The organism is Amycolatopsis sp. FU40 (genome assembly GCF_021903635.1).
GTDB classification, from domain to species: domain Bacteria; phylum Actinomycetota; class Actinomycetes; order Mycobacteriales; family Pseudonocardiaceae; genus Amycolatopsis; species Amycolatopsis dendrobii.
Window position 1 is genome coordinate 1 of the sequence record NZ_CP091380.1, and the last position, 109080, is coordinate 109080.

Consider the following 109080-nt stretch of genomic DNA (forward strand, 5'->3'; position numbering starts at 1 on the left):
TCAGGGATTGGGGCTTCGCCCAATCCAAAGGCAAAATCATTGCTTCGCAACGATTCCCTAAGGGATCATTTGTCTAATGTGGAGACTTAAAAGAAGGATCATGTTGTCTGCCAACGTGTTTCACACTGTCCATTATGGATACGTTGGCATGAAAGAAAACAGGCGGATTCTCCGCCTGCGCCCGCGCGTTGCGCGAGCGGCAGACCCGTTGCCGTGCCTGCACAACCGGCTCACCCGGCGCGCTGCGCGCACCGAGCAGAAACACGGAAACCGTTGCTCCGCAACGATTCCACCCCCCACCCTGTCGTGGCTTCGCCACAACCGTTGCCCCGCAACACTTTCACCTACACCCCTTGCCCCGCAACACATCCACCAACCACACACCTCCCCCGACCAACACCACCGCCCCGCAACCCCGCACACGCCCGCCGGCACCCACACCCCGGCACACCCAGCCCACCCAACTCTATCCGGGAAGATAGAAACGACGTTCTGCCCAAACCCCCACCACCACACAAACGGGCTCCGCCCCACACCACACAACCACCGAAACCACCGCCGAAGGGTTGCGAGCGGTGCTACTGCGGGCTCTTCTCCTGGTGGGTGGCGCGGTACATGTCGAGCAGCCGGGTCTGCCCGGCAGTCTCCAGCAGCAGCGTGACGAGCTGGTCCGCAGGAGGAACGGCCTCGCGTTCGAGGGACTGCGCGATCGTCTCCAGCGCGGACGCCGGCATGCCGGAAGCGGCGAGCCCACGGACGAGGTCGGGATACCGGGCCAGGGTCGACGCGCTCAGCCGGCCGTTCAGGATCTGCCCGGGTGCCGTCGGCTCGCGGTGGTGGTCCGGTGCCGTGGCGCGGGTCGACGGGGCGGGCGGCCCGCCGACGATCCGTCGGATCTTGTCCAGCGTCGCCTGGCCGATGTTACGGATCTTCAGCAGTGCCTCGTCCGGGCATGCGGCGACTTCCTCGCCGAAGGCAAACCCGGCTTGCCGCAGCTGGTGGTAGCCGCGGCTGCCGCCGTCCTGCTTCCCGATCGCGGCGAACTCGGACTCGTACTCCTCCAGCGGCGTGCGGGACTGATCCATGGGCTGCAGCTGCCAGCCCACGATCGCGCCGGCGCTGTAGAGGTCTCGCAGCCGCTCGGCCATCTCGCTGGCGCCCACGACGTGCAACACTCGCCCTGTCCCGACCCGGCACACCCGGGCCTGGCCCCACGGCGACACGTCCGATCCCGCGGTTTCCCACGGGTGCGGCTGGACACGGTCGAAATGCGCGCCGATCCGGCGGGCCTCGTCCTCCGGAGCGGGCTGCGGCGCGGGCGGGGAAGAAGAATCGGGCACGCCGTGCATCCTGCCTCCGTCCGCATGGGCTGCGCATGCGCGTCCGGCGGACGCGGTCAGTCGTCGAAGATGACGTCGGTGCGGCCGAGGTTGGCCTCGCACCACGCCCGGATAGCCGAGTGGACGTCGTCCAGTGTCTCCGGATCCACGGAGACCATTCCGGTCTGGTCGCTGACCGGCGGCCGCGCGACGTTTTCGCGTTCGTCCGAACGGGGATTCCACCGTGGGCGCGATTGCGGTGTCCACGTGTCGAGCGGGATCGACTGTCCCGTGCCGGTGACGAGGTTCCCGTCGTCGCCGGAGTGCGGCACGAATTCGGTGTGCCGCACCCAGCGGATGGTCTCGGCGGTCCGGAACGGCTCGAGGTCCAGCATGAGGGCGCTCCTTGCGTTGTCGGGCATCGATCAGGGGAGACGCGGGCGGCTCGGCGGCCCGCAGCTCCCCGAACTCGCCGAGACCGCTGCAGCAGGTCCGGCCCGCATTGGCCGCACCGCGATGACCGGCCGCTCGCGGCCCTGCGTCGTCATTCGTAGACGGTCTTCGTGACCGGCGAGACCTCCCGGAAAAGGCCGTCCCATACGTTGGAGCCCTCGAACGAGCTGTAGTAGCCGTGTTTGGCGAAGTAGCGTTCGCCGACGCGCAGCACCAGCCGGCACCCGCCTTCCCGTGCGTCTTCTCGTGTGTACTCCAGCACCTCGACGCGACCGAGTCCTTCTACGACACTGACAGCGCGGATGCCCGAGCTGGAACAATCGAATCGCAGGTCGTCCCAGAACTCCCAGGAGTCGTTTCCCCCGTGCGTTTCCAGCGCCTTTTCGATGTCTGCTTTGTCCATGGTCACCCGTCCAGTCGGATCAGTTTGTGAGAGTTGCTGCGGTGCCGGGCGACGTAGTCGATGTCCGGCGCCCGCAGGGTGTCGTAGTTCTCGACGAGAAACCGCGCCGACCAGCCTTTTGTCAGCGACGTGATCGTCCGCTTCAGCGCGAAGGCGTAGGCGGCCCGCGGCGAACACCGGTACCCGCTCGGGATCACCTTCCGCTCCAGCGCTGTCGCGTAGATCTCCTCGCGGTACAGCTTCAGCCGGTCCTCGAAGCTCAATGCCCGGACCTTGTCCATGTCGACCGCGACGCTGCGGCCGTCCCGCAGGACCGCTTCGTACATCGGGGCGGTGCCGTAGGCGACGCTGGAATGGATGCTGTCGTGGTCGTAGATGCGGTGCACCGCGTCGTCGAAGAAATCGTCGGCCTCCATGCTCAGGTCGACACGCTTGCGCCCGTGCTTGCCTTCCCAAACGCCGTAGAGCATCCGGTGAAGCTCAAGGTCGAGGCGAGCACCCGCAGCCTTGAGCGCCGCCGCGTCGCCGATGTGCTTCTCCCAGCTGCCGCCGCCGAGATCCCAGTAGGAATGGCTCACCTTCAGCGTGTACAGCTCGTCGAGACCGGCGATCCGGTCGCATCCGGGAGGGATCCAGGAGGCGAACTGGTCGTGCCAGAACGCCTCGTCGGCGTCGCCCCGGTCAGGAGACAGAACGTCCAGGTCTTTAGGCTCGCGGCAGCCCGCAAGGTGGTGTCGCATGGCGGTGGAGCCGACGATCAGTCGCTGCATTCGCTGCGGTCCTTAACGCGATAGGTGTGCTGCACCAAGCCCGATGAAGCACCTGTGCGACCGCGGCCTGCCCGCAGCATTACGCCGGCCGGATCCGGGCAGACCCGGCGCACAGCATGTTCATTGCGCCGACTATCTCTCGCGAAAGAACACAGTGGAACGGCGCAGCTGTTTCCAGTTGCCTCGAACGTGTTTCCCGAGAAATTCACGACATCCAGGAACCAACGCGCACCAGGGCAGCCGACTACTCGCTGAGCAGAGACGCGCGAAGAGCCCCCGCCGGAAAAGATGCCGTCCGTCAGGCAATAGGCTCAGCGACGGAACCGATTCACGTGGCCAGTTCCGAGGAAGCGCCGTGTTTTGTTCGGAGGCATGCTCGGAGCACCTGGAATTGCTGTGCTGCAACAGGGTTCAGACGCTCACGGGGAGAACTGGTTGACCAGAAGCCTCAGCACCGCAACAACGCGCCGGGCCGCGGCCGCGGCGGTGCGGGCTGTCGCCGCGTTGGCGAGAAATACGGCTGTCGCCGCCACCATCATGGTGGTGCCGACCTCGTAGCCGGAGGTAAGCAGGTAGCACTCTGCCGTGAGCAGCAACGCGACCAGCAGAACCGTATCTGTCTGAACAGGAACCGGACCGTGCGGAGCAGTTGTCATGAGCCGATAGTGGCCACTCCCGCAAGCCACATCGCTGGGCAAACGGCAAACCAATCCGCTGGCCTATCGAACCGCGCATGGCGTGCTGGCGGATAGCGCGGAGAAGCCTCATCGGAGGCGAGGTGCTCTATCGCGCAGTTCGGGGGAATGCAGCAGGGAACGGGCGGGGTTGAGGCTGGCGATACGGTATGCCGTTCGCAGGCATGGTTTGCAGGTCGGCACGCGATCGTGATTGGTTGGGTCGTCGAGATCGAACAGCAGGTGTTTGGCTCTCGAGGGCGTCCAGCACAGCGAACGGCCGGCGGCCCGGTGCAGGCGGCCCAGATGCAATGGCTCGCGCACGATGATGTGGTCGGCACCGGAAACGTGGAACTCGTAGTGGTGGGGGCCGGAGTAGTTGTAGGCCACCGACGCTCGCACCGGCAGCGCTGCGGCCAGTCTCGCCCACTCGTATGCGGCCGCTCCGGCGCGGACGGCGGCCGCACGATCGGGCTCGACGGAAGCGGCTCCTGGCTCCTCCGGGACCCGGTGGACGGGTTCGGGCGGTGCAGGCTCGGCGTGCGCAGCGAGGTCGAGCAGCGTCAGTTCGCGATGGGTCATCGCCCGCAGGCGGAACGGCTTGCCGAGGATCGCCGATGCCCACCTGTGCCGGCCGGAGACGAAACGCTCGACCCTGCCCAGCTGCGCTGGGTCGATGAACGAGGACGTCGTTCTGCCCGCACGTTCCCGCATCTCGGCGATCTGGTCGGCTGTGAGGCGTGTTGCAGGGCATTCCGCTGCCGCCGGCGTTTGGCCCGAGGCGGTGTGCCGCGGTCCGCAGTCGTTCATTCGACGCCCTTTCCTTCGCCGCACAGCGGCACTCGGCTCTCCGTATTGCCGCAGGTTGCGGTGCCAACGGTCAGAACATCAGAACAACGGAACGTCCTCTCCGTCCCAGTCGCCGTCCTCGTCGTCAAGTTCGTCGAAGTCGCCTTGCTGGGCGGTGAGGACGCCGTCGTCGAGGACCAGGTCGATCCCGCCGAGGTAGGCGACGATGCTCATCTCCTCCGGCAGCGATCCGCCGCCGTAGCCGATCAGGATGTACTGCTCGAACTCCGCCGCGGCCAGGTGGCGCTCGCCGTCGGCCAGGTAGTCCGCCGCCGCTGTCAGGTAGTCGCGCAGCCCGGCGGTCGCGTCGATGTCCGGGACCGATCGGGTGGGTCCTGAGGGCGAGTAGTTGACCTCGATCGTGCCCGAGGTCGTCTTCAACGTGCGGCGCAGCCGGCCTTCCGCCACGCGCAGCCGGGGGGCCAGTGCGACGACGTCCGGGCGCCGCGCGTTCGGCGGCTGCGGCGAGAGGTACCGGCGCGCCTGCCGCTGGCTGAGTCCCAGCCTGTCGGCCACCCAGTGCGAGGCAGCGCGGCCGTGCTCGGCGCGGATCGCGGCGACCGCCTCCGGGTAGGACGGGTTGTCCCCGAAGGACTCGATCTTCGCCGGGGGCAGCAGCCTCATCGGTCATCCCCTCGCAGTGCCTGCATGCGGTCCCACTCGTCCTTGATCGCCTGGTTCAGCCGGGCCTGGCTTCCGGTCGCGTGCGCGGCCACGATCTCTTCGGTCACCTGGACGTGCCGGTCGAGCTTCCATTTCCCAGGCTGGCGGTTGTCGGGCATCTCCCATCCCGCCGGGGTGAAGGGCTCCGGGTTGTCCGCGAGCCACCACAGCGAGTCAGTGACCCCGCCCAGCGGGGCGATCTCAAGGGGCGCGGCGAACTTGTCCAACGCGCGGAACACGTTCAGCCGCGCCGTCGCCACGATCATGTCGTTCCAGTCCGGGCGCAGCGTTCCGCTGGCTTCGCCGTCTGCGGTCCGGTTGTGCTTCTTGCTCCGGGTCTCCCCGCCGAGAAACCCTGCGTACACCGCCTTGATCAGATGCGCCGCGTACAGGACCGGGAGGCTCTCGACGCCCATGCCCAGCAGCTTCTCGCGGGCGGTGCGAACCGGACGGCCCCACGCCCGCAGCCGCGGGCCGCGATGTCCAGCGCCCCAGTAGATGATCTCGTCGAGGCGCAGCTGGATTCCGTGGGTCTTGCGCAGATAGGCAACCACCGGCAGGGCAACCCACGACCCGGCGGTCACGTGGGCCAGTGATGCCCGCACCCACACCGGCGCGCCTGACAGATCCGGCTTGCCCGCTACGTGTGCGTAGCCAGGCGACTTGAGCACGTCCTCGCGATCGGCATCGGACAGGGCGCGGATCGCGGCCAGGTCCAGTTCCTGCGGTTCTCCGTCGCCGAGCGGGGTCTCCACCACCGCCAGGTACTGGGCGTTGACGTCGGTCTGGGTGATCCACTGCCCCACCCGCGGCAGCAGCTCGCTGTTGACGAACCCCAGCGGCCGCACCAGCCCTTCCCCCCGCGCGTGGCCCGGGCCGGTGATGGCCCAGACCTTCTCGCTCCGCAGCGCCTCCGGGGCTTTCATCTTCGCGCCGTTCACGGCCACCAGCCGGTCGTAGAGCACCCTGCCGCTGTGCGCGGGCGACCGCACCAGGTGCACCGCTGTGCCCGAGACCGTCAGCTCCTGATGGAACAGCTGCAACCCGACGGCGATGTCGGCGTCCGTGGCGTCCGGGAACGCATCGGCATGACGGATCGTGCGGGTCGCGATCTCCAGCTCGTCCAGGTCCCGCTCGTCCGGGCCGGACTCCTGTGCCCTGGCAGGCTCTTCCGGAGCGGCCTCGGCGGCGTTTCCCGTCTGTGCCTCCGTTGCTTGTCCGTCGGCTGCATCGGCCTGCGGAGCGGGCTGGCCGGACGCGGCCTCAGCGGTCGCGGCGCTGCGGTTCGCCGTGGTGTCGGCGGGCGCGGCGGCAGCCTCGGTTTCAGAGCCCTCGAGGGCGGCGGCGCCGAGGTGCGTGGCCTGGGTTCCGGAGTCGGCAACGGCGGAGGTGAACATTTCGGCGATCTCCTGGCCTGTCGCGTCCGGGAACCGGAGCTGCACAGCGCGCGCGAATCGCGTGAGCGCTTCCGCGTCCGGCTCCGTCCCGGATGCCGGGGCGTCGTGGGCGCGGACCGCGCACCGCCGGTGCCCCGAACGACCCTGCACTCGTTCCCCGGCCGGGCGCCCGCACCAGTAGCACGGTTCCCACTCCGCGGCTTCCGCCGGGTCCGCCCCGCCGATCTCCTCCAGGCGACGCAGGCCTGTGGCGACCGAGCGCAGCAGCTCCACCGTGTCGGTCCACGGCCCCGTCCACGACCCGAACCGCGCCGCACGGCGCAGCTGCCGTGCCGCCGCCAGCACCTCGGCCTGCGCCTGGTGCACCAGCCGGTGCGCCTCCGTGTCCGGCCCGGCCCACGGCTCCCGCTCTTCCGACACCAGAGTCCCTCCCTGTCCCGCGACCCCGTCTCCGACCAGCGGAAACATCGGACCGTACCGGCAACGGCCCCAGGCGTGCGGGGCCTCACACGGCCTATTCTATCGTGGAAGATAGAATGCCGGTCCATGGGGATCAAATTCGCCGTCGCCGCCGAGCCCGACCTCGTTCTCGCGCTGGCATTCAAGACCCGCGTCAACGCCGCCCGCGTCCTCGCCGGCTGGTGGCGCCCCAGGCGCGACGCGGTCGCCGCCATCGAGGACGTCGGCGAGCGTCGCGCCGCGCTCGAAGACCTCTACGAGGAGCGCAACACGCTTCGCCGCGCCGGGGTGCTGCTAGACACGGCCGACGCGATCATCACCTGCCACCTGCACCTCGAGATGATCGAGCGCGGCTGGGACCACGACAACTGGCCCCCCGCCCCCAGCGTCCCCGGACGCCCCCTCGGCTCCCGCAACAACTCGGGCCGCAAGTGGACCGGACGCCTCCAGGTCCGGCTCGACGACCACCTGGCCGTCCGTCTCCAGCGCGCCACCCACCACGCCAGCGCCCCTGCCACCCGCGCACTCCAGGAGCTCGCCGCTTACCCCAACGACCATCCCGACCGCGAGGAGCTCGCCTCCCAGATCATCACCCCCGGCGACCTCCTCCGCGCCGCCCTGGTCCGCGCCACCTGCGACATGTTCCCTTCCACCCGTCCCACGCCCACTCAGCCGCCACATCCTTGAATCGGCAGGCGGAACGAAAGCCCGCGAGACGTTTCTGCCGCGGCTCCGCACACCACGCCTCGGCCGGCACGGGGATCCGGCCGACCGACGTTTTCTTCTTGGCGCGGAAAGGATCTGCCATGCACGCGACAGACGTCGAAGTGTTCTGCCGCTCCAATCCCTACGACCCCGGCCGGACACGACACTGGGAAGCCGTCGCCGTCGCGGCCTGGCTCGTCCAAGCGGCGCTTGAGAACGTCGAGGCCGAACCTCTCCCCGACCCGCCGCCGAGACCGGCCCTTCACCTCGTCGTCTCCCGCGGCCGCCGCTACGCCCTGGTCGCCGTCGACGACAACGACTCGACCGAAGTGGCCGTCCGCGCGATCCCGGAACACCAAGCACGCAATCTGGACCGACAACGTCAGCAGACGACCGGATTCGCTGAAGACCCGCCTTTCTAAGTCCACCGCACGCCCGGCACCGCAGCCCTGTCCGCGCGCCTTGGTTCCTGGCTGTGGCGAACCAGGATCCGTCTGGCAGATGCGACACACTGGCAAGGCCGCAACGGCGACCGCTGCCACGAGAAAGGCGCCTCCCGATGCCCCCGACCGGAAGCTTCGACAAAGACGAGTGGATCAAAGGGCACGCGCAGGAGATCGCCGACCAGCAGGCCGACGAAGTCACCCCTGCGGGCTTCCCAGCACCCGGGCACCAGCCTGTCACCGACGAACACCTCGCCGCCGCCGAAGCCGAATGGTACAACTACTCCGCCCTGGGTATGGATCTCCAGCTCTTCGGTTGGCCGGACCAACCCGTTCAGGGCAGCGAATGAGGGAACGAGCAGCGTCGCCTGCACAGCCTCGGCCTGGTATCCGTTCCTATGCGAATCGAGGTTCCTCGATGGTCCCGGGGTTTCCGCGGCGCGACGAACTGGTGGCCGCCAGGCGGCCAGCAGGCGGCGCACCCGGGCTTCCGCGTTCTCGCACCTCATGACCACTACATCGGATCCGTGCTACAACCCGGGCCACCGCACGCCGCGAAGTCTGCGACCTTCACCCGTTCAGCGCAGTGTGAGGGCGGCCATCTTGCGATCAGGCCACGTCAGGCGCACGATCGCGGCATCCCTTGACGGGTACATATGTTCGACCAGCATGTCTGCCGACCTTCCCCGCGGCGACCGGATAGCAGCGGGAGTGTGTCGTGGCCGGGTTCGACGGCGGGCCGATGTCGTGGTCGGAGCTGGAGCGGCTCGCGTCCGGCCGCGCCCCTGCTCCGGGGGCGGCCGCGGAAGCGCCGGTGTCGCGCAAACGGGACGGATACCGGCGCCCGGACGGGCTGATTCCGAAGGCGGACGCGGAGCGCGCCGAGCCGCGGGTGCCGTACGCGGAGCTGCACTGCCACAGCAACTTCAGCTTCCTGGACGGCGTGGACCATCCGGAGGCGCTGGCGGAGGAGGCGGTCCGGCATGGCCTGGACGCGCTGGTGCTCACCGACCACGACGGCATGTACGGGGCGGCCAGGTTCGCCGAGGCCGCGAAGGAACTGGGGCTGCGCACCGGGTTCGGGGCGGAGCTGTCGCTGGGGCTGCCCGCCCGCCAGTCCGGGGTCGCGGACCCGGCCGGGACGCACCTGCTGACGATCGCCCGGAACCTGGAGGGCTACCGGCGGCTGTGCCGGGTGATCTCTCGCGCGCAGCTGGCCGGGGAGAAAGGCCGCCCGGTCTACGACGTGGACGAGCTGGTGGAGGAGCTGCGCGGGCACGTACTGGTCCCGACCGGCTGCCGCAAGAGCGCGGTCCGCCGCGCCCTGGCCGAGAAAGGCCCGGCCGCGGCCGCCGACGAGGTCCGGCGGCTAGCGGACTGGTTCGGGGCCGGGCACGTCGCGGTGGAGCTGATCGACCACGGCCAGCCGCTCGACTCGACGCACAACGACATGCTGGCCGGGATCGCCGCCGACCTGGGGCTGCCGACGATCGCGACGAACGCGGTGCACTACACCGATCCCGACCGCGGCCGGCACGCCGACATGGTCGCCGCGATCCGCGCGAACACCTCGATCGACGAGCTGGAGGGGTGGCTGCCCGCCGACAACGTCGCGTTCCTGCGCTCCGGAGCGGAGATGGCCGACGTCTTCCGCCGCTACCCCGGCGCGGTCGGGCGCGCCGCGCAGCTCGGCGTCGAGGTCTCTTTCGAGCTGGACCTGCTCGCCCCGTCGCTGCCGCCGTTCCCCGTCCCGCCCGAATTCCCCGGCGAGGCCGCGTACCTGCGCCACCTCGCCTACGCCGGCGCGGCCGAACGCTACGGCTCCCGCGCGAACAACCCGCGCGCCTACGACGTGATCGAGCACGAGCTCGGGATCATCGAGCAGCTCGGGTTCCCCGGCTATTTCCTGGTGGTGTGGGACATCGTGCGGTTCTGCCGCGAGCGCGGGATCCTCGCCCAGGGCCGCGGCTCCGCCGCCAACAGCGCGGTCTGTTTCGCACTGCGAATCTCCAATGTGGACGCGGTGAAGTGGAATCTGCTTTTCGAGCGCTTCCTGTCCCCCGAACGCGATGGACCGCCCGACATCGACGTCGACATCGAGTCCGCCCGGCGCGAGGAAGCCATCCAGTACGTCTACGAAACCCACGGGCGCTTCCACGCCGCGCAAGTCGCGAACGTGATCACCTACAAATCCCGCAGCGCGGTCCGCGAAGCCGCTAAAGCCCTCGGCTACTCGCAAGGCCAGCAGGACGCGTTCGGCAAACAGGTCGACCGGTGGGGCTCCATCGCGCAGGCGAAACAGCCGGACCAGCGCGGGCACGGCATCCCCGACGACGTCCTCGAGTTCGCCGCGTGGCTGGAGGACACCCCGCGCCATCTCGGCGTGCATTCCGGCGGGATGGTCATCGCCGACACCCCAGTCAGCGAGATCGTCCCGGTCGAATGGGCCACCGCCGAAAACCGCAGCGTGCTGCAGTGGGACAAGGACGACTGCGCCTCGATCGGGCTGGTCAAGTTCGACCTGCTCGGCCTCGGCATGCTCTCCGCCTTGCACTACACGATCGACCTGGTCGCCGAGCACCACGGCCGCCGGGTCGACCTCGGCGAGCTGGACCTGGCCGACGACGCGGTCTACGACATGCTCTGCAACGCCGACGCGATCGGCGTCTTCCAGGTCGAGTCCCGCGCCCAGCTCAACACATTGCCGCGGCTGCGGCCGCGGGAGTTCTACGACCTGGTGGTCGAGGTGGCGCTGATCCGGCCCGGCCCCATCCAGGGCGGGTCGGTGCATCCCTACATCCGCCGCCGACGCGGCGAAGAGAATTGGGCTCATCCGCACCCGTCGATGGCCGCCGCGCTGGACCGGACGCTCGGCGTGCCGTTGTTCCAGGAGCAGGTCATGCAGCTGGCCCGCGACTGCGCGGGCTTCACGCCGGGCGAGGCCGACGAGCTGCGCCGCGCGATGGGCTCGAAACGCTCGGCCGCGAAGATGCGGCGGCTGGCCGGGCGGTTCGTGGCCGGCACCGACGCCACCGGCATCCCCCGCCCGCTGGCCCGCAGGATCTTCGAGCAGATCGAGGCCTTCGCCGGCTACGGCTTCCCCGAAGCCCATTCCATGGCGTTCGCGCTGCTCGTCTACGCGTCGGCGTGGTTCAAGCTCTACTACCCGGCCGCGTTCTGCGCCGGGCTGCTGCGCGCCCAGCCCATGGGCTTCTACTCGCCGCAGTCGCTGGTGGCGGACGCCCGCCGCCACGGCGTGGCCACCCTCCAACCCGACCTCAACCTCTCCGCCCCGCACGCCACCCTCGAGGCCGACCCCGGCAGCGCTGGAGGCGTCGCGATCCGCCTCGGTCTGGCCGGGATCCGGCACGTCGGCCAGGCCGTCGCCGAGCAGATCGTCGCCGACCGCGACGCCGGCGGCCCCTACACCTCGATCGGGCACCTCACCGACCGCGTCCAGCTCACCAAACCCGTCGTCGAAGCCCTCGCCACCGCCGGCGTGTTCACCGCGCTCGGCCCCGACCGCCGCCAAGCGCTCTGGGCCGCCGGAGCCGCCGCTACCACCCGCCCCGGGCACCTGCCCGGCCTCCCGATCGGACACGACGCTCCTGCCCTGCCGGGGATGACGGCATTCGAACTGGCTTCCGCCGACCTGTGGGCCACCGGCGTCACCGCCGATAGCCATCCCGTCGAGTTCCTTCGCGCCTACCTCGAACGGCTCGGCGCCATCCCAGCCGAACGACTGCTGCAGGTCGAGGACGGCACCCGTGTCAAGATCGGCGGCGCGGTCACGCACCGCCAGCGCCCCGCCTCGGCAGGCGGCGTCACGTTCCTCAACCTGGAAGACGAAACAGGCATGGTCAACGTCGTCGTCAGCCAAGGACTGTGGAACCGCGAACGCACCGCGCTGCTCGGAGCCACCGCCCTGCTCGTGCGGGGGACCGCCCAGGTTTCCCAGGGCGCTGCATCCCTGCAAGCCGACCAGATTTCCGTCCTGGACCTGAAGTCGCTCTCCGCTGGTTCTCGCGACTTCCGTTAGCCCTCAACGGGAACCACGACGGCTGTTGTAGGGTCTCAAACTTCGTGTCGTAATCTCACGACCGATGTCGCACGGACGTCGTCGACGACAGATCAACTGAGACTCCGCAGGTCAGCGACCTGAACGATCGGGCCGTGTCGGCCGTCCGGGCGAGGAAATGCAGCCGGTTTGAGACTGATCTTGGCTGACACCGTCGTGAGATGACCGAGAAACCGCTGGTCAACGAAGATCGACATGTCATCGAGGGCGAGACCCTACAACGGCAGGCAGCCAACTGCTGCTGCGGCCCGGACACCGTTTTCCCGTCCGCACGAGCCGGGAAAACGGGGAGTTCAGCGGCAGGCGTGCGCTTTCCGGTCGGCGCGAGTCAGGTCGGCAGGCGGGCGCTGCGCTACGGGACGAGGCGTTCCCCGCACGGGCACCACAGCGGGCCGAGCAGGTTGACGTGCATGTCGGAGCCGGTCCAGCTCCGGCAGCCGTGGCACCAGTGCCGGTTGAGCTCGCGGTCCCAGACTGCCGAGTCCGTGGCGCAGAAGCGATCGCGGACGTCCGTGGCCGGCACCCGAGCCCCGCCGAACACCGACTGTTCGATGCGGTCCAGCGCGGCCAGCGCGGTCGCGGTCGAGCAGCCGCACGCGTGGCGCAAGTGCTCGACGATCGCGGCGCGGTGGAACTCCTCGGACCATCCGCGGCAAGCGTCGTCGATCATCTCCTGCAGCCAGCGCCCGGCCTCCGCGGCGACCTGCTCGGCGACGCCGAATCCGTCGAGGACGTCCGCGACGGGATTGGCCAGGGAATTGGTCATGGTGCTGTCCTCACTGCTGGAGAAGGCGTCAGATGTGCGTTGTTTCGTTGCCATACAGGGAAAGAGGGCGCGGGCGATTACTGGTTGACGATGATGTTGGCGACGGCCCCGGCGATCGTCGCAGTAGCCGCGATCGCCGCCTCATCGGCCTCGGCCGGTTCCTGCGGTGCCGCCTCGGCCCGCGCACGCTCGCGGGCGTTCCGCCGGCGGTTGCGTTCGAGGGCCTCGCCGGCAGACGCCCAATCCTCGCGGAACTCGGCGAGCACCTGGCGAGGACTGCGCCAGGCGTTCACGACCGGGCCTCGGCCAGCGACTCCGGAGCCGATCGCGTGGACGCATCGCTGACGACGGGCGGGTCGGCGGTGGACGCGCGGACCAGTTCTCGGCGGATCACGGCGAAGTCCGTCGATGTGATTGGCACCGTCAGGTCGAAGTGCCGGTCGCAACGGACCGCCAGGTCCTCGACCGGTTCGCCGAAAATGATGTCGACGCTGTAGAGCCGCTGGCAGCCACAAGTAAGAACGTAGACCGTGCCTGCCATGCCGTGAGACGCCTGCTCGATCACCTGCTCGCCCGCGGCTTCGAGTGTCCGCAGGTATCGGGTGGAATTCGCGGCCACTCGGCGACGACGTTCGCGCTCCTCCGGAGGAGTCAGGATGCGCTTGACCAGTCCTTCTCCGCCGTTCCGCCTGCCGGCGGCCGAGTCGGCGTCGGCACGGACCTTGTCGACGGGCTGATTCCAGTCGATGCCGAGGGTGCCCATCTCGTCCAAGGCCGGGCCGATATCGGCCTCGCGGTGGAAGAACGCCGTGTGCAGCGGCAATCCGGATGCGGTGTGAACGACGCGCCACCCGAGCCCGTCGAGCTTCGTGACGGACAGACCGGCAGGTACCTGACCGGACCAAGGCTGCCTCCCCTGCGCCCGGCTCATCGCGCGCCCCTCCGGCTCGGCTTGCTGTTCTCGAAGTCCGCCCGCTGCCGGCTGACTTTCTTCCGCCCCCTGCATGTACCGCAGGTCCCGACACCGCCGGGGGCAATGGGGCTGGGGCCGGAGGTCCCGGCCCCCTGGCAGGTAGGACACGTCACTTCCTGATCACACGTCCGGGGGTCCGGGGCGGCATACCGCAAATCGGTCATCACAGGCAACCTCTCACATTGTTCCGGCGTGCGTTCGTGTGTCGGTTTCCTTTGCGGCGCAAGGACTCCGCGGTCGTGGCGTGGGAGGCAGGAGCGAGCAAGTCGCCGAGGACGCCCGCGACGGTCCGATACCCCAAGTCGCCCTCGGCCCACGCCCCGACCGGCTCCCGGCCAGCGCCGTCAGCCCGGTCGAGCGTGAATCCGGCCCCGTCGTGCAGCCAGGCGCCGGCCGAGCCGGCGTCATGTCGAGTGAGCGCAGGCATCGGTTTCGCTCCTAGACGATCGTGACGCGAGTGCCCACGACGAAGCGGACATCGCGTCGGCGGTCGGTGGTAACGAACACCGCGCCCTGCTCGCGGTCGCGGTCGACGCCGTGGACGCGGTCGCCCCGGCCGTCGGCCTGCACAATCTGCTCACCGGACACGACGTCTTCGATCTTTCGCTGCGCGGTCATGGACCCGTCCTTTCCTCCGGTGCACGCGCCTCCCGGGACGGTGCACGCATTCGCGTGGCTGCGGGGTTCCTGATAGAGCACGAAACCGCTCGTGAAATGCACCGTTGAGATGTCACTGGCCATGCGTCACTTCAGTGCCAGCAGATGAAGCCTTACGCCGGTTCTCCCCGTTGGCGTTGTCGGTCGTGGCCGGTTCGGGCCACTTGAGCCTGCCGTCCTCATTGAACATCTCGGGGGACATCAGATTGCCGGGCCATTTGTGGCGTCCGCCTAAGGACGCTGCGGCGGTCAACTGGCCGTCGACCCAGTCGAGGAACTTCCGGGGCGAGGCGTCGAAGTAGGTGCGGACGTATTGCTGCATGGCTCGGACGTCGTGGCCGGGCAGGAAGTCGCGATCGGACAACTGGCCGCAGCCGCAGCCGCAGGCGCGTTGGACGAACTGCTGCTCTTCGGGCAGGTCGCAGTAGCCGACCGGGTTCTGGGAGCCGGTGGCGACGGGGTCTTTCTTGCCGAGGTAGGCGTCGCGGACCGGGTGGCCCTCGGCGAGCGGGCGACCCTCGAGGGCGACGCGGTCGTCGTGGACGGTGAAGCCGGTGATCTCGCCGACCGCGCGGACGCGTCCTTCGGCGACGATGAGCGCGAACTTCTGACGGCCGATCTTCTCGGTGCTCATCCGCCAGACGCCGCGGCCGGCCTCCCACGCTTCGGCCTCGGTCATCCGCGGGAAGTACCCGATCGAGCTGCGATCCAACGGGTCAGACTCGACGGGTTCGTAGCTGCCTAGCTTCAACCGGACTGCCATCACCACCTCCATGCTCACCATCCTGGGTTCGTGTTCTACTACCCTATACTTGATAAACCCGGTTTGTTAAGTATCTAGGGAGCTAGTCGAATCCAGGTTCACCGTGTTGGCGTACCTGCTCACCGTGTCGGGGTTGCCGGAATGCTTCCGTGGACAACGTGGAGTCGCCGGTCCTCAGAACTCGTTCTCACTCAAACAGCGGGTCCAGGCGGATACGCCCCGAGGGTCGTCGACGTGAGCATCGAGGACGTGACGTCCGAGCGCGTCGACTCGGCCCACCGCGGCGGCCGCGCCGACGCCTGGGTGAAAGTCCGCCAGACCGCCGTCATCGGTCGCCTCCGAGCCCGACGCGACGAGTCCGGTACCTGACCCCAGATCGGGCTGTCGCTACCGCTCGCTGCGCCGCTATGCCGGCTCTCGCGGGACGACCGCAGGAGACTTTGCCACTTACTCCTCGACCGGCGGATTCGGCCGCGGCCGCGCCGAATACCGCCCGGTCCGTCCCGACGTCGTCGTAGAAGTCGAAGCCGAGCCCGCCGTTGAATCGTTCCGCCGCCACCACGGCCGCGGGCCCACCGCATCCGGCGTGCCGTGAGCCAGTACCCCGTGCGGCGAACGCGGCGTTCAGGGGAACGAGTGCCGCAACGCCCGTGCCCGGTGGCCTGCCGGGTGAACTGAGCCGCAACTCGTTGCACCGGCGCGGGCTTTTGCAGGTATGGTGACGGCCGCGAAAGGCACCCAGGAAGGGCTCCTCACCACGTGGGGCGGCAACCCCGGTATGGAACCCTTCCCGGCTGACCAGCTACAACCAGAGGTGACGCAGCAGTTCCGCAGCCAGACGGAATGCGCCACCCGCGATATTCAGGACAGGGCCGATCCAGCGAAGCGCGTTCGCGGGATCCGGCCCTTTCTGGTACCGGCAAGGCATAGCTTTTCACCACCCTTGTTGAACTGGTGCGCGGCCGAAGTGCCGCAGCACCTGGGAAACCCTCGTTCCCCAGCCTCCGGGGGTGGCGCAAAACGGAGACTACATGTGGGGGTGGGGGCTCGCACGGGCCCCAAGGTATGGCATGCCGCGGCTCCACCCCTGCGGGTGAGCCGGTCGCTGTCCGCTACAAGCCGATGACGTCTGCGCCTTTGTTTGCCGACATCCTGGCAGGGCACGCCGGCGTCCAGAACGACGTCCGCGCTGGCTCCACGGCCAGACCTTCGAATGCACACCGCGATCGCGTGTCGTCTATTCCCGCTCTCAGGGCTGCGAACAGGAGAAGACGACGTGTTTGTCGGCGACCGGGTCGAGCGCACTCCACCGCTGCAGCCCGATCTCGGCCGCGACCTCGGCGGCCTTGCCCAGCCCGACCGGCAGCCCCAGCATCCCAGGTTCGCGGCGCGCAACGCTGCCGTCGGCACGGAACACGACCAGCCGTACCGGCCACGCCCGCATCCTCGCGGCGTGCGCAGCGAACAGTCGGCGCGCCGCATCGTCGGCCGAACTGCCGCGAAGCCCGCCGTCGAAGGCGGCGAACCTGCTCAGCCCCAGCGGCACCACGAGCTGATCGGGCCGGTCCGGACCGCGATGTCGCCATCCGGTGTCCGCGGCCAGCGCATCGGCCAGCCGCCGGCACTGGTCCACGCTTGCCGCGGGCATCAGGTCGGGGGCGCGCAGCAGCACGGCTTCGGTGACGTCGCCGCGTCCGCCGCGGAACGCCGCCGTTAGCGGCATTTCGGCATCCCGGGCCGCGCGGGCCACGGCCGCGCACGCCTCGCCCGGTTCGTCGAGCGGCACGCGCAATCGGCACCACCACGCTCCGGCCACGACCGCGGCCGGAGCGTAGCCCGCCATTCCCACACCCGTCATCTCCTCAGCACACTCCGAACCGTCCCGCTACCGCCCGAATCCGCAGCATCTGGCACGGAGTTGTCCCAAAAACGTCCGGGCGACGCGGAAGCGGAAGCTTCAAGTCCGGCCGCAGCCGCGGATCGCGGACGAGGGCAGGCTTGATGTGGAAGAGAGACTGCCGGAAGGCTCAGGGCAGTGCCGCGCGTTCCACTATTCGCCGTCAGCGCCGCGCTGCGCGGACGCATTTGCCCGCCAGGACGCGTTCGGTGGGACCGTCGTAGGGGATGCCGAAGTCTTCGAACCTGTGCGAGCCCCTGATGCGGGGTGTGTGGAAGTCCAGCACGTACGCGTGCGGGATGCCGGGCGCGAGGTCGACCAGGCCGGGCCGGCCCGGCGGGGCGGCGATCTCCCAGGCCGCGCCCCGCACGATGCCGGTCACTGGCCCGGGATCGAAGGTCCGGGTGGTGCTCACCTCGTCGCCGATCCCGAAGCCGCCCCGGTCGGCGAGCAGCTGCTGGTCGAGGGCTTCCAGCGCGACCGGCCAGCCGTAGGACAAGCGGGGCGCCGGGTCCGGGCCGGGGTTGCTGGACAGGCCGTCGGAGGAGTCCCAGCCCGGGTAGAAGTGGTGTTCCCGGACGAAGCGCAGGGCCCCGGCCGCCGGGTGTTCGGCGTCGGCGGCGCCGAGGTCGGCGAGAGCGGCGTCGAGGTAGTCCAGCAGGCGGGCGGGTTCGTCGAGCAGGGTGCGCGCCCGCACCGCGGACCAGGGCACCGCGGCGACGGTCTCGCCGCGGTCGCCCGCGGCGGCGAGCAGGAGCAGCGCGAGCAGGCGGCGGGCCGCGCCCGCAGGCCAGCCTTCGGTGTGCCCGGCCGCGACAGTGATCTCCTCGGCTCGTTCCTGCGCGCGGCGGAATTCCTCCGCGGACCCGGCCGCGGCCGCAGGCGCCGGACGGTCCGCGCGCAGCAGCGCCTCCGTGTTCAGCTTGACGTGCCCGGGCACCCGGTCGGCCAGCAGCCGCAGCCGGGCCCCGCCGCCCGCGTCGAGATCGGCCGCTTCGCGCGCGCTGGCCATGATCGTGCGCGCGACCAGCAGCTGCGCGTCCTTGCAACGGCGGATCCATTCGTCGCCGGTGGCTTTCGCCCGCGCCATGCGCTGCGGGTCGGCGACCACCGCCTGCACGCCGCCGGCGTTGAAGGCGTCGATCTCGCTTTTCAGCCGGGAGAACAAGGCCTGCCCGGGCTCGCCCTCGGACGGCGCCGCCGGTCCGGACGGCGACGCCGTCGAGAGAGCCACGAGCAGCCCCATCGGGTCCGCCCGCCCGTAGAGCGCGGTCAGCGACAGGTCCGCGAGATCCTGCGGGCTGGCGACCGCGGCGATGCCCTCGGCCCGCGCGTAGTCGGCGAGCGCGAACGCCACCAGGACCTCCGGGACGTCCCACGTTCCGGGTTCGGCATCGGGCATCTCGACCAGCCCGCGCATCGCGTGCGCCCAGGCATGGGCCGCCGCCCACAGCGTCCAGTCCCCACCTTGACCGCCGGCCTCCCGGGCCGTGTCACCGCTCATGCGCACAGCGTGCCAGACCCGGACCGGACCAGGGCGGAGTCCGCGCCGGAGCCGAGCCGCGGAACGTGCGCGCCCCCGCGGCGAAGGCCGTACGGTGGCAGCGCGGCAGCCGAGCTTCGGGTGCTGAGGAGCCGAGGCGGGGAGCCCTTCGTGATCAGGTTGATGTCGGTGAACACGCTGAATCTCTACGGCAGCAAGACACCTGCCGATCAGAAACGATTTCGCGGTCTGGAAGCGCTGATCCGCGCCCGCAACCCCGATGTCGTCGCGGTGCAGGAGATCATTTCCACAGGCGAGGCCGAAGCCGCGGCTGCCGGGCGAGGTTTCCCGATCCTCGCGACCGCGCAGGACAAGGCACCAGGCGCGATCGCGGGGCTGCGGCGGCTGGCGGAAGCGACCGGGCGCAACTGGAGTGTCGCGGGCAAGCCCGCGGTCGCGGTGGGCGGGATCATCCACCACACCGGCCTGTTGTGGCGCGAGGGGATCGAGCCGGTGCCCGGCATGCTGCACCCGCTGATGCGCGAAGGCGCGGGAATGTGGCACTGCGCGATCGCCGCGGTGCTCGACGTCGGCGGGCCCAAGGTCCGGGTCGGCTCGGTGCAGTTGTCCCCGTTCGACCAAGCATGGGCCGCGCGGGACGTCAACCAGCTGCTGCGCGTGTTCAACCGCGACGACATCCCCGGCTTTCTCGGCGGCGACTTCAACGGCCTCGGCGCCCAGCAGATCATCGTCGGCGACGGATACGAGTGGTACGACCGCGATCCCTACGTCTACGGCGGAAAGTTTGGTGTGCCGGAGCATCCCGACCACGCCTACCAGTTCGGCGACGACGGCCGGGTCGACCGCCAGGCCGCGGCCCGGCTGGAGCATCCCCGCATCGGCCGGATGCAGGACTGCGCGCTCCTCACCGGCACCGAGTGGATCCCGACGACGGGCTTCCATTCGAAGGACAACCACCCGGATCGCCGGGTTGACCGCTGGTACGCCACACACCACGTAGCGGGCGACGCTGTGACCGGATTCCGGGTGGTTCCGGTGGACGAGATCGTCGTGACGATCGACGGCGAGCGCGTCGAGCTGACCGATCACCGGCCGGTCGAGATCGACGTCGACGAGCGTGCGCTGGCTGGCTGATCGTTGCGGCCCTGGTCACTCGCCGCCGGTCGGCACAGGGCTGGGATCGCTGGCCTCGCGGCCGTGGAGTTCGTTCATCATCCCGTGCACGGCGCGTGGCACCGCCGATCCAGTTCGCTGACGCGTAAGGACACGCACCCGGCCGTGCTCATCGACCGTTCCAGAAAGCCTCGTCGAGCACGACGGGACCATCGGGATCGCCGGCCTGGAAACAGGTCCAGCGCACGAAGTAGCGGCCGATGTCGTCGTAGCCGGCCGGCGGGCGAGCGCGCAGGGCCGCCAGGGCCGCCTCCGCCGACGCTTTGCTGCGCCAGACGGGGAACGGCAGACCGGCGTCAGGCCACGGGGTCAGGTCCGGCGGGAGCTGGCTGGTCAGCAGCACGCACGGCGGGCCGGGCCGGTCGAAACCCCAGCCGCCGGTCAACGTCCCCGCCGGTTCGGTGAGCAGCTGCGCGCGGCCGATCACCGCCGCGTCGAGGTCGAAGCCGAACGACTCCAGCAGACGCCGCCGCGCCCCGGACTGCCGGGCCCGGGCAGCGGCGACCAGCTGTTTCCAGCCGCGCAGCCGGTGCAGTTCGTCGGCCAGCGCCTCCGGCCGCTGAGACCGGAACCGATGCTCCTGGCTGGCGACCAGGGCCGCGGCGGCCGCAGGATCGAACGCGGCGACGGGCGCGGCGATCTCCTCGGCCACCAGCCCGGCCACCGTCCGCGCCGTGATCGGGTCGGACGCCGCCGGCAAGGCGGCCAGGGCGATCAGCTCGTCGTCGTCCACGAGCCCGAGTATGTCCCGGTCCCGCTCAGGCCGCCCCGGCGAACCGCGGCGAACCGCCGGTCACGGCCGGTCCGGAGGCGCGGCCATCCGGGCGGCGACCCGGGCGCGCTCGGCCGCGGACGGCAGGGTCGGGCCGATCAACAGGTCAGACTGGTTCGGCCAGTCCATGGTGCCGAAGCGGGACCGCAGGTGCGCGTACGCGAGCTGCCACAGCCGGTTCGCGGCAGTCGCCGGCAGCAGGGCGCGCACCCCGGGCTGTGGCGCGTCGGGCGGCGCGACCGGCACGGCGATCCCCCGCCATACCAGCCAGTCGCACCACTCCTGCGCGCCCGGAACCGGGTACAACGTGATCTCCCGCCAGCCCGCGTCGACGTCGTCGGCCAGCCCGTCCGGAGCGTCCCCGCCCGGCCAGCCGAGCCATTCGTCCAGCTCCGCCCGGTACGTCAGGTCGGCCGCCGCTTCGAACGGCACGCCCGAGGGCTGCCGCACCAGCTGGTCGCCGCGATCAACGAACACGCCGGCATTGTGCTGGGCGGTGAACGCGCGGACCTGGCGCACGCCGAACTCGCGGTCGCGCCAGGCATGGCCCTGCTCGCAGCGCAGGCCCCCGTCCTCGGTCATCTCCAGCGGCTGGGTCCGCCCGCACTCCGGGCAGGCCACCGTCCGCGCGCCGACTGTGAGGTTGCCGAACAGCCGCCACACCACCCGACCGGTCACCTCCCGCTCCGCGCGCCCCGAAGGCTCCTGCGGCGGCGCAGGAGGAGGCGGGCGATGTTCGGGCTTGAGGCCGCGGCCCGGTTCCGGGCTGACCGTAGGGCGGTAGTCCGGGTCGTAACGGGCGAGCGTGTCCTCGGCCAGCGCCCGCACCGCCGCCTGCGGGTCGGGCACGCACGCCCGGTCCTGGAACAACGCCGCCGCGAACGCGACGGCCAGGTGCAGGTACTCGAACGGCTCGGCGTCCGCGCCGGCGATCAGCCGAGGCGCGTCCCTGTCGATGTCGCCGGGCCGGCCCAGCGCGTTGCGGCCGGTCAGCAGGTCCATCCCGGGCCGGGCCAGGTCGCGTCGTTCCGGAGGCATGAACGCGTCCAGCACCGCCTCGGCGACGTCCCGCAAGTCGGCCAGGTCAGCGGCATAGCCGGCGTCGCGAGCCCAGCCCTGGAACACCTGCACGATTCCCCCGACCGCAGCGGGCGCGTCCGACGGCCGGATGCGCAGCAGTTCCTCGGTCACCTGCGGAGACCAGTCCGCGCCCGACACCTGCGCCCGCGCCACCCGCGCCGCGGTCTCCTGTCGCCGCGCGTAGTCCTCGTCCGACTCGTCCGCGCCCTGCTCGGATGTCAGGTGCACCGGCACGTCCAGGCCGTGCTCCGCGTCCATCACCGACGCGAGGACATGCAGCAGAAGCAGCTGCCCCGCCGCCTTCGCCGACTCCATCCGCGGCGCCCACTCCGGCGACTCGACCGGCGGGTACGGCTCGTCCGGCGCCATGTAGTCCGCCAGCGGATGGCGCGGACGCCGCCCGCCCTCCGGGTTCTCCCTGTTCCACGACCCCTCACCCATGCGCACACCGTAGCGGCACGAACACCCGACCGGCGGGCAACCGCAGGCCCGCGGTGTAGCGGGCCTAGCGGGGCCGCCGGAGCGGCACCGTCGCCACCTACCGGTCAGCGGCTGCCGCTGCCGCGCGTGCCGCGACGCGAAAGCCGCTGACCGGGGGAAATGCCGCGTTTCTGGGCCTGCGGTGTAGCGCGGGGCCGCCGGTGCGCGATTCCACCACCATGGGAACGGTCCACGGCGAGGTGCTCGCCCTGCTGCGGGAGTGGCGCGACGCGATCGACACTGACGAGCTGACCGTGCCGATCGACCTGGCCGGCCTGCGGGCCCGCCACCGCACGGTCGCGCTCGCGCCCGCCTGGATCCCCGACGAGCTCTACCCCGCTGCTGGCTGACCGGGCCGCGTCCTCCCGGAGCGGTCAGGGCCTGATCGTCCATCCCTCGATCCACCACGACGCGGCCTCGCCGTATTCGGCGGCGTATTCGGCGATGCGTTCGCGACGGGCGCGCAGGACGTCCGGATCGAGCGGGACCGGCGCGGGCCGGCCGCGGTTGGGGTAGCGGATCCGCATCCCGAGCGCCGGCGGACTGTTCAGGTAGTCGGCGTAGGGGCAGCCGTCCGGGTGCGGGCACCGGTCCACCCTGGTATTGCACCAGCGGCACAGCAGCCCTTCTCCGAACTACACGCGAGGCCGTGCATGGATGATCGGTCCTGGCAGTGCGGACGGCAGGACCGTCCGGCCAAGCCGAGACCTATTCAGGAGGAAACCGTGCTCTGTAGCCCCTTTTCCGAGGTGGTTCGGCGATCGTGCGGGTGTAGTGGGATGACCAGATTCGGTCGCCGTCGCGTTCGCGGCACTCGAGGTCGATGTTGACCGAGGTGCCGACGTAGCCGTCGTCGGCGCTCATGTAGAAGATGATCTCCCGGCCTTGCCTGACGTCTTCGAAGAGGAGTTCGTCGCTCCAGTCGCTCGTGACTCCGACGGCTGCCGCGTAGTGCAGTCCGTTCTGGTGAAGCCGTTCGCCGGCGGCCTTTACTGCAAGAGAACCGAGCGCTTTGCCCTGTTCCATTGCCAGGATGACCTTGATTGCGAAGAAGTTCGCCTCTTCAGGGTGGGCGTTGACGGCCGACACACTGAACGTGGGGGCATCCAGTCCGTCTCGTTCGGCTCGCATGATCGCGACCTGTTCTTCGGCTGCCTCGGCTTGTTTCTCTGCCGCGATCCGGGAGCCGCGGGCCTCTGCGGCCTGTTCCTCGGCGGCACGCCGGGCACCGCGGGCCTGAAGCGTCTGCCACCAGGCGATACCCGCAGCCAGCGCAGCGATACCCGCGGCCGCCCACGACGTGATATCTCCACCGTCAGCCATTCCGATCCCCCACCTCTCTCGCGGTGAGGAAGATCGTAGAGCCGGACTTTCCGCCTTGCTCCGCACGAACCGTGGAACGGAGGTTCAGGAGAGGTTGGAGCGCCCTGCGATCTGGCCGAAGGCGGGCAGACCCAGGACCGTGACGGTGGAGTTGGGGGCTTGATCGAGTTTGCTCAGCTTCTCCTCCGCTCCGGCGAGGCTGATTTCGAGGCCTTCGACTTCGCCGATCCAGCCTTCGCGCTCGGCTTCGGCGATCCGGTCGAGCAGGTTGTCGCGGATCTCGGCCAGCCGGTCTCGTTGACCGGGTTCCGGACGCAAAAGCGAACAGCGAAGGCAGGCGTGCTCGTGGATGCACGGGGTGCCGAATGCCCGGGCGCAGGTTCCGAGGGAGAGCTTGCGCTTCTCGAAGTGGGCGAGGAAGGCGTCCCACTCCTGGTCAGAGGGGGTCCGGTACTCCTCTCCGGGTCGGAGCGAGCGTCTTCGAGCGATGAACGCCCGGTGGGCCTCGATCGCGTCCGTCGGATAGATCGCGTTGTAGCCCATTGTGGTGTTGATGTCGGAGTGGCCGGCGAGGATCTGCGCGATGTGCGGGGGCAGGCCGCTGCGGATCGCGTCGGTGATGAAGAGACGCCGGAAGTCGTGCGGGGCGAAGTCGAGGGGGTTTCCGTCGGCGGTGGTAAGTCCGGTTCGCTCGAGAACCTCGCTGATGCCTTTGCGGATCAGCGGTTGGGAGACGGCCGTGCGCTGCCCGCCGAATGTCCATTGGAACAGCAGGGGCATCGGCGGGTTCCAGATTCTCTCCGCGACGTCGTAGCCGGTCGCCATCGGGATGGCACCGGTCCGCGGATCGCGCACCCGGGCGATGACTGTGCTCAGGACGTCGGCCAACTCGGGGCTGACGAGGAGAAGCCGTTCTTCGTCGGTCTTGGAAGGCGCGATCTGCAGCAGGGGGACGACCTCGCCGGTGGTGGGCAGCTTGTACTGGATCAGGCTGTGGTGGCTGGTCTCCAGCATCTCCTCGATCCGGACGCCGGTGTGCTGGAGGAACTCGATCGCCGCCCATGCCCAGAAGGCCCGTTCCTCGGCCTGCCCGAGATGGACGCGCCGACCGGATTCGTCGTAGGCGCGGAACGCCGTCGACGAGTCCTTTTTCTGGCGCGTGTACGTCTTTCCCCTGAACGTGAACCGGCCGCCGAGCGGCGCGGCCAGCAGCGCAGACAGTCCTTCCCGGGCCTCGTTCCACTGCTCTCTGGCGGCGGTGACCACTGTGGACAGCGCGGGGAGCCGTTCGCGGGTGCGCTGGTCCATCTTGGCTTTGACGCGCTTGTCGTGTTTGTACGTGCTGGCGTCAGCCGCGCTGACGGGGCACGGCGCCACCCACCGGGCCCAGCGCTCGGGTTCCTCGACGGCCCAGTGGGCTAAGTCGAGGTAGAACGCGCGGACGGCCATCATGAGGCTGCCGTAGTTGGCTCGCTCGCTCACCGTCTCGCTGACCGAGCCGTCGGGCAGCCGCCGACGCACGACCTTTGTCCGGCTGCGCTGTTTCCAGGCCGCGGCGACTTCGGGCGGGAGCCTGAGCGTGTCGATGCCAGGCCGGATCTTCTCGATCTCGACCCAGAAGTTCCGCACCAGCGTCCGGGAGGCATCTTCCAAAGACGTGTAGTCCATGGTCGGCTGGCGTTCCTTGAGGAACTCCACAAGCAGGTCACGGATCGGTTGGGACTGCGGGCGGTAGCGGTCGACGAGCTGCTCGACCGAGACCTGGCCGGATGCCTGCGCGAGGAACCGCAGCGTCTGCGGTGCGTCGGGCGGCAGATGGCCAAGGTCTTTCAGCCAGGAATAGAACAGGCTTTGGCCGAAGGTCGTCGGCCGGTACTCGCGAAGGGCCTGCAGATACTCCAGGGCGTCTCCGACGGTGATGTCGGCCAGTCCGCCGCCCTTGGCGATGATCAGCTTCACCAGGGCGTTTCTGGCGAGAAGTCCGAGGTGGGAACTCCATGCGTCCGGCCCGACGATGTGCTCCAGCCTCGCGAATTCCTCGGGGTCGCGGTGCTTGCAGATCACCGCGCGCAGATTGGTGGAAGTCCGGGTGAGCTGCCAGCGCAGCGAGGGACGGAGCACGTCCGCGGTGACCAGCGCGAACAGGCCGGAGTTCAGGATGCGGCCGGCGTCGGAGGCGCTGTAGTCGATCCAGCCGGCCGCGAGCTTGTTCCACTGTTCCCCGGTCGAACTGCCCGCCGGGCTGGCGTTCCAGCGCTGCTGCCAGGTGTCGCCCGGTTGCTCCCGAAGCCAGCGCAGGATGTTCTTCACACCGCGTCGCCGGTATTCGTGGGTGGAGTTGCTCGCGGCCCGCAGCGGCGGCTGGCTCAGCCGCAACATGACCTCGTCGTAAGGCTGGCTCGTCGCGGGCCAGGCGTCCTCACAAGGTCGCGGCGGAAAACGCGCCTTGGCTGCCTTCAACGCTTCGCCGGCGAGCACCTGGGCGGAGCGGATTGACGTCGGCTCGGCCGCAGCCTGTGTGCTGATCACCATGAGCGTGCGAAAAGATTCTTGAGCGAGTCGGGGTTGTAGCCCGCAGCGGGCGGCGCGGCAGGTCGCTCACGGTGCTTCGCCAGCCGGGAATGGTGAGCGCGGACGTGCTCGATCACCTCGTCCTGGCCTGCCGGAAGGTAGAGCTGCGTTGTAGTCAGGTGCGCGTGGCCGAGGACCCACTGCACGTCGGTCAGTCGCACCTCGGGGTCGCCCGCGAGTCGGTACGACGCGGTGTGCCGCAGATCGTGCAGCGAGTAGTTCGACCCGAGAATCGCGTTGGCACGGTTGAACATTGCGCGCGCCGCGTCATAGCTCAAAGGCCGCCACGGGTGTCTCAGCGTCCACCACAGCGGCAGGTTCTTCCCGTGCGGCACTCCGTTCTGCCGCGCCTCCTCCTGGTACAGCCGCAGCCAGACGAAGGCATCGGCCGAGGACGGGAGCTGCTGGTAGGCGCGGCTTCCTTTCCGGACCACGCCGAGCAGCTGTTCTCCGGGCAGCGCGTCGCGCTGCTTGCTGGTCAGGAGTTCCTCGGCACGGGCGCCGTTCGAGACCCAGAAAGCCAGCAGCGCGCGATCTCGGTTGTACCGCAGCGCGGCGAAGAGGGCGTTGAACAGCTCGTCGGGGATGCGCCGGGGAACTCGCTTCGGGACGTTCGGGCGGTAACGGCCGGTTCGTTCGCGGCGAAAGGGCTGGCCGGGTTCGTGGTGGGAGTTCGCGCGCCCGCCGCGTCGGGAACGGTCGAGCGGGAACGGGTTGACGATCGGTCCGGTGCCTTCGTCGAGATGGAAGTCGTAGAACGCGCGGAGCACCGTTTCGCAGTGCGCGCGCGTCGACGCGGCGTACTGCGGGCCGGGGGATTTCTTGCCGGTGATGGTGTTCGGAGACCCGGGAGTGTTCTTCCGTCCCGCCGTCGGCTCCTGCACCGTCGCGCAGGCACCGTCGGCCTCGCGGTGTCGCCAGTGCACACGCTGTGGCTTGTCCGCGACCTGCATCCATCGGATGAAGTCCCGTGCGTCCCTACGCTCCGCCCTGTTCCATTCGACGCCGAATGCCCCGAGAAAACGCCACCAGCGCAACAGATCCATACCGTAGGAGCGGACGGTCGCAGGCGAGGCGGTTCGCGCCTGAAGCTCGGCGAAGAAGGCGCCGACGGGCTCGACGACGACACCGTCGCCATCGAGCAGCTCGTACGGAGACCATGGGTTCTCAGTTGCCCGAAGTTCGCCGGAGTCGGGCAGGACGAACCCCGACAAATCTCGACCAAACTGATCATCTCGATGCACGCGGCGACGCTAGCAGAAAGTGCTCTGACCTGCGAAAACTAGCGAATTAGTTCGGTCAACGGGCCGCGGACCAGGCCGCTGCCGTGGTCGTGGTCGACCAGGTCCCCGTGCATGTTCCCGCAGGCCGCGCACAGCGGCCCGAACGCCGCAGTCAGCCGGATCCGGATCCGCGCGACCGGCGTGGTCCCGGGCGGCTCCGCCAGCGCCGGATGCGTCATGCCCGGTTCCGGACCTGGCACCGGGCACCGTCCAGCGGCCGCAGCCCGGACCAGCAGGTCGGCCTGCTCCGGATCGGCCCCGTACTCCTTGCCCAGCCAGCGCAGCAGGTACTCCCGCCGCGCCGCCGGCAGGCCCGCCAGCCCGGGCTCGGTCGCCATGCCCGCCAGTGTTGTCCGCCCCAGCGCCCGCTCGCGACCCGCTGCGCCGCCGTCCTCGCCGACCGGTGCCGCCGAGCTCGACCGGGCCCGTCGTTCTCGTGCCCGATCGACAGGCCGCGACGCCGGGATCACGGTCGCTGGCCGGAGGATGTTCGCCGTTCGTCGAGCGCTCCGTGTCCGCCGGACTGATTCGCGCAGGGCGTTCACCGCGCTCCCATGGCCGGTTGCCGCGCGACGGGTTTTCGGCCGGGAGCGCGCGCTCATAGGCTCGGACGCGGTTGTCATCCATGCGTGCGGAGGGCGGCCTCCTCGGCCAGGAGGAGGCCGCCGCTGTGTTCGTCCGCCTGGGTGATCAGTGTCTCCACCCGTGAACATCAACCCGACAGGACCAACACGATGACTGTAGGCAGGGGCCCTGCCCCGTTTCCACCGTGCGACGACCGGCGGACGACTGAGCACGACGACCAGCAAAAGGAACCGGCTGGTTCTTTGGCTCCGCCGAACGACGGGAACGACGAACGGTCGACGACGACTCCCCGGGACATGATCGGCCTGACCGGCCGGATCCTCGGCAGCTGGGGTTACACCACGCGGACACTCGTGCTCACCGGTGCGCTGTTGGCCGTGACCTTCGCTGGCCTGTGCCTGGGCTCTGTCGACATCTCCGTCGGACCCGTGCACGTGCGGGGCCGGGCCTACCCGGAAACCACCGCGCCCTGATCTCGCGAGCGGGCCGAGGACCGCGTGCGTCCTCGGCCCGCTCGCCGCACGCCTGCGGAGTATCGGCGGAGTCGCGCCAGCCTGCGGCGGGCTCCTTGCCGCTGGCCGGGCGGGCACGTCCCCAGTTAACGACGCACTTCGCCAGATGCCGCGTGGAGTGCTCGGCACCCGAGGCACTGCAAGGTCACCGCGCGTCCCGAATCTCGGCGTCGATGCTCGCGATCTCCTCGGCGAGCCGCTCCGCGCACCAGTCCAGGTCGTAGGGCCAGTTTTTGTTCCCGTCGTCGATGTGGCCCCGGGCGGCGAGTAGGAGCTGGTACCAGCGGTAGAGCACGTAGTGGACCCGGTCGACCCGATCGGCCGGGACGTGCGTGCAGGACTCGCGGGCAGCGATCCATTCCGGCGCGCGGCGGCCGGGCTCGCTGAAGAGGTTCCCGTACATCTCCGCCCCGGCCTTGGCGATGCCTCCCCTGTCTGCGGGCGCACGGATCGCGGGCACCGGCAAGCAGCTTGGCGCGGAGTGCACGCGGCCGAGCAGGCCCACGAGCTGGTCACGGCCGCGGGCGAGCGCGTCGTGGGCTTCGCCCGCGCGGGCAGCGGCAGCGGTGTTCGTCACAGCCGCCATCCCTGCAGCAGCACGCCTTCCCACGGGTCTGGGCGGCCGCGCCAGCCGCGCTGCCACTCGGCCAGGAAACGCTTGTTGATCCGGGCGACGGTCTCGGGCGTCACCGCGCCGACCGACGCGTCGCCGAGCAGCGCCAGCTTCGCCGATCCCGTGCTGTAGGGGATGTAGACGCTGGCGCCGTTGGCCTCCCACTGCCAGGGCAACCGTTTCCCGTCCAGCCACCGGCCCAGCTCGCGGATCAGCCACGCACCGAGATCGCAGTCGCGCGCGTCGCTGCGCGCAATCTCCGGCCAGCCCACGAACGGCTTCAGCTGTACTTCAGCGGCAGCCCATCCGTTCGTGACCGGGTCCGCTTTGAGGCTTCGGCGGTGTGCGTCGGTGGCGTCCTCGCGGGGAAGCTCGATCATCGGTCCGTCGATGCCCCAGGAGATCGCCAAAGCGGCCGGGAAGTCCCAGAAGACCGGGTGGGCGATGCGCGCGTGTCCGTTCGGGTACAACGGGGACTCGGTCCTGGATTTGATCGGCGGCACGGAGTCCGGGGTACCGAGCAGCCTCCGGCACTCGCGCAGGAGCGCCAGCTCGTCGACCGGTTTCCCGATCGCGATGCTGAGGTCCAGGTAGGAGCGTGTCACTAATTCACCTTCCGATCACTGGTTCGCCTTCCGAAGCGGCGACCGTGAACCGGCGCGGCGGGCGAGGCCGATCGCGTCGGGCGGGATCGGGGCCGCGATCGGCCCGGTGCCGATGCTGTCCCAGGAGGACGGGGCAGCGGAAGCAATCGCTGTTTCCAACACGACCCGCCTTGTTTCCCGATCGCGGAACCTCGGCAGTCCCGGCGGCCGGTCCGGCCCGTCGTCCGGCCGGGGACGCGAAGCCGGTCACGGTGCGCGCCTCCCTGGGGCGGCGGCAGGCCTTCGTACCTCTCCGGCGCGCGAAGGGTTCCTCGCGGGAGAAACTCGTCTCTCAGCCGGCCGTTCCTCACGAGCGGAACGCATCGGCAGCGCAGGAACAGCGTTGCCACAGCACGGTTCCGTCCTGATTCGCCATTCCACGAAGGTGACGCCCGGCTCCCGCAGGGGAAGCGCCTTGGCCGGACCGTGCCGTCCGCCGCCGGAAGTTTCCGCGGTTTCACGATCCTGCCGGAAACAGGAAACGCCTGGTCGCCACAGCCCCGCTGCGCGATGGTGAAAGCACGCCCGAAATTCCGGGAAACGTTGTCGGACAAGGAGATTCGTTATGAACGACACTGTCGCGAACGCTGCCGCCGAGCCGCCGACGGGCAGGCCTGTCCACCATGCGTCGAACCTCGTGGTGCTGACCCGCGACGGCCGCGTGCTGTTGGCGCAGCGGGACCGCGCGCCGTTCCTCGGCAGCTGGGGACTGCCCGGCGGCGTGTGCAAACCGGGCGAGGCGACCCTCGCCGTCGCGCTGCGTCGCTGCCGGGAGAAAACGGGGGTCGAGGTCCGCGTGTCTGACGTCGTGCCCGTCTCCTCACGGGACGAGGGCGCCGACGAGGCTGGCCGCTATGTCACCGATTCCTTCGTCGTCGTGCTGGACGCGCCGGTGCCCGCAGCGGCCGGCGACCAGGTGCGCGCGGTGCGCTGGATGACTCTGGCCGAGGCCTTCGCCGAGGCCATGCCCTGGGACCACGCGGACATCCTGCGCGAAGCGATCGCGGTCGCCGGGCTCGCCGGATTCTGAAATATGACTCAGGAGCCGGCGAGGTCGGTTCGGGCACCAGCGCCCGGGCGGCGTGCCAGCCACGCGGCGATGGTCTCCGGCCTCCAGTACGGGCGCCCGCCGTGCGTCTCGTCCTCGGAGGGCAGGCGCCCTCCGGTGCGGTGGTTGCGCACCGCCTGCACGCCGACCCCGAGGAACAGCGCCACGTCCTCGATGTCGAGACGCAGCCGCTCCGGGGACCACGTGTCCGGCACCTCGCGGCGGATTCCCTCGATGCTGAGGGCGCTGGCGCCGGTCAGCTCGGTGATCTCCTCGTCGGCGATCGGGATTCCGGTGACGGGGATGCTGGCCAGGGCCTGGTGGATTGCCTCGTCGCGACGATCGAGCAGGCGCACCTTCTCCGGGTCGTCCCAGACCGCCGCGCCTGAGTTGCTGCCGGGCACGGAGCCGCCGAACTGGCCGCGGAGGCGTTCGCCGACGGTGCCGAGCTGGCGGAGCTGGGCTGCGTGAAGCTTGCGGCCAGCCGATTCGATCGCCAGCGAGCGCCGGTAGTCGTTGACCATCTGGGCGGCGGCCTCGCCGAGGCGGGTGCGCGTGAGGCCGTCGCGCCACGTGATCCTGGGGGCGTCCCGTTCAGGGCCGCGGAGCAGGGTGAGCCGGATGCCGCGACGGCCGTACGGGTCCTCGACGCCCGCCGTGAAATCGAGGGTGAGCCCGCCGGGAACGGTGACACGTCCGTGACGGTCGTCGTCGGCGTTGGCCTGCACGGCGGCGGCGATGGCTTTGGCGTCGGTTTTGGTTATCTCGATCAGTGCCATCAACCTAGAGTATACAACCTAACTTAGGTTTGCAATGGTCGCGTGAGCTGGGCAAGTCCTCGAACGAGGCTTTGCCCGGGGCCCTGCCGGAGCGTGGCGAGGGTCCGCGCCGGTACCGATCGGCGGCTTTCGATCTCCCCGGCCGCGGAGAGACCGCTCTTCGTCCGGCTCGGGCACAGTCCGCCCCGGCGGACCGCTTCCGAACGGGACCGGAATCCCGCCACTGGCCCCGAACACCGGCCCGACCAAGCAAGACGGGGGGCGAAAAACAGGCACCGAGATCCAGGGCGGCACCGGGCCGGATAGTGACCGGCCCGCGCGGGGAGGGGAGGGCACCGCGCGGGCCGGAGCTGTTCACGCGCCGGCGGCCGCCAGGACCGGCCGGCCGCCGGGCTCGGGCGGAAGCGGCAGGCAGCCGTGCACGGCCACGACGTCGACGCCGACGACGATCTCCCAGGAGAGGACCAGCAGCACGGCCTCGCAGAGCTCGCAGGCGTCGAACCCGCCGCCCAGCGACGCGTGCTCGCACGGGTCGATCTCGTCGGTGGGGTGCGCGAGCCGGTAGAGCTGGGTGAAGAACTCCGCCGCCGGGACCGCGTCGAGGTCATGGCAGACCGGGTGGATCTGCCTCCACCGCGTCGACGCCAGATCGGCGACGCGGTAGGCGTGCCGGCGGCGATCGCCGGTGTAGAACCGGATTCCGAGCCGTTCGCGGGCGATGTCCCCCATGCGCCCCGACGGTAGAACCGGTCGCGGGCCCTGGGTTGCCACTGTGGCAACCCAGGGCCGGGATCACCCGATCCGGGCAGCTGCCGGGCTCATCCGGCGCGGACGCGGGCCTTGAGGCTGTCCAGCAGGCGCTGTTCGGTGCGGCACCGGCCGCGCGCGTCGAGGGAGTCGACCAGCGCGCGGACGATCGGGTCGTGCCGGACCCGGCGGGGCGCCGCCGCGTCGGCGAGGTCCAGATGGTGCAGCGCCTGGACGTCGCGGAACCCCTGGGCATGGCCGCGGGCGAGGTCGGACAGCCACGCCGCCTTCCGGTCGGCCGACACGAAAAGCGGCGGGGGGCGGCGGGCGAACTGCTCGGCGTGCTCCGCGCCGCGGCCGAGCTCGATCTGCCCTGACAGCTCCCATGCCCCGGCGTTCGACGGGCCGAAATCGAAATGCAGGGTCGAGCGTTCGCCGGTGCGGGCGGCCAGCGCGTGCGCCTCCGCGTAGTGGGTGGCGGCGGTGTCGGCGTCGCCGGACTTGGCGGCACGCTGGGCGCAGGTCAGGTGCAGCATCCCGGCCGCCTCGGCCGGGGCGGTGTCGGCCGCGCCCGGATCGGCGCGCTCGAGGGCGTTCAGCGCCGTGGTCAGCACCCGCTCGGCGCGGTAGTGGGCGTTCGCGCGGGTGAGCACCACCGCCGCCGACATCGCCGCGAACCCGCTCAGCGCCGGGTCTTCGAGACGGGCCGCGGCTGCCTGGCCGCGATCGGCGGCCAGGACGGCCAGGTCGAGGTTGCCGAGCGTGCGGGCGGCGCCGACTGCGACGATGCAGGCCTCGACCAGGGCGCGCAGCGCCGCGCGCCGGACGCCCGAGCCTTGGCCCCGGACTGCTTGCACGTGCAGCTCCAGCAGCAGCCGCGCCAGATCCGGGCCGGCGGCCCCGTAGCGGGCGTCCGCGGACGCGGCGTTCGCCTCGGCGGCGAGCCGAGCCAGCTGCGCGACCGGGCGGGCCGGCAGGTCCGGGACGTCGTCCAGGGTGGTGTCGGCCAGCACTCGCGACACCGGCGGCAGCACCGCGAGCGCCGCGGTCCCGGCACGGCCGACCGCGGCATAGGGCTGGCCGGTCAGGTCCGACACCGCGCAGCCGAGCACCTCGGCCAGCGTCTCCAGAAATCCGCGCCGGGTGATGTGCCACTTGCGTTTGCCCGATTCCAGCCGCGAGAGGTGGCTCTTGTCGATGCCGACCAGGCCCGCGACCACCGCCTGGTCCAGACCCCGCCGCTCCCGGAAATACCGGGCACGCGCCCCGATCTCCGCCGGCGTCAGCTCGCCCACCGCGACCGCCCTCTCCGATCTCGTCGCCTGGCGTCCAGGGTAGGCCTGCACGGGCCGGACGACCCTGCGCGTTCCGGCGAGCGCCGACCAGCGTCCCGACCGTCTTTTTTTCAAGGGTGTTGCAGGTGCGGCGGCCCGCCGCAATGACGTCGACAGCGAGCCGTCACGCCGGGGGTTTCCGGCGGTACGCCGTGACGCCGCAGTGGAGTCCGCCGTAGGTGACATGGCGGGGGCTGTGCCCGAGGCTGGTCCACCCGTCTTCGAGCAGGTCGAAGAAGTCATCGTCGGCGGTGCTGCAGCCGACGTGTTCGCCGACGTAGACGAGCAGGTCGCCGGTGTAGGCGCGGAGGGCGTCGGCGGCGAGCGGGTTCTCGGACGGGGGCCAGCAGAGCAGGAGCGCACGGTCGGGGCAGGCGGCCGCGACCTCGTGCCCGCCGCGCTCGACCGAGTGGTATCGAGGTCCGGGTGCCGTGCCCGGCACGCTGCAGTACGGAGTGCGGTCATACGCCCGCACGTCCGCCCCGGCCATGCTGATCTGCCAAGCCCAGTACCCGTTCCCGGCCCCAACCTCGACCACGCCGCGGCCGTCGAGGACGTCGGCGATCCAGTCGACGTCAGCGGGCGTCGGGATCGCGTGCGCGTAGGTCTGCACCAGTTTCGGGTAGTAGTGCCCGTCGAGCTTCACCGGAATCGCGTGGTCGGTGCCCGCGTAGACGTCGGCCAGGCGATCCAGCGGCAGCGACCGGACTTCTTGCCAGTACGGGTTCGGGCGGCTGGGCACCGGCTGCTGGTCATACGGGGACTCCGCCAGCAGCAGCGGCCCGTCGGGATCGCGCCACCGCGCAGGTTCGACAATCACACCGGTGATGCTCCTCCGCCGTCCCGTTGCGCCGCAACGGAAACCGGTGCCGTGCGACGAACGGGTGACCCCGCCCTCACGGCGCGGTCATCCGGAGCAGGTGCTGGCGGGTCTGCTGGACGTCGCCGAGGGCGCGGTGCCCGCCGCCGTTGCGCAGCCAGCGACGGGAGCGGGCGTGGTCGGACCGGGGCACCATGACGTCGGCCCAATGGCTGCGGTCGGCCAGGCGGGTGCGGCTGATGCCGTGCCGGTGGCAGTCCGCGGTGATGACGCCGCGGTCGTAGTCTGCGTTGTACGCCAGCACGATCCGGTCTTTTGTGACCCGCAGGAGTCGCTTGTAGACAGTGGGCCAGTCCGGGACGCCGGGTCCGGTGACCTCGCTGTCGCTGATCCCGTGCACCGCCTGCGCGCCGGGCTGGATCGGGACGCCGGGGTTGACGAGGGTGTCGAGCAACACCGCGCCGGTGCTGGCGTCGATGACCGCGATCTCGCAGACCGCGCCGTCCAGGTCGGTGGTCTCGGTGTCCAGGATGACGGCGGCGCCGGGCTCGAGCATCGCGCGCGCGAACCGGATCGCCTGCCCGGCCGCGCAGTGCAGCTGGATGTCGCAGAGATAGCGGGCCACCGCTGGCCGGGACTGGATCGCGGCGAACACGTCCGGTTTGGCCGGACCGCCCTCGACCCGTTCCCAGTCGATCTCCCACACGTCCGGGCCGGGCACCCACCAGGCCCACATCTCGATCGAGTGCTCGGAACCGAAGTCCTCGAGGAACGCCCTGATGACCTGGGCGCGGGTCGGGGCGCGGCCGCCGACCAGCTCGAGCAGCGGCGATCGCTTGCCCTTCGGCGTCTCGCGGACCTGCGTCCAGTCCACGTCCGGGCGGGCGAGCAACGCGTCGACGTCGCCGGTGCGGTAGAGCGGCACGTCGACGGTGCTGTAGCGGCCGACCAGCTTCTCGTAGTGGCGCTTGGGGGATATCCATTTGGCCTCGACACAGATGTCGAAGTGGCGGCGGGCGACCTCGAGCAACTGCGCCGCCTCGTCGGCGGTCACCAGCCGCTCGTCCGCGAGCCGGTCGCACAGCGCGGTGTCGGCTGCCAGGGCGTCGATGTCCGAGCGCGCGAAGCGGCGGAACCGGCCGCGCTGCAGACCCCGGTCGGCGACGACCTGGTCCAGCTCGTCTCGGCGCCAGCCGAGATGCGCGACCGCCTCGTCGAAGGTCATCGACGCCGCGGTCCAGGCCAGGCGATCGTCGACCACCGCCGCGACCTCGTCCGCGGTCAGCGCGTCGACCTCGCCCGGCGCGTACAGGTCGTGCGTGCGGCCCTTCCTGGTGAAGGTGTCGGCGACGGCCAGGCGGCCCGCTTCGGCCAGGGCGGCGATGTCGGCGGGGTCGACGGCCAGGCCGAGGCGCTCGGCCAAACGGGCGGCGCACTTGGCCGCTCCGACCGGGTGCTCGACTCCGAACCGGCGCTCGATCTCGGAGACCAGGGCCCGCACCGGCTCGACCTGCTCGGGCAGCCAGCCGCGGGCATGCCCCGGTTCCGGGAGCATCCCGGCGGCCCGGGCTCGGTCGAACTGCCACCGGGCCAGGCCGACTTCTTCGGCCAGGACGACCGGGCCGTACCAGGTCCGCGCGCACGCTGTCGTCATCGCTTCCTCTCCACTCTTCGCATTCGGGCGTTGACCCGCTGTCACCGTGCTGGGTCGTTGTACCAGGCAGGACCGACAAAAACGGGCCGGGAGCCGCAGGGGTTCCCGGCCCGCTCGGACGGGGTCAGCCCCGACCGGAGTCCTGGCGCTCCAGCCGCCGCTCGGCCCGAGCTGCTCGCCACAGGTTGATGGCCACGTGCCACTCGGCCTCGCACAGCGCCGACTCGATCCGGTCTTCGCCGCGCAGGGCCGAGGCACGATCCAACGGTTCGAGACTCGGCAGCTCCGGACGGGACTCGTCTCCGGTGAACGGATCGAACGTGAACGTCACCCACGGTCCCGGGGTCTCGCTCACCCCCGTGAGGCGGCGGCACCGGAGGTCGCCGGGGTCGCCGACGGGAACCGGTTCGACGCGGAGGAAGTGCGGCTGGTGCGGGTATCCGGTGGGCAGCGGTTCGGCGAGCATGGCGTTCTCCTTCGGTGCGGTTGACGGGGTCGGGTCCACAAAGCGGCGGGTCAGCCTGCGGGAAGGTCCCGCGCCTTGCGGAGGCAGAGGGCGGTGATGCGCACCGCGGCGATGTCGAGTTCCCGGGCGCCGCCGCGGTGTTCGATGAAGCCGGTCTGGTCGAGTGCGTCGAGCGGAGCGAAGCGCCAGCCTGCGGGCAGCGGGCTTCCGGGCGTTCCCTGCGGCTCGAACCAGAGCCTCCAGGCCCGGCCTGCGGCGTCGAGGGCCTCGTGCGTCACCCCGGCGTCGGTGTGGAATCGCTGCCACACCGGCAGCGTCGGCAGGCCGCTCACGGCCGTGTGTCCTCGGGCCGGGGCGCGGGGGCCGGGCCGGGGGTGATGCCGCGCTGCCGCAGGCCTTCGTTGAGCCTCCCGAGATCGTCGGCGGAGCAGATCCACTCGGCGTAGCGGCGGCCCGCGTCGGTGTGCGGCCAGTACTGCGTGATCCGGTCGTCCACGCAGGTCACCTCCGCCCCGTAGGGGACGTCGTGCGGCCGCCGGGCTTCGTAATCCTGGTCGCTTTCGACGGTGCGGGACGTCTGGGAATGCCCGCCGACGGGGGCGGGGCCACATCCTGCCGGGGCGGTCGCCGCGAGCGCGGACGCGGCGGCGACGGCGGCGACCCGGGCGGTGATCACGCGTCCTCCCGGGCGACCCGCTGCGCAGCGGACGACGAGGCGACCAGGTCCCGCGACGCCAGGCGGGTCCGCGGCGGGACCGGTCCCCCGTCGATCGCGACGGCGTAGTAGGCGGCGAGGGTGCGCAGCACCCCGCACGGCACGGGCACGTTGCACTCTTCCGCATACCGGCCTTCCCCGTCGCCGGCCCACGGCCCGGAAACAACGCTGCACACCGCGCAGCCGAGGACCGCGTCCGCTCCCCCGCACGCCAGGGTCCGGCCTGCGCGGTCGTGGTCGCAGCCCTCGACGGAGCATTCCTCGGGCAGCAGGATCCGCGGCGCGTGGGCGGTGGCGTGCCCGAGCAGCTGCAGGATGTGCGGGTGGTCGCGGTCCCAGCCGTCGTCCTCTGCCGCGTTCAGGATCGCTTCGCAGAGTTTCACCGTGATCAGCGGCTCGGGCAGCAACCGGGTGAGCACGTCAAGGTCGGTCCCGGTCGGGGTGAGCCTGGCGAGTTCGGCGGCTTCGGTGCGCTGGTCCAGCGCCAACGCCCACGCGCAGAACGGGCACCGCTCGAGACTCCGGCGGCCGGCGGACGGCGGGCCGCCGGACGCGAAGGCGCCCCAGCCCGGCATCGGGCCGGCCGGGTCTCCGCACACCGACACCGCGAGCGAGCCGCCGCAGCGCATCCGGTCGCAGGCCTGCGCGGCGCGGCGGGGTTCGAGGGCGTGCACCCGGCCGCCTCCGTAGCCGGCGACGTAGACGCCGGCGACCGGCGGCTGATGCCGCGTTGCTTCTGGTTGGTGCATCTCTTTTCCTTTCCGGGTTGGTTTTCTGGCTCAGGCGATCGCTTCGCAGGAGTGCAGGGAGCGGCGCAGCCGGCCGCCGATCCACGTGCCGACGCCCGGCGAGACGGCGTTGCCGAAACCATCGGTCTGTTGTTTGGCATTGCCCCAGACGATGAACGTGCCTTGGTGGCCGGGGAAGTCGACGTCGAACCCGGATCCGCGGCCGATCTCGTGCGTGAGCATCATGCGGAAGTGGCAGTCCTCGAGGGACAGCTCGGCGAGCGCCGCGCGCCATTCGGCGGCCAGGATCGCGGTGGTGTCGCGGGCGGTGAGGGTGCCGAGCGGGTCGGTCAGCGGGTGCGGCGCGGTTTCGTCGCCGGTGCTGCCGTTCTGCTTGTACCAGCCGGAGAACAGCAGCGACTGCCCGCCGGAGGACACGATCGTCCCGAGGGGATCGCTCACCGGGTGCGCGCGGTAGCCGGCCTCGCTGATCGGCCCGTTGTTCTTGATCGTCCCGGCGGCGGTGAGCAGACCGGGCATCTGCTCGGCGGTGACCGTCGGCATCGCCTCGGCGTGCATCGTGGGGACCGTGTTCTGCCGGAACGGGACGATCCCGGCCGACAGCACGCCCAGCGTCTCCGAGCCGCCCTGCGTCGGCAGCGGGTCGGCCGCGCCGCGCGGCGCGCCCTGGTAGTTGTCGACCGCGAGCGCGAGCGCGGCCGGGGGTGTGACCAGGGCGGTGCCGTTGGTGGCTGTCTGCGCCCACAGCGGCCGGCCGAGGTCGCGGGACCGGCACTCGGATCCGGGGCGCTCGTAGGTGTTCCCGGCGGCGGCGATCAGCGCGCCGGTCGACAGGACGGCGGTCTCCTGCTTGCCGGTCTGTGCGGCGAACGGCCGCCACGGGTGTTGCTCGGGGTCGTGCACGGTTTCGCCGGGCACGAGCACCGCCGGGAAGTCCGCGAACCGCTGCCGACACCGTTCCGCGCGCGCCATGGTCGCCGCGGCCAGCGGGCCGGTGCTGCCGTCGCGGTGCTTCTTGACCGGCTTGTCGCCGATGCGGGTGCCGAGTTTGGTGAGGTCCAGCGCGGCGATCGCCGGCGTTATCGGCGGGAACACCGGGCGACGGCAGGACGGGCAGGTGTAGCGGTACTGGACGCCGTAGCGCACCGACCCGGACGGCGGGACGCCGGTCTTCCACGTCCACACCGCTTCGACGATCGTCTGGCACCGGTCGCACCACGACTCCGGCCGGTGGTCCAGGTCGGGTGCCGGGAGTTTCTTGTCCCAGAACGCGATGTAGAGGCGGTCTCGCGACTGCGGCACGCCGAAGAACATCGAGTTCAGGTACAGGATCCGGTATTCGTAGTTCAGGTTCGCGAACTGTCGGAGCCACCATTTGAACGTCGTGCCGTCGCCGATCTTCGTTTTGCCGGGACGGGCCGGGCCCCACGAGGTGAGCTCGGTCGTGCACTCGACCAGGATCAGCCGTGGGTGGTTGGTGTGCGCGTAGTGCAGTACGCAGTTCGCGGTCGCGCGGTCCCGTTCCGAGCGTGTGACCCGGGCTTCGTAGTCCGGGTCGGGCATCCCGAACAGCGTCAGGCCTTCCGCGTAGGCCTTCTGCGTATTCGCCGGCGAGTGGTTGGTGCAGCTGACGCCGGCGGCGAGCAGGTCGGCTGCGGGGAGGTCGCGTGCCGAGTGGTAGTCCGAGGCCTCGGGGTCGACGAGGTCGGCGATCCAGTGCTCGGCCTTAGGGTGGTTTTTCTCGTGGACGGAGACTTTGTACTCGTTGTGGTTGGCGGCCATGATCGCCGTGAACCCGGCGGCCTCGATGCCCTGGGTCAGTCCGCCGAACCCGCTGAACAGGTCGACTGCGGTGTCCTCGTCATGACGGAACCGGCGGCGGCGTTTCGCCGGTCGGTGCACGGCGGTGCGGGGCTTCGCCGCGGCGCGGTTCATCATCGCGGGCCGCCGGCGGGCACTACCGCGAGACCGGCGCGGATCACCGCTGCGGGCGAGGACTGCGGGTTCGACATGGAGGCTCTTTCTTCCAGCCGCGGCTTTGCCGGGTCGTGTTCGTGAGCGGACGCGGGGGCCGACGCCGGAGGTTCACGCGGCGGCCCCGCCGTCAGGCCAGCGTGATCCGAGCGTCTTGCGCGCGGTCCATTTCGGACATCAGGCTTTCCCTTCTGTGCCAGGGCTTCGTGCTGATGGAGTTCACCGGTAGGCGCGGGCCTGGGCCTGCACGTCGGCGACGTACTTGTCGGAGTGGTTGTAGGCGAAGAGCGCGCCGCGGACGTCGCCTTTGGCCACGCCGGAGTCGCACAGGTAGTGCGCGGCGGCCTTGATGGCGGTCTCCGGGTCGTACTGGTCCGGGCCGATGTCCGGATGGCGCTTGCGCATCGTCTGGAAGGTCGCGGGCAGGAACTGCATCGGCCCGGCGGCGCCCGCGCTGTTGGCGCCGGAGTGCACGCCGGGCATCCGGGCGCGGCCGTGGTCGGTTTCGATCTTGCCGACGGCGGCCAGCAGCGCGGCGTCCAGATGCGGGCAGGTTCCCGCCGCGGCGTCGTAGTGGGCCTTGTAGGCGGCGGGGATGGGCGAGTTGTCGGTGTCGGCGCTGGCGACGAGTCCGTCGCCGTGGTGGTCGATCCAGACGATGCCGCCGAGGATCGCCGCGCCCCACAGGACTTTCTTGGCGAATGACATGATTCGTGCTCCGGTTCGGGTTGGTTGGGGACCGGGAATGGGAAGCCCCGCCGGGGCCGGGTGCGGGTCGCCGGGAAGCTCGCGCATCCGGCCCAGGCGGAGGTCAGTCGGCGTCCGAGGCGGTCACTGCGGACGCGAGTTCGTTGTCTTGCCGCGCAACGCCAGCCAGGTCGTCGTCAGCGACGCGAACACGCTGATCAGCCGGTGCGCCGCCTGATCGCACTCCATCAGCGCCGTCCCCGGTCCGCCCTCGTCGACGATCGGGGTGCCGTCCGGCTGTTCGCCGCGCTGCGCGGTGGCATGCGCGAGGTATCCGGCCTTGCCCGCTCCGACCAGGCGCAGCTTCCGGGCGCGGTCGGACACCAGGAACTTCTTCAGCGGTTCGCGGCGGTCGATGACGTAGTGCGTGATCGCGTTGACCGCCGTCCCGGCGAGCAGTCCCGTGAGCGGCGCTCGGAACCCGAGCGCGCGCGTCACGCCTGCGGCCGCGACGAGCTGACCGGCCGAGTAGGACGCCACATGACGGGCGCACGCCTTGCGGCCAACCCATCCGGGCTTGCCCTTGTCGATCGCGTCGTCGCCGTTCTGCAGGATCTGGTCGCAGAAGGGATGCACGTCCGAGAACGTCGCCTGCACCGCAGCGAACAGCGCCAACGCCTTCGCGACACGCTCGCCGTTCATGGTCTTCATGGGGATTTCCTTGTCTCGTAGGGGTGATCGGGTTTCGGTGGAGGTTCTGAGCGACGGGGTTCAGGCGGCCAGCGCCAGCTCGCGCACGTCGGGCGGCGGAACGAACAGCTTCTGGCGGCCGCGCCCTTCGACGCTGGTGATGCGGCGGGTGCCGGACAGAACCCAGTGGAAGCAGTCCGCCTCGCCCCACCCGGCGCAGTCGGCTACACAGTCGGGTCCGGGGCGGTGGACGTCGGCGAGGTCGGCGACCGCGAGGTACTCGCCGCGGGCGACCTCGTCCTCGTCCACGCGGTAGCCGAGCCGAGCGCCGAACCAGAAACCGCGGTAGTCGAGCCTGACCCCGGCATGGATCACGAGCCGCCCGCGCCAGCCGCGGGGCGGCTCCCACGTCCGGTTCTCGACCCTCTTGATCCCGGCGGCGAGAAATTGCGACCAGGGCGGTCGGACGGTCAGCGCCAGGACGGGCTGGTCAGCCAGCAGGAGGGCAGCCATCCTCATCGCCCCGCTTCCGGCTGGGCCTCGCTGCCGGGAGGGAATCCCTGGCGCGGGACGGGGTTGCCGTCGTCGATCCAGTGGCCGAATCCGTGGCGGCGCAGCAGCAGCCGGGCGAAATGCAGGACGAGGCCTTGGAGCTTCGGCGTGTTGAACAGGGATTTGGTCCACCACAGCGGATCCCCGCGCAGATAGTCGATGTCGGTGACGGCGTCGCCGGGCAGGTCCGCTCCGGTGACATGGCGCAGCCGGACCCGGCTCCACCCGTCGCGGATGCGGCCGGCGCGCATGTCCGCGGCGGAGTGCTCGCCGAAGATGTCGAGCAGCGTGCCGCCCGGGGTGATCGCGGCGGTGTGGATTGTGCGCCAGCCGTGCTGGCCGTGGTCGACGTCGACCACGGCCAGCGTCCACCCGGTCAGGCAGTGGATCGCCCCCGCGAGCCAGTGGCAGAACCCGCGGCCGAAGAACGCTTCCGCGTCCTCGTCGACGACGCCGGCGGTCAGCACGAACTTGGTGCGCCCTTCCGGCGTCGCCTCTTGCAGCGTCAGGTCCGTGGAGCCGTCGAAATCGCCGCACAGCTCGCCTGCGCAGGCGTTGTCGCGGCGCCGCTCGAGCGGGCGGATGCCAGTCACTGTCGTTCTCCCCTCGTTTCGGTCCGGACGGCGCGCCGCGGGCAGTCCCGGGGCGCCCCGGAACTCAGCTGGTGCGGATCTCGCCGCGGCCGGTGCGCAGGCCGGAGCGGTCGATGGCGATGCCGGGCTCGGCGGTGATCTGGATGTCGCCGCGGCCGGTCTTCGCCTGCAGCGCGACCGCGGCGGCCAGGTGCGCGCGGACGCATCCGGACCCGGTCTCGAGGGACAGCGGGCCGGTGACGGCATCGACGGTGATGTCGCCGCGCTGGGTGCGGACGGAGCCGGCGTCGATCCGGCCGATCTGGACCCGGCCGGACCCGGTCTCGACCCGGGCGTTGCCGACACGCCCGAGGACGACGTCGCCGCGCTGAGTGCGGACAGAGCCGCTGTTGATCTGGCTGGCGCGGACCCGCCCGGACCCGGTCTCGAGGGACAGCGGGCCGGTGACGGCATCGACGGTGATGTCGCCGCGCTGGGTGCGGACGGAGCCGGCGTCGATCCGGCCGATCTGGACCCGGCCGGACCCGGTCTCGACCCGGGCGTTGCCGACACGCCCGAGGACGACGTCGCCGCGCTGAGTGGTCAGCTCAACGTCGTCGGCCTGGTCGATGCGCAGGTTCCCGGAACGGACGTCGGCGCGCACCTCGCCCAGCGGTCCGTCGGCGGAGATGTCGGCTGAGTCGGAGTCGATTTCGACGCGCTGTCCAGCGGGCACCCGCACCTCGGCCCGGACGCCGCCGCCGGACACGACGCTGCCGGATCCGGAGCCGACGACGATCGTTCCGTCGCCTTCGATCCTCACTCCCGTCACCGAGCCGGTGACCACGCCGCCGCGCTGGGAGACGTACACGTCGCCGGAGCCGACGTGGACGACGGTCTGGGCGAAGCCGACGGAGGCGGGGACTGGGACGGTGACCGAGAGCTGGTCGCCGGTCTGCAGGACGGTGGACCGGTTGATCGCGTCGATCGCGGCCTGGTCGCCGGGCGTCGCCGGGGCGAGGATGACGCTGGTCCGGTCGGTGCCGGGAGCCGCGACGAGGGTCGCGGACCCGGCCGGAAGACGCAGGCGGAGCGTGCCGGGGCCGGTGTGGGTGTCGTGGGTGATGGTGCGCATGACGGGTGTCCTCTCGGGTGTGCGGGTGCCGCGGCTGCCGTCGCGGCCTGGTCGGCGCGGGGTCACGGCTGCCTGGTCGCAGCGGGGCTGATGCAGTGGCCGAAGCCGTGGCGGCGCAGCAGCAGCCGGGCGAAGTGCAGGAGGAGGCCTTGCATCGCCGGGGTTGTGAACGTGGATTCGGTCCACCACAGCGGGTTGCCGCGCAGTCCGCGGGCGTCCTGAACGGCGTCGCCGGGCAAGTCCGCCCCGGCGACGCGGCGCAGCCGTACCCGGCTCGCGCCGATGCCGAAGTAGCCCTGGCGCATGACGGCCTCGCTGTGCTCGCCGAAGATGTCGAGCAGCGTGCCGCGCGGAGTGATCGCGGCGGTGTGGACCGCCCGCCAGCCGTGTTCGCCGTCGCCGATGTCGACGACCGTCAGCGGCCACCCGGTCAGGCTGTGGATCGCCCCCGCGAGCCAGTGGCATTGGCTGCGCCCGAAGAACTCTTCCGCTTCCGCGTCGATGACGCCTGCGGTCAGGACGAAAGCGGTGCGGCCGTAGGGCGTCGGCTCGGACAGCGTCAGGTCGACGTAGCCGGCGAAGTCGTAGTTCAGCACTCCGGCGCGGTCGCTGTGCTGCGCGGGCAGGGAGGTGCCGGACATGGTGGTCCTCATTTCGGGTCGAGGGGACGGCCGTCCAGGGCGACGGCGGTCACGAACGCCAGAGCGGCGGCCGCGGCCAGCAGCCCGGGCACGACCAGGCCAGCGGCAAAGGCCGTGACGGACGCGACGGAGAGCGCGGCTGTCGCCGTCAGCCGCAGGCGGCGCACGCGACGCCGGCGCTGCTGGTCGCGGCGGCGCTGCAGGCGGGTCACGACGCGGCCGCCGGCTCGAGGGCGGCTTCGACGGCGGCCGCCAGCTCGTGGAAGTCGCGGGTGGCGCGGGCCTTGTCCGCAGCGGCCAGAAACATCCGGCGGCCGGCGGCCGTGTCCGCCTCGCCGGCGCGGACGAACTCGAGTTCGGCGACGTCGGACGCGAGCGAGGCCGCGACCAGGTGGTCCAGGCAGTCGGCGAGCCCGTCGAGAAACAGCGCGGTATAGGCCTGGTGGCTGTCGGCGGCATCGGGTCGAGACACGGGAGCCCCTCTTCTGGCGGTTCGGTGCTTGCGGACTGGGATCCGGGCGGCCTGCGCGACATCGCTCGCGCGGCGGCGGTCTGCGCAGACCGCCCGGGTTCGGATCGGCCGGCGGGGTGGGACCGGCCCGCCGATCATGTTGACCGGTATACCGATCAACTTGGCCGACCGTAGCTCGCCGCCCGCAAGCCTGGCAAGTAGTTGACCGGTATACCGGTCAACTTGCGTGGAGAATTCCCCGATCGGCCCAGCGCCGCGTCCTCTCCTCCCGGGACGGAAGGACGGCTTCGACGGGGCGTGACGCCGCCCGAGCGCGCTCCGCGGCGACGGACGGTCTTCGGCAGACCTCCGGCGGACACGCCGATGACCAGGTATTACCCGGGAAACTTTGAATTTTCGATGGTAGGTTCCCCGTGCCCTACACCGATCGCCTGAGGATCACCGGGAGAAACGATGGCACCGGCGACGACCACGCTGACGAAGACCGAGCTGTACCGGAACGGCGGAGAAGTGCGCAAGGCGCTCGACCGCGGCGACCGTCTCGACGTCACGTACCACGACAAGCCGTGGCTTCAGGTCCTGCCGCACTACGTCGTGCCCTCGCTGGAGGCCCGCGTCGCCGAGCTCGAGCAACGCACCGCCGAACTCGAAGCCGCAGTCGCGGAGCGCGATGCGGTAATCGCGGAGCGCGATGCCGTGATCGAGCGGTTCGCCGGCCGCGCAGCGCAGGCGAGCGGGGATGGAGCCGCCGAGGAGAGGGAGGCGGCATGAGATAGCCGCACAGCCCCGGACATGGAAAAACCCCGTCCGACTGCCCGGTCTGCAACGGGGTCATTCCAACAACCACGTGAGTTAGCCACCCACGTTCACGTCTCGTGCTGGGGACCACCACCACGAGCCTGCGCTCACCGAGCCAGGACATGACGTGTGACGCGATGGTAGCGCACCGAACCCGCAAATCCGGGGTTCGGGAGGCGGCCGTCACCGGGTGGCGCTCCGCAAACGCACGACGGAGCCCCATTCGATGAGCACCACACTGCCCCGCCGGACCGCTTCTCCCGGCACGCCGCACCCGCGCGAACGGCCGTCCGGCCGCGTCGCAGACCTGCCCGCCGGTCCGCGCCGACGGGAGGCCGCCCGATGAGCTACTTGGCCTCGACCTGGGTCGAAGAAGCCGCCCCGACGGCCGACGTCTACGAGCGGATGATCCTGATGATCATGGCGGCCCGCGCGGATCACGACGGCTCCGGCGTCTACCGCTCCATCCCCCGGCTCGCCCGCGCCTGCCACTGCGACGCGGAGACGGTGAAACGACGCCTGAAGACGATGCTCAAGCGCAAGCTCATCGGCTACGGCGACCAGTCCCGGGCGGCGCACATCGACAAGCGCTACCGCCCGAAGGTCTACGACCTGCTCATCCCCCACAGCTGGTTCTCGGCCCAGCAGCTCGCCGACGTGAACCGCGAGCGCGAGGAGAACGGGCTGGCGCCGCTGACCCCGCAGATGCGACCGGAGATCGTCGCGGCCCCGGCCCGTCGCCGACGTGCCGACCAGGGTGTGTCCAACCCCAAGCGCAGCCCGAAGAAGCAGGCCGACGACCAGGGCGACCCTAACCAGGGGGCTCTGGCAGAGCCCCCTGGCGACCCTGTGGACAACTCGCCAGGGGGCTCTGAGAGAGCCGTCTCAGGGGGCTCTCTCAGTGGTGCCCAGGGGGCTCTCACAGAGCCCCAAATCCGTCCGTATGACTCTGTCCCTAAAAAATCCGTCCGTCCGGACGCGCACACGAACCCCGCGCAGCGATCCGGAGCGGACGGACGGACGGACGATTTCCCGACCCGGAACCCGGACGGACACCCCGGCACCGGGCCGGCGACCGACCCGGCCGCCGGTACCCGCGCGGCGGCGATGCTCGCGGCCCCAGCGCTGCAGGCCGACCTGCGGCGGATCGACCTGCTCCCGGCCGCGAAGCCGCACCAGCGCAAGCAGTTCGCACAGCTGCAGACCGAGGTCGACCGGGCGCTGCTGCGGTTCGCGGAGCCCAAAGTGGCCCGGTACCTCGCGCTCAAGGCCCGCGATGCGATGACCGTGACCTGGCTGCTCCGGGCGTTCAGCGACTACTCGGATGCGATCGCCGACCTGCCCGACGACCCAGGTCCGCCGCGCGCGTCCGAACCGCTCGACGACGATCCGGACGCGAAGGCGAAAGCCGACCCGCCTGCCCGGAAAGCAGCGGCCCCGCCCGTCCAGCCCGCCGACGAACCGGACCTGTCCAGCCCGGTGTCCTGGCTCAGCGACGCCCAGTTCGCGTCGCTGAGCCCGCGGAGCCGCGGTTTCGTCCGCGCGGCCGGCGAAACCCCGATGGAGGATCTCGACCCCTACGTCGCCGGCCAGATCGGCCGCATCCTGCACGCCGTCTCGTGGTCGGCGGCATGATCGCCGCCGCGCGCGGACCCGTTCCGCACCCTGCGGCTGGGACGACGCATGATCGACATTCCCCGAAAACGCGCCTGAGGCGGCCCCTGACGGCCACAACCCGCCGTCCGAGTGTCATTTCGCCTGCGAGACCAATCCAGGCCGCCTGGCGCAGCTTCAGGGCCCGCGCGACGATGAGCTCGGCGGCTACGCCATCACGGACGTCACGGATAGTGACGATTGCCTTCCGGGCAGCCGGACCGGCGGCGGCACCTGCCACCCCGGGTCCGCGACGTGGCCCGAACCGGTTCGGGCGACCGCCCGCGCCTGCACCCCGAGGCCCGGATGATCACCCCACCATCGGCGATCGCTTGGGTCGGCCGCAGGTCGACCGGGCATTGTGTGCCGGGACTGGCCGGCTCCGATGGTGACCGTGGGTGAAGTCGGCAGGCGGAACTCAGCACACCGTCGTCAGCTTGACAAAACGGCTCCTACGCGCGTATGCGCGCAGCGCGCGTGGAAACACAACTCGGAACACGGTCTGAGGGCCGAACCCGGCATCCCGGAAATCGACGGAGAGTGACCATTTCCGGGTTGGCCCACTGCGACGCGGCACCACCGGATGTCCCGGTCCCGCCCCATGCATGGCGTGCGCAACAGCGGCCTCCAACCGGGTCGCGGTCGTGCTGACCCACCCCGCGCGCGCCGGGGTCAGGCTCCAGCCGCGCACGCGGGGCCGCATCCCGACCGCCGAGGCCCGCACGAACGGCGCGCCCCTTCCGCAGCGCCGGGTGGGGGCCCGTGCTCCGCTGCCGTATCCCCCGTCCCATGCCCGGCCGGAGTCGACCGCCGAGCGCCTCGGATGTCCGGCGGCCGGGCGGACACCGCCGCCCGCCCCGGCGGCACTGGCGTGACCGCCCGGGCCGGTCGCGCTCGGACGCGACCGGCGACCGGCGACCATCGTCGTGTCCGGGGGCGGACGGGCGGACGTGTCCGGCTCCGCGACCGCGTTGGCGGCGGCCATTCCGCGCCGCCGGACAGCCGGACAACTGGCCTGCGGGCGCGGACACGCGGGCGGACAAACAGCAGGTCGCACGCATGATGTCCGCCCGTCTCGCACCGGCGGTGTCCGCCTGGTGTCCGTGGTCGCTGACCGATCGCGTGACCGCCCCCGCCGGACATCCCGGCGACCGAGGCAGGACAGGCACAGCCCCGGCGCCGGAGAGACCGTCGTCCCGTGTTGTCCACCCGGCCGGCTGTAATCCGGGATTACAGCCGCCTTCGTCGAAGACCGCCGCCACCGCACATCCGCCGCCCGCCGTCGAGGACGAGGCGCCCGGGTCACCGGGCGTCGCGGCGCAGTTGTGTCAGCTCGGTCGCCAATGGCGCCAGCCCGTCGGCCGCCTCGGCCAGGCCGCGATGTCCGCCGTGCTCGGGACAGCGACCGCGGCCCTGCTCGTCGCGCACGACCATCGGCCGCTTGGCATGGCAGTCCTCGCAGAACCGGGCGGCGGAGAAGTCCCGGAGGAAGCCGGTCAGCGGCACCGGCCCGGGGTCCTCGGCCAGCCACCACGCGTACAGGCCGAGATCGTCGTCGGCCTCGAACACCTCGCAGTGCTGCTGCACGCTCGCGACGGCGGCGGCGATCGCGCCGGCGCGGCCCGACCACCACGCACCGCGCTCCCGCCCGCCGCCCTCGGCAGGTTCGGCGGGGCCTGCGGTGCTGCGGATCCGCTGCTCAAGCCGCTTCCAGTGCTGCAGTGCCGCGTTCGCCCCGCGCCCGTACGGCTCCCCCTGCACCCGCCACGGCGCCCCGCCAGCGACCCCGATCCGGTACCAGGCGAGCTGTTCGTCGCGGAGCCGGTGGCGCAGGTCAGCCAGCAGCACCAGCCCGGCGTCGGCCGCGGCCCGATGCCGCTCCTGCGGTCCCGGGCGATCACGGCGCCAGTCGACCAGCACCGGCCGCGCCGGATCCACTAGCCACGCGAGCAGCCCGAACCGGTCGTCCGCGCCGGGCAGGGTCTCCACGAGCTGCTCGTGGTCGACCAGGTCCTCCCGCCACAACTCGAGCAAGCCCTCGACCGTCTCCCCCACCACGTCCCGCCGCCGGCCCTTCGCGTCCAGCTGCACAGCCTCGCGCGGATCAGGCAAAATCGGGCTCGCCGCGCTGCGCCGTCCCGCGGCCGCCCCCGCCGCGCGGGCCCGGGCGCGCTGCCCTACCGCGTGCGGCGTCGCCACCCCCAACCGCCGCGCCACCAGCCACGGATCCAGCTCCACATGCGGGCGGCGGCAGTAGTCCAACAGCGCAGCTTCCAGGACGTCGCAGTCCAGCATCAGCCCGGCCAGCACCGCGTGCGCCGCCCCGACCTCGCCCGCTCCCCACCGCGCGGGGTCCGATCGCTGCCGCACCAGCACCAGCTGCTCGAACGGCGGCAGATCATCCGCAGTCCCCTCCGGACACCCGCCTCGCAGCCGCTCCAGCGCCTCTCCCGGGCTCCACGCCTCCGACCTGGCTCGCCGCGACACCCCGGGCCTGCGCTGCCGCAGCCGCGGCAGCATGCCCGCCACCCGCTCCGGATCTTCCCGCCACCGCAACGGTCCGCCATCCGCCGGCCCGGCCAGCATCAGCCCCGCCGCGGCCTCCATCCGCGACAGACAGCTGTCGATCCCGCGCGCCTCGGCCAGCGCTGCCGTCGCGGCCAGGCTGCGCACCGCCAGCGCCGACCACGTGGCCGCCGACGGCGCACACCGGAGCACCGCTCCCCCGAACCCGCCCGTCTCCCCCGCCGACACCGATACGTCCACCTGGACCCAGGTCGTGGTCCCGTCCGGACGCCGGTCGTCCAGATCCCGGACGAACGCGGCCAAGCCGTCCACCCGCCCGTCGCCGACGCTCGGCTCTTCCCGGACGCGCGCCGCGAGCTCAACGGTCGCACCGCACCAGCCCGCAGCCGACTCCCACAACCGCTCCCTCTCGCCGAACGCCATCACGAGCTCGTCTTCCGCCCGTCGCCGACGCGGCGTCGCAGGCTCAGCGCCGACCCAGAACACCAGCACCCGCACCGCCGCCGAGCAAGAGCGCGGATCATCCGCGCCGGGTGCCGCGGGACGGACACCCAGGCAAGGGAAAACCGCGAACCCGGCGACCGCGCGGACATGCCCGCGGAACCACGGATCGCCGATCAGCATCCCCGCCGGCAGCGGCCGCACGCCAGCCGCGCGCCAGGCACGCGACACCGTCGCCTGCGACACCCCCAGCCCGGACGCCGCCGACCGCGTCGTGGGAACCGACCCCGCAGGGCCGTCCGGCATGAACGCGGCGCGGACCAGGTCGTCGGCGTCCGGTCCTCCGGAGGCGTCCAGCACGGCGACGCCGTCGTCGCGGAACCGCTGCCGCCAACGGGCCACCGTGCGAGTGCTGACTCCCAGCCCGTCGGCCACCGCCGCATCGGGCTCGCCGCGCGCGCACTCCAGAAGGATCCGCGCGACCAGCGCGACACGGCTGTTCCCGCCCCTCGCGGCCGCGTCAAGTGCGGTACGGTCCTCGGCAGTCAGCTGCACCGCCGCCCGGACCTCGCCTCGAGCGTCCACTCGCGAAGTCTATGACAGCCATGACTCAAATCCCCCGTTCCGCAAGTGACATCCTGTGTATCCCGCGAGGGTGTGTCCAGACAGGGGCCTTGGCCTGCAGCAATGCTGCCTAACGACCGTACGGCCACCGGGCACAGGTGTAATCCGGGATTACAGGCAACCGAAGCCGATTCGTCCGGTGCCCGGTCGGGTGGCGGGTGCCACCCGAGGGATTTCAGTAGGGCACGCCTACTTTTCAGCTGGCGCCGGAGTATTCAGTACGACGGACCGTCGTCGCGGTCGCGGCGGTCCCGGAACGCGCGGGCGCGCTCGCTGTGCCAGGCGACGCCAGCGTGAATCTGGTCTACGGTCAGCCCGGTGAGCTCGACGAGCACGGCATCGTCGATACGCCGGCCGCGGTTTTTCTCCACGGCGCGGAGGACCTTCCCTGCCCACTGCTCGGCGTCGACGAACGGGCGACGCCGGTACTGCTCGGCAAGCCGGTGCCGGTGTTCCTCGGTGCACGCGCTGACCAGCCGCTTGCCGTCGAACTTGGGATCGTGGGCGTGGATGACCGAGGAGTCCGGCACGAGCGCGTACAGCTCGGTGTCGTCGTCGACGACCGCGCCGCAGAAGTCGCAGAGGTCGGGTTCGCCCTGCTCGGGTGTGCCGCCGTGCTCGCCCACGACTCCCGGTGTGCGCCGGGGCGAGCGGGGGCACAAGGCCGGACGCTGCGTATTGAAATCTTCGGTGGCACCCGACATTGGGAAAGCGGCTCCGGGCAGCTGGCAGGGCTGTAGCAACACCTGGGATCCTCGCGAGAAAGGGAGCCTCTCATCCGGTCACGCCTGTTCGGCTGGCATGAGCTCGGCCATCGTCGGTGCCCAGATGAAGATCCACGACGACCTTGAGTGAGGAACTCGTCGAATCGCGGTCGAGGAGTGCCGGCGGGTTCCGTGGCCCAACGGAAGTTTCACCGATGAGCGACAAGGCAGGCCGGTAACGGAGGAGCACGGGGCTATGCACGGCGCTTGTGCGCGCCACCTCTGGTCGTGGTGGTGGGTGTAATCCCGGATTACACCCACCACCACAGCCTCCTTTCGGGCCCCGCCATTTATGGCCAGTCAGAGGTGAGGTCGGCGGCCGACGGGCCGACCCGTTCGTGATGTCCAAGACGGCTAGGACGAACGTGGGCCTGGCCGGTCGCGGAAGGTCTGAGTACGGCGTCCGCATCCCGCAGCGCGGGGTCCTGGCATGGGATGCTGTGTTCTGTGCCTGTTGACTGTTCCTGGGCGTTCGGCGTCCGGTTGAGGGCTGCTCGCGAGCAGCTGCGTTTGTCCAGGCGGGAGGCTGCCCGGCGAGCGGGTTTGTCGGAGGCCCGCTGGCGCCAACTGGAAAAGGGGACCCAACCGATCGACGGCGTGGAACAACCGGTGAGCACCCGGCCGGACACCGTGTTCAAAGCCGCCGACGTGGTGGGCCTCGATCCGCGCGAGGCGCTGCTCCTCGCCGGGTTCGAGCCGGACGAGCATCTGATCTCCTCCGATCTGGCCGCGATCCAACGGCGGGAGCTGCTGGACTGGTTCGACCAGATCACCCCGGCTCGCCGGGCCGCCGTACTCGGCATGATCCGCGCCTTCAGCGCCCCGCTGGCTCTGACCGACGACTGCCGTTCCCGTTACGAGGCGGGTTCGTGATGGCCAAATGGTTCCGCCGCGACGGCCACCGGAAAGCCGACGATGCCCGAGTTGATGTCGGCGATCAGACGCTGCCGGTCATCGATCCGCGCGAGATGGTCAACGACTGGATCCGGGCGCTGGCCGTGCTCGGCGAGCGTCGCGGACCGGACGAGACGCTCGCGCTGATCGAACGGGTCAACCGGCCGGGCAAGCTTTCCGTGACGATCCGGACCCCGCTGCTGCCCGAGGACGTCCGCGCCATCGAGGAAAGCCAAGCCTGGCAGAACGAAATCCGCAGCCGCCAGGCCGGGGTGAACATCTTGGTGGACCAGTACCTGATCCGGTGGCTGACGGAAGCGACCGGGCAGAGCTGGGCCGAGATCGTGCAACGGCTCGCGCGGGAGATCGCGGCCGAACTGCCGCCCGAGTAGACACCCGCTGCAAACGGCGCAGGGCCCGCGGAACTGTAATCCGGGATTACAGTTCCGCGGGCCCTGCGCCGTTTGCAGCGGGTCCCAATCACGTGCCTGGAACAGGCGATGCAGTCCAGGTCAGATGAGCAGCTCGACCAGCTGGGCGACTTCGTCCTCGGAGAGCTTTTCTCCCAGAGCCGACGCGAGATCGTTGAGGTCGGTTGCTTCTAGCGCCAGCGGCCAGCGCTGCTCCGGCGCGGACCGTTCGGTGCTGTCCGCAGCCAGGGTGGCTTCCGGCTCCGCGGTGGCTTCTGGCGCCGGGGTGCTCGGAGGCGCCTCAGTGTCGCTACTGCGTGCCGCGGCCGGCTCGCCCGCAGACGACCCAGCCGCAGGTGCGGCCGACTCGGGGGACGGCGGCGGGGGAGGCACCGTTGCCGCCCGTTCGTCGCTGCCTCCGGTCGGAGCGTTGTTCGCCTGCGCGGCGGGAGCGGGGGAGACGGCCGCGGCGGCCGTCGCCGGGTCGGCAGTCGCGCTGGCGGGTGCCGTGCTGTAATCCGGGATTACAGCGACGTGGAACGGTGCGCCCTGTTCCCAGATCTCGCGTTGCCGCGTCTTCGGGAGTTTGGCGATGTCCCGGGCCAGTTTGAGCTTCAGGGTTCGCTCGGAGCTGGCCATCGGGAACTCGCGCTGCATGAGCCCTTGGAACTCGGGGATGAGCTTCATCAGGTCGAGGCGGGAGTCCACATAGGTGTGGGTCTTGCTGATCTTCTTGGCCACCTGGCGCAGCGACAGGTTCTCGCGTTGCATCTTCCGCTGGAGCAGCTGGGCCTCCAACAGCGGCGGGAGCTGCTGTCGATGGATGTTCTCGTGCAGGATCCGGTCTTCGATGTCAGCTGCGGTCGCGACAGACGGGGCGAGGACCGCGTCGAGCTTCGTCCACTCATTGAGCAGAGCGCCTTCGTAACGGCGGTTGCCGATCACGATGACTCTCGTCACCGCGACCTTCTTGCCCTGCTTGTTCACCTTGTAGGCGGGCAGGCGTTCCTCGTCGCCGTCCAGCTCGGGATAGGCCTCGATGAAGGCGTCGCGGGTGACGACCACGACGGGCTGAAGCTGGCCGACTTCCCGAAGCGAACCGGCGGTTTCGATGACGTCGGGGTCGTCCGGGTAGCGGGGGTTGAACGGGTTCGGGATCGCCGTGTCGAGATCCAGATCGAAGAGGTTCGTCCGGCTGTCGTCGTAGCGGCGGCGGAAGGCAGCACGGGTGTCGTCCGCGCGGTGCACGTCTTTCTTGGCGAAGTCCTTAGGCACGACCGGATTCCTCGTTCTTCTTGTCTTCCTTCGTCGGCAGCGGAGCGAGCGAGGGGAGTGGGTGCTCGGCTTGCAGTTTTTCCCAGTCCGATGCCGGTGCCAGGCCGGCTTCCACCTCGAGCCGGAGCGCGATCCGGTGAAGTTGTGCGGAGAGTTCGTGCTTGGGCTGGAACTCGGGAAGAGTGCGTCCCTCGAGCCATGCCTCCTTCACCGAGGCAAGGTCGGGCAGGTGGGCAAGGATCGGCAAGGGCTCCATCTTGTCGCCGTCACTTTGTTCCTCGGAAGCTTCTTTCTTGGCGGGGAGGCCGAGCTCCTCCAGCTGTCCGCCGATGTAGCGGTCGACGCCGGACAGCGGCCGCCGGTAGAGCCCCGGCACCATGCCGATCAGGGTTCGCTTGGGCAGCCGAAGCTCATCCTCCAAAGCTTCGATCTGCGCGAGCAGCAGCCGAAGAGCCCTCATCGACGTGCGCGCGAGCTGGACGGGGATCAGCACGCCTTGACTCGCGGCAAGCGCGTTGTCGGTGAGGAGGTCCAACGACGGCGGGCAGTCCGTCAGGACGAAGTCGTACTTGCCCTCGGGCAGCTGGTTGAGCAAGTCGTCGAGCTGCCTCTCCGGCATTCGCATCCGGCTGCGGTACATGGCCTTGATGACGGTCATCATGTCGAGCGTGGTGCGGATGATGTCGATCCGGCCGCCGCCGGGCGGCCTGGAGTGGGTGACGATCAGATCCTCGATCGGGCCTGTGTACTCGCCGCACAGCGCAGCCGCGAGATCCGGTTCCTTCTCCGGAACTTCCCTCAACCCGAGCGCTTCGGTGGTGAGGTGCCCCTGCGGATCCATGTCGACCAGCAGAACGCGCCAGCCTCGCATCGCGAGCGCGCCGGCAGTCCCGGCGATCAGCGCTGTCTTGCCCACCCCGCCCTTCTGGTTCAGCGAGGATGCCCGGTACCCCTGCGGGTAAAGCGCACCATCGGGAACCCAGAGGTTCACGTCGGTCATGAGAGCAACTCCTTCTTGTTCTGGGATGTCGACGGTGTAGACGCCTTCTTCGAGCAGCCAGCGCCGCCAGTACGCGACCCGATCCGGCCGCGGACGGAAACCGGAAGGCCAGCCGTCGCGCGCGATCGTGCGCAGGACGACCGGAACACGACTGCGTCCCACCCGTTGCCGCGCGCCCAGCTTGGCAAGGTCCGGGTCGACGACGGCGTGCATGGCATAGGCGGCTTCGGCGAGCGAAAAGTCGACGGGCTTGTAGACGCGGAAGCGTTCGACACCGTCTTCGTCAGGGTGGGCAACCTGCGAGGATGGTCGCACCAGCGATGTTCCCTTCTGGGACGATGTACTCGGTACCGTACCGAGTACATCGCATAGTCCGCCAGGCGGGAAGCCGCCACGCGGACAAACGCGGGAAGGACTCCGTTCGGGCGGGTGTGCCTGTAATCCGGGATTACAGGCACACCCCCGATGAGCGTTCCGAGTCACCGCTCCATCCGCTGACCATCAGTCTGTCCTCCGCCGCCATGCCTCGAACGGCTGCGGAATACTCGAGCATTGACCGCGTAGCAAGGAGTGTGCTCGGGTGCCGTACCGAATCTGGCAAGACGGCTACGTCCTGATCGACAAGGGCCGCCCTCTCGACACGGTCCGCAAAGCGGTCGCCGCCGCGGTCGCGGAGCGTCCCGCCTGCGTCGTCGTCGACCTGACCGAGCGTGGCGCGGCAGGTTCTCGACGTGGGGATCTCCGGTTCACTTGGGAAAGCCGGAGCAATCAGTTCGCCGCGCTGCTCACGCTGCGGCTGGCCAAAAGCGACTCTCGTCGCGTTGACTGGCTGCTCGCCGCCGCCTGTACCCGGCCGTGGCGCGCCGCGTTCGCCGCCCCCCTCGAAGTCATCGGTCTCGTCGACGAACTGGACCCCCTCGACCACACCGGAGACGTCATCGGCCTTCCCTGGGTTGTTCCCTGCCACGACATCAATCCGCCCAGCCTGCTCGACGGGTTCGCCGACAAGGTCTCCAGAACCATCAACGACCCCAAGCGGGGCGCGGGGCTCCTGCTGCTGCCGCAGCGCGATTGGCCCGAGAATGTCTACTCGGCCGGAATGGTCGAAACACTCGCCGTCGACGAGGCCGAGCGGATCGCGATCAACGCCCGGCTTGGGGTCCGCGGAATGCGCAAGAACCAGGCCCGGTTGTACATGCCGCAGCAGGACGCACTTCCCGACGTAACGGGAGACATCGTTCCCGGCCGCGTGGCCGCGGCCATCTCCGTCGGCATCGACCAGCTCCTCGTCGGGCGTCAAGCAACAGCGCTTCCCGAGAGGTGGCGCAACGACCCTGCAGCACAGGAATGGTGGACGAGCAACCCGTTCAACCTCCCGCAGATCGAGTCCGAAGACCCCCGGGCCCACGATGTCGCGCGAGCCGAGCAGGAACTCAGGGAAGCACGGCGCCAGATCACTATCCTGCGACAGCAGAAGACGGCCACCGACTCCCGGCTCTCGCAACTTCTCGACGAAAATCGGCAGCTGCGCGAGCAGCTCGACGCCCGTGCCGATCCCGGCAATCTGCAAGCCCAACTGGCCGCGATGCAGGACGAACTCGATCGTTACGCCGCGGCCTACGACGAAATCGAGTCCGAACGAGACAGCCTGCGCCGACGAATCGGCGAACACCTCGCCGCCCGGCTGTCCCAGGCAGACGGTCGCGAACATCCCGTCGCCGACGAGCCGACCGCCGGGGCCCCCCTTGTCTTCGCGAGCTTCGCGGACCTGCTCGACAAAGCACGGGCAGCCCTGCCGGGCCTGATCGTCACCGCAGACCCGGCCGCTGCCGCCGCACTCGACGATCACCCGAAGGCGGCGGCCTGGTGCCGCAAGGCATGGGATTCGCTGCGCACCTTGGACGCCTACGTCACGGCGCGCGCCAGCGGTGCCGCATCCGAAATCACCGACGTACTGGCCTTCGCCCGAACCGGACAACCTGGCTCGCTGATCAGCGCGAACATCGTCAAACTCCGGGAATCCGAAACTGTCAGCGGCAACGAGCGTTTTCGCGAGGCACGCCACTTCCCCGTGAGCACAGAAACCGACAGCAGCGGCAGGGCCTACTTCGGCGCGCACATCGCCTTGGAGCGGTTCAAATCGCCGGCACCGCGGCTGCATTTCCTCGACGACATCGCCAAAACCGGGGTGGTGTACGTGGGATATCTCGGCGAGCACCTGCCAACCCCGCGCACCAACTGACCTCGCGCATCATCGCCTCCGAACGGCCACGATGCCACGTACATCGTCGAAAGTCGATCTGCTCCATCGTGCTCGAGCGGCTTGTCAACCGATGTCGCCTGAATGTGCATGTACTGATGCCCGGCCTACTCTGCACGTCATGCCCACTGTGCTTGATCCGGCCGCGCGTCGGAGCATCGAGGATGTCCGCGCAGACATTGCGCGGACGCTGGCCGATATTGACACGCTGGCTGCCGACGAGACATCGGCGAATGCGGTGCGGGCCCGGCTGGGGGATGCGCTCGGCACTCTCGACATCCTCGCCCACGAAGCCGTGATCCATGCATGGATCGCGTGTACCTGTCGGTTCTGGAGCGAGCGGTCGGTGCCGTGGATCGCGCTGGCCGAGGCATTCGCCGGCGCCACGGGGGAGACGGTGACCAGCAACGGTCTCGATCGGCGGTTGACGGAGCTGTTCGCGGGCCATGCGCCCCGCCGGCGGGCCGTGGCTGGCCGCAGGGTTGCGGCGGGCTATTCGGTGACGGCGCTGTGGGCCGCGATCACGCATTGGCACTGCCGGGCAGGACTTCCGCAGCCGGTGTCCGCCTGGTGCGCCTACCCCAACGTCGCCGCGGTGCTGGACCTCGTGCCGGCCATCGTCGAGCACAGCGGCATGGCCGCCAATTCCAAGCAGCTGGTGGCTGCGGTCCGCGCCACCAGCGGCCCGGTGTCGAGGATGAACGAGCAGCACGTGGCGGAGCTGGCGCGAGAGCATGTCGAGGCGGCGCGGCACTGGGTGACGGTCGCCTTGAACGGCTGACTGGACTGAGCCTCAACAGTGCGCAGGTCGCCGGCCTCCGGCGGCTCGCCGCGTGTGATCGCCGGGGCCGAGGATCTCCGTGTCCGGCTCGGCCGGATGCGCTGAGCACTTGTGCGGTGGCGAGGGTCGTCGTGCCGCGAATCGCGGCCAGTGTCGGGTCGGCGATCGCATCAGTCGGACTGGATAGCAGGCGGATCGCCGCTGCTGCGGTCGGCCGCCCGGCTCGGTTCGCGCGGTACACCGATGCCCCTCCGGTCGTCGTGCCCGTCAGGACGTCGACGCTCCGCGCGAACCGTCGCCCGAGGGGCGGCTCGAACACGGCGCAGCGCGGCCGTCCCGTAAGCCCGCGGTCACGCCCTGTCGCCCGGTTCGCCCTCGATGCGGTTGAGAGCCCGCTGCAGGAGGGGTTTGTGCGGGGCGTAGAGGCCGCCGTCGCCCTCGAGGTCGGCGGCGAGCTGCTCGACATCGCGGAAGCGCATCCAGCGCACGTCGGCCGCGTCGTCGCCTGCGGTCGCGGGCCGCGTTTCCTCGAGGAGGAACAGCGCGGACGTGCTGGCGACCCAGGCATGGTCGGTATTGCGCCAGTCGTCGACCAGGTCGCGGCCGAGCACCGTTGGCGTGACGGCGGTCAGGTCGATCCGGGTCTCCTCGCGCAGCTCGCGCACGAGAGTGGCCGGAGCTGTCTCGCCGGGGTCGACCATCCCTCCGGGGATGGCCCAGGCACCTACGTCGCGGCGGCGGATGAGCAGCACCTGGCGTTCGCTGCCGCGACCGGCCACGACGATCGGGTCGGCGGCGGCGTTCTCGCCCCACTTGCCCAGGTTCCGGCCGGTGCGACCGGTGCGGCCGGCCGGGTTGAGCGGCCAGCGACGGTCGTCGAACTCAAACGGCACCAACGCCGCCTCGCTGCGCTCGAACCAGTCGTCGATCTCGTACGGCGTCGGGTACGGCTCCGCCCAGCCTTCGGCGACGCTGGCGGCCAGGCCCTCGCCGAGCAGCTCGTCGGGCGTGATGTCCACGGGCAGGTATCCCGGCCACGGGACGCTCCACGATCGCATCGTGTCCGGCACTTTCGCCCCGGGCGCGTCGACCGGGGCCCGTTCGCCGCGCGCCCACATCTCCGCGGCCCCGGGTTCAGCGCCCAGCACCGCCTTGCGGCGGTCCTGCGCCGTCGACCGTGCCACCCCCATCGCCATCGCCAGGTCCCCGTGCGACAGCTCTGCGGCGGCCTGGTCCCGGATCGCCGCGGCCAGCGCGCCCTCGGCCCGAGCGGACAGCGCGGACAGGTCCCGCAGCGCCCACAGCGTCCATGCCGATCCGGTCGACACCGGGCGTGCCTTCAGGCTCGGCCGGCCGCCTTCGGGCACGACCGGGTCCGCACCGGTGCGCCAGGCCGCGAGCGAGGTGAGCATCGTGTCGACGAACTCCATCACCGTCCCCGCGTCGGTCCCCAGCGCGTCCGCCTGATCCTGCGTCAGCGAGATCACGTAGTCCAGGCCGCCCCAGTCGGCGGCGTCACCTGTGCGGTAGGTCAGCATCTCCACGCCCTTCTGTACGGATGTCCGTACAGTAACTGTACGGACATCCGTACATTTCGGCAAGGTGCAGACGGTGACTCCGGTCAGGACGCCCGCCAACTGCGGACGGGATCGATACCAGGACGCCGTGCTCGCCGCGCCTGAACTGAAGCCTGGAGACGTCGCCGGGCGCCGACGCCGCGACCAGCCGGCGGATGGTCCCGCAGCGAGCCCGGACCGTCCAATATGGATAGTGTGAACGAGGCAAACTCGTTGGCGCACCGAGAAGAACTCAAGCACCAGCGAGCATCGCCGATCGTGATCAGCCAAGGACGGACGTCTCGCGCAGCGGCGGCCCGCAGCGGATCCCCGGATGCCTGACCGAGCCCGATTCCGCGCTCACCGCCCGTCGGCAGGCCACGCTCGCCCGTTTGGCCACAGACTCCGCGCAGCGCCGCGAGAGGTGCTGTTCCCCCCGAATTGCGCTCGGCGTTCCTCGGTTCCGTGGTGCCCGCGCCGCAGCAAGTACCCGGACTGTGAGGGCGGCGGGGGAGCGGTGCGCGCCGTTCCCCCGCCGCCGCGGATCGAACCGGGACAATGACCGCATGCCGAACACCCCCGGAGCCTCTGCCGACGACCTTGCCCGCTGGGCCGATGCGATCGCGCAGCTGCATCACGGCACCAGCGCTGATCCCGGAGACGAGCGGGCCGCCGACCGTGCGGTGGCGAACCTGTGGTCGGGGTTCGGGTTCCAGCAGGGGCCGGTGCCGGTCGCGGACCTGGTCCTGAAGTCGATCGAGGTCGGCTATCTCGCCGCGTTGCGCGACGTCCGCGAGGGCGAGTTCGACGCCGACATTCCGATGTGGCGACCGGATCTCGGCTGAACCTGGTTCTGTGTCCGTCCGCCGGGATTCCCGGCGCAACCTGCCGCAGTTGCCAGGGCGCGATGCCGAGGTTGCGCAAGGCTGATCGCAGGTCCGGGTAGCTGCAAGCAGGTGGCCCCGGCCGCGGCTTCTAATTGGGCGACGAATGCGGGGAACAGCGATCCGCAGGGCGGTGCCGCCAGGCGGTGGCGGTCGCGCTGCGGGCGGTGACCGCCTTCATCGCCTGGGGAGCTGCCCGCTGATCGTCGCCCGCACTCGGGCGGGCGTCGACGCCAGTCACCACGAGGAATGGTGCTGGACGAACGCCAGTTGCAGGCTTTCCGCGGCGTCCTTGACCTTGTCCGCTGGAAAGCCGTCGTCGGTGATGTTGTTCGCGAAGTCGTCGACGGTGTCGAACTTGAGCAGCATGCTCGTCGAATCGGCTTCGGGGAAGCGCGACTTGCGGCGGAAGTCCCCGCACCCGGTGATGTTGCCGTCCACCGTGCGGTAGGCGACCGGCCGGCCGCGGTGATGCCGACACGCCACACCAGCCTGTCTGGTCGAATGTGGCGTCGCGGGCAGCCGGGTCGGCGCTGGTGACCCATTTTCCGGTGAACGACTCCCGCCACGCCCCCCGGCCTGGGGCATGCATGCGGACCACGATGAGTCCGACGTCGTCGACGATCTGCCCCTCGCTGCCGCCGCGGTGGTTGTCGCGCTCGATCAGGCTCAAGACGTATCCGGACATGGACTGCCGGGCGGCCTTCGCCTTCTGTTCGCCCCGGTCCCACAGCGGCAGGTCTTCGGGCTGGACGGACAAGGACTTGTTCGGCATCTCTCCTCCTCGGAACCACGGGCCACGTTCACGTAGAAATATGGGACACTCCCATATGTCAATCCGCTCTGAGGGGCACGCGGTTCTCCTGCGCCACCAGCGCGCACTCTGTAGCGGGCCTTCCTTTCGGGTTCCGTAGGAGGCAAGGGCGCAGAACTCTCGGAGATCGAAGAGACGCGAGTGCGTCGTTCTGCCGCCGCCCGAATCGCGCAGCCAGGTCGGGAATCCCGTCCGCGCCGCGAAGAACAGGTCGCCTTTCCCGGGCCAGGCTGCGGCGGCTCGTGCTTCACCAGCCGTGGTTCCGCGCCAATTCCCGCAGACGCGTCAGAGCGCGGGATTGGGTGACGCGGACGTTGCCCGCCGAGATGCCGAGCGCTTCGGCGGTGTCGGCGGCAGACAGCCCGACGACGATGCGCAGGATCAGCACCTCCTGGTGCGCGCGGGGGAGCGCCGACAGGAGCCGCGTCAGGCGATCGCCGAGGTCCAGCGCCGAGGTTGCGGTCTCCTGCTGGTCCCACCGCCGTAGTCCGGGGCCGTGCACGATCCCGGTCCGTCGGGCGCGGCCGATTTCCTGCGCGGCGCCGGCGACCTTCTCCGCCGCGATCGCGTACACCAGCCGCAGGAACGACCCGCTGTCCGCGCGGTGCTCCTGCAGGCGCACAAGCACCGACAGGCACACATCCTCGGCGATCTCGTCAGCGGCCGCCCAGAGGGGGTGCCGCTGGCCGAAGCTCGCCCGGCAGTACGGCACGACCAGCGGCCGGATCAGCTCCAGCGCCGCCGCTGCCGCTGCGGGATCTCCGTCCGCGGCGTCGCGGGCCAACTGGTTGATCTCGGTCCCGTCCGCAGCGGCACCCGCAGCCGGGAGCGCCCAGGCAGCTCGGCGGGAGGCACCCTGCGGCAGCACGTCGGGAGCGCACGCCGGGACGGACACGTCCGCCGAGCGCACGTTGTCGATCAGCAGTGCCCAGGCACCGATGCCCGCGGTTCCCGGGCCGTACCGCTCCGCAGCCGCAGACCAGACCCCAGCGGCAGAACCGCGAAGCAGCGGCTCGTTCGCGCGCTGGCCGGACGTGTCCTCGGGTTCGGCCGGCGGCATGTCCGCGGCGTCCACGCGGCGGCGGACCCACGCCGCGATCTGGGCCAGGACTTCGTCGTAGATCGGCGTCGGCGTCGCCTCGGCGGTCTCGCTCGGCTGTTCTCCCAGGCTGAGGAGCGTCTCGGCGAGGCGCTGGTCGTGTTCGTCGGCGACAGCCGCCCGGCGTTCCGGGACAGGGTCGGTGACCTGCAGGCAGATCGCAAGCAGCGGGCGGGCTTCGGCGATGCCGCTGTCGACGGCGGCGGACAGCCAGGTCCGGGCCTCGGCGTGCCGGTCGCGCGACATCTCCCAGACGCCGATCTCGAAAGCGCGGTAAGCGGCTTCGGCGAGGTCGGCGAGGGTGGGCTGGGGGCGTCCGTGCGCGGCGAGGTCGGCTTCGTCAGCGGCGAGCGCGCGCTCGAGGATCAGGTCGGCGTCGAAGCGGTCCTCGGCGGTGTCGCTGGTGGGGGTCATTGGTGCGCCTCCGGCAGAGGTGTGCGGTGCCCGGTCAGCAGGGGCGATGCCCGCAGGGTGCGCAGTCCGCGTTCCTGCAGGCTTTTGACGGCGTCGGCCGAGCAGGCCATGACCGCCGAGACGGCCCCGAGTTCCCATCGCAGGCCGATGCGGAGGGCGAGGACCTGCTGCTGGCGTACCGGCAGCTGCTTGAGCGCGGCGACCACCGCCATGCTGGTGAACAGGCCGTCGATCCCGGGGGAGAAGTCCGGCATCGCCATCACGCGGTCGGCGGTGATTCTGCTGATCAGCGCTTCGTCGGTGAGGGGAATCGGGGTGTTCTTGGCGCGTTCGTCGCGCGCGCGGAACATGACGGTCTTGTAGAGCAAGGCCTGCGGCTCGCGCATGACGCCCTTGCGTTTCCACGCCCGCGCCAGCTCGGTGAATGCCACCTGCGCGACGTCCTCTCCGCTGGCGCGGCTGCCGACGATTCCGGTCGCTGCGCGGACGGCTTCCTCGCGGTGGGCGTCGACGAAGTCCTTGAATGCTTGGCGGCTGAACGGGATCTCGGTTTGGTGGGCGTAGGGGTCCGCCGGCTCTTCCGTGCCCCCGTCGCCTTCGCCGTCGGGGGCTGCGTCGTCGCTCACGCCGCCTCCGGCGGTTCGAGGCACGCCTCCGACGGGCCGAGCGTCACCGACCACTCGCCGCCGGCGTCGTCCCGGCTGCACACTTGCCCGGCTCTTCCGGACGCGCTGAGCACCCGCGCGGCGTCGACGATCGTGGCGCCGCGTTCGCGGGCGACCGATCGGCGGAAGCGCAGCGCGACGAGGTCTGCCAGCACCCTGAGCACGCTGCGAGGGCGCGGGATTCGGACGAAGTCCGCGTCGGGGTCCCAGTCCATGGGGCCTCCTTTCCTGCTTGCCCCTACACCGGGCCGGACCCCCGTCCGCGAATCGCCGCGCAGGAAAATCTTGGAAAAAACGCGGAGGCCTCCGCCCGACGAGCAATCGCGGACGCCCGGAACCGGACTGGCCTGGGGATCAGGTGCCGGGTTCGGTGCCGCGGCGGGCATCGCCGCTGCTGCCGACGGCGTCCGATGTGCCGCCGGGCCGGGGCCGGGAGGTCCGGACGCTCCCTTTCGAGGTGACGGAGAGGATGCCGTAGCGGTGTCGCCAGCCCGCCATCCGCTGGACGATCTCGTCCGCGAGCCGGCGGGCCTGGTCCTCGTCTTCGACGCGCGCGACGGTGTACGTCGCGGGGGCGACATCGCCGTCGCCACCGCGTGATCCAGCGGTGGCGATCTCCACGACGTGCTTGGCTGTGCCTCGCGCGTGTTCGTGCGTGTCGTATCCGACGGCGACGACCTGGTCCGCGCGGACCAGCCAGCCTCCGGCGCGGATCCAGAGCTGCGCCGCAGGCGGCGGGGGAACCGTTTCGGCCGCGCGGGCGTCGTCATCGGGGTGCGGTTCGGCGGCGATGCTGGTCATGATCCGACCGTAGCGACGTCGTCCAGCCCGCGAAGGGCAGCAAGAGGGCTCGGTCAGCCGGGTGGCGTGGTCGCCGGGGGCAGAAAGCCGAGGGTGCGCAGCACCGTTTTCAGGTCGGGATAGCTGTAGTACTCGCCCGGCCCGGTGACGTCCTCGTTCTTGGCGACAAAGTCGGCGAACAACGCCCCGCGGGCAGTGCCGAGGTGAGCCGTGGCGTGCACCAGCTGCACGGCGAGGCCGGGCATGGCCGAGGATTTCCGGCATTCGTCGTTGCCAAACCACGCGGCGAGTGCGTCCGCGAGCGTGTCGAGCGAGAGGAATCCGGCGTGCTGGACCAGTAGCCGGCCGACCTGCTCGCCGGCGCGGTAGCTGGGGGCTGTCGTCAGCATCTCGACCACCTTCGGCACGAAGAACTCGCACGGCCGGGCGGCGATGACCTGCTGTCGGTGGAGGTCGCCGAGCAGGCCGAAACGGTGTTCGAGGCCGGGCAGCCGCTCCCGGGCGTAGCCGCTGCCGACCACGGCCAGCCGCGACGCGACCTCCGGCGGCAACGGGTCCCGTTCGCCCGCGGTGACCGGAGCTTCGAGAAGTGCCTGGAAATGATCGGCCAGCGACTGGTCGACCGAGGTCCAGAAGTAGTCGTCGTCGGCCATCCGGATCAGGGTCCGCAGCTGGACCGCGGCGTCCTGCAGCCGGAGCCGTTCGCGGGCTTGGCTCACGGCGTCGCGGACGGTGTCGCGGTCTGCCTCGGCGAAAGCGCGCAGCGCCAGAGCCATCCGGTCGGCGTGTGCTTCCGCGGGCATCCGGCCGTCGGGGTCGAGCTCGAGCATCGCGGCGCGCGCGGCGAGCTTGATGACGTTCGCGCGGGTGGCTGTCCGGGCCCGGTCGTGGAAGGTGGCCCGGATGTGCGCGGGGGAGGGGGCGAACAACGGGTCGCAGACGAAGTTCTTGAACTCCTCGACGAGTGCGCGGCCCTGCGTGGGCGGATGGGTCAGCAGCGTGGACAGCGCGACGGCCAGGTGGCCGCGGGCGATCTCCGGGCGAGGGTCGTAGACCTCGCCGCCCAGGCGCAGCGAGGGGTGCGCGCACAGATGGCGGTCCTCGCGGATGCGGTCCAGCTCGCGCTTGCCGATCGTGTCGATCAGCTCGAACTCCACCGCCTTCTCGACCAGCGAGGCCTCGATCCGCTGCATCGCGCGCACGCCGTCGGCGGTGAGGCCCTGCTCCTGCGCGGCGGCGAGCTGCTTGCGGAAGGCCTCGGCGGCAGTGTCGTCCTCGTCGGCCAAGCGGACCAACTTCACGATGATGTCCGCGCTCACCGCCGACCAGGTCGCGGCGATGCTCGCCCGGATCGCGCCGGCGTTGTAAGCCCGCCACGCCTCCTCGGCCAGCGGCCGTACCTCCGGACTCCACACCTGCGCAACCAGGATCTCCAGATCGACCGCCACGCCCCAAACCTCCTCGTTCGCCGAGCTGCATTCTGCCCGCAGCCCGGATCTCGGGCAGCCGCGTGCGCGTCAACGCGCCACGCATCGGTGGTTCCGAAACCGCAGCCCAGGCGGTCAGGCCGGAGCGCGGCCACGGCCCTTCGCCGTGCGCCAGCATGCGATCACGGCTTCGAAGTACAGGACAGGCCTCGCCCCGCGCGTGCTGTGACACGCCGGAGGCGCGAAGATCCCACACCGGGCAAGGCTTTCACATCTATGGTTTCCGCAGCTGGATCGAACAGGGGAAAGAAGGGGCCGAGAAGTTGACCTCCACAAGCATGATCGATCGATCGCCTGCGGAGCGCGACGAACAGGGCTTCGTCGTAGTGCCGGAGCCGATCGCGGCCAACGCTGCGTTGTCCTTCGGTGCACGCGGGCTGTACGGACACCTCGCCTTCCTCGTGTCAAAGGGCGAGGCCGTGAGCATGGGTCGTGTTGTCGAGGAAAGCACCTCAGGACACCACCAGGTCCGCAGGATGTTCAAGGAACTGGAAGAGGCCGGATTGCTCAGCCGGGCCCGGATCCGCGGTGCCGACGGCAAGATGACCGTGCGGTGGACCCTCTTCAATACACCGGTCGACCAGAGTTCGGAAGACGAGGCGTTCGAGGCGAAAGCCTCCTGAAAGAACTGCGGCCCGGCGTAGGAGCGGGAACTCCGAAGCGCCGGGCCGTAAGCAGTACCGCGCAGCACCCTTCACGCACCTTGCGCGGCAGAACCAGTGTCACACAGCCCGGAGACGACGGGCAAGCGACACCCTGGTGTGCCGTGCTCACAAGCACAAGGACCACACCCGTGACATCAGGATCGCGTAGGCAACGGCCACGCTCCTCCGCGGCAGCAGATCTCGCCGAACTGGACGAACAGCAGGAGATCACAGCAGGTCGCCTCCTGCCCTACACGCAACTCGGCGACTGGGTCGCCCTCAGCGGCATCTCCGACCACGCGAAGGCGCTCTACTGGCACCTGGCCATGCACGTCAATCAGAAACGCGGCGACGGTCAGGTCTGGCCTACTCGTCCGCTGCTCGCCGAATGGGCGGGATTCAGCCGGGCCGCATCCATCGACACCTACATCGAAGAACTGCTCGCTCTCGGCGCGATCGACAAGTTCCAGCGCACCTACGACAACGGGATGCGCCGCAGGAACGTCTACGTCGTCCACTTCACCCCTCCGGACGGTTACCAGGGCGTGGAATCGCTCTCCGAGTTCTACGCCAGCCGCCGCAACGAACTCGGCTCAAGTTCGGCACCGAACTCCGGAAAGTTCAGTAAAAACACAGGTCAGAACGTAGTACGCCTGAACGTACGTCCGGAGGTACGTTCTGCCGAACTCCCGGAAGTACGTTCCAGCGGACATCGCGACATGCGCCCTGCCGAACTTCCCGATGTACGCCCCGCCGAACCTCGCAGCGTTCGGCCCATCGCACGCCCGAGCGTCCGCCCCGCCGGACAAAAACAAGACGAACTTCAACAAGACGAAATACCAACCACCTCCTCCACACGGCCGGCAACCGAACCCCTGACACCGAACTCGGTTGCGACCGGACCGGAGGAGGGGGAGGTCGACCTCGACCTAAAAGGAAAGATCACCGCGATGCTCGCCGCGATCCCCATCCCCCCGGGGAAGCGCGCTCCGGGCACCCGCTCCGCGAAGCTGCGCGAGACCGCCGACCGCTGCTACGCGATCCTCAGCAACCCGGATCACTACCAGCTGACCCTTCCTGACTTGCGAAAGCACCTCTCCCGCGACCTCGACACCGTCAATTCGTCCATTGTCGGATGCTGGCTGTACCGGCTCGCCGACGACGAACTCCCCGACCCACGCCCCGCAGGTGCCCCGCAAGCCAGCGCGCCGCCCGCTGAAGCAGCACCCGCTGTCCTGGGGGCATGCGACGCCTGCGGTGCCAGGGAAGGCGAGGCAGCGCCTTTCAGGGTGATCGAACGCGCCGACGGCAAGCACATCAAATGCCCTGCGTGCCACCCTCAAGCCGCGAACCAGCTCCGGCCCGCCGTGCCAGGCGAAAAGCGGACCTTTCACGACTGGGCCCGTACCCCGACCGACATCGACTGATGCCCGCGACGCGCAGGCCTGCTCGACGTCGCCGCAGTGGACGTTCGAGCCCGCGAGCACCATCGCGGCGAAGAACGCGTTGCGCGCGTCCCCTCCGGAAGCCTGTTCGATTGCCTGCGCCGCGAACAGGTCGCGTCCGCCGGGGCTTCTTAGATCACCGAACCTGCCCGACGGACTCACCGAGCTATGGCTCGCCAGCCCATGGACCGGAAGCGAAGTGCTCCGCGCAATAGCCGGAATCGGCTGGGTCCGCGGAACAGGGAACGGGACCAGCCCCTGACTGCCTGGCTCGCCGAGCCGACCGCACCTCGTCGTTCCTGCTCGTCTATTGCCTGCTGCGGTGGCGCGGGTGCGGCTGCCTGCGCGCGGGCAAGCGAGATTGGTCATTCAAAGCAGGGCGAATGCGGCCATTCGAGGCCTGGGCAAATCGAGGCCTTGAGCGCCTATAGGCGGTGTCCTACTCTGCAAGGTGCAGAGGTCGGCTTATAGTCTCGGGGAGAGTGTCATGGCGTTGCGTGTACTGGCGACTTGCGAAGGCGGGGATTGCCCCGGTTTGTACCTAAACGATGACGGAAGTGTCGTGGTCAAGGGCGACATCCTGACTGCGGCCGTCCGCGATCAACTGGATTTCACCGCCGAGGAAGATGCGGTGACGATCCCGGGGTGGCTGCTACGCGCGGCGGCCGCAGCACAGGAGAAAGGCGTTGTATGACCAGAGAACAACTGGCCGAGCTTTATCGGACGTTCAAGCAGTTCGCGTGGCGGCTCGAAGCTCGCGACACGTACGGCGTCGAGGGCGAGAACGAGCGGCTGCAAGCGTGGCTTGAAGGCAGGGAGCTGCCGCGGTCGGAGTCGAAGGACAGCTGGAAGTCGCTCACCAGTGCGGCTGCCGCGGAAGGCAGGTTCTTCTCGCGAGTGCGCCTGATCGGACGACCGCTGACCACCTACACCCGCTGGGAGTACTCGGTCTACCCGGACAACATCAGCGCAAGGGAGGGCGTTGCGCTGCTCGAGCGTGACTGGCTGACGGAGCACGATCGGGAGAACCCGCTCTGGAACACCGACTTCTGGCTCTTCGATGATCAGGTGGCGGTGGTGCAGAACTACGCGGAGGACGGGACCTACCTCGGTCCTGTGCTGGCCGACGATGTTGAACCGTTCGTTGCGCTGCGTCGGCGCGCGCTCGAGCTGGCGGTCCCCTACAGCGAGTTCACGCTGCTGCCCGACCAGCGCAGCGACGAGCAGCATGTCCAGCAGGTCGAAGTTCGGCAGGAGGCGGCGCGGATTGAATGACCGTGCTCCCCGGCCGCGACGCTCGAAGCGGGATTTGTCCCACCTCACCGGTCCCCACCGCGAGCTGGTCACAGCGCTTACCGACGAGAGGCTCGGTGCCGGGCTTACCGGCACCGAGCTCGGTGCCGTTCACGGGTGGGGACAAGGCAAGGTCTCGAAGATCGAAGGCGGTGTTACTCGGCCCTCAAATGACGATGTACGTGCGTGGCTGTCCACGACCAGCCCTGAAATGCCCGCAGTCGAGCGCGGGCGGCTGCTCGAACTCGCGGACCTGGTGTCCGCCGGCGCCTCCCGCTGGAAGGACATCGATCGCGACGGCATCGCCGCACAGCAACGGGCCCGCGGCGAATTAGAAGCCCAGGCAAGCCTGATCCAGATCTGGCAACCCAAGGTCTTCCCAGGGCTGGGTCAGAAGCCCGACTACACCCGCTACTTGCTGCGGGCGCTCGGCCGCCCAGTCGACCAGATCGAACCAGCCGTCGAAGCCCGACAAGCACGTCAGCAGGTGCTGTACGACTCCAGGATCACCATCGAGATGGTGATCCTGGAGAGCGTGCTGCGCAGGAGATTCGATGCCCCGCCGGAGGTGATCGTCGAGCAGATCCAGTTCCTGCAGCACCTTGCCAAGCTCCCCAATGCCTTCGTCGGAATCCTTACCGACGAGGCCGACAAGGAGATGCTCGCTGAAACTTCGTACGTGATCAAACACGGCGACGACTTCGCCGACGTGCGAGTGGAAACCCGAACACGCGAGCTCGTCATGTCTGATTTGTCGGAGATTGAGGTCTATGAGAACGACTTCAAGCTTCGCAAGGCCGCCGCCGTCACAGGCGACGAAGCCGTGGCCGTCATGAACCGCGCGGCCAGCTACCTGCGCACTCTCGCGCAATAGCCCACATGGGAGAGATTTAGTCCGGCCTCTTGGCATCTTCGTCGCAAGCTTATAAGCTCCAAACCAAGCTTATAAGCTTGCGACGTTGCCGAGGTCCGACTCCTACGGTGATCGCCGCGCCTGGGTGGCCGCCACCCGCGCGAACCGGTACCGCCGCGATGGCCGGCATCGGGAGAGCGCCCCGCCAGCAGTCCCAGGTACGCGTGCACCCACATGAACATCCATAGGAGCAGCGGAGCCGAGGTCCCGTCTCGGTCGTATTTCCGATTCGCCAGGACCCCAGCGGGGCGAGCGATGCGACCAGTCGGTATCCCCGAAGCCGAGGCTGCTCCCAATGCAAACAGAGTTGTGGTGTTTGCCGGTCGTCCTCGCTCCGCGCCGCCAGTGCGGTTGAGGGCGGACCGGGAGACCACCACGGCAATCAGCCGCTTCGGGTCGGGAGTGCTGGACAGGTGTTTCCTGCCGTTCCGGTCAACGCGGTGGATTTAGCCAGGTTTGGTGTTGGTTGACGAGCCGGAAATCGTTGTGACTAAGGCATTTCTGTCCAGGTTGACGACGTGCGCCCGCGTTCGCGCCGGAGGCGGCGTGAGCATCGCCGCGCTGTCGTGCTGGGCCGATCGAAGATCGATGGAGGGGAGCATCATGAGTATTGCGGATGTGGTTGTGCCGTGTCCGGTACAGCGCGATGTCGGCGAGAACCTGACAGCGGCTGGGGTCGCCGAGACTTACGTGAAGCTGCTCGACGAGCTCACGGCGGCTGTCGAGCATTCTCCCGAGCGGTGCACGTTGCCCGGCGCAGTGATCGTCAACGGGCTCGGCGAGCTGATCTCGGCTCTCGACGAGTTGACGTTGCCGCGATCGGATGCGGCAGCGGCGGTGCTGGCCGGTCGTGTCGAGAAGTTGCGCGATTACGTTAAAGGCTGCACGTTTCGTTCGGAGGCGTTGCGGAAGCTGTTCGAGCCGTTGGGCGAACTGCATGCGGCGCTGACTCGTTTGGCGGATGCCGCGCCGGCTTCGAAGGGGGAGCGGTGATGCGGCGGCGGTTGATCGGGCGGGGCCCGGCGCTGGGGTGTGCCGCGATGGTCGCGGGTGTCCTGTTGTCGGGCTGCGGGGTGTTCGGTGCGCCGGACGCCGAGGCTGGCGGGGTGTGCGTGGACAAGGCCACCGGGATGCGGATCGAGGATTCGCGGTGCGGTGACTGGGACGACCGCGGTTGGTACGACGGCCCAGGTTCCTACATGGTCTGGTATCCGGCGACGTATGCGGGCGATGTTCCTGCTGTCGGTCAGCGCGCGGTGGGTGGGACGCGGACCGTGGCCGGCGGAACTCCGCTTGCGAAGGGTGTTCCGGTGTCGGGGGCGAGTGCCCAGTCCGGCGGGATGCCCGGGCTCAAGCGCGGAGGTTTCGGAAAGGCGTCCGGGACGTCCGGGGGCACCGGGGCCAAGGCTGCGAGCGGGAAAGGCGGCTCGGGCGGGTCGTGACCGGCAGTCGCCGAAGGCCTGCTTCGGCACGCGGTCCGGTGCGCGCGGCCCGTCGTGCCGATGTTTGCGAAGGCGTTGGTTTCTGTTCCGTGCCAGAGGTTTGCGTTGCGTTCCGGCGGTATTCGGTGCGCTGCGGAAGTGAATGCGGCCGGGCCGGATGGTCCGGCCGCGGCTGTCTGTGAGAGTCGGCCTTCGTGGCGCCGCGGCGTTCGGGTCGGCATCGTGCTATGTCGGGAGTACGTCATGTCTTGGATTACTGCACTGTCCACATCGGTCACTACGACGCCGATTCTGGCGACGGGGGTGGGGTTGATGCGGCCGCGGCCGCGGAATGCGTTGCGCACGGCGGCGTTCGCGTCGGCGGCGACGCTGGCCGCGTCGCGGGCGGGGCTGCCGTTGCTGGATCTCGTTCCCGCGCATGCGGCCGCGGCCAACACCGTTCTGGTGAGCGTGGCCACTGCGACGGCGCTGGCGTGGCTGGGCGGTCTCGCGCCCCGTGTGATGCGCGCGGCCGCCCGTGTCCTGCGGTCCTCCGGTGCGCGCCCGCCCGCCGCCGCTGCGGTTCCCGTGATTCCTGCCGGGCCGGTCATGCCTGACGGGCCGGCAGGCATCCAGCACGGGCAAGGCAGTGGGACGACCGGCGCGGTCGGGGTTCCTTCGGTGCCGGTCGATCCTGTCGGCGGGCCGGGAAACTCCGAACCGAGGGCGCATTGGTGACCGGTCGCCGCTGGCACCTGTCAGGCGAGGTCTGCGAGCAGCTGCACGGCCTGGTCCTCGAGGGAGGCGACGCCGGCGTTGTTGTCGATCACGCGGCAGTCCGCGAGGGCGGGGGAGTAGCCGAGGTCGATGCGCTCGAGGTAGCCGTCCCAGTCGGCGAGCTTCCCGGCGTCGCGGTGAGCACCGCGGCGGGTGATGTTGCGGTACATGGTGTCGGCGTCGCAGCGGATCCAGGCGGTGTGCAGTCGCGCGCCGCGTGCGTCGAGCTGTTCGCGCAGGTGCCGACACCATCGCGGGTCGGCGAGTTCGGCGACGAACGGCGCGGTCGCGATCACGGAGTTGCCGGCGTCGACGTTTTCCATGACTGAGGTGATCAACGCCTGGTACTCGGCGGGCCGGAGGACGTCGCGGTAGAGGGCGGATTCGCGGTCGTGCGGGGAGTGGCCGAGGGCCTGCAGCGCGGCCTCGACGACCGCGCTGCTGGCGGAGTCCTTGTCCAGCAGCGCCCAGCGGGCGCGGCGGGCGAGGATCGCGCCGAGCGTGGATTTGCCGGATCCGGCGTAGCCGCCGACGAGCAGCACTGCGGGCGGGGCGGTGGGGGCGGCGCCTTCGCTGGGGATTGTCATGCCGTGATCTTGCTGCATGAGCCAGGGGCCAGGTGCAGGAGCGGCGTTTCGGGAGTCTCTCGCCCGCGTGTCGACGGTTGGCTGCGCGGGCCGCGATCGCGGCGTTGGCTGGCAGCATGTTCTTTAAACTTGGGAAGCCGGAAGAAGAGGAGGCTGAGATGGACAGCACGCCCGCGCACCGCCTGATGGCAGGGCAGCGAGTTCGGATCGAAGGCCCTGGTGTAGTGACCGGCGTGGAGTTCGACGAGGTCGGGGAGACGGTTGACGTCCTCTGGCGGCCGGACGGGCAACAGAAGGTGCTCAGGGCGACCCTTCCCGACGGACACCCCGTCAAGCACGCGGACTGAGCATCGGCCGAGAGGCAGGGAGTCCTCGGAGGCTGGGCGGCTCCCTGCGTTCGTTCGAGGGCGAACACCCGTCGTTTCCTTGCTGGGTCGGTGCTCGGGCGGTCCGTGTCCGGATCCGATGCGGGTACTCGCGAAGGCGGGGCGGAGACCGGACTTCCGGTCGCCGCCCCGCTGCGTGTCCCGCTGTGCACCAGGTTTCAGTCGTGTGAGCGCCAGGTCCATCCGGTGGCGGCGAGCGCGCGTGCGCGCTGGAGCATGAGCCTCCGCCAGATCAGGGCTTCTTCGGCCCCGGCGAAAGTCAGGTCGCCGGTGGTGCTGCCGGGCCACTTCCGGTAGTAGAGGCCGGGTTCGGCGGCCATCCAGCCGCGGCCCACCGCTTCGCAGGAGAGCATGAAGGCGACGTCCTCGCCGCCGGGCATGGCCTGCCATCCGCCGAGGGCGTGGGCGAGCGCGGTGTAGGTGCAGCAGGTCGTGCCGACGACCTGGAGGTGGTCGTTTTCCTCGCCGTCGGCGAGGAATCCGGGGGGCAGGGTGCCGGGCGGGGGATCGTAGGGGCCGGGGGCGTAGCTGTTGTCGGGCAGCAGGTCGAGGGCGGGGGAGACGGTCCAAGCGTGGTCGGGGTGGTCGACGAGGTTGCGGATGTCCTGGGCCAGGGCCCACGGAGGGAGCAGGTCGTCGGCGTCGAGCGCGCGGATCAGGTCGCCGGTCGCGCGTTCCATCGCGACTGTGCGGGCCATGGCCGCGCGGCCCTGGCGGCCCATGCCGGTGCTGATCCGCGGGTCGTCGTCGGGCAGTTCGGCGGCAGGAAGGCCAGTGAGGCCGTCCTCCTGGACCAGCCACTGCCAGGACCAGCCGTCTGGCATTTTCTGGTCGGCGAGGCTGTCGTAGGTCTGGCGGATGTAGCGCTCTTTGCCGGCGACCACGGCGGTGACGATGCTGATGACGGGCACGTGCCCTGCCTCTCGGGGTGGGTGGCGGCGGGTTACCGGCGGCGGAGTCGGGTGCTCGGGCGGTGCGGCCGGGTCACCGGTCGTCCTCGGCCGGGTCGAACCGAGGGTGGTCAGCTGGCCAACGTGCAAGCTTCTCGTCGATGGCGATCTCGGTCCGGTCGGCCGGGTATTCCGCGTCGCTCATCTCGACGACGCGGCCGTGGATGTCGACGGACTTGCTGCGCACATGCAGCATGGGAGCGGTCGTGTTCCAGGCCTCCTGCTGTTCGGGTGTCGAGGCGGCCGCGTGGACGGTCCGCTCGAACCGGTCCACCTCGATCCCGACGGTCCAGAGCTGGTGCTGGTGGCCGCCCGGCCAGGGCTCTTCTGCGTCGTCGAGCAGCGGCGGGTAGGCCTCGATGAGGTGCTTGGGGATCCAGGAGGTGGAGTAGCTGAGCCGGACACCGGTCTCGCGGTTGCGCATCTCGTAGCGGCGCCGCACCACGGGGGACTTTGGCTCGATCGCGAACACCTCTGAGAGTTCCTCGTCGGCGGGGACCGTCGTGTACGTGTGCGTCGAGTGGGTCCGGTCGATGGGGATGCCCGCGGTCATTTCGATCGCGCCGCGCTGCTTGCGGACTTCGAGCGGCTGATGCACGAGGTCCTTCTGCTCCTGGGACCACCCGGCCGAGAGGTTGATCTGCTCCCGGTGCGGCGGGGCCTTGACCACGGGCGACTTGCCGCGGCCGCCGGTGATCAGGCCCTCCGCGCGCAGGGTCGCGACGGCGGCCTGCGCGGTGGTCTTCGAGCACTCCCAGCGGTCCACGATCTCGCGCAAGGTGGGGATCGGGTCGCCGGGCTGCAGCTCGCCGGCGGTGATCCGGTCGCGGATGGCGGCGGCGATCTGGTCCTGCACCAGGACGCCGCTGGTTCGTTCAGGCATGAGGGCATTCAACCACGAACTTTCCCGGTTTACCGGTCAACCTCTTGCGAAGTGTGATCAAGCGAGCTACTGTCGGTCCAACGCAGTTGACCGGTTAACCGAGCAACTTGCGGCGACGGCGAGACGGTCCGATCCCTCCGCCTTCGCAAGCCCCCGCTGCGGCGGTACGGCACCTGGACTTCATCGCCGGGAGGCGAAGGCCATCGCTGGGAAGCGACGCAGGTGAGGGCACATTCCGTCGTCCGAACGTTTCGGCGAACCGCAAGAACTCCACAGATCAGCAGAGCCCGCACCCCAGGCAGCATGATCAGGCCCTCACGGGCCCGAGCCCCGAAAGGGGTTCCCGCCACGACCCCCCGGCCGCGACCCGTCGCGCCGGACCGGCGAGCGGACATGTGGCACTAGACGCCGATGCCGGGAGATCAACAGCCGAGGCTGATCCCACCCCAATTTCTTTCTTCCATCGCAACCACCGCAACCACACGTTGGTGGCTGCCGGCGGCCCTTCCCCTCGCCCGACGCGCGGGGAAGGGCGTTCCGGGGACCACCACCGCAACACGGCCCGTCCCGGCTGCCCGGCCGGGACGGGCCACCCCACCAGCCCTGTCACCCAGGAAAGGAACACGACGTGTTCACCGACGCCGACCGCTACGAGACCTACACGGACTACGGCGACGCCACCTTCATCCACCGCGCCGACCGCTTCGACGACGTGCTCGCCGCGCCGCCCGGCAGCCAGCCCGACCCGCTCGAGCGGGACGCGTTCCGGCCGCACGAGATCCCGCTGTCGGACAAGCCTGCGCTCGAGCTGCCGCACCGCGACCCCACCGTCGCCGACCTGAAGGCGATCGAGGCCGGAGCCGCCGAAGCCGACCTCGCCGACCGGATCGCCGAGGCGAACGCCCAGTCCGCACGCCTGGCCGCCCACGACGACCTGCAGCGGCTGCGCGAGCAGCTGCCCGTCTCCGCGCGGGAAGGCCTGCCGGACGAGACGGACCTGGGGAGGGCGGCATGAGCGACTGGCGACACGCCGCGGCCTGCCGCGACGAGAACCCCGAACTGTTCTTCCCGGTCGGCACCGCCGGCCCCGCCCTGCAGCAGGCCGCGCGCGCCAAAGCGGTCTGCCGACGCTGCCCGGTCCGCGCGAACTGCCTCGCCGAAGCCCTGGCGACCGGCCAGGGCTTCGGGGTCTGGGGCGAAATGAGCGAGGACGAGCGGCGCAGCCTGCGCCTCTCGTGACGTCCCCGCCCGCCGGACCCGATTCGACGCACCGCACTCGACCAACGCCAGGAGGAAACAATGTCCACCGCAATCGCCACGCCCGCTGCCGCCGATTTCGAGTGCGCCCTGCGGCGCGAGGTGTGGGCCGCGATCCAGACCGACCAGGCCGCCGAGCGGGACCTCGAACAGCAGAAAGCCACCGCCAGCTCGCAGGCCGACGTCGCCCGGGCCGAGAAGGAACTGTGCGACAAGGTCGCGCACGAGCGCGGGCTTTGGGACTGCCTCGTCGACCTGCAGAGCCTCGGCGGCCCGCAGCGCGGCTGACGCGCCCCCAGGACCGCTCCGGCGGCCCGGGCAGCACTCACGCCGCGCGAGTGCCCCCGGCCCTGCCTCCCCAAGGGACCGCGAGCACCGCCGCGCCACACCCCGAGGCGTGAGTGCTGCCCAGACTGCCGGATTTCCGAAGACCCCGAACCCGTTGCCGGGACGCCTCTCCGCGCGAATGTTCCCGCGCGGACGCAGGCGCGCCCGCAATCCGATTGGAGGAACGTTCCCCATGCCTGTCCCGCGGACCCGCAAGAGCGACGACGAGCTGCGAGAGGCCGTCCGGGGATTGAACGGTGCGGGACAGGTCACCCGGGAGCTCAACAGCGGGTTGTTCGTGCCGGAAGCGGCCGAGGACACCACTGTGCCGATCGACATCGTCGACCGGCCGCTCCCGCCGCCCGCTCCCGCCCCGCCGCTTCCCCAGCCGACTCCGCCCGCCCCGCACCCGGAACCCGCGCAGCCCTCCGCCGACGCGGCATCGTCCGGCGCCGAAGCTCCGGGCACCGCCAACGTGCCGGAGAAACAGCGCGACAGCGACAAGCGTCCGCGGCGCAGGAACGTCGACGACAAGGCTGAGCACGACCCGCCCGGGCCGCCGAAGCGTACGCTGACGGACGCACTGGTCGGCTGGGTCGACGCCCGCGCGGCCGCCCGCCGCGAACAGGGGAAAGAACGAGACGGCGCGGACGACGCGCCGATCACCGTCGGCGCGTTCGTCGCGATCTGCCTGATGGCCGTGGCCGTGGCCGCGCTCGCGTTCGTGCTCTCGTTCACGATGATGTACGCCGCGGCCAAGCACTACGGCTGGTCCGAGGACCTGGCGAAGCTGTTCCCGTTGATCATCGACGTCGGCGCGATCGGCGGGACGTTCATGGGAGCGATCTCCGAGCACCGGGTGTACCGCAGCATCGGCCACCAGGTGCTGGTCGTGACGCTGTCGGCGAGCGTGCTGTTCAACCTGGTCGGCCACGACATCCAGGGCGCGGACGCGCTGGGCCTCCCGACCCGGTGGGCCTGGACCGGCACGGTCGCCGCGGTGATGATCCCGCTGCTGCTGGCGTACTTCGTGCACGGCTTCTCCAAGGCGCTCAAGACGTTCACCGACCAGCGCCGCGAGACCAGGCTCGCCGCCGAGCGCGCGGAGCAGACAGCGGCCGAGGCCGAGCGAAAACGCGGCGAGCGCACCGGCCGCCACGCCGTCGCGGAGGCCGCGGCCATCGCGGAGCAGGAAGCCCCGGCCGCGCCTGTTCCGGCGGCAGCCCGCGCGAGCCAGCCCCATTCGAAGCAGCGTGGCGCGCGGGTGCTCGACGCCGAGACTGCCCGCGCATGGTCGCGGCAGAACGGCAACGCCCAGCCGCACAAGGTGCTCGAGCACTTCGCCGGTCAGGGCTGGAAGGTTCCGACCGACCGCACGATGCGCCGCTGGCTCAACAACAGCTGACCTGACTGCGCCCGCTCGCCCGGCCTCGCGCCCGGAGGAGCGGGCCCGGGGCGGCCCGCCTCCGGCGGAACACCCCTTCTGCCGCCGGGCGGACTTCAAGCCCGCGCGGAGTTGTTTCCCTCCAACGAAAAAGGATCTCAGTCATGTTTCTTCCGTGGTTCATGCTCGGGTTTTTGGGGGCCCTGTACTGGCTCCTGAAAAAGAAGTCCAACCTCCTGTCGAAGTGGTGGGTCACGCTCATCCTGTTCCTGCTGTTCGGCATTTTCATCGCGCAGACCATCGTCGGCGGCTGGATCGGCTCGATGATGCGCAGCATCTCCGGCTGGATGGGAATGTCCGTCGGCGCGGTGGCCGGCGCGATCCTGGTGCTGGCGCTGGTCACGATTTACCTCGACTGCCGCCACGACAAGAAGGCCGACACGCTCGCGAAGATCAGCGTGGTGCTGCTGCCGCTGCTGTTCGTGTTCGCGGCCGGCCCGATCGCGCCGACCGGGCGCAACCTGACCGACGCGCTGTCCAACCTCTTCACCCACGGCTTCACGGCCGTCACCGGGGCGTGACCCTGTGTCGACCGCGAAGCAGCGCCGCGCGGCCCGTGTCCAGAAGTGGATGGACCGCTACTGGACACGGGTCCGCCGGGCCGAGCAGGCCGGCGACCCCCGCGCGAAGTTCGACGCCGCGGTCGACCTGCTGCGCACCGCGCTCAACCACACCGACCCCGCGCGCCGCGCGCGGACCCTGACCCAGCTGACCGTCGCCATCGCCAGCGAGGCGGAGGCGATCAACCAGCGCTACATCGCCGAAGGGCGGACCGAATGACAGACCAGGAGAACCGGCCGCCGGAGCCCGGCGGCCGCATCACCCCGCAGGAAGCAAAAGCTTTGCTGGTCCAGCAGTTCACGCCGCCGCGGCTGTGGGACGAACCGGCTCCGCCGCTCAAGGAGACCCTGGAATGGGCGCGCAGCGGCGAGCACCTGCCGCTGGCCGACCTCTCCCGCCACGGCTCGCGAGCCTGGGCATGGGTCGCGATCGGGCTGCGCGCGATCGTGCTCTACCTCGACTGGATCTTCCAGCGCGGCTCTCGCACCGCCGCCGCGCTGGTGCTGTTCCTGGTGATCAACCAGGTGATCCCGATCGTCCCGGCGCTCAGCTTCGTCTGAGCGCACCTGTCCGCCCGCGCTTCGCTCGAAAGGAGAAGCCGTGTTTCTGCTGTTGTGCTTCGTGCTCGCCTACGGCGTCATGAGGCTGTGGGAGGACGCGACCGCCCGATGGCGGCACGAACCCCCGCCCCGCCACGAATACCGGATGGCCAAACTCAAGGCCCGCGAGGAGAACGGAGGAAAACTGCCGCGCTCCCCGATCGGCCGCTACACCGTCGGCCTGCTCGACGACGTGTGGGAATCCGCCCACGAACGCCATGAGCTGGGCGCGCAGCGGCGCCGGGAAAAGCGCGAGTTCAAGGCGAAGAAGAAGCTGGAGAAGCAGCGCGCCAAACAGCGCGCGAAGCTGGGGCTTCCCATCAGCGACGGCACCGGCGATCCGGCCCCCGCCCCCGGCGTAGCTGCGCCAGGCAGCGCCGCTCCGGGCGCACCGGGTGCCGTTTCCCCGATCGCACCGCCCGCCCCGGCCGCTGGCCCGATCGCACCGCCGGCTGCCGCCGGGCCGGCGCCTTCGGCCCCGTCTGCGGCGCCGCCCAACGGCGCCGTGGGCGCTCCTTCCAGGCCGCCGACTGCGCTTCCCTCTGAGCCGCTGGGGTTCTACGCCCGGGTACCTCAGGTGCCGGGGTCGCCGCTGGCGGTGACGTCGCAGCTGTCGCCCGAGCAGAGCGCGATAGTGGCGCGCTGGCTGCACGACTACGAAAACGGCGGCCGCGCGTTCATCCCGGCCGCGGACTATCAGCGCCTGCCAGCCGACGTCCGCGCCGCGATCATGGCGCGGGTGGCGCAAGACGGCGGGCAGCACACCCACGTCACCGAAACCGGGCAGCGCCAGTCGCTGGCAGAATCCGACCCCGCCCTCGCGAACCACCTCGCCAGGAACGGGATCGCGCTTCCCCGGACCGACGCCGGTCTCGCCAAGGAAATCGACGCCGCGCTCGAGCGGGGCGAAAAGCCCCCGGCCGGGGGCGTCGGCATCGCCGGCGTGGCGCCGCTGCAGGGACCGGCGACGCTCGGCCAGCCGGTGTACCAGCGGGTGCTGGACGGCATGCTCTCGAACGGCGAAGCGGGAATGACCGACGACGAGTACTGGAGCTTGTCGGTGGGCGAGCGGGCTCGGCTGCTCGACTACGCCTCCCGAGGCCACGGCAACGTCACCCACGTCGACACGCAGACCGGCCAGCTGGTCCGCCTCGAGGACTGGGACCCCGAAGCCGTCGACCGACTGCGCCGCATGGGCGGAACGCTGCCGGAACCGGACCCGGACGTGGCGGACCGGATCGCGCGCGCAGCGGGATTCGACGGAGTGCAGAGCCCGCCGGCGACACCCCCGAAGCCTGCCGTGGCCGACACGGCTCCGGACCCCGTACCCGAGGAGGCCCCACCGGACAGCACAGCCAAGGAGGAATCCGGCGCGACCGGATCGAACGTCATCCCTTTCCCGACAGTGTCCAGCGACGCCGCAGTCAGCGCGGCAGTGAAGGAGTACCCCACCGTGACCACCATGACCGGCGAATCCACCGGACTGGACGCCGCCATCCAGTACGCCGAGGACCTCGAGAAGTACCTGCGTACGGCGCTCGACGGCGTTACGAGCGCGGTACCGGACCCCGAGGGGCTCGCTACGTCCTTCGAGCAGGCCCAGGCCGACCTGACGAGGGGCGGCGTCCGCGGCGAAACCCTCGCCTCCGTCACCGAGACGCAGGAGCCGGCCATGGAGGCCGTGGAGGGGCTCAAGACGGCCCTGGCGAATCTCGAGTCCGCGCTTGGCGGAGCGACCAAGCTGCGTACGAAGTTGGAAGAGCAGCGAAGCGTCCAGGAGGCCTACAACGCAACCCCGGACGCCGGCGACCGCGGGTTCGTCTCCAACGGCGCCCTCTGAGAAATCCCGCCCCTTTTCCGGCGCGGTTCCGGCCGCCACACCTCGGTTCCCCGCGGGGTGTGGCGGTCGGTGCGGCACCGGCCCCAGCCGATCGACGCAAGGAGAACACCCGGTGAAAACGAAAAAGCGCCCCGGATGGGGCCAGGGCCAGCCGCTGTCGACCGGCCGCGGCAGCCGTGACGCCGATGCCCAGCAGTTGGCCGAGGCGATGCGCAACCTGATGCAGAACGTGCCCGACAGCCTGGTCGAGGACCACACCCCGGCCGCCGCGGACACGCTGCCCGCGCAACCGAAGCCCGGCACCTCTGCGGCAGGGGACGCGCCGGAAGGCAACCGCGAGCAGCGGCGCGCGCAGACCAAGGCCCAGCGGCTCGCGTGGCGCGAGATCGAACGCCGCAACCGCAAGCAGCTGCTGCCGCACTACATCACCGCGGCGCTGGCGGGGCTGGCGCTGGCGATCCACGAGGCCGCCGCGCACGCTACCGGCATCGCCGCCCTGCTCACCGCCCTCGGCGGGGTCGCCGCCGGTGCGGTCGGCTACTGGGTCGCCCGCCGCCGCAAGCTGCTGCTGGAGGGCTGGCAGATGTGGACCGGGACGCTGCTGCTGTCGGCGGCGGCGTGGATGACCCTGGCCGTGGCGGCCGGGGTCACTTGGGGCACCGTCGCCCTAGCGCTGATCGGGGACTACAGCCTCGGTGCGCGCTGGTGGCGCCGCCACGCCCACGGCCACTTCGAGGCCCCGTCGGCGCAGCCGGCCGAGGCCACGCACGAAGAGGCCGAGCCGGTCCAGATCGACGACTCGATGCTGGCGCGGTTCCCGCAGCTGTGGGCCGAGTTCGTCGGCAGGAACGGCTACGCGCTGCCCGGGTCGGCGCTGATCGACGGCAAGGCCTTCGACCACGGCATCGAGTACGTGCTCCGCCTGGCCCCAGGCAAGCAGGACATCGCCGCGGTCAACGCGGCGATGTCGAAGATCGCCACAGCGCTCGGAGTGCCGGCGACCCGGCTGATGGCCGAGCCCTACATGCAGCAGGACGAGAACGGCGACGACGTCGAAGCGCCGCGCCTGGTCAAGTTCTCGGTGATCCTGTCCCAGCCGATCAAGGGCGCGGCGTTCTTCCGCAACCCCGAGATGCTGCCGGGCGGGTTCATCCCGATCGGGCCCTACATCGACGGGCGCGGCATGGCCGCCTACCGGCTCTACACCAAGAGCCGGATCCAGAACGGCCTGCTGGTCGGCTCGCCCGGCACCGGCAAGTCGCGGCTGCTGGAGGTCATCGGCCTGGTCGCGATGTGGACCGGCTTCACCAAGGTCATCCACATCGACGGCCAGAACGGCGACTCCTGCCCGCTGCTGTGGGACAACACCGAGCACTACGGCGCGGACGAGGCCGAGCTGGCGCTGGCGCGGCTGACGGCGATCCAGCACTACCGGGAACGGAACAAGCCCTCGAACCTGCGCGGGAAGTTCCGGCCCTCGCCGAGCTATCCCGGCATCCTGGTGATCATCGACGAGGCGCACCGGGTGATCACCAGGGAGAACAAGGAACAGTGGAAGTCGCTGTTCCGCGAGGCCAACAAGGTCGGCATGGGATTCCTCGGTGCCGACCAGGACCCGTCGGTGCAGACCTGGCACGACACCGCGCTGCGGTCGTTCCTCAAGGCGGGCAACGGGATCGGGCTGCGGGTGGACGACCCCACCTGCTCCCGCATCGCCGATTCGGGCTCGGACTCGTTCAACCTCAACACGCTGCCGCGCAAGCCCGGCGTCGGCTACGTGATGAAGTCCGACCACCCGGAAGCCCGCCCGGCGATCTACCAGGGCCTGTGGGCGCCCGACCGCGACGACGCCTACCCGGTGGACGAGGCGACGGGCGAGCCGACCACGGTCCGCCAGGTCCCCGAGGACGTCGTGCTGATCGAGGAGTGGTTCGAGCGCGCGCCCAAGATCGACCTGGACGCGGGCTCGGAACGAGCCAAGCTCAAGGCCAAGGTCGAGGACGACGAGGGCGTGAGCAGCGCCGCCGTCCCTGCGGGCATCGGAGCGGCGCACCGGTTCCTCAACCGGCCCGCGGGCCGGGTTCTCGCCCGGCTCGGCTCCGAGGCCCCGGCCCCGCCGACCGTGCAGATCTCCCGGCCGCAGCCCGCGGCCGCGCAGACCAGCACGGCCCCGGCCGCACCGCAGCCCCCCGAGCCGGAAACCCCGGAACCGGGCCCGGCGGAGCGGGAACAGCTCGCCGACGCACTGCGCAAGGTGCTCACCGCGGTCGCCGACAAGATCGATCAGCCCGCCGCGATCGGCGAGCAGACCGGGTTCTCGGTGCGCCACGTCGGCAACCTGCTGACCAGGCTGCGCGAGCAGGGACTGATCGACCGCGAGGGCAACGGCAAAGCCGTCCGGTACTTCCTCACCGAAGCCGGACGACGCGTCGCCTGAGCGGCCCCGGAAAACGACGCGGCCCCGGGGAAATTGTTCCCGGGGCCGCGTCACACCGCGCGCATCATCGCGGTCACGTCAGAATCGCCATCTCCTCGACGGCCCGGGTGAGATCAGACCAGCTCTCGTGCTGGCCGCGCTCGGCGCGCCCCTCCGTCGCCCAGAGCAGCAGCCGGCGCCGCTTCTCCTTCGCGTCGTGGTCGGCGTCCGAGACGTTCCTGCGCAGGAAGTCCAAGCACTGCTTGTGGCCCTCTTTGAACTTGTCCTTCGTGCTGATCATCGGCACGCCCAGCACGTTCATGACGGCCTTCACCGCCACGAGCTTGTCGATCTCGCGCTCGTCGCGGCACGCCACCCCCGCCACGACAGAGAACACGCCGTCGTCCTTGTCCATGCACGCAGGGTACCGGCCCGCACGCGAAAAGACTCGCAGCGGACGCCTCCTGCCAGCACAGCAGCACCAGCCCCGTCGCCATGCCCGCGGCCCGGCCCCGGATTGGAGAACCCGATGACAGCAGCATCAGCAGCCGAAGCCCGCGCCGCCAGCCCCGACCGCAGGGATTGGGGGCACGTCGTGGGCTGGGGAGAAGACCCCGAGCAGCAGCTCGGGGATCTGGCCGGGCTTCTCGACCTCGTCGAGGAGCAGGACTGGCAGGAGCGCGCCCTGTGCGCGCAGACCGACCCGGAGGCGTTCTTCCCCGAGAAGGGCGGCTCGACCCGCGAGGCCAAGCGGATTTGCCTTGGCTGCGAGGTCAGGAGTGACTGCCTCGAGTACGCGCTGGAGGGCGAGGAGCGCTTCGGCATCTGGGGCGGACTGTCCGAACGGGAACGCCGCAAGCTCAAAAAGAGCCGCGCACTCCGGGACAACGCAGCCGCAGGCGGACACCCCGCTGCGGAATCCGACACAGCCGAAGGGGAATCCCGATGCTGATTCTCGTCCTCGCCGCAGCCGCAGCCGTATACCTGCTCACCGCCTGGATCTGGCCCCACACCGCGTGCGCGGACTGCTCCGGCAGCGGCCGCCGCTTTTCGCCGACCGGCAAGAACTTCGGGCCGTGCGGGCATTGCGGCGGATCCGGCAAAAAGCTCCGCCTGGCCGCGCGGATAGCCGGCCGAACCGACACGTAGGCAGCCCGCCGCACCCGTTACGACGTCCAGGGAGGAGGGCCGACCGTGCCGTCCACAGGAAGAACCAAAGGAAAATGCCTCCGCTGCGGCCACTACGGCGAACTGAAGGCACGCAGCCTCCACGAGTCCTGCTACGCCGCGGCCCGCCACGCCGGAGAACTCGACCGGTATCCGCTCACCCGCCCGGGCGTGGACCTCGCCGAAGCCGACCGGCTCGAACAGGAGGGACTCGCGACCGACGCCATCGCCCGCCGCCAGGGCGTGAGTCCCGGCGCCATCCGCACTGCCCGCCACCGCCGCAAGCACACCGCCTGAGCGCGCCCGCGACCCGCCCGCTCTCCCGCCAGCGAAGAGGAAAACCATTGCACACCACCGAAACAACACCCACGGCAGCCGACCGCGACAGCGCCGCGGAGAGCCCGGCCCCCGCCGCACCGGCATGGACACAGTGGACAGTCACCGCCTTCCGCGGCCTCGCCTCCGCGGGAAAGGCGATGCGCCGGTCCGTCGCCGACGACCCGAAAGGAGCGGCGACCCTGGTCGCCGACGCCCTGTTGTTCCTGCTGCTCGTCGTCGCGTTCGCCGCCGGCATGATCCGGTTCCTGGCATGGCTGGTGCGCGCCCGGCCGCTGCACGACAGCCCGCTGCACCTGGTCACCGAACCCGTCACGAACTGGCTGACCGCCCACCTGGACGGGCTGCCGCTCTCTACCGGCTCCGCCGCCTGGATCTGGGCCGGAACCGGGTTCATCCTGTTCGCCGCAGCAGCCTGCCGCCACCGCGTCGCACAGGCCTTGTGGGTCGTCCACGGCATCGCCACCGCCGCCATGACATGGGCAGGCACCCCGGCCGAGGCGCACCGCCCGGTCGCCGCCGCCGCGGTCGCGATCGCCTGGAGCGCGCTATCGCTGCTCGCGCTGCGCTCGCGGCCGCGCACCAGCGAACAGCCGGTGACGCACCCGGCGTCCTGGCCGGAGTGCCTCGTCGACGCCCGTCGCCCCGTCCCGCCGATCATCCGCCGCCGCTGAGCCGCCCCGGCTCCACGCCCCGTCCCCACCGGCTCGCCCCGCCCCATTCCCCGACGCCCACCCTGGGAGCCGCCCCGATGACCACCGACCCCGAAACCCGCTATCTGCAGCTGCACGCGCACGTCGACGAGATCGTCGCGCACTACGTCCGCAGCGGCAGCGACGCCGAGGACGACCGGCTGCTCGAATGCCTGGCCGCCGCTGCCGCGGAGATCGCCTCTCTCGGCCCCGAGGTGCACGACGCCGACGACATGCAGCAGTTGTGCGACGAACACGACGACGCGCGCATCGCCGCGCTGCTCGCGGACCTCGCCGACGCTCGGGCCGCCGGGCGGGACCGGCGGCGCGACCTGGTGCCGGAGATCGAATCTCGCCGCTATCTCGCGGCCGTGCTCGACCAGATGGCCGGCCAGGACGAGCAACTCGGCTGGGTCCTCGCGCACCGGCTCAACATCGTCGTCGACCACGCGCTGGACGTCGGCCTGCACACCGGCCTCGCCCAGCGTCTCGCCCTGGCCGCCTCGCGCCGCCCTGACGGCGAAGACGCCGAGGCCCACGAGATGGCCGCCAAGGCAATCGCCAATGAGGACGACGACGCGGCAACGCAGCCGCGCGCGGCCTGAACCGGCCCCTCCCATGCCCATCCGCCCGGAAAACCGCGACCGCTACGGCCCAGACTGGGACCGGTTCAGCGACTACATCCGGTTCGAGCGCGCCGGCGGGCGCTGCGAATGCCGCGGCCAGTGCCGCCGCCCCGCCGGTCACCTCGCCGCCGACGGCCGCTGCCGCAACCGCCACGGCGAGCCCGCCTGGACCGGTCCGCCCACCGGACAGACCGACCTCACCGGCGCGGTCGCGCCCGCCCCGCCCGGTCCGACGGTCGTGCTGACCGTCGCCCACCTCAACCACCAGCCCGAACAACGCGGCGACGACGAAGTGATGGCCGCCTGCCCAGGCTGCCACCTGCACTACGACATCGACCACCACCGCGACACCGCCGCCCGCACCCGCACCGCCGCGATCGCCGCGCAGCACTACCCGCTGTGGGACATCGACGACCGCCAGGAGGCACCCTCGCCCTGAACCCGGACAGGAGAAAACACCTTGCCCAGCAACGACAACGCCGTCCCCGCGCCGCGCACCTGCCACGGATTCATCCCCGGCACCTTCGCCGCCGACTACTTCGCCCCCAACCCGTTGCCCAGCCCGCCCGCCGCCTGGCACGTGCTGGCACCGGCGGATCTGGTGCCGCTGCACAAGTTCCTGGTGCAGCAAGCCACCGATCTCGCCGGACGCGGAAACGCGACCCAGATCGCGAAACAGTGGTCGGCAGCAGCGGGCACCATCGCGGATCTCCGGTTCGCGTGGGCGGTCCGGGTCCCCGACACCGCCGCGGAAAGTGCCATGCGCGAAGCCGCCAAACATGCGGTCGCGGCAACGCTCGAGGGACTGCGCCACGCCCAGCCCGCCGACATCCAATGCTGGCGAAGCCTCGCCGAGAGCTGGACATCGCAGCTGCGAATGTCGGCCGTCCCGCATCGCCAGCGGCGATTCGCCCGACGGCTCCGCGAAATCCTCGCGGCCTCGCCGCGCCCACAGGACCGCTGACCCGGATTTCTCCCAGGAGGACACCTCATGTGCGCTGACAAGCCCAACCAGCCCGCCGAGCAAGACGTCGCCGACGGCGCGGGGATCATCGACCTGAACGGATTCGTCGCCGATCTCCTCGCCGAACGCCGCAGGGCCATCCCGTTCGGAAACACCGGCCGCAGCCAGGAAAACCCGGGCCAGGCCGGAGAATCCCCCAGCCGCGACTACCTGATCGGATCGCTGATCGGCTACGAGGGATGCCGCGGCGTGAGCGGAGCCGACGTCGCATCGCCGACCGCCCGCGCGCTGTATGCCGTGCACGGCACCCAGCACTTCGTTTCGGCCGCATTCCTCGGCGAGCTGCGGCACCTCGACCCAGGCCGCGCCGACCGGGTCGTCCGGTGGCTGACCGAGATCAGCCACGACGACGCCGCCGTGGCCGAGCAGATGCGCGAGTGGCGCGAGGCCATGGCGACCGGCGCCAACAACGTCGGGCCGCTGCCCGCCGCGACGGCTCCCGACGCGGACGCCGCAGCCGAACAAACCCGGTCGGACAAGTTCGACTTCATCAACCGGGCGTTCACGTCCGAAAGCGAGCACGCCGACGCGCTCGCCGACGAACGCGACGACATCCTCGACGCGTGGCGCGCGCTGGACGAGACCGCACGCGCCAGCATCCGCGCGAACGCGCCGGATCTCGCGCAGGTCCTCACAAAGCTGAGCGGGGAAGAGCGCTCCAGCACCCGCCCGGACAGCGGCCCGGGGCAGCACCGGCGCTCCTACGACCCGGCGGCGTATGCGCTCGTCCCGGGCGAACCGCCGTCCTACGCGATCATCCACGTGGCGCCGAAACCCGGCCTCGAGGCATGGCCGGTCGTCGAGCGCGTGCCCGGCGGCTGGCAGTCCGGCGTGCACCACTACCCGGACGAGGACGTCATCGACGTGTCGACGCCGTTGCGGCTCGTCCCCGAGCACGCCGGCGGGGGAGCGGCCCGCGAACCCGTCGCGGCTCATCAAGCGTCCGCCGCCTGCGAATACCAGACCCTGCCCGGGGTGTCGCGCGAGGACGGCGGCTACTGCACCGAGGATGCCGCCGACGGCCGCCACTGCCCGCCGCATGCCGAGATCACCGCCTTCGCCCGCGCCGCCGGCCCCGAGTCCGGGAACCCCGGGCTGGCCAAAGCTCCGTCCCCGACGGACTGCGGTGCGGTCCATCCGGACTCCGGAGCGGAGTGCGCGCTGTGGCACAGCGACGACACGCCGCACGAGACGGCAGACGGCCGCGTGTGGCACGACCCGGCCAGCGAAGCGCGGCAATGACCCACGCCGAGGACGCCCAGAATGCGCACGGCGACCACACCCCCGGACATCTCACGGAGAGGATTGCCATGCCCAGCACGGAAAAGAACGACCCGAGCAACTCCGAGCAGCAGACCACCGGCCAGGCCATCAACGAAGCGGGCGCCGAGCTCGTAAACACCGCGCTGAAGGCCTCGCTCGCCATCCTGCAGCAGGGCCTCGACCAGGCCGAGCGGGAAGAGCAGTCGCGCCGCAAGCCCTGAGTTCTCGACCGGATCCCGCCCAGGCCAACGGCAGCGCCGCAGCCGTTGGCCACCGCACCCGGCCGAGGGTCGCGACGACACCCGCCGCCGCGACCGCGGCCGCTCGTCGAGAGGAACTGCCGGTGCCTACACCGCCCGAGGACTACGACGACATCCCGCGAGCGGGACCGCTGTTGATGACGAGGAGGAGATCGCGGAATGACCCCGAGAATCCCCAGGCAGGACGCCGACACCCCGCGCGTGCCCGACTTCCTCGCCGCTGCGGTGCCCTCCGCATTGCGTGAGGTGTCCACTTGGGATGCGGATCGGCGCATCAAAGAGGCCGAAGAATGCGCCGACGTGATCGCAGGTGGCGCAGACGCGCTGTTCGCCGCGACGGTAAAACGGGGCGACGTAACTGGCGACCAGGCGCGCGAGGCGCTCGCCCGAGGCCTCGCGATCCTCGCCTGCCGTGCGGAAGGCGTGTCGTTCGCCGGGTTGAACTGGTCCGTCGAGGGATGCACCGGTGCATGGAATCTGCCCGAGAGCGTGCTGACCCGTGAGGCGCGCGGAGCGTTCTTCACGCCACGCGAACTCGCGGAGGAGATCACGAGCCGTACGCTCGGCCCGCTCGTCGACAGCAAACCGGACGCGAGCGACATCACCGTGTTCCGAGTCGCCGACATCGCCTGCGGTTCTGGTGCGTTCCTGCTCGCCGCCGCCCGGTTCCTCGCTAGCGCGCTGCTCGATTCCTGGGACGACGACACGCGTGACGAGATGATCGACCTGTACGGGGACTCGGAGGCGGCGGCCCGAGCTGAGGTCATCGACGGGTGCATCCACGGTGTCGACCTTGACCCGCTGTCTGTCGAGCTGGCCAAAGTGGCGCTGCAATTGCTCGTCCCCGACGAGGATTCGATCTCTTTGGATCGGAGCATTCGCGTGGGGGACACGCTGGTCGGGGAGATCCTGCCTGGCGACACCGAGCCGTTCCCGCCCGGTGTCGAGCGATTCGACTGGCATCGCGAGTTCCCCCACGTCTTCCCCGGCGGGTTCGACGCCATCCTCGGGAATCCGCCTTACCTGGGCGGGCAGAAGATCACCGGAACGTTCGGCGTCCCTTACCGCGAACACCTGGTCAACCACGTCGCGGACGGTGTGCGTGGCAGCGCCGACCTCTGCGCCTACTTCGTGATCCGCGCCTGCGATCTGTGCCGCGAAGAGGGCACCGTGGGCGTGATCACCACGAACACGCTCGGGCAGGGTGTCACCGGCCGGGTCGCAGGGCTCGTCCGCGAGCGAGGTTGGCAGGTCTATGCGCGGAGGGAACAGCGGTGGCCAACGCGGTCTGCAGCGGTGGAGTGCGTGCTGGTGTGGCTGCACTACAAGCGGTGGATCGCTCCCGGCTGGAGCCTGTCACCTATCGACCCGTTTGAGGATTCGTTCGGAGGATGAAGGAGAGCACACGATGACCACTCGCGTTTACAAAATCACCCTCGCGCCGGAAGACACGGACATCCGCGTCGCCTACATGGTCGACCGCAGCGGTGCCGCGTCCGTCACCGAGGAGACCGCCTCGGACGCGTTCGACCCGATCCTGTGCGACAACGACGGCTACGTGATCGACGCGTTCCAGGAGATCGCCGAAGGCGACATCCCCGCATCAGCAAGCCCGTACTGGGTGGGCTGAGCGATGGTCGACAAAATACCTGCAGCGAGCGAGCGGCAAGACTCTGGCCGCGCAAAGGAAATGCCGTCGGACGCCGAGACCATGCCCGAGCAGCGGGTAGCGGTCACCGTGTTCGCCACGGTGCGCGGCGGCGACGCGCAGGAAGCTGCCCTCGTCGCGCAGCGCGCACTCCAGCAGGCTTTCGCAGCCGCGGCGAACAGCTTGCCCCGGGTGGCTTTGCCGCTGGAGATCCCGGTGAAACTCCCGGGCGGCTGCGAAACCGTCCGGATCGTCGCCATGCGCGAGACCGGAGCCGCTGCCCGCAACGGCTACCTGTGGGTCGAGCCCACGCCGCAGGCGTGGCAGCAGGCGCCCGACGCCCGCAGCGAGGCGGTCGAAACCGAGGGATCCGGTCGTGGCGGGCTGGGGTAAGGCGGGCGTCCGGCTGACCCCCTCACAGGCCGCGTGGCGCGCATCGCAGCGACGGGAGCGCCGCGCGGCCCGGGACGCCGAACTCGAGGCCGTGCACCGAGCCTGGCGCGAAGGCCGCGTCATCCCGGACAGCATCACCACGGCGCTCAACCTGCACGGTCTCTACGGCCCGCAGGTCGACGAAGCCTGCGGAGCCCGCGAACCCGACGTCGACAAATGGGAAGCCGGCGAGCTGTACCCGACGTGGGAGCAACTGCTGCTGCTGGCCGAACTGTGCGGGGTCACACCGCGTTTTTTCGTCGTGAGCCACGGCAGGCTCGACCCGCGGACGACCAGCCTGCGGTTCCACCACCCCGACGGGAACCAGCCGCTGGCCGAGCCGGTCCTGTTCTACCGCCGCGACGTCGTCGAGGAAACCGTCGGCCGCGAGGCGGCCCCGTAGCGCAGGCTGCCCGCCCCGCCCGCCCGGACTGTCTCGAAAGGACATTCGCAGATGCAGCCGATCAGCCTGCCCGACGCCCGTGCCCTGATCGACGAGATCGCCGGCACGGACCTGACCGCCGCCAGCTCCCCACCGACGGTCTGCCTGTGCGGCTCGACCCGGTTCTGGGACCTGCTGGCCGAAGCGAACCGCACGTTCACCGTGGCCGGCGCGATCGTGGTCGCCCCCGGAGTCGACATGAAAAACCCGCGCGAACAGCGGCACGCCCCTCAGGACGCCGACCGGATAAAGCAACGACTGGACCTGCTGCACCGCCACAAGATCGCCAGATCCGACAGCGTCGTGGTCGTCACCGACGCGACCGGCTACGCCGGATCCTCCACACGCAGCGAAATCGTCTACGCCAGGCGACTGGGCATCCCGGCCTGGCACTGGCGCCCGGCCGCCTGAACGGACCGGGACCGCAGGAACGGGAACGACGGCAGACGTCCTCACGCCAGGAGCGGGTCCTCCGTCGGATCCTCCGCGCCCGACCAATCCCGAAAGGACGACGGCAACCGGACATGCACCACCTGGCATCAGAGCCCGCCGGTCTGCCGGACTGGCTGCTGGCCGCCCTCGCCGCGATCGCGCTGCTGGCCCTCCTGCTCGGCGCGGCCGGAGCCGTGCTGTGGCTGCACATCCGCCGCGCAGAGCAGCAGTCCCGCACCTGGCACGGCGATCCCTACACGCCGCACAGTGCCGACGCCCGCGGACGCTGGACGGTCAGCCGCCTCGGCCACGACCTGCTCGAGGACGACGGATTCGTCCTCAACACCGACCCCGACCCGCCGCCCTGGCGCATGCCCTTGCCGCCGCGGCGCCCCTCCGACCGGAACGGACACCGACGATGACCATGCTGATCACGAGGCCCAGCGACGAACACGACGCCCAGGACACGCCCCGGCTCACCCCGTGCCACGCCTCCACCGACACCGGCCAGGTCCCGATGCTCGGAGAAACCACCGGCATCGCCGGGCTGCTGCTCACTCCGGCGGTCCACCACGGCGCGTTCACCGGCGGCTGGAGCCTCACCCACCAGCCCAGCGGAAAAGCAGTGACGCCCGACCTGCCGTTCGCGTACGCCCGCGAGGCCGCGCTGTGGCTCGCCGGGCGCGACATCGACTGGAGTCGCCCGGTGGAACAGCTGCGCAACGACCCTCGAGCGAGGGACGCGCACCTCGACCTGCACGGCGCGCTGATGGCCGCGCAGGGCCTGCACCTGTCCGCGCCGTTGTTCTGCGCACGGACCTCATGGCTGCAGGCTCCGCCGCCGTGGCGGATCTGGCACCAGGGCCGCCCTTCGAAGGTCGAGTTCGCGACCTTCGAAGCCGCCGCTGCGGAAGCGGACTTCGGCGCGCTGGCACCGGAAGATCTCGTCGTGCGCCGCGACGACCGGAGCCCCGGCTGGACGCTGCGCTGCGCCGCCCCGCTGTGCGGCCCGGTCCCGGCCCAGCTCACGGTGGACGACGACGCGCCGGTGCACGGCACCCGCGACGCCCTGATCGCCGAAGCCCTCGTTCTCGACTGGGCGCGCGTCGACCGACAGCACTGGATCTGCCCCGACTGCGTGCACGCCCACCAACGCTGACCCCGCGCCTTGTCTCCAGGACCCCTAAGCCGCCGAACCGAACGATCGACACCGTCTCCACGGGCCGCGCCGACGAGCACAACCGGCGCGGCCCGTCCCTTTTCCGACAAGGCCGGCCGGCGACGAGCCGGAGCCGAGCGGGCACGACAGCCAATTCCCGTTGCCGCGCATCGCGAACGCGGCCAAAGCGACAAGGAGAAAACCACGATGAAGCCCCCGACGCCCCCGGCCGACGTGGCGAAGCGACTCGCCGGCGAACGACGGCAGTTCGCGGTGAACGCGGCCGGCCACGCCGTAGCACAAGTCGTCCGCTGCCTGCCGCTGCGCGACGTGTTCCTCCGCTACCGCTGGTCCTGGACCGCCCGCCGCTGGAGCGTCGTCAGCTGGAGCGTCGTCAGCCGCACCCGGATCGTCCGGCGCCGCCGGGACATGCCGACCAGGATCGAAGCCGCCCGGGCCCTGGCGGTCGCCGCGGCGGCCGGACCGGAAGCCGAAGCCCGCTGGCTCGCCCAGCAAACCGGAATGCCGCTCGACGCGGCGCGCGAGCACGTCATGGCGGAAAGCGGCAACCGCGACGTCCGGCGCGCTGCCTGCTTCGCCCGGCGCAGCGACCTGACCCCCGACGAGCTCGCACTTCGAGTCCGGGCATTGGTCGATCGCCACTGGGACCTGATCACCGGGCTGGCCGACCAGCTGGTTCTCCACGGCTACCTCACCGGATCGGCCGTGCGCGACTTCGTGCATCACGCCGCCTGCCCCGAGGCCGAGCACGCCGACTACGACCGCTGAACACAGAAGAAAACCGTGCGCGAGCCCGCCAAGGCGGACAGCGTCTCGGGAGAGGGGAAACCATGCCCAGCACCAACATCGAGTACGCAGAGCTCGCATCCAACGGGAAGCCGATCGACGGCAGGGCCCTCGTTCGCGTGCTCATCGGCCCGCCCGGAGCGGGCAAGACCACGCTGTGCGAGCACGAAGGCTGGCGATTCGGGACTTGCCTCTCCCTGGACGCCGCCCGCGCCGATCTCGGCGCGGGCGCCCATGACCAGACCGCGACTCCCGCGGCCGTCGAACACGTCGAACTGCAGGCCCACGCCCTGCTCGCAGCAGGCGCGGACGTCACCATCGACGCCACCTCGACGACCGCGGCCGAGCGCAGCACCTGGCTGGCGGTCGCCAAGGAACACGAGGCGGCCGCCGTTGCGGTCATCGTGCGGACGCCGCTGGAAACGGCCCTGGCCCGCAACGCCGGCCGCGCGCAGCCGGTGCCGGAGGCCGTCGTGAAGCTCTTCGGGCAACGCGTCGCGCTCCTGTCGGCGGCCGACCTGGTCAAGAAGGAACACTTCAGCCGCGTCTGGGCCTGCACCCCGCCCGAGCGGGCCAGCCTGCGCTCAGTGCCACAGCCCTGGGACGGTCTCGCGCGGCGGTGACGCCCGCGGCTGGAACCGGGCCGTCGGCCCTTGATCCCCTGCCCCGGAAACAGGAAAAGGTTCTGTGTCCCGGGGCGGGATTGCACCGCCCGGACGCCGCGCCCGGCGGCCTCCGCGAGAAGGAAGAAGGAATCGAACCTTTGCCAGACAACGAGAACACGGGCAAACTCGTCCGCACCGCCGACGTGGTTGCATTCGCCGAGATGGACGGGACCCGGCACGTGCTGCTGGTGACCCGCGGGCAGTCCCCGTTCAAGGGACGCCTCGCATTGCCCGGAGGCCGCGTCGAACGCGGCGAGTCCAGCCGCGCGGCCGCGGCCCGCGAACTCGCCGAGGAAACCGGGATCGTCGTCCCCGCAGACGCACTGCAGTTCCTGGGCACCTGGGACACCCCCGGCCGCGATCCGCGCGGCAACTACAGCTCCGACGCCTACACCGTAGAGCTGACGGACATGCCCCGGCCCAAACCCGGCAGCGACGCCGCCGCCGCGACGTGGGTTCCGCTTCCCGCCGCGCACCGGACGCTTCTGGCATCCGACCACAACGACATGGTCTCCGCCGCCGACAGCGGGCACTGAAACCGCCGCCCGGCCCGATGAAACACCGCACGCTCGGCACGCCCGAGCGAATCCCAGCCCACGCAGGACACCGAAAGGAAACGCCATGTCCATGAACGCATCCGAGTTCGCCGCGGTCGTCGCCGGTCTCGGCAAGAAGCGCGGCGAACCGATCTCGATGATCGACATCCGCAGCGCGCTCGACCAAAAGAACCTCAGCCGCGCCGAGCAGGACAAGGCCATCAAACAGCTGTCCAAGGACGGAGTCCTCGTCGTGTACCCGGAAACGCGCAACGCGTTCCGGACGAAGGAAGCCGACAACGCCGCGATCACGGTCGGGGGAACGAAAAACCATCTCCTGACCCTGCAGCTCCTCTGACGGTGCGGGGCGGGCGGTACCGGGCCGCCCGCCCCGACCCCCTACGCGAAAGGAATCGCGCGCCATGGCCGACACCGCGAGCACCCCGATCACCGCCCTGCACAAGCACGGCGTGACGTGGCACCAGACCCAACCATTGCGGCAGCACGGCATCACCACCGTCGAACAGTTCGCCGACCTCGCTGCACAGCACGACAAGGAGCCGCGAACCTCCGACTTGTCCGCCGTGCCCCGTCTCGCAGCGACGCGGATCGACATGCTGACCCGCGCGCTGCACGCCTGGAAAACGGCCTGTGGCACCTGACTCGGAACTGCTTGACATCCGTTGCGAGCATCTCTGAACGTCAGCACCCAAGCCCGAGCAGCCGACGAAGACAAAGGTCGCCAGCTGCTGCGCTGGCTGTCAGGGTGACGGCCAGCCCGATCGCGTCCTCGCCTGTCCCTGACGCCGCCGCCCCGAATTCCGGAGCCGCGCATGCGGCACCAGGCTACTCAACGTAAAGGAGAAAACCCTTGTCCTGCCTGCACTTCGAAGCCGACGAGATCCGCTACGCGCAGACCATGGCCGACATGTCCGAGATTTACCGCGGCCCGGAGAAAGGCTTCTCCAGCGTCATGTGGGTTCAGCCCGATCCCGGTGCCTACTTGGTCTGGAACGCCTGGAACCACGCCACCAGCACCAGCACCAGCGACGACCATTACATCGACCAGATCGACGAGCGGTTCCTGGAGTTCCTGACCACCGATCCCGACGGCGAACTCGGCGAACGGGTGCTCATCCTGCGACGCGACACCGGCAACGCCTGGAAGCCCGGCGACTGGGACGACGCGGTCGCAGCCATGGCCCCGCGCTAGCACGGCCCGGAGACTCGCGGCCGCCTCCGACACGACGGCCGCGAGTCCTCTTGCGCATCAGACACGAGGACATCTGAACGACACCAGCCGGGCACGCGGACGACAAGGGCCGCCGCGACTTTCGCCGTCACGCTGGCCAGCAGACCGCAGCATCGCCGCTGACAACACCGCAAAACCGCCCGCGCGTAGCGCGGACACCACCGTCGAAAGGAACCTGCTTCCGCCATGCCCGACATCGACCCGGCCGCTCGGCCGCCTCAACGCACAGCCGCACGATCGGCAGCGGCGCCGCCCGACCGCCCGAACACCTTCCGCAACCGGACCCGCGTCGCAGCGCTGGCCGCGTGTGCACTCGCCGCCGTTGGCGGAATGGCCGCGCAGTGCTCCCCGGCTTCATCGTCCGCCCCCGACAGCACGCACCCGACGGCGATTGCCGTGTCCGCCGGCGATGCCACGTCGGCACGCGCGGCCCTGTCCGGGCTGAAGATCGGCGCGCGCGGCACCATGACCGGCTATTCGCGCGACAAGTTCAAGCACTGGGACAGCCAGGGCGACAGCTGCGACACCCGCGAGGCCGTCCTCAAGCGCGCGGGCAAGGACGTCAAGACGGGCAGCGACTGCAAGCCGACGTCCGGTACGTGGCTCAGCGTGTACGACGGCCAGACCTGGACCAAGCCGACCCAGCTCGACATCGACCACATGGTCCCGCTCGGCCAGGCCTGGGTGAGCGGCGCGCGCGACTGGACGCAGGAGAAGCGCGAGCAGTTCGCGAACGACCTCACGCGCCCGCAGCTGTTCGCCGTGACGGCGAGCGTGAACCGGCAGAAGAGCGACAAGGCTCCGGACGAGTGGAAGCCGCCGCTGGTGTCGTTCTGGTGCACGTACGCGACCGACTGGGTCACGGTGAAGCACTATTACGGGCTGACGATCACCGATATGGAGAAGAAGGCGTTGTCGGACATGCTGGACCGCTGCTGAGACAGCGCGGTGGCCGCGTGTTCTCGTGTGGCCACCCCCGCTGCGTCAGTCTGGATCGTAGCTGGCGAGACGCCCCGGCCTCGCCCTTTAGCCAGGGATATCGATCACTGTTCGAGTCCCTGGCTCGTCATGCGCTGGAGAGGCGCTGGGCCGACCTCACCAGCCGGATCGAGGTGCTGGTCCTGACCGGCAGCCTCGCCGCAAATGACCTCTGACTGTCCCGGAACCGCAGCAGAACGCGCTACCGCATCACCATCGACTAGGCCGAGAACGACGCCATCGCCTCAGTCCTGCGCCGCTGCGGCGATTCGAGCGCCGGAGTCCCGGCAGGACAGCGTCGTCCCGGGGCGCGGCGGAGAACAACGCAACCACCGGCGGCGAACCGCCGGAAGCCAAGGAGGACCGGATGAACGACACCCTCAAGGAGTGCCTCGGCTGCGACGCGCAACCGGGTCAAGCCCACACGCGAGAGGACTGCACCCACGCCCAGTGCCCGGACTGCGGCGAGCAGCTGTACATGCACGAGTGCGACTACTGGCCGGAAGGCGCCGAAGGCCCCGGCCGGCCCGCGCTGTGGCACGGCGCCGACCAGCAAGCCGCGGTGGCCCGCGCCCAGAACTGGTGGACCACCGCGTCCGGCGTCGACCACCCGGTCGAGGACTACACCCGCGTGAGGTTCGCCATCGCGCTCGGGCAGATCGCCTGGGACGCGTACACCCAGAAGTACACGGTCGAGAACATCGACGAAGCCGCGCTCGACAGCGCGATCGCCCGCAGCCGCTGACCAACACCCGACCAAGGGCCGCGCCGACATCCCGTCGGCGCGGCCCGCTTTACGTCGCCGGGCATCCGATCCCGTGCCCGCAACCCCTGTCCGCCTTGCCACCGAAGGACGCTTCCCCATGACAACTTCCACGTCCGCAACGACCCGTCAGCAAGCCCGTGCGCAAGCCTGTGGCGAGTACGCCCGCCTCAACGACGAAGACAGCGGCTTCCAGGCCGCGTTCGAAACCGCCGCCGGTGCTGCCGGCCGCATCGCCGTCCTCTCCCGCGCCGTCGAGGCCAGCGATCGGCTCGCCGACCTGCGTCCCGCCTGCGGCGGCCGGACCCGCGACGTGCACCGCGACCAGAACAGGTGGCGCGAGCAGGCCGCGCTCTGCCGAGCCGCGATCCGCGTCGAACATGCCCGAAGCGCCGCAGCCGAGCGCGGCCTGGAGCTGCCCGACCCTTTGGGCCTGCCGCGCGCCACCTACATCCCGCGCGACTCGGCCGCGGTTGTCATGGCCGTCTTCGCCGAGGCCTACGAACAGCTCGCCGGCTGGACGCCCCCGCAACGGGGTGCGGCGGACCCGGCGGCCGAGCCGGGCACGCGGTGACCGCCGGAACAGCGGCCACAGCGGACGCGATCACCGGGCTGCTGACCGGATACACGTTCACCTGGACCAACGAGGGCGAACTGGCCGGGCAGCTCGCCGCCGTGCTTTCAGCCGCCGGGATCGACGTGCGGCGGGAAGCGCGGCTGGGACCGCGCTGCCGGATCGACCTGCTGACCGGACGCGTCGGCATCGAGGTGAAAGTCAAAGGCACCGCCGAAGACGTCGCCCGGCAACTGCAGCGCTACGCCGCCACCGGCGCGGTCGACGAACTCGTGCTGGCCACCACCCGGGCCGCGCACCGCGACATGCCGGCCGAGTTGGGCGGAGTCCCGGTGACCGTCGCCTACCTCGTCCACCTCGCCTGAGCCGCGCCCCCGTCCCCGCGAAACCTGCTGGCCCGAAAGGAGAACCACGAGCATGGAGGCTGATCAACTCGACGCCGCGCGCCGCGCGGCGCACGGAACCGTCCACCACGTCCAGCACCCGGAGGCAGGCGGCCGTCCGGTCTGGGTGATCGACGCGGTCCCGCACGTCGCGGTCCGGCTCAAACGCCTGCTCCCGCGCATCCAGTCCGCCCGCACCGGCGCGCTCGCCGTGGTGGACACCCCGGAGTCGTCGCGGGACCTGGAATGGATCCTGGACCGCTACCCGATGCAGATGACGTCCGAGACCGCGGCGAAGCTGGCCGAACGCGCGGACCGGCACCGCCGGATGCAGGACGACGTGCTGGCCATCCTCGGCGGCCGCCGCCTTGACGCCGGCGTCCGGACCCCCGCGCGCGAGCCGTTCCCGGAACAGCTGGAATCGGCGGATCTGGCCACGGCCACCGGCAGGCTGCTCGTCGCCGACGAGATGGGCCTGGGCAAGTCGTTCACGTCGCTGCTGGTGCTGCGCGCCGCCGACGCCCTGCCCGCCCTGATCGTGACCCTGACGCACCTGCCGCGGCAGTGGATCGAGAAGGAACTCGCCGCGGCGTTCCCGGACCTGCGCGGGCACGTGATCCGCTCGACGAAGGTGTACGACCCGGGCGACGTCGACGTGCTCGCGATCTCCTACAGCAAGCTCGCGGCCTGGGCCGACTACCTCGCCGGACTCGTGAACACGGTGATCTACGACGAGATCCAGGAGCTGCGCCACCGCGACACCGAAAAGTACCGGGCCGCCGGGCGGATCGCCGACGCGGCGACCTACCGCATCGGCCTCTCAGCCACCCCGGTCTACAACTGGGGCGGCGAGGCGCACAGCATCCTCGACGTCATTGCCCGGGACGCGCTCGGCTCTCGCGAGGAGTTCCAGCGCGAATGGGGCAGCGACCTGGGCAACGGAAAGCTTGCGGTGCAGGACCCGCGCCGCCTCGGCGAGTACCTGCGCGCCGAAGGGCTGATGGTCGCCCACACCCGCGCCGAGGTCGGCCGCGAGCTTCCCGAGCCGGTGCTCGCCCAGCAGAACGTCGACGGCGACCCCGACGTCTACCGGAGCATGGTCGGCGACGCCGCGGAGATGGCCCGCTTCGTCCTCGACCGCACCCAGAACCACACGAAACGCTGGCAAGCGGCCGGGCAGCTCGACCTGAAAATGCGCCAGGCCACCGGGATCGCGAAAGCCCCCGCGGTCGCCGCGTTCTGCTCGATGCTGCTGGAAGCCGGGACCGACCGGCTCGTGCTGTGGGGATGGCACCGCGCCGTCTACGACATCTGGACCGAATGCCTGGCCGACTACCGTCCCGTCCTCTACACCGGCAGTGAAACCCCAGCAGGCAAACAGAAAGCCGTCGACCGGTTCCTCGACGGCAACAGCCGCATCCTGATCATGTCGCTGCGGTCCGGAGCCGGACTGGACGGCCTGCAGACCGGCTGCGGCACCGGCATCTTCGGCGAACTCGACTGGTCGCCCCAGGTGCAGCTGCAATGCGTCGGCCGCCTGCGGCGCGGCGACATCACCGAAGCGCCCAAGGGGTTCTTCTGCGTGTCCGACCAGGGCTCCGATCCGCCCATGATCGAACTGCTCGACCTCAAACGGATGCAGAACGACCCCATGGTCAACCCGCGCCTGCAGCCGGTGCAGCCGACCGCAGCGAACACCCGGCACATCGAAGCCCTCGCGAATTCCGTGCTGGCGCAACAGTCTCTCGACCTCGCCGCCAGCTGAGCAGACCCGACCGTGCCCATCGCAACGTGCCCCTCGGACCGCCCCGGCCCCCGTCGGGAGCGGGGCGGTCCGACGTTCAGCCCCCGAACCGCCCCCGCACGTCCGCAACACAACACCCAGGAGGAATCCATCGCTCTCACCCCGAAACAGGAAGAACTGCGCACCCTGCTCGTGCAGGCCGCCAGGCAGGGGGACGAAACCGGCGACTGGACCGCGTTGAAGACGCTGAACGCGAACCTCAGCCAGCCAGATCGCACCGCCATCAAGGACGCGATCCAGGCAGATCTGCTCGGCCAGCTCTGGCCGCACGTCCTCGACATGCTGGCCTGAGAACCGCCTCCGCCGCCGAGGCGGCTTCTCTCGGCAACCGCCCGGCTCGGTCGCAGCCGTCCCGAACACCCGCCGATCTCCGGAAATCTTCGTCTGCAAAGGAATTCTCGCCATGCTCGCCAAGGAAATCTCCTTCGTCCTCGACCTTTCCACGCACAGGCCCTTCCAGCCCTACCCCATGCTGTCGGCGCACCGGTACGAGCGGCTCCGGGCCCACGTCGTCGCCGCAGTCGCGCTGCTGGGCATCGCCGCCGCGGTCCTGTGGCTGGCGATCGACGTCTGGTGGGCCGACATCTTCCTGCCCGGCGCGCCCGCGCACGGACCGCGCGGGATCGCGGTGCGCGCCGGTTTCGCGGTCATCCTGGGCTGGCTCTGGCACATCCGCAAGGCATGGCTGCGGGAGAACCTGACGATCGCGCGCGACGGCGAATCCCGGATGGAAAAGACGTGGAGCTACTCGAAGGGACTGTCCACGGCGGCGTTCGCAGGCGCGCTCGCCGCGCCGCTGCAAGGAGTCGCGGCCGCGCTGTGGCAGGACAACTCCTTCGACGCGGACTGGGCCGAGATCAGCCACACGCTGCTCGTCCTGGAGATCCCCGCGCTGGTCTTCAGCGTGGTCTCCGTGGCCGTGTTCCGCTGGATCGAGGCGGTGCACCGGCACTACGAGCATCAAGAACTAGCCGACTACGACACCGAACGCGAACTGGGAACCAACCAGCTCACGACCAGCTGACGCCCTCCAACCCGCACCAGAAGAGCGGCCCGCTGCCGCGCGGCAGCGGGCCGCTTCGCGCACGTTCCCCTGCCGTTCCGCTTCGCCCCCCCCAGTCGCCTCTTCGCACCGGCGACCACACACGGCCACACCACAACCGGAAAGTTCAGCCCGCCCGGGAACGCCGGCGGGCCGCCACGCCCCAAACGCATCCAAGAAAGCAGAGACCAGAACTATGCGCCTACACATGATCAGCGGCCTCGCCGTCGCTGCCGCCGTCGCCGTCGCCGCGCCGGCGGGCTGCACCGTGCCCAACGGGCCGCACCACTCGGGCGGATCCGAAACCGAGAGAGAATCCGACACGGGGAACGGGCCCGACACAGGAAACGGGACGCCGTTCACCGACCCGGAGAAAGCCGAAATGTACCGCGAACTGACCCGCCCGCTCCCGTATCACGGCGGCGACGAAAACGCGCCGTGCGGGGCGTGGTCGGCGGCCACTGAGAAAGACGCACGCGAGATGCGCGAGGCACACCAGCGTTGTCTCGACGAACGCCAGCACCGCTGACGACTGCCCGTCGCCCTCGGCGGTCGTCGCAGGCCGCTCCGCATCGGGGCTCTTCCCGCATCCGTCCGCCGACGCATGCCCAGTCGGCGCGCTCAGAAACCCCTCCTCCGCAAAGGAGCACGATCATGTCCGCATCTCGGACCGACCCGCCCGCACCGCGGCGGTGGTCGCCTTGATGGGCCGCACCCACGCGGCGACCGGCCTGTTGGCCGGGATGGCACTCGCCCCCGCTCTCGGCCTCGGCACGGTGCACCAGGCGGTGGTCTTCGCGGCCACCACGGCCGGGTTCGCGCTGCTGCCGGACCTGGACCATCCCAGCGCCAGCGCGACCCGCCTGTTCGGGTGGCTGACCGGCGCCGTGTCGTGGCTGCTGCGCCGTGCGTCGGCGATCGTCTACGCGGCAACGAAAGGCCCGCGCGACGAGAACGTCGAAGGCACGCACCGGCACCTGTCGCACACCCTGCTGTTCGCCGTGGGACTCGGCGCGTCCGTCGCCGCCGGGTGCGCGGCCGGCGGAACGTGGGCGGTGCTCGCGGTGCTGGCCGTCGGCCTGCTGCTCGCGGTCGGCGTGCTGGGCGACTGGCTGCTGCTGGCCTACGCCGCGGCGGCCGCCTGGTGGTACTTCACCGCGTCCGGCGGCATCGAGGCCCAGCTGGCGGACATCTCCGGCTGGCTCGGCGTGGCCGTGGCGATCGGGTGCGTCGTGCACTGCCTCGGCGATTCGCTCACCGAGTCGGGATGCCCGTTCCTGTTCCCGCTGCCGATCGCGGGGGAGACCTGGTACGAACTCCGCCCGCCGAAGCCGCTGCGGCTGCACACCGGCAAAAAAGTGGAGACGCGGCTGGTGTTCCCGGTGGTGATCGCCTTGTGCGTCCTGACCGCCCCCGGCGTCCGGGACCACTTGGTCGAGATCGTGCGCGCGACGGCCGCGACGACGGCAGGAGCACCCCGGTGAACCACTCCCTGGAGACGCTCAACCGCCCCCTCACCGCCGGCGTGCCCGCGGCCGTCCGCGAATGCATCGCCGACGACCTCCTGATCGTCGCGATCGGCCTGCGCGAAAAGGCGAACCAGTGGCAAGCTGCCAGGAAGTTCAGCCTGGAAAGCTCGATAGCCGCACTCGCCGAGGTCGCCGACCTGATCGCGCAGCGCGCCGAGGCATGGCGTCATGCGCCCGGCTGACAGGACCGGCCCGCGGAAGACCGGCGAGCGCGCGGGCCGGTCCCGCGGCCCGCCACCGTGCTGCCTGCCCCGCGCACCCGTTCTCGGCGTCGGCCAGCCGATCGGCCGGCCGCGCCGAAGCCTGCCAAATCTGTTGCGCAACAACACGAATCAGAAGGAGAACCACAGCAAAATGAACCTCACCGACGCGATCAAGCTGGTGGCCGACGACACCCGCGAGTCCACCGACTCCTCGATGACCGACCACGAGGCGATCGCCAGCGCGCGCACGATCACGCGCGCCGACCTGGACGTGGTGGACGACGCCAAGCTGAACACCGCCTACCGCACGGTCCTCGCCGCAAGCGCCCCCGAGATCGCCAGCGCCCTCTCCTAGCCCGCGGCCGGACACAAACATCGAATTCCCCGCGCAGCAACGACATGAAGGAAGGAGCCAGCCCCATGGACCTCACAGCGGCCATCCGGAAAGTCACCGACGAATACAACGCCAGCAACGTCCCTGAAGGCCAGACCGCGGACGAGGCCGAGGTCGTGTGGGAAATACGGGGAGCGCTGACCGCCGCCGAACTCGAGTCCTGGCAGGCGACGGTGGCCCCGGACGTCATCCAGGCGTACCGCGTCGTGCTCGACGCCGGCGAAGACGACGTGACCCGCGCCCTGCGCTGATCCGCCGGGCAGCGCGAACCCCATAACCCTCGGCATAAGGAGCGACATGAGCGACATCGACGTCAGGGGCCAGAGCGACGAACAGCTGCACACCGAGAAGGACAGGCTGGTCGCAGCACTGGCTTTTCGGACCTCGGGCGACTGGGAAGCGGACCGCAGGAAGCTCCGCACGGTGATCGGCGAGTTGGAAAGCCGCGGCTATACCGTCGACTGACCTGGTCGGCATCAGCACAACAGCGCTGCCTCGGACGGGTCTCCGTCCGAGGCAGCGCCGCGTGCCCGGTCGGGGACGCCCTGATGCCTCAGCGATGGGCTAGGACGTGCAGCAACCCGATCAGCGTGCCGGAGTTCCCGAGTTGTCTCTCGGCGATCAGCTGCCGGGTGCGGGCCAGCGGAATCCACTCGAAAATGCCTTCGTCGCGTTCCGTGGGTTCGCCGATGCGGTCGACGCCGCGGGCGAGAAAGACGTGATGCGGCGAGGCAACGCTGCCGACGGCAGGCTCGAAGGTGACCAGATGCCGCAGCTCCCGGACTGTGCACCCGGTTTCCTCGGCTACTTCGCGCCGGGCGGCGTCTGCGGGTTCCTCGCCGTCCTCGAGGAGCCCACCGGGAAGCTCGTAACTCCACAGGTCCGGCACGCACCGGTGCCTCCAGGCCAGCAGGACGTGCTCGCCCGGCGCGTCGAGCACGACGACCATCACCGCCTCCGGCAACCGGACCAGGTAGTGCTCCTCGACCGCGCCCGAGGGTTTGGTCACGTCCGCCAGCTGGAGCCCAAGCCACGGAGACTCGATCACCGGGCGCACGTTTGCCATCCGCCACGGCGCGCCCGGATGTCCTGCCGCGATGTCGTCCATTGTGATCTCGTTCCTTTCCGTGGCGAACCCTTCGCCGCGATCATGTCCGGAACCGGGGTGTCAGGAGACATTCTCCTCAGGGCTCGGCGGTTCGCCGCAGGGAACGGGCCGCTGGGTTTTTAACCTGTGCAAGACACGGCGTGCCGGAACCATTCTCCGGCATCAACCATCATCAACGACAACAAGGAGAACTGCAGTGACCGCCAACGAACTCGACCTCGACGGCTGGAAGCGCCAGCTCGAACTCAACAGCGGGTACGCGAAGGTCACCGAGCTGGCCCAGAACGACGCCGCCTTCTCTGCCACCGTCTCAGCCCCGATGCGCCCTGCAGAGGTCGAAGGCTGGCTCAGCAGGCTGCAGGCCGGCGGTGCCAACCGTCTGACCGAATCCTCCGAAACCCAGAAACCGGGCGGGCGGGTCAACGTGAGCGTTCGCGTCGAACGACCCCGCAACAGCTGAGCAGCCAAGGCCGTCCCGGCCCGCCTCCGGCCTGCCCGTGAGGCGGAGATGGCGACGCACGATCGTGCCGCTAGCTGAACGGCCGCGGCGAACACAGCCGCCCCCGACCTGAGCCGTGCAACTCCCGCACGCGCGCCACCGCAGTCTCCGCGGCCGAGCGGAGAGTGTCGGGCACGGCGATGCCGAGCCGTTTCGCATGCCAGATGAGATACCGATTGCGCACTGGGTCCTTGCAGCGCGGGGGACAGCCCAGCACCATGCGGTCCGGCTCCGCGAAACACATCCCGGCCTCGACGTTGGTGGTGAACCCGGGCATGGTGCGCACGCATCGGGGAATCCAGAACATCCGCACCGTGGCGGCGCGCATCATCGCCAGCTCGGACGCGACCTGGTCGTCGTAGTGCTCCGCCCGGATTCCCCCGCGCGACTCCGGGCTCAGGACGACCAGCGGGTCGTCGCCGCGCCACATCTCGGCGAGCAGGTCAAGGGCAGGCGGCCGCCACGACGGCACTGGTCGCCAGCTGGAGGGCCGCCACCACGACACAGACCGGGCGCGAGGTGTCGGCCCCAGCAGCATCACCGACGGCCGCCCGACGGGGACCGGCTCCCGCGCGTACACCACCTCAATCGCCATCACGCCTGCCCGCCGTCCGCGTTGGTCTGCTGCGGAGTCCACGGCAACGGCAGGCCGTCTCCGGCAGCGCGCGGAACGACGTGGATGTGCAGGTGGTAGACGGTCTGAGTGGCGTAGCGGCCGCGGGAGGTGAGCACATTGCAGTCCGCATGCTCCGCCGCCAGGTCGGCTGCGGCGGCCATGGCGACCGCGGCGACCTCGGGATCTGCGCCGACGTCGGGGACATGTGCCGTCGGGATCACGAGCAGGTGCCCGTCGACGACCGGACGTCGAGGTCGGATCGCGATCGCCTGCAGCCATCGCCGCTCCACACGAGCGGGCTCTGTGCCCGCGACGATGCGACAGAACACGCAGTCAGTGCCCGTCTGGCCGAAAGCTGCGCCAGCCGAAGAGAATCGCGCTGGACAGAGCAGACCGCGAGGCCCTGCCGCGGTCGAGCGGTTCGGCGTCTCGAAATCCATCCGCCCAGGCGTGGTTCGTCGTCGCGCGCTGGAAACGGGGCGACGAACAGGGGAGGGGGATGCGCAATTCGGGGCCATGAATCCACAATCGCGAAAGGGGCCTGGAGACGGAACGGGTTTCCTGTTTCCTGAAGCGGAGTCAGCAGGAAACGCTGCCGGTGCCTTGTTGAGAAAAGCGCACGGCTCACACTGGCTCGCGCAGGCCGGCAGGGAAGCCGTGGCCGCGGAAACGAACTGACCTGCTGCCGCACCCCGATGCGTGAAACCTGCCGAACTGAACTGCACCACTGGAAACGGCCCTTGCCCCGGACACATCCGGGGCAAGGGCCGTTTTCTGTCCGCCGCCTCCGCACGCTCTCAACTGGAAGGACTTTCTGTGCCACACGACCAGCCGGGCACTGCCGAAACCGAGCCCGTCGAAACCGCCGAGTCCCCTGAACTCGAACTTCACGAAGCAGTCACGGCCCAGCAAGCCGAGATCGCCGCCGCCATCCGAGCCACCAGGAAAGCGTGAGGCTCCGACATGACCGACCTCATCAACCCGAGCACGCTCACCGCCTGGCTCACCGAGAAAGCCGGCGTGCCCGTTGACCGAGCCGCCGCCGCTGCCGCAGCGCTTGCCTGCTCCTGGAACGAGGGCGACCACGACTACCAGACCGCCCGCGACATTCTCGGCGACCACCTCAGCGACGACGACTCGCGCCCGAAGCTCATCGCCGACGACCTCGCAGCCCACGTCGGCCTCACATTGAAGGATTGACCATGACCGTCACGAGCGCCCGCCCGACCGGACCCCAGGTCCCGCTTGCCCGGATCGCCTGGAACCTGCCCGCCTGCGCCCCGCATTGGCTCTCCGACACGGAATTGGCGGCCGTGACCGCCTGGATGGCCGACAACCACCTCGACCGGGCCACCGCACAGACCCCGATCGAGGTCGCCGACGGCAAGATCACCTACGGGCAGGACCGATCCCCGGACACCGTCCGCGCCGCGCACCGCGACATCGTCGCCGTCACCGTCCCCCTGCGGACCCCGCCGCCGGAAGTAGCCCAGCCTCGCTGCAGCCCGGCCGTGCTGGCCAAACTGCAGGCGGTGTTCGATGACCACGAATGGTCGGCCGGATACGGCGGCGTGTGCGTCGACTGCAGCGAAACCTATGCCGACGCCGGGCAGTTGCGGTGCCGCCGGGACGATGCCGTGGCCTGGCCCTGCCCGCCGGTGCGGGCTGCCCTGGCCGCCGCCGGACTCGCCGTCGCGCCCGGAACGCCTGACCGGATCCTCGGCGACTGTCTCGACCCGGCCGACAACGCTCGCGCTGGCCTCGCCGTTCCCGGCATCGGAGGAATTGGCTCCTGACCGTCGCCCAGTTCCCGCTGCGGCCGCTGGGCGGCGGCCGCGGCGGGAACTGGGCGCGGTACCGGGGTGCGTGCCAGCGACCCTGCCCGCCCAGACCCGAATCGCTGAAAGCCCCTGGTCCAGCCCTGAACTTAGGCGGCAGGCCGGGAAGCGTCGCCGCGGCCGCCCGGGACGGGCGACCAACTGAAGCGCGATCGAGCCGCGGGCGTACGAGCTCACGGGCAAGGGAGGAAGGCCGAGCGGTGCATGATGGAGAGGTTCGACGACCCGGCGGAGGTACCCCGATGAGCGCCACTGGGAACAACAATGACGCCCGAGCGTTCATCGCGATGCTCGTCGCCGACCCGCGCGCCGCTTACGCAGCGGTGACCGCCATGCGCGACAACGGGTTGGGCGAGGTCGCCGACCGCGTCGAGACACAAATCGTCACCGCTGGAGGGCATGTGCCCGACGGCAGCGAATTCGTCCCGGACATCCCCGCAGACTGGTTCTGACACGTCCTCCAGGACATCGCGTTCCTGCGCCGTGCGTCGGCTCGTGCGCCGTGCAGGCACGGGTTCTCGCCCCGCGATCTCGTTTTCGCCGCTCCGGGGCGGCGCGCGGTCGTGTCGGCGCGGCGCATGTCCGCGGCGGCCGGGAACGTCCGGCGCAGAGCCCGCGTGCGGTCTTCCGGGGAGTGTCACACGAATGCCGCCTGGCCGGATCCGATGATCTTCGTTACCAACAAGGGCGTGAACCCCGCCGAGACAGCCTCCAGCCCCGCCGCCGACTTCGACCATCTCGACCCCGTCGTCGCGTCCGACATCTACGCCCGGCTGGACACGATCAGAAGCGGCTGCCCCGTCGCGCGTTCCGGACGACACGGCGGATTCTGGCTAGTCACCGGGTACGACGAAATCCGCCACATCGGCAAGGAC

The 109080-nt window shown here is 70.3% G+C and carries 133 protein-coding genes and 1 pseudogene (1 of these 134 only partly in view); 74 read left to right on the forward strand and 60 right to left on the reverse strand.

The genetic code is table 11. The features are described 5' to 3' along the window. Positions 1-578: 578 nt before the first annotated feature. From L3Q65_RS00310 to L3Q65_RS00345, 8 genes are all read right to left on the reverse strand, one after another. Positions 579-1340, reverse strand: a complete 762-nt coding sequence (locus L3Q65_RS00310) for a hypothetical protein (RefSeq protein WP_237596477.1) — start codon at positions 1338-1340, stop codon at positions 579-581. 56 nt (positions 1341-1396) lie between these two features. Beyond that, entirely contained in the window at positions 1397-1714 is a 318-nt protein-coding gene (locus L3Q65_RS00315; protein ID WP_237596478.1) for a hypothetical protein, read from the reverse strand. A 149-nt stretch (positions 1715-1863) separates the two neighbouring features. After that, positions 1864-2175, reverse strand: coding sequence for a hypothetical protein (locus L3Q65_RS00320; protein ID WP_237596479.1), 312 nt, complete (start codon positions 2173-2175; stop codon positions 1864-1866). Between the two features lie 2 nt (positions 2176-2177). Further along, the gene (locus tag L3Q65_RS00325; RefSeq protein WP_237596480.1) at positions 2178-2945 is read right to left on the reverse strand and encodes a hypothetical protein; all 768 of its coding nucleotides are present in this window, start codon (positions 2943-2945) and stop codon (positions 2178-2180) included. Between the two features lie 419 nt (positions 2946-3364). Beyond that, on the reverse strand, positions 3365-3601 hold the full coding sequence (locus L3Q65_RS00330; RefSeq protein ID WP_237596481.1) for a hypothetical protein: 237 nt from the start codon (positions 3599-3601) through the stop codon (positions 3365-3367). Between the two features lie 108 nt (positions 3602-3709). Next, positions 3710-4429 (reverse strand): hypothetical protein, encoded by a 720-nt coding sequence (locus tag L3Q65_RS00335; RefSeq protein WP_237596482.1) that lies wholly within the window; start codon positions 4427-4429, stop codon positions 3710-3712. Between the two features lie 78 nt (positions 4430-4507). Next, positions 4508-5092 (reverse strand): hypothetical protein, encoded by a 585-nt coding sequence (locus L3Q65_RS00340; RefSeq protein WP_237596483.1) that lies wholly within the window; start codon positions 5090-5092, stop codon positions 4508-4510. Beyond that, positions 5089-6948 carry a hypothetical protein gene (locus L3Q65_RS00345; protein WP_237596484.1) on the reverse strand — a complete coding sequence of 620 codons (1860 nt, stop codon included), beginning with the start codon at positions 6946-6948 and terminating at the stop codon, positions 5089-5091. The genes L3Q65_RS00340 and L3Q65_RS00345 overlap by 4 nt, the downstream gene beginning before the upstream one ends. Before the next feature lie 126 nt (positions 6949-7074). Between L3Q65_RS00345 and L3Q65_RS00350 the strand changes: the two genes are divergently transcribed. The 4 genes from L3Q65_RS00350 (at position 7075) to L3Q65_RS00365 (ending at position 12174) form a co-directional block, all read left to right on the forward strand. Beyond that, positions 7075-7674 (forward strand): hypothetical protein, encoded by a 600-nt coding sequence (locus tag L3Q65_RS00350; protein WP_237596485.1) that lies wholly within the window; start codon positions 7075-7077, stop codon positions 7672-7674. A 119-nt stretch (positions 7675-7793) separates the two neighbouring features. Then, entirely contained in the window at positions 7794-8114 is a 321-nt protein-coding gene (locus L3Q65_RS00355; RefSeq protein ID WP_237596486.1) for a hypothetical protein, read from the forward strand. 137 nt (positions 8115-8251) lie between these two features. Then, positions 8252-8485, forward strand: a complete 234-nt coding sequence (locus L3Q65_RS00360) for a cytochrome ubiquinol oxidase subunit I (RefSeq protein WP_237596487.1) — start codon at positions 8252-8254, stop codon at positions 8483-8485. Positions 8486-8877: 392 nt separating this feature from the next. Further along, on the forward strand, positions 8878-12174 hold the full coding sequence (locus tag L3Q65_RS00365; protein ID WP_237596646.1) for an error-prone DNA polymerase: 3297 nt from the start codon (positions 8878-8880) through the stop codon (positions 12172-12174). 391 nt (positions 12175-12565) lie between these two features. Here the strand turns inward: L3Q65_RS00365 and L3Q65_RS00370 are convergent, their stop codons facing one another. From L3Q65_RS00370 to L3Q65_RS00390, 5 genes are all read right to left on the reverse strand, one after another. Continuing rightward, positions 12566-12979 (reverse strand): hypothetical protein, encoded by a 414-nt coding sequence (locus tag L3Q65_RS00370; RefSeq protein WP_237596488.1) that lies wholly within the window; start codon positions 12977-12979, stop codon positions 12566-12568. Between the two features lie 77 nt (positions 12980-13056). Then, complete coding sequence (locus L3Q65_RS00375) at positions 13057-13272, reverse strand: hypothetical protein (RefSeq protein WP_237596489.1); 216 nt, start codon at positions 13270-13272, stop codon at positions 13057-13059. Continuing rightward, positions 13269-13910, reverse strand: coding sequence for a hypothetical protein (locus L3Q65_RS00380; RefSeq protein ID WP_237596490.1), 642 nt, complete (start codon positions 13908-13910; stop codon positions 13269-13271). The genes L3Q65_RS00375 and L3Q65_RS00380 overlap by 4 nt, the downstream gene beginning before the upstream one ends. Before the next feature lie 480 nt (positions 13911-14390). Further along, a complete protein-coding gene (locus L3Q65_RS00385) occupies positions 14391-14570 on the reverse strand; it encodes a hypothetical protein (protein WP_237596491.1) in 180 nt (59 codons plus the stop codon). Positions 14571-14682: 112 nt separating this feature from the next. Continuing rightward, complete coding sequence (locus tag L3Q65_RS00390; RefSeq protein WP_237596492.1) at positions 14683-15372, reverse strand: hypothetical protein; 690 nt, start codon at positions 15370-15372, stop codon at positions 14683-14685. A gap of 234 nt (positions 15373-15606) precedes the next feature. On the opposite strand from L3Q65_RS00390, the gene L3Q65_RS47290 reads away from it, so the two are divergent. After that, positions 15607-15741, forward strand: a complete 135-nt coding sequence (locus L3Q65_RS47290) for a hypothetical protein (protein ID WP_255750779.1) — start codon at positions 15607-15609, stop codon at positions 15739-15741. Positions 15742-16621: 880 nt separating this feature from the next. Here L3Q65_RS47290 and L3Q65_RS00395 read toward each other — a convergent pair. Both L3Q65_RS00395 and L3Q65_RS00400 read right to left on the reverse strand, forming a co-directional pair. Then, on the reverse strand, positions 16622-17230 hold the full coding sequence (locus L3Q65_RS00395; RefSeq protein WP_237596493.1) for a hypothetical protein: 609 nt from the start codon (positions 17228-17230) through the stop codon (positions 16622-16624). A 202-nt stretch (positions 17231-17432) separates the two neighbouring features. Then, positions 17433-18773, reverse strand: coding sequence for a hypothetical protein (locus L3Q65_RS00400; RefSeq protein ID WP_237596494.1), 1341 nt, complete (start codon positions 18771-18773; stop codon positions 17433-17435). Between the two features lie 150 nt (positions 18774-18923). Between L3Q65_RS00400 and L3Q65_RS00405 the strand changes: the two genes are divergently transcribed. Continuing rightward, entirely contained in the window at positions 18924-19907 is a 984-nt protein-coding gene (locus tag L3Q65_RS00405) for an endonuclease/exonuclease/phosphatase family protein (RefSeq protein ID WP_237596495.1), read from the forward strand. Positions 19908-20055: 148 nt separating this feature from the next. On the opposite strand, the gene L3Q65_RS00410 is transcribed toward L3Q65_RS00405, so the two are convergent. Both L3Q65_RS00410 and L3Q65_RS00415 read right to left on the reverse strand, forming a co-directional pair. Then, positions 20056-20679, reverse strand: coding sequence for a hypothetical protein (locus L3Q65_RS00410; RefSeq protein WP_237596496.1), 624 nt, complete (start codon positions 20677-20679; stop codon positions 20056-20058). 60 nt (positions 20680-20739) lie between these two features. Next, positions 20740-22239 carry a hypothetical protein gene (locus tag L3Q65_RS00415; protein WP_237596648.1) on the reverse strand — a complete coding sequence of 500 codons (1500 nt, stop codon included), beginning with the start codon at positions 22237-22239 and terminating at the stop codon, positions 20740-20742. Between the two features lie 200 nt (positions 22240-22439). Here L3Q65_RS00415 and L3Q65_RS00420 point away from each other — a divergent pair, with 200 nt between their 5' ends. After that, complete coding sequence (locus L3Q65_RS00420; RefSeq protein WP_237596497.1) at positions 22440-22628, forward strand: hypothetical protein; 189 nt, start codon at positions 22440-22442, stop codon at positions 22626-22628. 24 nt (positions 22629-22652) lie between these two features. On the opposite strand, the gene L3Q65_RS00425 is transcribed toward L3Q65_RS00420, so the two are convergent. The 5 genes from L3Q65_RS00425 to L3Q65_RS00445 form a co-directional block, all read right to left on the reverse strand. Further along, entirely contained in the window at positions 22653-22874 is a 222-nt protein-coding gene (locus tag L3Q65_RS00425; RefSeq protein WP_237596498.1) for a hypothetical protein, read from the reverse strand. Between the two features lie 112 nt (positions 22875-22986). Then, the gene (locus L3Q65_RS00430) at positions 22987-23601 is read right to left on the reverse strand and encodes a hypothetical protein (protein WP_237596499.1); all 615 of its coding nucleotides are present in this window, start codon (positions 23599-23601) and stop codon (positions 22987-22989) included. An 84-nt stretch (positions 23602-23685) separates the two neighbouring features. Continuing rightward, complete coding sequence (locus tag L3Q65_RS00435) at positions 23686-26133, reverse strand: site-specific integrase (RefSeq protein ID WP_237596500.1); 2448 nt, start codon at positions 26131-26133, stop codon at positions 23686-23688. Continuing rightward, positions 26127-27416, reverse strand: coding sequence for a site-specific integrase (locus L3Q65_RS00440; protein ID WP_237596501.1), 1290 nt, complete (start codon positions 27414-27416; stop codon positions 26127-26129). The genes L3Q65_RS00435 and L3Q65_RS00440 overlap by 7 nt, the downstream gene beginning before the upstream one ends. Before the next feature lie 38 nt (positions 27417-27454). Next, positions 27455-27793, reverse strand: coding sequence for a hypothetical protein (locus L3Q65_RS00445; RefSeq protein ID WP_237596502.1), 339 nt, complete (start codon positions 27791-27793; stop codon positions 27455-27457). 396 nt (positions 27794-28189) lie between these two features. Between L3Q65_RS00445 and L3Q65_RS00450 the strand changes: the two genes are divergently transcribed. Next, positions 28190-28513: a hypothetical protein gene (locus tag L3Q65_RS00450; protein ID WP_237596503.1), complete on the forward strand. Its 324-nt coding sequence runs from the start codon at positions 28190-28192 to the stop codon at positions 28511-28513. A gap of 184 nt (positions 28514-28697) precedes the next feature. Here L3Q65_RS00450 and L3Q65_RS00455 read toward each other — a convergent pair whose 3' ends face one another. Both L3Q65_RS00455 and L3Q65_RS00460 read right to left on the reverse strand, forming a co-directional pair. Continuing rightward, positions 28698-29129, reverse strand: a complete 432-nt coding sequence (locus L3Q65_RS00455; protein ID WP_237596504.1) for a hypothetical protein — start codon at positions 29127-29129, stop codon at positions 28698-28700. Beyond that, positions 29126-29770, reverse strand: a complete 645-nt coding sequence (locus L3Q65_RS00460) for a hypothetical protein (RefSeq protein WP_237596505.1) — start codon at positions 29768-29770, stop codon at positions 29126-29128. Before L3Q65_RS00460 ends, L3Q65_RS00455 begins: the two co-directional genes overlap by 4 nt. Before the next feature lie 604 nt (positions 29771-30374). Here L3Q65_RS00460 and L3Q65_RS00465 point away from each other — a divergent pair. After that, positions 30375-30839 (forward strand): NUDIX hydrolase, encoded by a 465-nt coding sequence (locus L3Q65_RS00465; protein ID WP_237596506.1) that lies wholly within the window; start codon positions 30375-30377, stop codon positions 30837-30839. 8 nt (positions 30840-30847) lie between these two features. Here L3Q65_RS00465 and L3Q65_RS00470 read toward each other — a convergent pair whose 3' ends face one another. The 18 genes from L3Q65_RS00470 to L3Q65_RS00555 form a co-directional block, all read right to left on the reverse strand. Beyond that, positions 30848-31636, reverse strand: a complete 789-nt coding sequence (locus L3Q65_RS00470; protein ID WP_237596507.1) for a helix-turn-helix domain-containing protein — start codon at positions 31634-31636, stop codon at positions 30848-30850. A gap of 354 nt (positions 31637-31990) precedes the next feature. Next, positions 31991-32365, reverse strand: coding sequence for a hypothetical protein (locus L3Q65_RS00475; RefSeq protein ID WP_237596508.1), 375 nt, complete (start codon positions 32363-32365; stop codon positions 31991-31993). An 89-nt stretch (positions 32366-32454) separates the two neighbouring features. Then, entirely contained in the window at positions 32455-33678 is a 1224-nt protein-coding gene (locus L3Q65_RS00480; RefSeq protein ID WP_237596509.1) for a helix-turn-helix domain-containing protein, read from the reverse strand. Positions 33679-33841: 163 nt separating this feature from the next. Beyond that, on the reverse strand, positions 33842-34537 hold the full coding sequence (locus tag L3Q65_RS00485; RefSeq protein ID WP_237596510.1) for a hypothetical protein: 696 nt from the start codon (positions 34535-34537) through the stop codon (positions 33842-33844). A gap of 76 nt (positions 34538-34613) precedes the next feature. Beyond that, positions 34614-36191, reverse strand: a complete 1578-nt coding sequence (locus tag L3Q65_RS00490; protein WP_237596511.1) for a 3'-5' exonuclease — start codon at positions 36189-36191, stop codon at positions 34614-34616. 124 nt (positions 36192-36315) lie between these two features. Next, positions 36316-36657, reverse strand: coding sequence for a hypothetical protein (locus L3Q65_RS00495; RefSeq protein ID WP_237596512.1), 342 nt, complete (start codon positions 36655-36657; stop codon positions 36316-36318). 50 nt (positions 36658-36707) lie between these two features. Then, entirely contained in the window at positions 36708-36989 is a 282-nt protein-coding gene (locus L3Q65_RS00500) for a hypothetical protein (RefSeq protein WP_237596513.1), read from the reverse strand. Continuing rightward, positions 36986-37333 (reverse strand): hypothetical protein, encoded by a 348-nt coding sequence (locus tag L3Q65_RS00505; protein ID WP_237596514.1) that lies wholly within the window; start codon positions 37331-37333, stop codon positions 36986-36988. The genes L3Q65_RS00500 and L3Q65_RS00505 overlap by 4 nt, the downstream gene beginning before the upstream one ends. Next, entirely contained in the window at positions 37330-38121 is a 792-nt protein-coding gene (locus L3Q65_RS00510; RefSeq protein ID WP_237596515.1) for a hypothetical protein, read from the reverse strand. The genes L3Q65_RS00505 and L3Q65_RS00510 overlap by 4 nt, the downstream gene beginning before the upstream one ends. Before the next feature lie 30 nt (positions 38122-38151). Next, the gene (locus tag L3Q65_RS00515; protein WP_237596516.1) at positions 38152-40059 is read right to left on the reverse strand and encodes a DNA cytosine methyltransferase; all 1908 of its coding nucleotides are present in this window, start codon (positions 40057-40059) and stop codon (positions 38152-38154) included. A gap of 255 nt (positions 40060-40314) precedes the next feature. Next, positions 40315-40803 carry a lytic transglycosylase domain-containing protein gene (locus L3Q65_RS00520; protein ID WP_237596517.1) on the reverse strand — a complete coding sequence of 163 codons (489 nt, stop codon included), beginning with the start codon at positions 40801-40803 and terminating at the stop codon, positions 40315-40317. A 123-nt stretch (positions 40804-40926) separates the two neighbouring features. Further along, the gene (locus tag L3Q65_RS00525; RefSeq protein WP_237596518.1) at positions 40927-41493 is read right to left on the reverse strand and encodes a hypothetical protein; all 567 of its coding nucleotides are present in this window, start codon (positions 41491-41493) and stop codon (positions 40927-40929) included. A gap of 60 nt (positions 41494-41553) precedes the next feature. Further along, positions 41554-41985, reverse strand: a complete 432-nt coding sequence (locus tag L3Q65_RS00530; RefSeq protein WP_237596519.1) for an ASCH domain-containing protein — start codon at positions 41983-41985, stop codon at positions 41554-41556. A gap of 2 nt (positions 41986-41987) precedes the next feature. Next, positions 41988-42617, reverse strand: a complete 630-nt coding sequence (locus tag L3Q65_RS00535; protein ID WP_237596520.1) for a hypothetical protein — start codon at positions 42615-42617, stop codon at positions 41988-41990. A gap of 64 nt (positions 42618-42681) precedes the next feature. After that, positions 42682-43731, reverse strand: coding sequence for a DUF4097 family beta strand repeat-containing protein (locus L3Q65_RS00540; protein ID WP_237596521.1), 1050 nt, complete (start codon positions 43729-43731; stop codon positions 42682-42684). 62 nt (positions 43732-43793) lie between these two features. After that, positions 43794-44372, reverse strand: a complete 579-nt coding sequence (locus tag L3Q65_RS00545; protein WP_237596522.1) for a hypothetical protein — start codon at positions 44370-44372, stop codon at positions 43794-43796. A gap of 8 nt (positions 44373-44380) precedes the next feature. Continuing rightward, positions 44381-44584, reverse strand: a complete 204-nt coding sequence (locus L3Q65_RS00550; RefSeq protein WP_237596523.1) for a hypothetical protein — start codon at positions 44582-44584, stop codon at positions 44381-44383. Next, the gene (locus L3Q65_RS00555) at positions 44581-44844 is read right to left on the reverse strand and encodes a hypothetical protein (RefSeq protein ID WP_237596524.1); all 264 of its coding nucleotides are present in this window, start codon (positions 44842-44844) and stop codon (positions 44581-44583) included. Before L3Q65_RS00555 ends, L3Q65_RS00550 begins: the two co-directional genes overlap by 4 nt. Before the next feature lie 453 nt (positions 44845-45297). Between L3Q65_RS00555 and L3Q65_RS00560 the strand changes: the two genes are divergently transcribed. Continuing rightward, entirely contained in the window at positions 45298-45615 is a 318-nt protein-coding gene (locus L3Q65_RS00560) for a hypothetical protein (protein ID WP_237596525.1), read from the forward strand. Between the two features lie 369 nt (positions 45616-45984). After that, positions 45985-47277, forward strand: coding sequence for a hypothetical protein (locus L3Q65_RS00565; protein WP_237596526.1), 1293 nt, complete (start codon positions 45985-45987; stop codon positions 47275-47277). A gap of 1320 nt (positions 47278-48597) precedes the next feature. Here L3Q65_RS00565 and L3Q65_RS00570 read toward each other — a convergent pair. Next, complete coding sequence (locus L3Q65_RS00570) at positions 48598-50847, reverse strand: helix-turn-helix domain-containing protein (protein WP_237596527.1); 2250 nt, start codon at positions 50845-50847, stop codon at positions 48598-48600. A 254-nt stretch (positions 50848-51101) separates the two neighbouring features. Then, positions 51102-51512, reverse strand: coding sequence for a hypothetical protein (locus tag L3Q65_RS00575; RefSeq protein WP_237596528.1), 411 nt, complete (start codon positions 51510-51512; stop codon positions 51102-51104). 573 nt (positions 51513-52085) lie between these two features. Here L3Q65_RS00575 and L3Q65_RS00580 point away from each other — a divergent pair. Continuing rightward, positions 52086-52523 (forward strand): helix-turn-helix transcriptional regulator, encoded by a 438-nt coding sequence (locus L3Q65_RS00580; RefSeq protein ID WP_237596529.1) that lies wholly within the window; start codon positions 52086-52088, stop codon positions 52521-52523. Next, complete coding sequence (locus tag L3Q65_RS00585; protein ID WP_237596530.1) at positions 52523-52936, forward strand: hypothetical protein; 414 nt, start codon at positions 52523-52525, stop codon at positions 52934-52936. The genes L3Q65_RS00580 and L3Q65_RS00585 overlap by 1 nt, the downstream gene beginning before the upstream one ends. A 120-nt stretch (positions 52937-53056) precedes the next feature. Here the strand turns inward: L3Q65_RS00585 and L3Q65_RS00590 are convergent, their stop codons facing one another. Then, on the reverse strand, positions 53057-54229 hold the full coding sequence (locus tag L3Q65_RS00590) for a hypothetical protein (RefSeq protein WP_237596531.1): 1173 nt from the start codon (positions 54227-54229) through the stop codon (positions 53057-53059). Further along, positions 54222-55544, reverse strand: coding sequence for a ParA family protein (locus L3Q65_RS00595; protein WP_237596532.1), 1323 nt, complete (start codon positions 55542-55544; stop codon positions 54222-54224). Before L3Q65_RS00595 ends, L3Q65_RS00590 begins: the two co-directional genes overlap by 8 nt. Positions 55545-55809: 265 nt before the next feature. Between L3Q65_RS00595 and L3Q65_RS00600 the strand changes: the two genes are divergently transcribed. Both L3Q65_RS00600 and L3Q65_RS00605 read left to right on the forward strand, forming a co-directional pair. Continuing rightward, the gene (locus L3Q65_RS00600) at positions 55810-57471 is read left to right on the forward strand and encodes a hypothetical protein (protein ID WP_237596533.1); all 1662 of its coding nucleotides are present in this window, start codon (positions 55810-55812) and stop codon (positions 57469-57471) included. Between the two features lie 139 nt (positions 57472-57610). Further along, complete coding sequence (locus L3Q65_RS00605) at positions 57611-58270, forward strand: hypothetical protein (RefSeq protein ID WP_237596534.1); 660 nt, start codon at positions 57611-57613, stop codon at positions 58268-58270. 350 nt (positions 58271-58620) lie between these two features. Here the strand turns inward: L3Q65_RS00605 and L3Q65_RS00610 are convergent, their stop codons facing one another. Beyond that, positions 58621-59808 (reverse strand): NUDIX domain-containing protein, encoded by a 1188-nt coding sequence (locus L3Q65_RS00610; RefSeq protein WP_237596535.1) that lies wholly within the window; start codon positions 59806-59808, stop codon positions 58621-58623. Between the two features lie 584 nt (positions 59809-60392). Here L3Q65_RS00610 and L3Q65_RS00615 point away from each other — a divergent pair. Continuing rightward, complete coding sequence (locus L3Q65_RS00615) at positions 60393-60671, forward strand: hypothetical protein (protein ID WP_237596536.1); 279 nt, start codon at positions 60393-60395, stop codon at positions 60669-60671. A gap of 276 nt (positions 60672-60947) precedes the next feature. Here L3Q65_RS00615 and L3Q65_RS00620 read toward each other — a convergent pair whose 3' ends face one another. The 6 genes from L3Q65_RS00620 to L3Q65_RS00645 all read right to left on the reverse strand — a co-directional run bounded on the left by L3Q65_RS00620 (position 60948) and on the right by L3Q65_RS00645 (position 65951). Continuing rightward, the gene (locus L3Q65_RS00620) at positions 60948-61196 is read right to left on the reverse strand and encodes a hypothetical protein (protein ID WP_237596537.1); all 249 of its coding nucleotides are present in this window, start codon (positions 61194-61196) and stop codon (positions 60948-60950) included. A 575-nt stretch (positions 61197-61771) separates the two neighbouring features. After that, positions 61772-63037, reverse strand: coding sequence for a sigma-70 family RNA polymerase sigma factor (locus L3Q65_RS00625; RefSeq protein WP_237596538.1), 1266 nt, complete (start codon positions 63035-63037; stop codon positions 61772-61774). Further along, positions 63034-63663, reverse strand: a complete 630-nt coding sequence (locus L3Q65_RS00630; RefSeq protein WP_237596539.1) for an RNA polymerase sigma factor — start codon at positions 63661-63663, stop codon at positions 63034-63036. The genes L3Q65_RS00625 and L3Q65_RS00630 overlap by 4 nt, the downstream gene beginning before the upstream one ends. Beyond that, positions 63660-63917, reverse strand: a complete 258-nt coding sequence (locus L3Q65_RS00635) for a hypothetical protein (protein ID WP_237596540.1) — start codon at positions 63915-63917, stop codon at positions 63660-63662. Before L3Q65_RS00635 ends, L3Q65_RS00630 begins: the two co-directional genes overlap by 4 nt. A 139-nt stretch (positions 63918-64056) precedes the next feature. Beyond that, the gene (locus L3Q65_RS00640) at positions 64057-64503 is read right to left on the reverse strand and encodes a hypothetical protein (protein ID WP_237596541.1); all 447 of its coding nucleotides are present in this window, start codon (positions 64501-64503) and stop codon (positions 64057-64059) included. A 53-nt stretch (positions 64504-64556) separates the two neighbouring features. Then, on the reverse strand, positions 64557-65951 hold the full coding sequence (locus L3Q65_RS00645) for a hypothetical protein (RefSeq protein WP_237596542.1): 1395 nt from the start codon (positions 65949-65951) through the stop codon (positions 64557-64559). Between the two features lie 62 nt (positions 65952-66013). On the opposite strand from L3Q65_RS00645, the gene L3Q65_RS00650 reads away from it, so the two are divergent. The 8 genes from L3Q65_RS00650 (at position 66014) to L3Q65_RS00685 (ending at position 72444) form a co-directional block, all read left to right on the forward strand. Further along, the gene (locus tag L3Q65_RS00650) at positions 66014-66613 is read left to right on the forward strand and encodes a hypothetical protein (RefSeq protein ID WP_237596543.1); all 600 of its coding nucleotides are present in this window, start codon (positions 66014-66016) and stop codon (positions 66611-66613) included. Positions 66614-66783: 170 nt separating this feature from the next. Then, the gene (locus tag L3Q65_RS00655; protein ID WP_237596544.1) at positions 66784-68061 is read left to right on the forward strand and encodes a helix-turn-helix domain-containing protein; all 1278 of its coding nucleotides are present in this window, start codon (positions 66784-66786) and stop codon (positions 68059-68061) included. A gap of 505 nt (positions 68062-68566) precedes the next feature. Then, positions 68567-68773, forward strand: coding sequence for a hypothetical protein (locus tag L3Q65_RS00660; protein WP_237596545.1), 207 nt, complete (start codon positions 68567-68569; stop codon positions 68771-68773). Further along, a complete protein-coding gene (locus L3Q65_RS00665) occupies positions 68770-69354 on the forward strand; it encodes a DUF6879 family protein (RefSeq protein ID WP_237596546.1) in 585 nt (194 codons plus the stop codon). The genes L3Q65_RS00660 and L3Q65_RS00665 overlap by 4 nt, the downstream gene beginning before the upstream one ends. A gap of 34 nt (positions 69355-69388) precedes the next feature. Then, the gene (locus tag L3Q65_RS00670) at positions 69389-70246 is read left to right on the forward strand and encodes a DUF5753 domain-containing protein (RefSeq protein WP_237596547.1); all 858 of its coding nucleotides are present in this window, start codon (positions 69389-69391) and stop codon (positions 70244-70246) included. A gap of 585 nt (positions 70247-70831) precedes the next feature. Beyond that, entirely contained in the window at positions 70832-71278 is a 447-nt protein-coding gene (locus L3Q65_RS00675; protein WP_237596548.1) for a hypothetical protein, read from the forward strand. After that, positions 71278-71727: a hypothetical protein gene (locus L3Q65_RS00680; RefSeq protein ID WP_237596649.1), complete on the forward strand. Its 450-nt coding sequence runs from the start codon at positions 71278-71280 to the stop codon at positions 71725-71727. The genes L3Q65_RS00675 and L3Q65_RS00680 overlap by 1 nt, the downstream gene beginning before the upstream one ends. A gap of 243 nt (positions 71728-71970) precedes the next feature. After that, on the forward strand, positions 71971-72444 hold the full coding sequence (locus L3Q65_RS00685; protein WP_237596650.1) for a hypothetical protein: 474 nt from the start codon (positions 71971-71973) through the stop codon (positions 72442-72444). A gap of 20 nt (positions 72445-72464) precedes the next feature. Here L3Q65_RS00685 and L3Q65_RS00690 read toward each other — a convergent pair whose 3' ends face one another. Continuing rightward, entirely contained in the window at positions 72465-73070 is a 606-nt protein-coding gene (locus L3Q65_RS00690) for an AAA family ATPase (RefSeq protein ID WP_237596549.1), read from the reverse strand. A gap of 158 nt (positions 73071-73228) precedes the next feature. Between L3Q65_RS00690 and L3Q65_RS00695 the strand changes: the two genes are divergently transcribed. Continuing rightward, a complete protein-coding gene (locus tag L3Q65_RS00695) occupies positions 73229-73417 on the forward strand; it encodes a hypothetical protein (protein ID WP_237596550.1) in 189 nt (62 codons plus the stop codon). Between the two features lie 197 nt (positions 73418-73614). Here L3Q65_RS00695 and L3Q65_RS00700 read toward each other — a convergent pair whose 3' ends face one another. Further along, complete coding sequence (locus L3Q65_RS00700) at positions 73615-74367, reverse strand: glycosyltransferase (protein ID WP_237596551.1); 753 nt, start codon at positions 74365-74367, stop codon at positions 73615-73617. A gap of 73 nt (positions 74368-74440) precedes the next feature. Beyond that, positions 74441-75289: a GntR family transcriptional regulator gene (locus L3Q65_RS00705; protein ID WP_237596552.1), complete on the reverse strand. Its 849-nt coding sequence runs from the start codon at positions 75287-75289 to the stop codon at positions 74441-74443. 628 nt (positions 75290-75917) lie between these two features. Between L3Q65_RS00705 and L3Q65_RS00710 the strand changes: the two genes are divergently transcribed. The 9 genes from L3Q65_RS00710 (at position 75918) to L3Q65_RS00750 (ending at position 83754) form a co-directional block, all read left to right on the forward strand. Beyond that, positions 75918-76304 carry a hypothetical protein gene (locus L3Q65_RS00710; protein ID WP_237596553.1) on the forward strand — a complete coding sequence of 129 codons (387 nt, stop codon included), beginning with the start codon at positions 75918-75920 and terminating at the stop codon, positions 76302-76304. After that, positions 76301-76528, forward strand: a complete 228-nt coding sequence (locus L3Q65_RS00715) for a WhiB family transcriptional regulator (RefSeq protein ID WP_237596554.1) — start codon at positions 76301-76303, stop codon at positions 76526-76528. Before L3Q65_RS00710 ends, L3Q65_RS00715 begins: the two co-directional genes overlap by 4 nt. A gap of 60 nt (positions 76529-76588) precedes the next feature. Continuing rightward, complete coding sequence (locus L3Q65_RS00720) at positions 76589-76834, forward strand: hypothetical protein (protein ID WP_237596555.1); 246 nt, start codon at positions 76589-76591, stop codon at positions 76832-76834. Positions 76835-77066: 232 nt separating this feature from the next. Further along, complete coding sequence (locus L3Q65_RS00725) at positions 77067-78278, forward strand: DUF2637 domain-containing protein (protein WP_237596556.1); 1212 nt, start codon at positions 77067-77069, stop codon at positions 78276-78278. 143 nt (positions 78279-78421) lie between these two features. Continuing rightward, entirely contained in the window at positions 78422-78838 is a 417-nt protein-coding gene (locus L3Q65_RS00730; RefSeq protein ID WP_237596557.1) for a hypothetical protein, read from the forward strand. A 4-nt stretch (positions 78839-78842) separates the two neighbouring features. After that, a complete protein-coding gene (locus tag L3Q65_RS00735; protein ID WP_237596558.1) occupies positions 78843-79097 on the forward strand; it encodes a hypothetical protein in 255 nt (84 codons plus the stop codon). Next, the gene (locus L3Q65_RS00740; protein ID WP_237596559.1) at positions 79094-79438 is read left to right on the forward strand and encodes a hypothetical protein; all 345 of its coding nucleotides are present in this window, start codon (positions 79094-79096) and stop codon (positions 79436-79438) included. The genes L3Q65_RS00735 and L3Q65_RS00740 overlap by 4 nt, the downstream gene beginning before the upstream one ends. 40 nt (positions 79439-79478) lie before the next feature. Beyond that, a complete protein-coding gene (locus L3Q65_RS00745; RefSeq protein WP_237596651.1) occupies positions 79479-81317 on the forward strand; it encodes a hypothetical protein in 1839 nt (612 codons plus the stop codon). Positions 81318-81429: 112 nt separating this feature from the next. Next, positions 81430-83754, forward strand: a complete 2325-nt coding sequence (locus L3Q65_RS00750) for a hypothetical protein (protein ID WP_237596560.1) — start codon at positions 81430-81432, stop codon at positions 83752-83754. Between the two features lie 73 nt (positions 83755-83827). On the opposite strand, the gene L3Q65_RS00755 is transcribed toward L3Q65_RS00750, so the two are convergent. Then, positions 83828-84148, reverse strand: coding sequence for a hypothetical protein (locus L3Q65_RS00755; RefSeq protein WP_237596561.1), 321 nt, complete (start codon positions 84146-84148; stop codon positions 83828-83830). Between the two features lie 114 nt (positions 84149-84262). Between L3Q65_RS00755 and L3Q65_RS00760 the strand changes: the two are divergent. The 35 genes and pseudogenes from L3Q65_RS00760 to L3Q65_RS00930 all read left to right on the forward strand — a co-directional run. Further along, positions 84263-84601 (forward strand): annotated as a pseudogene (locus L3Q65_RS00760) (WhiB family transcriptional regulator); the annotation flags it as partial. 77 nt (positions 84602-84678) lie between these two features. Beyond that, positions 84679-84882, forward strand: coding sequence for a hypothetical protein (locus L3Q65_RS00765; protein ID WP_237596562.1), 204 nt, complete (start codon positions 84679-84681; stop codon positions 84880-84882). A gap of 45 nt (positions 84883-84927) precedes the next feature. Further along, positions 84928-85197: a hypothetical protein gene (locus L3Q65_RS00770; RefSeq protein WP_237596563.1), complete on the forward strand. Its 270-nt coding sequence runs from the start codon at positions 84928-84930 to the stop codon at positions 85195-85197. 47 nt (positions 85198-85244) lie between these two features. After that, positions 85245-85910 (forward strand): hypothetical protein, encoded by a 666-nt coding sequence (locus tag L3Q65_RS00775; protein WP_237596564.1) that lies wholly within the window; start codon positions 85245-85247, stop codon positions 85908-85910. 77 nt (positions 85911-85987) lie between these two features. Beyond that, on the forward strand, positions 85988-86533 hold the full coding sequence (locus L3Q65_RS00780) for a hypothetical protein (RefSeq protein WP_237596565.1): 546 nt from the start codon (positions 85988-85990) through the stop codon (positions 86531-86533). 13 nt (positions 86534-86546) lie between these two features. Next, positions 86547-86993, forward strand: coding sequence for a hypothetical protein (locus L3Q65_RS00785; RefSeq protein WP_237596566.1), 447 nt, complete (start codon positions 86547-86549; stop codon positions 86991-86993). 21 nt (positions 86994-87014) lie between these two features. Further along, positions 87015-87518 carry a hypothetical protein gene (locus L3Q65_RS00790; protein ID WP_237596567.1) on the forward strand — a complete coding sequence of 168 codons (504 nt, stop codon included), beginning with the start codon at positions 87015-87017 and terminating at the stop codon, positions 87516-87518. 27 nt (positions 87519-87545) lie between these two features. Continuing rightward, the gene (locus L3Q65_RS00795; protein WP_237596568.1) at positions 87546-88820 is read left to right on the forward strand and encodes a hypothetical protein; all 1275 of its coding nucleotides are present in this window, start codon (positions 87546-87548) and stop codon (positions 88818-88820) included. Next, on the forward strand, positions 88817-89062 hold the full coding sequence (locus L3Q65_RS00800) for a hypothetical protein (RefSeq protein WP_237596569.1): 246 nt from the start codon (positions 88817-88819) through the stop codon (positions 89060-89062). Before L3Q65_RS00795 ends, L3Q65_RS00800 begins: the two co-directional genes overlap by 4 nt. Before the next feature lie 240 nt (positions 89063-89302). Continuing rightward, entirely contained in the window at positions 89303-90496 is a 1194-nt protein-coding gene (locus L3Q65_RS00805; RefSeq protein ID WP_237596570.1) for a DNA methyltransferase, read from the forward strand. A gap of 13 nt (positions 90497-90509) precedes the next feature. Then, positions 90510-90731: a hypothetical protein gene (locus L3Q65_RS00810; protein ID WP_237596571.1), complete on the forward strand. Its 222-nt coding sequence runs from the start codon at positions 90510-90512 to the stop codon at positions 90729-90731. A gap of 60 nt (positions 90732-90791) precedes the next feature. Then, on the forward strand, positions 90792-91142 hold the full coding sequence (locus L3Q65_RS00815) for a hypothetical protein (RefSeq protein ID WP_237596572.1): 351 nt from the start codon (positions 90792-90794) through the stop codon (positions 91140-91142). After that, the gene (locus tag L3Q65_RS00820) at positions 91126-91584 is read left to right on the forward strand and encodes a hypothetical protein (RefSeq protein WP_237596573.1); all 459 of its coding nucleotides are present in this window, start codon (positions 91126-91128) and stop codon (positions 91582-91584) included. Before L3Q65_RS00815 ends, L3Q65_RS00820 begins: the two co-directional genes overlap by 17 nt. A gap of 51 nt (positions 91585-91635) precedes the next feature. Continuing rightward, entirely contained in the window at positions 91636-92034 is a 399-nt protein-coding gene (locus L3Q65_RS00825) for a hypothetical protein (protein WP_237596574.1), read from the forward strand. A 113-nt stretch (positions 92035-92147) separates the two neighbouring features. Next, positions 92148-92477 (forward strand): hypothetical protein, encoded by a 330-nt coding sequence (locus L3Q65_RS00830; RefSeq protein WP_237596575.1) that lies wholly within the window; start codon positions 92148-92150, stop codon positions 92475-92477. Continuing rightward, positions 92474-93214: a hypothetical protein gene (locus L3Q65_RS00835; RefSeq protein WP_237596576.1), complete on the forward strand. Its 741-nt coding sequence runs from the start codon at positions 92474-92476 to the stop codon at positions 93212-93214. The genes L3Q65_RS00830 and L3Q65_RS00835 overlap by 4 nt, the downstream gene beginning before the upstream one ends. A gap of 207 nt (positions 93215-93421) precedes the next feature. After that, positions 93422-94003: a hypothetical protein gene (locus tag L3Q65_RS00840; protein WP_237596577.1), complete on the forward strand. Its 582-nt coding sequence runs from the start codon at positions 93422-93424 to the stop codon at positions 94001-94003. Between the two features lie 62 nt (positions 94004-94065). After that, positions 94066-94644 (forward strand): ATP-binding protein, encoded by a 579-nt coding sequence (locus L3Q65_RS00845; RefSeq protein ID WP_237596578.1) that lies wholly within the window; start codon positions 94066-94068, stop codon positions 94642-94644. A gap of 140 nt (positions 94645-94784) precedes the next feature. Then, positions 94785-95222, forward strand: coding sequence for an NUDIX domain-containing protein (locus tag L3Q65_RS00850; RefSeq protein ID WP_237596579.1), 438 nt, complete (start codon positions 94785-94787; stop codon positions 95220-95222). 85 nt (positions 95223-95307) lie between these two features. Then, entirely contained in the window at positions 95308-95580 is a 273-nt protein-coding gene (locus L3Q65_RS00855; RefSeq protein ID WP_237596580.1) for a hypothetical protein, read from the forward strand. Positions 95581-95644: 64 nt separating this feature from the next. Beyond that, entirely contained in the window at positions 95645-95884 is a 240-nt protein-coding gene (locus L3Q65_RS00860; protein WP_237596581.1) for a hypothetical protein, read from the forward strand. Positions 95885-96093: 209 nt separating this feature from the next. Further along, a complete protein-coding gene (locus tag L3Q65_RS00865) occupies positions 96094-96435 on the forward strand; it encodes a hypothetical protein (protein WP_237596582.1) in 342 nt (113 codons plus the stop codon). Positions 96436-96804: 369 nt separating this feature from the next. After that, positions 96805-97413: an HNH endonuclease family protein gene (locus tag L3Q65_RS00870; RefSeq protein ID WP_237596647.1), complete on the forward strand. Its 609-nt coding sequence runs from the start codon at positions 96805-96807 to the stop codon at positions 97411-97413. Positions 97414-97819: 406 nt separating this feature from the next. Next, a complete protein-coding gene (locus tag L3Q65_RS00875) occupies positions 97820-98197 on the forward strand; it encodes a hypothetical protein (RefSeq protein ID WP_237596583.1) in 378 nt (125 codons plus the stop codon). A gap of 118 nt (positions 98198-98315) precedes the next feature. Continuing rightward, complete coding sequence (locus L3Q65_RS00880) at positions 98316-98789, forward strand: hypothetical protein (protein ID WP_237596584.1); 474 nt, start codon at positions 98316-98318, stop codon at positions 98787-98789. Next, positions 98786-99154, forward strand: a complete 369-nt coding sequence (locus tag L3Q65_RS00885) for a PD-(D/E)XK nuclease family protein (protein WP_237596585.1) — start codon at positions 98786-98788, stop codon at positions 99152-99154. Before L3Q65_RS00880 ends, L3Q65_RS00885 begins: the two co-directional genes overlap by 4 nt. A gap of 52 nt (positions 99155-99206) precedes the next feature. After that, positions 99207-100937, forward strand: coding sequence for an SNF2-related protein (locus tag L3Q65_RS00890; protein ID WP_237596586.1), 1731 nt, complete (start codon positions 99207-99209; stop codon positions 100935-100937). Positions 100938-100949: 12 nt separating this feature from the next. After that, positions 100950-101267 (forward strand): hypothetical protein, encoded by a 318-nt coding sequence (locus L3Q65_RS00895; protein WP_237596587.1) that lies wholly within the window; start codon positions 100950-100952, stop codon positions 101265-101267. A gap of 112 nt (positions 101268-101379) precedes the next feature. Further along, entirely contained in the window at positions 101380-102000 is a 621-nt protein-coding gene (locus L3Q65_RS00900) for a hypothetical protein (protein ID WP_237596588.1), read from the forward strand. Between the two features lie 226 nt (positions 102001-102226). Beyond that, positions 102227-102547, forward strand: coding sequence for a hypothetical protein (locus tag L3Q65_RS00905; RefSeq protein ID WP_237596589.1), 321 nt, complete (start codon positions 102227-102229; stop codon positions 102545-102547). Positions 102548-102722: 175 nt separating this feature from the next. Further along, entirely contained in the window at positions 102723-103502 is a 780-nt protein-coding gene (locus tag L3Q65_RS00910; protein ID WP_237596590.1) for a metal-dependent hydrolase, read from the forward strand. Beyond that, complete coding sequence (locus L3Q65_RS00915; protein WP_237596591.1) at positions 103499-103729, forward strand: hypothetical protein; 231 nt, start codon at positions 103499-103501, stop codon at positions 103727-103729. The genes L3Q65_RS00910 and L3Q65_RS00915 overlap by 4 nt, the downstream gene beginning before the upstream one ends. A 172-nt stretch (positions 103730-103901) precedes the next feature. Then, on the forward strand, positions 103902-104105 hold the full coding sequence (locus L3Q65_RS00920; RefSeq protein ID WP_237596592.1) for a hypothetical protein: 204 nt from the start codon (positions 103902-103904) through the stop codon (positions 104103-104105). A gap of 65 nt (positions 104106-104170) precedes the next feature. After that, a complete protein-coding gene (locus L3Q65_RS00925) occupies positions 104171-104395 on the forward strand; it encodes a hypothetical protein (RefSeq protein WP_237596593.1) in 225 nt (74 codons plus the stop codon). Positions 104396-104441: 46 nt separating this feature from the next. Further along, positions 104442-104609: a hypothetical protein gene (locus L3Q65_RS00930; protein WP_237596594.1), complete on the forward strand. Its 168-nt coding sequence runs from the start codon at positions 104442-104444 to the stop codon at positions 104607-104609. A gap of 88 nt (positions 104610-104697) precedes the next feature. Here L3Q65_RS00930 and L3Q65_RS00935 read toward each other — a convergent pair whose 3' ends face one another. Further along, on the reverse strand, positions 104698-105252 hold the full coding sequence (locus L3Q65_RS00935) for an NUDIX hydrolase (RefSeq protein WP_237596595.1): 555 nt from the start codon (positions 105250-105252) through the stop codon (positions 104698-104700). A gap of 196 nt (positions 105253-105448) precedes the next feature. On the opposite strand from L3Q65_RS00935, the gene L3Q65_RS00940 reads away from it, so the two are divergent. Next, the gene (locus L3Q65_RS00940) at positions 105449-105712 is read left to right on the forward strand and encodes a hypothetical protein (RefSeq protein ID WP_237596596.1); all 264 of its coding nucleotides are present in this window, start codon (positions 105449-105451) and stop codon (positions 105710-105712) included. Positions 105713-105782: 70 nt separating this feature from the next. Here L3Q65_RS00940 and L3Q65_RS00945 read toward each other — a convergent pair whose 3' ends face one another. Next, the gene (locus L3Q65_RS00945) at positions 105783-106346 is read right to left on the reverse strand and encodes a nucleoside 2-deoxyribosyltransferase domain-containing protein (protein WP_237596597.1); all 564 of its coding nucleotides are present in this window, start codon (positions 106344-106346) and stop codon (positions 105783-105785) included. Continuing rightward, positions 106346-106696 (reverse strand): HIT family protein, encoded by a 351-nt coding sequence (locus L3Q65_RS00950; RefSeq protein WP_237596598.1) that lies wholly within the window; start codon positions 106694-106696, stop codon positions 106346-106348. The genes L3Q65_RS00945 and L3Q65_RS00950 overlap by 1 nt, the downstream gene beginning before the upstream one ends. A 634-nt stretch (positions 106697-107330) precedes the next feature. Here L3Q65_RS00950 and L3Q65_RS00955 point away from each other — a divergent pair. The 4 genes from L3Q65_RS00955 to L3Q65_RS00970 form a co-directional block, all read left to right on the forward strand. Next, positions 107331-107567 (forward strand): hypothetical protein, encoded by a 237-nt coding sequence (locus L3Q65_RS00955; RefSeq protein WP_237596599.1) that lies wholly within the window; start codon positions 107331-107333, stop codon positions 107565-107567. A 2-nt stretch (positions 107568-107569) separates the two neighbouring features. Beyond that, positions 107570-108163, forward strand: coding sequence for a hypothetical protein (locus L3Q65_RS00960; RefSeq protein ID WP_237596600.1), 594 nt, complete (start codon positions 107570-107572; stop codon positions 108161-108163). Between the two features lie 284 nt (positions 108164-108447). Then, positions 108448-108657 (forward strand): hypothetical protein, encoded by a 210-nt coding sequence (locus tag L3Q65_RS00965; RefSeq protein ID WP_237596601.1) that lies wholly within the window; start codon positions 108448-108450, stop codon positions 108655-108657. Positions 108658-108894: 237 nt separating this feature from the next. After that, positions 108895-109080 carry the beginning of a cytochrome P450 gene (locus tag L3Q65_RS00970; RefSeq protein WP_237596602.1) on the forward strand. The gene runs 1047 nt beyond the window's last position, so 186 of the gene's 1233 nt are visible here — the first part of the coding sequence; the start codon lies at positions 108895-108897; the stop codon falls past the right edge of the window.

Bases quoted from the DNA above. Each gene is read 5' to 3' on its own strand.
- L3Q65_RS00315 (WP_237596478.1), bottom strand. From the start codon at position 1,714: ATGCTGGACCTCGAGCCGTTCCGGACCGCCGAGACCATCCGCTGGGTG.
- L3Q65_RS00320 (WP_237596479.1), bottom strand. From the start codon at position 2,175: ATGGACAAAGCAGACATCGAAAAGGCGCTGGAAACGCACGGGGGAAAC.
- L3Q65_RS00325 (WP_237596480.1), bottom strand. From the start codon at position 2,945: ATGCAGCGACTGATCGTCGGCTCCACCGCCATGCGACACCACCTTGCG.
- L3Q65_RS00330 (WP_237596481.1), bottom strand. From the start codon at position 3,601: ATGACAACTGCTCCGCACGGTCCGGTTCCTGTTCAGACAGATACGGTT.
- L3Q65_RS00335 (WP_237596482.1), bottom strand. From the start codon at position 4,429: ATGAACGACTGCGGACCGCGGCACACCGCCTCGGGCCAAACGCCGGCG.
- L3Q65_RS00340 (WP_237596483.1), bottom strand. From the start codon at position 5,092: ATGAGGCTGCTGCCCCCGGCGAAGATCGAGTCCTTCGGGGACAACCCG.
- L3Q65_RS00350 (WP_237596485.1), top strand. From the start codon at position 7,075: ATGGGGATCAAATTCGCCGTCGCCGCCGAGCCCGACCTCGTTCTCGCG.
- L3Q65_RS00355 (WP_237596486.1), top strand. From the start codon at position 7,794: ATGCACGCGACAGACGTCGAAGTGTTCTGCCGCTCCAATCCCTACGAC.
- L3Q65_RS00360 (WP_237596487.1), top strand. From the start codon at position 8,252: ATGCCCCCGACCGGAAGCTTCGACAAAGACGAGTGGATCAAAGGGCAC.
- L3Q65_RS00365 (WP_237596646.1), top strand. From the start codon at position 8,878: ATGTCGTGGTCGGAGCTGGAGCGGCTCGCGTCCGGCCGCGCCCCTGCT.
- L3Q65_RS00370 (WP_237596488.1), bottom strand. From the start codon at position 12,979: ATGACCAATTCCCTGGCCAATCCCGTCGCGGACGTCCTCGACGGATTC.
- L3Q65_RS00380 (WP_237596490.1), bottom strand. From the start codon at position 13,910: ATGAGCCGGGCGCAGGGGAGGCAGCCTTGGTCCGGTCAGGTACCTGCC.
- L3Q65_RS00385 (WP_237596491.1), bottom strand. From the start codon at position 14,570: ATGACCGCGCAGCGAAAGATCGAAGACGTCGTGTCCGGTGAGCAGATT.
- L3Q65_RS00390 (WP_237596492.1), bottom strand. From the start codon at position 15,372: ATGGCAGTCCGGTTGAAGCTAGGCAGCTACGAACCCGTCGAGTCTGAC.
- L3Q65_RS00395 (WP_237596493.1), bottom strand. From the start codon at position 17,230: ATGACGGGTGTGGGAATGGCGGGCTACGCTCCGGCCGCGGTCGTGGCC.
- L3Q65_RS00400 (WP_237596494.1), bottom strand. From the start codon at position 18,773: ATGAGCGGTGACACGGCCCGGGAGGCCGGCGGTCAAGGTGGGGACTGG.
- L3Q65_RS00415 (WP_237596648.1), bottom strand. From the start codon at position 22,239: ATGGGTGAGGGGTCGTGGAACAGGGAGAACCCGGAGGGCGGGCGGCGT.
- L3Q65_RS00430 (WP_237596499.1), bottom strand. From the start codon at position 23,601: ATGGCTGACGGTGGAGATATCACGTCGTGGGCGGCCGCGGGTATCGCT.
- L3Q65_RS00435 (WP_237596500.1), bottom strand. From the start codon at position 26,133: ATGGTGATCAGCACACAGGCTGCGGCCGAGCCGACGTCAATCCGCTCC.
- L3Q65_RS00445 (WP_237596502.1), bottom strand. From the start codon at position 27,793: ATGGCGACCGAGCCCGGGCTGGCGGGCCTGCCGGCGGCGCGGCGGGAG.
- L3Q65_RS00450 (WP_237596503.1), top strand. From the start codon at position 28,190: ATGACTGTAGGCAGGGGCCCTGCCCCGTTTCCACCGTGCGACGACCGG.
- L3Q65_RS00465 (WP_237596506.1), top strand. From the start codon at position 30,375: ATGAACGACACTGTCGCGAACGCTGCCGCCGAGCCGCCGACGGGCAGG.
- L3Q65_RS00470 (WP_237596507.1), bottom strand. From the start codon at position 31,636: ATGGCACTGATCGAGATAACCAAAACCGACGCCAAAGCCATCGCCGCC.
- L3Q65_RS00475 (WP_237596508.1), bottom strand. From the start codon at position 32,365: ATGGGGGACATCGCCCGCGAACGGCTCGGAATCCGGTTCTACACCGGC.
- L3Q65_RS00490 (WP_237596511.1), bottom strand. From the start codon at position 36,191: ATGACGACAGCGTGCGCGCGGACCTGGTACGGCCCGGTCGTCCTGGCC.
- L3Q65_RS00495 (WP_237596512.1), bottom strand. From the start codon at position 36,657: ATGCTCGCCGAACCGCTGCCCACCGGATACCCGCACCAGCCGCACTTC.
- L3Q65_RS00510 (WP_237596515.1), bottom strand. From the start codon at position 38,121: ATGCACCAACCAGAAGCAACGCGGCATCAGCCGCCGGTCGCCGGCGTC.
- L3Q65_RS00515 (WP_237596516.1), bottom strand. From the start codon at position 40,059: ATGATGAACCGCGCCGCGGCGAAGCCCCGCACCGCCGTGCACCGACCG.
- L3Q65_RS00520 (WP_237596517.1), bottom strand. From the start codon at position 40,803: ATGTCATTCGCCAAGAAAGTCCTGTGGGGCGCGGCGATCCTCGGCGGC.
- L3Q65_RS00525 (WP_237596518.1), bottom strand. From the start codon at position 41,493: ATGAAGACCATGAACGGCGAGCGTGTCGCGAAGGCGTTGGCGCTGTTC.
- L3Q65_RS00530 (WP_237596519.1), bottom strand. From the start codon at position 41,985: ATGGCTGCCCTCCTGCTGGCTGACCAGCCCGTCCTGGCGCTGACCGTC.
- L3Q65_RS00540 (WP_237596521.1), bottom strand. From the start codon at position 43,731: ATGCGCACCATCACCCACGACACCCACACCGGCCCCGGCACGCTCCGC.
- L3Q65_RS00545 (WP_237596522.1), bottom strand. From the start codon at position 44,372: ATGTCCGGCACCTCCCTGCCCGCGCAGCACAGCGACCGCGCCGGAGTG.
- L3Q65_RS00560 (WP_237596525.1), top strand. From the start codon at position 45,298: ATGGCACCGGCGACGACCACGCTGACGAAGACCGAGCTGTACCGGAAC.
- L3Q65_RS00565 (WP_237596526.1), top strand. From the start codon at position 45,985: ATGAGCTACTTGGCCTCGACCTGGGTCGAAGAAGCCGCCCCGACGGCC.
- L3Q65_RS00580 (WP_237596529.1), top strand. From the start codon at position 52,086: ATGCTGTGTTCTGTGCCTGTTGACTGTTCCTGGGCGTTCGGCGTCCGG.
- L3Q65_RS00585 (WP_237596530.1), top strand. From the start codon at position 52,523: ATGGCCAAATGGTTCCGCCGCGACGGCCACCGGAAAGCCGACGATGCC.
- L3Q65_RS00605 (WP_237596534.1), top strand. From the start codon at position 57,611: ATGCCCACTGTGCTTGATCCGGCCGCGCGTCGGAGCATCGAGGATGTC.
- L3Q65_RS00610 (WP_237596535.1), bottom strand. From the start codon at position 59,808: ATGCTGACCTACCGCACAGGTGACGCCGCCGACTGGGGCGGCCTGGAC.
- L3Q65_RS00615 (WP_237596536.1), top strand. From the start codon at position 60,393: ATGCCGAACACCCCCGGAGCCTCTGCCGACGACCTTGCCCGCTGGGCC.
- L3Q65_RS00625 (WP_237596538.1), bottom strand. From the start codon at position 63,037: ATGACCCCCACCAGCGACACCGCCGAGGACCGCTTCGACGCCGACCTG.
- L3Q65_RS00635 (WP_237596540.1), bottom strand. From the start codon at position 63,917: ATGGACTGGGACCCCGACGCGGACTTCGTCCGAATCCCGCGCCCTCGC.
- L3Q65_RS00640 (WP_237596541.1), bottom strand. From the start codon at position 64,503: ATGACCAGCATCGCCGCCGAACCGCACCCCGATGACGACGCCCGCGCG.
- L3Q65_RS00660 (WP_237596545.1), top strand. From the start codon at position 68,567: ATGGCGTTGCGTGTACTGGCGACTTGCGAAGGCGGGGATTGCCCCGGT.
- L3Q65_RS00665 (WP_237596546.1), top strand. From the start codon at position 68,770: ATGACCAGAGAACAACTGGCCGAGCTTTATCGGACGTTCAAGCAGTTC.
- L3Q65_RS00680 (WP_237596649.1), top strand. From the start codon at position 71,278: ATGCGGCGGCGGTTGATCGGGCGGGGCCCGGCGCTGGGGTGTGCCGCG.
- L3Q65_RS00685 (WP_237596650.1), top strand. From the start codon at position 71,971: ATGTCTTGGATTACTGCACTGTCCACATCGGTCACTACGACGCCGATT.
- L3Q65_RS00690 (WP_237596549.1), bottom strand. From the start codon at position 73,070: ATGACAATCCCCAGCGAAGGCGCCGCCCCCACCGCCCCGCCCGCAGTG.
- L3Q65_RS00695 (WP_237596550.1), top strand. From the start codon at position 73,229: ATGGACAGCACGCCCGCGCACCGCCTGATGGCAGGGCAGCGAGTTCGG.
- L3Q65_RS00705 (WP_237596552.1), bottom strand. From the start codon at position 75,289: ATGCCTGAACGAACCAGCGGCGTCCTGGTGCAGGACCAGATCGCCGCC.
- L3Q65_RS00715 (WP_237596554.1), top strand. From the start codon at position 76,301: ATGAGCGACTGGCGACACGCCGCGGCCTGCCGCGACGAGAACCCCGAA.
- L3Q65_RS00720 (WP_237596555.1), top strand. From the start codon at position 76,589: ATGTCCACCGCAATCGCCACGCCCGCTGCCGCCGATTTCGAGTGCGCC.
- L3Q65_RS00725 (WP_237596556.1), top strand. From the start codon at position 77,067: ATGCCTGTCCCGCGGACCCGCAAGAGCGACGACGAGCTGCGAGAGGCC.
- L3Q65_RS00730 (WP_237596557.1), top strand. From the start codon at position 78,422: ATGTTTCTTCCGTGGTTCATGCTCGGGTTTTTGGGGGCCCTGTACTGG.
- L3Q65_RS00740 (WP_237596559.1), top strand. From the start codon at position 79,094: ATGACAGACCAGGAGAACCGGCCGCCGGAGCCCGGCGGCCGCATCACC.
- L3Q65_RS00755 (WP_237596561.1), bottom strand. From the start codon at position 84,148: ATGGACAAGGACGACGGCGTGTTCTCTGTCGTGGCGGGGGTGGCGTGC.
- L3Q65_RS00765 (WP_237596562.1), top strand. From the start codon at position 84,679: ATGCTGATTCTCGTCCTCGCCGCAGCCGCAGCCGTATACCTGCTCACC.
- L3Q65_RS00780 (WP_237596565.1), top strand. From the start codon at position 85,988: ATGACCACCGACCCCGAAACCCGCTATCTGCAGCTGCACGCGCACGTC.
- L3Q65_RS00785 (WP_237596566.1), top strand. From the start codon at position 86,547: ATGCCCATCCGCCCGGAAAACCGCGACCGCTACGGCCCAGACTGGGAC.
- L3Q65_RS00795 (WP_237596568.1), top strand. From the start codon at position 87,546: ATGTGCGCTGACAAGCCCAACCAGCCCGCCGAGCAAGACGTCGCCGAC.
- L3Q65_RS00800 (WP_237596569.1), top strand. From the start codon at position 88,817: ATGACCCACGCCGAGGACGCCCAGAATGCGCACGGCGACCACACCCCC.
- L3Q65_RS00810 (WP_237596571.1), top strand. From the start codon at position 90,510: ATGACCACTCGCGTTTACAAAATCACCCTCGCGCCGGAAGACACGGAC.
- L3Q65_RS00815 (WP_237596572.1), top strand. From the start codon at position 90,792: ATGCCGTCGGACGCCGAGACCATGCCCGAGCAGCGGGTAGCGGTCACC.
- L3Q65_RS00825 (WP_237596574.1), top strand. From the start codon at position 91,636: ATGCAGCCGATCAGCCTGCCCGACGCCCGTGCCCTGATCGACGAGATC.
- L3Q65_RS00830 (WP_237596575.1), top strand. From the start codon at position 92,148: ATGCACCACCTGGCATCAGAGCCCGCCGGTCTGCCGGACTGGCTGCTG.
- L3Q65_RS00835 (WP_237596576.1), top strand. From the start codon at position 92,474: ATGACCATGCTGATCACGAGGCCCAGCGACGAACACGACGCCCAGGAC.
- L3Q65_RS00840 (WP_237596577.1), top strand. From the start codon at position 93,422: ATGAAGCCCCCGACGCCCCCGGCCGACGTGGCGAAGCGACTCGCCGGC.
- L3Q65_RS00845 (WP_237596578.1), top strand. From the start codon at position 94,066: ATGCCCAGCACCAACATCGAGTACGCAGAGCTCGCATCCAACGGGAAG.
- L3Q65_RS00855 (WP_237596580.1), top strand. From the start codon at position 95,308: ATGTCCATGAACGCATCCGAGTTCGCCGCGGTCGTCGCCGGTCTCGGC.
- L3Q65_RS00860 (WP_237596581.1), top strand. From the start codon at position 95,645: ATGGCCGACACCGCGAGCACCCCGATCACCGCCCTGCACAAGCACGGC.
- L3Q65_RS00870 (WP_237596647.1), top strand. From the start codon at position 96,805: ATGGCCGCGCAGTGCTCCCCGGCTTCATCGTCCGCCCCCGACAGCACG.
- L3Q65_RS00875 (WP_237596583.1), top strand. From the start codon at position 97,820: ATGAACGACACCCTCAAGGAGTGCCTCGGCTGCGACGCGCAACCGGGT.
- L3Q65_RS00880 (WP_237596584.1), top strand. From the start codon at position 98,316: ATGACAACTTCCACGTCCGCAACGACCCGTCAGCAAGCCCGTGCGCAA.
- L3Q65_RS00890 (WP_237596586.1), top strand. From the start codon at position 99,207: ATGGAGGCTGATCAACTCGACGCCGCGCGCCGCGCGGCGCACGGAACC.
- L3Q65_RS00900 (WP_237596588.1), top strand. From the start codon at position 101,380: ATGCTCGCCAAGGAAATCTCCTTCGTCCTCGACCTTTCCACGCACAGG.
- L3Q65_RS00905 (WP_237596589.1), top strand. From the start codon at position 102,227: ATGATCAGCGGCCTCGCCGTCGCTGCCGCCGTCGCCGTCGCCGCGCCG.
- L3Q65_RS00910 (WP_237596590.1), top strand. From the start codon at position 102,723: ATGGGCCGCACCCACGCGGCGACCGGCCTGTTGGCCGGGATGGCACTC.
- L3Q65_RS00920 (WP_237596592.1), top strand. From the start codon at position 103,902: ATGAACCTCACCGACGCGATCAAGCTGGTGGCCGACGACACCCGCGAG.
- L3Q65_RS00925 (WP_237596593.1), top strand. From the start codon at position 104,171: ATGGACCTCACAGCGGCCATCCGGAAAGTCACCGACGAATACAACGCC.
- L3Q65_RS00930 (WP_237596594.1), top strand. From the start codon at position 104,442: ATGAGCGACATCGACGTCAGGGGCCAGAGCGACGAACAGCTGCACACC.
- L3Q65_RS00935 (WP_237596595.1), bottom strand. From the start codon at position 105,252: ATGGACGACATCGCGGCAGGACATCCGGGCGCGCCGTGGCGGATGGCA.
- L3Q65_RS00945 (WP_237596597.1), bottom strand. From the start codon at position 106,346: ATGGCGATTGAGGTGGTGTACGCGCGGGAGCCGGTCCCCGTCGGGCGG.
- L3Q65_RS00955 (WP_237596599.1), top strand. From the start codon at position 107,331: ATGACCGACCTCATCAACCCGAGCACGCTCACCGCCTGGCTCACCGAG.
- L3Q65_RS00960 (WP_237596600.1), top strand. From the start codon at position 107,570: ATGACCGTCACGAGCGCCCGCCCGACCGGACCCCAGGTCCCGCTTGCC.
- L3Q65_RS00965 (WP_237596601.1), top strand. From the start codon at position 108,448: ATGAGCGCCACTGGGAACAACAATGACGCCCGAGCGTTCATCGCGATG.